Here is a 115,343-nt window from a genome sequence, read left to right as displayed (position 1 = left end):
AAAATCATGGTCCTCACCGGGCAACCGGCCAGTTTGTTCGCCCGTCGCTGCCTGGATGCCGGCAGCTCCGCCTTCGTGCACAAAGACGAGGACCTGGAAGCGCTGGTATTCGCCTTGAAAGCCATGGTCAAAGGCTACTCGACCTTCCCCGACATGTCGGCCAACCGTGGCCCGCTGGGTTCTGAAGAAGAACGCCTGGGCAGCCTGTCGCACCGCGAGATGGAAGTGCTGCGCATGCTCGCGGCCGGGCTGTCGAACAACGACATCGGCGAACGCATGCTGCTGAGCCCGAAAACCATCAGCACCTACAAAAGCCGGATCATGGAGAAACTTCAGGTAGGATCTTTCGTCGAGTTAATGGCTCTGGCCACTCGTAACCAGGTGATCTGAGCCCGTCATGAACATCCGCCCTGCTCTGCTGGCCCTGGTGCTGGGCTGCCTGCCGCTGTTGCTGCTCGACAGCAGCCTGGCCGATGAGCCCGGCGAGCTGCGCACCCTGCTGGCTCGCTCAGTGGTGGGTGGCGAAGGCGTCGCTCTGTCGGCGGTTGACAGGCGCTGGCTGAAGGAAAAAGCCGTGCTGCGCCTGGGAACCTCGAGCCCGGACTACCCGCCCTTCGATATCAATGTCAGCCAGAGCGAGTACGAGGGCCTGACCGCCGACTATGCCGGGCTGATCAGCGAACTGCTGGGCATCCCCGTTGAAGTGCGTCGCTACAACAGCCGTCAACAGGCAATCGCCGCCCTGCACGCCGGGGCCATCGACCTGCTCGGCAGCTCCAATGGCTTTGAGGCTGCCGATGCGCAACTGGTGCTCAGCCAACCCTATGCCGACGACTTGCCAGTCATCGTCACGCCCCAGGGCAAGACCCGCGCCGTCGATGACGAACTGGACGGGCTACGCCTGGCCATGGTCGATCACTACCTGCCGGATGAAGAAGTCCAGCACCTGTTTCCCAAGGCCCACCTGCAGTTGTACTCCTCGACCATGGCCGGCTTGTCGGCGGTATCGCTGGGACAGGCCGACGCCTTTGTTGGCGATGCCATCAGCAGTGACTACCTGATCGGCAAGAGCTTTCAGGAAAGTGTGCAGATCTCGCACTTCGTCAGGCACGAGCGCGAAACCTTCGCCTTTGCCCTGGCCCTGGGCAACGACCGATTGCTGCGCTTGCTCAACCAGTCGCTGGCCGTCACCAGTGAAACCGAGCGTCTGAACATCCTGCGCCGCTGGAGCAGTGGCAGCACCAGCATGCTGCTCAACCGCGGGGCCCTGCCGCTAAGTCGTCAGGAGCAAGCGTGGATCGAGCAGCACCCGGTGGCCAGGGTAGTATTCAACAAGTACTACGCGCCGTTGACCTTTTATGACGACCAACAGCAACTGCGCGGCATCAGCGCCGACGTGCTGGAACAAATCAGCTTGCGTACTGGCCTTAAGTTCGAGTTCATCGAAGCCGATCCTGGTGCCGCAACCATCGCCTTGCTTGAACAGGGAGATGCCGACATTGCCAGTACTTTGGTCCCCAGCAAACAGCGCGAGGCCCGCCTGCGCTTTACCCGGCCATACATGCTCAGCCCGCGGGTACTGGTCACTCGCGCCGAACCTGACGCCGTGCAAGGTATCGAACAACTGGACGGCAAGCGCCTGGCGATCATCCGCGACTATCCGTTGAAGCCGCTGTTACAGGCGAACTTCCCCGGAGTCCGCTTGATCGAGGTCGATAATCCCCTGTCACTGATGGAGCATGTCGCCCAGGGCCAGGCCGATGCCGCCATCAGTTCGCAGATCAACGCCGCCTACTTCATCAGCCGGCTATTCAAGGATCGCCTGCGCATCGCTTCGCTGTTCGGCGATCAACCGGTGATCGGTGCCTTCTCCACCTCACGCTCGGCGCCCGAGCTGCATGGAATTCTCGACAAGGCGCTGCTGAGTATCGAGCCGGACGAGCTGGCGCAACTGACCAACCGCTGGCGCACCAACGCCTTGATCAGCGACAGCCCCTGGTACAACTACCGCTCGCTGATGCTGCAGATCGTTATCGTCGCCAGCCTGCTGATCGCCTGCGTGGTGTTCTGGAACCGCTACCTGCGCAACCTGATCCGCCAGCGCAGCGAAGCCCAGCAGGCATTGCAACATGAGCTGGGTTTCAGCAAACGCCTGCTCGAAGAACTGCGCCTGGCCAAGGACCAGGCCGACGATGCCAGCCGCGCCAAAAGCACCTTTCTGGCGACCATGAGCCATGAAATCCGCACGCCGATGAACGCGGTGATCGGCTTGCTCGAGCTTGCGGTCAAGGACGCCGAACAGGGCCGCGCCGATCGTGCGTCGTTGCAGGTCGCCTTCGACTCGGCCAACGGCCTGCTGGCGCTGATCGGCGACATTCTCGACATCGCCCGCATCGAGTCCGGGCACATGCAACTGAACGCCGAAGCCACCGACCTGACTGCCCTGGTCGCCGCCACCGTGCGCGTGTTCGAGGGCAATGCGCGGCTCAAGGGCCTGGCCTTGGTCACCGACCTGCAGACCCTCGACGAAGGCCTCATGGTCGACCCGCTGCGGCTCAAGCAAGTGCTGTCGAACCTGCTGGGCAATGCCCTGAAGTTCACCGAGCAGGGCCAGGTGCAAGTCACCCTGCGCTACGGCCCGCCACAACCCGGGCAACTGCGCCGGGTGCTGCTGAGCGTGCAAGACAGCGGCATTGGCATCAGCGCTGCAGACCAGGCGCGCTTGTTCCACAACTTCGCCCAGGTGGGCGAGCAACCCGCGCGCCAGGGCACCGGCCTGGGCCTGGTGATCAGCCGCACCCTGTGCGAGCTGATGGGCGGCCGCCTGAGCCTGAGCAGCAGCCCGGGCCGCGGCACCCGCGTCGATATCGAATTGCAACTGGCGCTGGCGACGGTAATGCACACCCCGGTGGCGCCGATCGAGCAAGCGCCAGCCACGCAGGCCTTGAACATCCTGGTGGTGGACGACTACCCGGCCAACCTGATGCTGCTTGAGCGCCAGTTGAGCGTGCTCGGCCATCAGGTCAGCCAGGCCGGCGATGGCCAGGCGGCGCTGGGGTTGTGGCTGCAGGGGCAGTTCGAGGTAGTCATCACTGATTGCCATATGCCCGGCATGGACGGCCATCAACTGGCACGGCGCCTGCGCAATGAGGAGCAGCAACAGCAACGCCAGCCCTGCCTGATCCTCGGCCTGACCGCCAACGCCCAGGCCGAAGAGCGCGAGCGTTGCCTGGCCAGCGGCATGAACGATTGCCTGTTCAAGCCGATCGGCCTCAATGAACTGCGCCGTCACCTGACCGGCATCGACAGCCCGGCTGCGCCGGTAGTGGCAAGCGATAACCTTGAAGCACATGCCAGCGGCTTCGAGGTCGACAACCTCAGGTACCTGACCCTGGGCGACCCGCAACTGGTCGAACGCCTGCTACGGGAACTGGCCCAGAGCAACGGCGACGACCTCAAGGCCCTGCGCGCCCTCGGTCCGACGCCCACCCGCGATACCTTGCGCAGCCTGGCTCACCGGATCAAGGGCGGCGCCAAGATGCTCAAGGCCAGGGGCGTGGTGCAGCGCTGCGAAGCGCTTGAGCAAGCCTGTGTCGGCGACGCCGGTATCGAGCACCTGCAGGCCCTGGCCAGGGCCCTGGAACTGAGCCTGCAGACCCTCGAGACCGAGCTCAATCAGCGCGTCAGTGCAACTGCAAGGTCGAGTTGATCTGGCTGATCGCATCGACCACATGCTGTGAGCCCTGCTGGATTTCCAGAATCACCTCACCGGCTTCGTTGGCAAGCTCCACGCCAAGGCCCGTGCGGCTCAGGCTCGACTGCATGCTGGCCACGGCAGTCAACGACAGGTCGTGGTTCTGGCGCACCACTTCGACGATCTCCAGGGTCGCCTTGCTGGTGCGCGCCGCCAGGTTGCGAACCTCATCGGCGACCACCGCAAAACCGCGTCCGTGCTCGCCGGCGCGGGCCGCTTCGATGGCCGCGTTGAGGGCCAGCAGGTTGGTCTGGTCGGCGATGCTGCGGATGGTCTGGACGATCTGCCCGATCAGTTCCGACTGTTTGCTCACGGCATCGATACTGCGCGCGGCGGCGTTGAGGTCCTGGGAGATTTCCTCGATCACCTGCACGGTTTGCTGCACCACCTGCGAGCCTTTGCGCGCGCAGGCGTCGTTCTGCACCGAAGTGGCATGGGCCGACTCGGCGGCGGTCTGCTGGGTGCTGACCTGGCGGGTGATGTCGCTGGCGAACTTGACCACCTTGTACAGGCGCCCGCGGGTGTCGAAGATCGGGTTGTAGGAGGCTTCGAGGTAAACCATCTGCCCGAGCTTGTTGACCCGCTCGAATCGGTGGGAATGGTACTCGCCACGGTTGAGCGAGGCCCAGAAGGCCTTGTAGGCCGCCGACTCGCTTTCGCTTTTGTGGCAGAACAGGCTGTGGTGCTTGCCCACCACCTCGTCGAGGCGGTAGTGCATGGTATTGAGAAAGTTCTGGTTGGCGTCGATGACCTTGCCATCCGGGGTGAACGCGATCATTGCCATCGAGCGGCTGATGGCGTTGATCAGGCTCTCGGTCTCGTGCTCGTGCTGCACCCGCTGGGTGATATCGGAAGCGACCTTGATGACGCTGGTGACCTGCTGCTGGGCGCCAAGCACCGGCATGTAGCTGGCTTCGAGCCAGACTTCGCGGCCGCGCTTGTCGATCCGGGCGAAGGTGCCGCTGCGCGGCTCGCCACGGTTCAGGTCACGCCACAGCTGGCGGTATTCCTCGCTTTTGCCGAAGGCTTCGTCGCAGAACAGGCGGTGATGCTTGCCGCGGATCTCTTCGACGCCGTAGCCCATGGTCTTGCAGAAGTTTTCGTTGGCGTCGAGGATGACCCCGTCGGGGCTGAACTCGATCATCGCCATCGAGCGGCTGATTGCCGCCAACTTGGCAGTCATCTGGCCCAGGGCCTGGGTGCAACGCTCGATTTCAGCCAGATCGGACTTACGATGCAAATCAAACATTTTGTAACACTCCATGCTCGGGATTTGCTGAGCATAGATGGCGATTGGCACCGTGCAAGCACTCTGACATCACCTTGCAGCGCCCGCCGACTGGCGGTTTCAGCTGCTTTCGCGAACCATCAGTTCGAAGCCCAGATCCTGGCACTGCAATTGACTGCGCTTGCCATCAAGCAGGCCCAACAGCGCCTGCGCGGCGCAACGGCCAATGGCCGCGCGCGGGGTGCGGATCGAGGTCAGGCGCGGCACCATGTGCGCCGAAGCCGGCAGGTCGTTGAAACCGACCATGGCCACCTGCTGCGGCACCTTGATGCCCTGGCGCAAGGCTTCAAGAATCGCCCCCTGGGCCAGGTCGTCGTTACAGAAGAAAATGCCATCGACATCGGCATGGCGCTGCAGCAGCTGGGCAAACAGCTCGCCGCCCAGGCCGATCGATGAAGGTTGTGGTGCCAGCAGCTCGCGGCCGTGGGCATCCAGGCCGGCTTCGGCCAGGGCCAGGCGAAAGCCTTCGGCGCGCTGCATCACCCGTGGGTCAAGTTGCGCGGCAATAAAGCCCGGGCGCTTGCAACCGCGCTCGAGCAGATGGCGCGCCGCCGCCCTTCCCGCTTCCTGTTGGGAAAACCCTACCGACATGGCCTGGCCTTCGCCGCCCAGCTCCATCATGTGTACGCACGGCACGCCGCTGGCGGCGAGCATCTGCTTGGCGGCGTCGCTGCGGTCAAAACCGGTGAGCAGGATGCCGCGCGGCTGATAAGCCAGGTAGTTGCGGATCAGGTTCTCTTCTTCGGCGATATCGTAGTGATAGTTGCCGATCAGCACTTCAAGGCCACGGGGACGCATAACCTCGTGAATGGCTTCGAGGGTGTCGATGAACAGGTGGTTGGACAGCGACGGGATCAACACCACGATCGACTGGCTCTGCTTGGAGGCCAGTGCCCGCGCAGCCGGGTTGGCCACATAGCCGAGGCTGGCGGCGGCGACCTGGACCTTTTCCACAAGCGCGGGGGCAACCGTGCTGACCCCGCGCAGTGCCCGCGAAGCGGTGATCGGGGAAACCCCGGAAAGCCTGGCAACTTCCGCCAGGGTGGGACGACCGGTAGTACGAGAGCCAATGCGGGTCATGAGGGGTTTTATTTTCGACTTGCAAAGAATGGGGAACGGGCACTAAGGTAGCGCTGTCTCAGACCACAGGCAATGCAAAACTGCATGAGGCCAGGAATGAGCATCCAGACTGCTTTTACAAAATCAATAACATCTGGGTGGGAAGCGCCCGAGACGTTAGCCGTCTCGCTTCAAGATAGCGCTATCTTGCCCTGCAGGAGGTACCGATGAACCCACCCCTCTCCGCGATTGTGGTCATGGGCGTCGCTGGCTGTGGCAAGAGCTACGTCGGTGCTGCCATTGCAGGCCTGAGCGGCGGTCGCCTGATCGAAGGCGACGACTTCCACCCCGCTGCCAATATCCAGAAAATGAGTGCCGGCATCCCCCTGGACGACGACGACCGTGCCGGTTGGCTGATTCGCCTGGGCGAGGAACTGCAAGCGTGCCTGAAGGCCGGCGAGCGTCCGATCCTCACCTGCTCGGCGCTGAAGAAGCGCTACCGCGATGCCCTGCGCCATGCCGTGCCGGACCTTGGCTTTGTGTTTCTCGATCTCACCCCCGCTGAAGCCAGCCGCCGCGTGCTCGCCCGCCCCGGCCACTTCATGCCCGCCAGCCTGATCGAAAGCCAGTTCGCCGCCCTCGAACGGCCCAACAGCGAGCCGCTGACCCTGGCGCTGGACGCCACCCTGGCGGTGGAAAAGCTGGCCATCGAGGTAGACCAGTGGCTAAAGCCCTGCGGTGAACCGCTGCTGGCGCGAACGGCCTGACCCTGGCTGTTTTTTCGGCTCACCCAAGATAGCGCTGTCTCGACCCGTAAACGCTGTAATAGTTCCGCCCACAACAATGACAATACGAGGCACTGAACCATGTTTGGTTTGGCAACTGATACCTACCTGCTGCTCGATGCGGTGGTCACCATCATCGGCCTGGTGCTGCTGATCACTCACTTCAAGGTCCACCCCTTTGTCGCCCTGACCCTGGCGGCCGGTTTTCTCGGCCTGACCTCGGGCATGCCGGTGGCCAAGGTGATGAAATCATTCCAGGACGGCTTCGGTGGCGTGCTGGGTTTTGTCGGCATCGTCCTGGCCCTGGGCACCATGCTCGGCAAGCTGATGGCCGACTCCGGCGGCGCCGACCAGATCGCCCAGACCCTGATCCGCGCCTTCGGCAAGCAGAAGGTGCACTGGGCGATGATGTTCGCCGCTTTCCTGGTGGGCATTCCGCTGTTCTTCGAGATCGGCTTCGTGCTGTTGATCCCGCTGGTGTTCATCGTCGCCCGGCGCTCCGGGGTGTCGTTGATCAAGATCGGCATTCCGCTGCTGGCCGGCTTGTCGGTGGTCCACGGCCTGGTGCCGCCGCACCCGGGGCCGCTGCTGGCGATCGGCATCTTCAATGCCGACATCGGCAAGACCATTTTCTACGGGCTGATCGTCGCCCTGCCGACGGCGATCATTGCCGGTCCCCTGTACGGCAACTTCATCTCCAAATACATCCCGGGCAACCCCAACAAGGAGCTGATGGAGCAGATCGCCCGCGAGTCCGACCAGCAGAACCTGCCCAGCTTCAGCATCACCCTGATCACCGTGCTGCTGCCGGTGTTCCTGATGCTGCTGAAAACCTTCGCCGACGTGGTGCTGCCGGCCGAGCACATCGTGCGCCAATGGATGGACCTGATCGGCCACCCGATCAGCGCCCTGCTTGCCGCCTTGCTGCTGGCGTTCTACACCTTTGGCGCGGCGCGCGGGTTCTCCCGCCAGCAGATCATGAAGCTGCTTGACCAGAGCCTGGCGCCGACGGCGGCGATCATCCTGATCGTCGGTGCCGGCGGTGGCTTCAAGCAGATGCTGGTCGATACCGGGGTGGGTAATGTGATCGGGCAGATGGCCGTGCAGGCACAGATTTCGCCGATCATGCTGGCCTGGCTGGTGGCGGCGGTGATTCGTATTGCCACCGGTTCCGCGACGGTAGCGACCATTACCGGCGCGGGCATCGTTGCGCCAGTGATCGGCATGATGCCGGGGGTCAACCGTGAACTGCTGGTACTGGCGACCGGCGCCGGCTCGTTGATTTTGTCGCACGTCAACGATGCCGGCTTCTGGCTGGTGAAACAGTACTTCAACATGACCGTGGCCGAGACCTTCAAGACCTGGAGCATGATGGAGACCATCCTCTCGGTGGTCGGCATCATCTTTATCATGCTGTTGTCGCTGGTGGTTTGAGGGCCTCATCGCGGGCCAAGCCCGCTCCTACACTGTAGGAGCGGGCTTGCCCCGCGATACTGTTAAAAGGCTGCTTTAAAGATCGCCTCGATCTCTGCCTGGCTGGCCACCCGCGGGTTGGTCAGACCGCAGGCATCCTTCAGGGCATTGGCCGCCAGGGTCGGAATATCGGCCTCCTTGGCCCCCAGCACCGCCAGCCCCGGCGGGATATCAATGGCCCGCGACAGCTGCTCGATCGCCGCCAGGGCGGCATCGCTGCCCTGCCCGGCATTCATGGCGCTGACATCCACGCCCATGGCCTTGGCCACATCGCGCAGGCGCGCGGCGCTGACGCTGGCGTTGAAGCGCTGCACATGGGGCAGCAGCACCGCGTTGCACACGCCATGGGGCAAGTCATAAAAACCGCCGAGCTGGTGGGCCATGGCATGCACGTAACCCAGCGAGGCATTGTTGAAGGCCATGCCGGCGAGGAACTGGGCGTAGGCCATGTTTTCCCGGGCCTTGAGGTCGCTACCGTCGGCCACGGCCTGGCGCAGGTTGTCGCTGATCAGCTCGATGGCCTTGATCGCGCAGGCGTCGGTGATCGGCGTGGCGGCAGTGGAAACGTAGGCCTCGATGGCGTGGGTCAGGGCATCCATGCCGGTGGCCGCGGTCAAGCCCTTGGGCATGCCGACCATCAGCGCCGGGTCGTTGACCGACAGCAGCGGCGTGACGTTGCGGTCGACAATGGCCATTTTCACGTGGCGCGCTTCGTCGGTGATGATGCAGAAGCGGGTCATCTCACTGGCGGTGCCGGCGGTGGTGTTGATGGCAATCAGCGGCAGTTGCGGCTTGGCCGACTGGTCCACCCCTTCGTAATCACGGATATGCCCGCCGTTGGTGGCGCACAGGGCAATGCCCTTGGCGCAGTCATGGGGCGAGCCGCCGCCCAGGGAAATCACGCAGTCGCAACGCTCGCGCTGCAACAGCGCCAGGCCCTGCTCGACGTTGGCAATGCTCGGGTTGGGCTTAGCGCCATCGAAGATCGCCGAGTCGATGTCGCGCATCGCCAGCATTTCGGCAATGCGCTCGGCAATCCCGGCCTTGGCCAGGCCCGCGTCGGTGACGATCAGGGCCTTGCGCAGGCCGTATCCGGCAATGGCAGCCATCGCCTCTTCGAGGCAATCGATGCCCATGATGTTGACGGCGGGGATGAAAAACGTGCTGCTCATGGCGAAATCCTCATGCAATGTTCCTTTGCCATGAGGATCCGCCTGTCTGCCCCGCCCCGTGTTGATCTGAGTCAGCCGAGGAACAGCCGGTAGGCCGGGTTGTCGCTTTCGTCCCAGTAGCGGTAGCCCATGGCGTCCAGCGCTGCGGGCAGGCCGGCCTGTTCGTCCTGGGGCACTTCCAGGGCGGCAAACACCCGCGCTTCGGCGGCGCCGTGGTTGCGGTAGTGGAACAGGCTGATGTTCCAGCGCTTGCCCAGGCGCTCGAGAAAGCCCAGCAAGGCCCCCGGACGCTCGGGGAATTCAAAGCGCAGCACGCGCTCGTCCGCCCCAGGCCCGGCATGCCCGCCCACGGTGTGGCGCACATGGGCCTTGGCCAGTTCGTTGTCGGTCAGGTCGAGCACGCTGTAGCCCTGTTCGCGCAGGCTGGCCAGCAACTGGTCGCGCGGGTCGGTCTGCGGATGGGTCTGCACGCCAACGAACAGTCGCGCCTCCTTGCCGGGGTAGTAGCGGTAGTTGAACTCGGTGATCTGGCGCTTGCCCAGGGCCTGGCAAAAGGCGCGGAAACTGCCCGGCTGCTCGGGGATGGTCACGGCGATGATCGCTTCGCGCTGCTCGCCCAGTTCGGCGCGCTCGGCAACATGGCGCAGGCGGTCGAAATTGACGTTGGCACCGGAGTCGATCGCCACCAGGGTCTGACCCTGGGCGCCTTCGCGGGCCACGTACTTCTTGATCCCGGCCACAGCCAGGGCGCCGGAAGGTTCGGTGATCGAGCGGGTGTCGTCGTAGATGTCCTTGATCGCCGCGCACAGCTCGTCGCTGCTGACGGTGATGACCTCATCGACATAGTGGCGGCACAACTCGAAGCAATGGGCGCCGATCTGCGCCACCGCCACGCCTTCGGCAAAGCTGCCGACCTGGGCCAGCACCACCCGCTCGCCGGCGGCCATGGCCGCTTGCAGGCAGTTCGAGTCCTGCGGCTCGACGCCGATCACCTTGACCTCGGGGCGCAGGTACTTGACGTAGGCGGCGATGCCGGCGATCAGGCCGCCGCCACCGACCGGAACGAAGATCGCATCCAGCGCGCCGGGTTGCTGACGGAGGATCTCCATGGCCACCGTGCCTTGACCGGCGATCACGTCGGGGTCGTCGAACGGCGGCACGAAGGTCGCGCCTTCGCTGTCAGCCAATTTCAGCGCATGGGCCAGGGCGTGGGGGAAGCTTTCGCCGTGCAGCACCACCTGGCCGCCGCGCGAACGCACGCCTTCGACCTTGAGCTCCGGGGTGGTGGTCGGCATCACGATAGTGGCGCGCATGCCCAGTTCGCGGGCGGCCAACGCCACGCCCTGGGCGTGGTTGCCGGCGGACGCGGTGATCACCCCGCGCTGGCGCTGGGCCGGGCTCAGGCGGCTGAGACGGGTGTAGGCGCCGCGGATCTTGAAGGAAAAGGTCGGCTGCAGGTCTTCGCGCTTGAGCAACACCTGGTTGCCAAGGCTGCGCGACAGCGCCGGCGCCGCTTGCAGGGGCGTTTCGATCGCCAGGTCGTACACCGGTGCCGCAAGAATGCGCCGCACGTAGTCAGACAGCAGGTTCAGCGGCGCGGCAGGTGTGCGGGGGCTAACGGCAAGGCTGGTCATCGGTGACTCCTGGTTTTTTTAAAGTGCCCAGGAGAGAGAGAAATAACCCGCCTCCAGGGCGGGTTCGGTGCAAGTGCCAGCTAGCCCGCCAAAACGATAATGGCGGTAATAATGCTGTGCTGAGGCGACTGCAGGAATGTGTTCATGCCAGCGAAACTAGCGCAGCCGCCCAGGCAAAGTCAAGCAGGCTCGCGGGCAGAATCGGGCACATCGAACACCCGGTCGAAGGCCCACTGGAACACGAAGGCATAGACAAAGAAGAATGCGAACAGCGCAAGGTTGGTCAGCAGCGCCTGCCACAGGCTGATCTGCAGCCAGCCGGCGACCACCGGCAAGAGGATCAGCACCAGCCCGCCTTCAAAGCCCAGGGCGTGGAGAAACCGCCGCCACAGGGTGCGCTGGCGCCGGGCCTGGCGGGCTTCCCAGTGCTCGAACGCCCAGTTGTAGAACATGTTCCAGGCCAGGGCCACCGCCGACAGAATCAGCGACAGCACCGTGGAGTGGGCCATGCCGGCATCGAAGGCCCAGGACAGCGCCGGCGCCACGCACAGCACGGCGATGGTTTCGTAGAGAATGGCCTGGACGACCTTGCGCGACTTGCCTTGCATATCTGCCTCCCTGAACGTCAATGAAGCCCCACCCTAGCGGCGTTGAGGCGATGCTTCAATTGAGCTAAATTGAGCCTCCCTCAATTGGCTTGAGCACCGTGTTCGGCAAACTGCCCCTGACTGCCCTGCGCACCTTTGAATCGGCGGCCCGCCTGGGCGGCTTCAAGGCTGCCAGCGACGAACTGGCAGTCACGCCTGCGGCGGTTTCGCACCAGATCAAACGCCTGGAATCGCAGCTGGGCCTGCTGCTGTTCGAGCGCAGCCGCCAGGGTGTCAGGCTCAGCGACGCCGGCGAGCGCCTGTACCTGCAGGTGCACCAGGGCCTGGCCAACCTGCAGCAAAGTCTTGACGACCTGCAACCACCCTGTGATCGCCAGCAACTGACCCTGACCACCACCGCGGCCTTCGCCAGTGCATGGCTGATCCCGCGGCTGGGCGATTTCCATCGCCGCCATGCCGACATCCAGGTGCGGGTGCTGACCGGCAACGAGGTGGTCGACCTGCAGCGCGAGCACCGTTTCGACCTGGCCTTGCGTGCCGAATTCAATCCTGATCCGGCGTTGCAGCGGTTGCCATTGCTGGCCGAGCATTTCTCGGTATACACCCCGCCCGGTTGGCAGCCGCCGCCTGCCAATCTGCCGCTGTCGATGCTTGAAGTGCCGTGGACTTCGGTCAGTGGCGTAGTCATCGACTGGGCCCGCTGGTGCGCCCTGGCCGGGTGTGAAGACTGGCTGCAACGGGCGCGTTTTCATCACTATGACGATGAGCACCATGCCCTGCAGGCAGCCGCTGGCGGCTATGGGCTGGTGCTGGCCAGCAACGTGCTGGTGGCCGACAGTGTGCGCCAGGGTGTGCTGCAGCCGTGGCACCCTGAGGTGCGCTTGCCGGCCGCGCAGTACAGCGCCGTGTGGTTGCCGGGGCGCGAGCGCGAACCTGCGCTGCGGGCGTTTCTCGACTGGCTGGCAGTCTCGCTGGGGCCTTGAGCAATCGCTGACCCGCCCATTGGACAACCCCGCCTTCTACTGCTTGTATCTAAACCTTACAAGAGCGGCAGAACGTACAACTTCTCAGAAAAGGACGGACGAGGAGCGGGACAATGGCGTACACAGTCATGATGGTGTTTGGCACACGCCCGGAAGCGATCAAAATGGCCCCGCTGGCCCAGGTGTTGCGCCAGTGGCCGGATGTCGAGCTGAACATCTGCTCCACCGGCCAGCACCGGGAAATGCTCCAGCAGGTGCTGCACGATTTTGGCCTGAGCGTCGATGAAGACCTCAAGGTGATGACCCAGAACCAGACCCTCAACGGCCTGTCCCAGCAATTGCTCAAACAGCTCGACGACACCTACGCACGCATCCAGCCCGACATCGTCCTGGTGCACGGCGACACCACCACCAGTTTCATCGCCGCGCTGGCGGCGTTCAACCGGCAGATCCCCATCGGCCACGTCGAGGCAGGGCTGCGCACCGGCAACCTCAAGGCGCCGTGGCCCGAGGAAGCCAACCGGCGCCTGACCGGGGTGATCGCCGACCTGCATTTCCCGCCTACCACCAAGGCCCGCGACAACCTGCTGCGCGAAGGCGTGGTGCTTGAGCACATCGAAGTCACCGGCAACACCGTGATCGATGCGCTGCTGTGGATGCGCGAGCACCTGAACAAGAGCCAGTGGAAACCTGCGCCCGAGTCGCCGCTGGCGCAACTGCGCGACGACCAGCGCCTGGTACTGATTACCGGCCATCGCCGGGAAAACTTCGGCCAGGGTTTCGAACGCATCTGCCTGGCCCTGGCCGAACTTGCCTTGCGTTACCCGCACGTGCAGTTCGTCTACCCGGTGCACCTCAACCCGCAGGTGCAAAAAGCCGTGTACGCGCTGCTCTCGCATCAGCCGAACATCCTCCTGGTGGCGCCCCAGGACTATCAGCATTTCGTCTGGCTGATGGACCGCGCCTACCTGATCCTCACCGATTCGGGCGGCGTCCAGGAAGAAGCGCCGGCACTCGGCAAGCCTCTGCTGGTGCTGCGCAAGGTCACCGAGCGGCCGTCAGTGCTCGAAGGCGGCACGGTGATGCTGGTGGGCACCCAGACCGAACGCATCGTCAAGGAAACCAGCCGCCTGCTCGATGACAGCGAGGCCTACCAACGCATGAGCCGGGTGTTCAGCCCTTACGGCGACGGCCATGCCAGCGAACGCATCGCCGAACGTCTGAGCCGCTGGCTCGAGGAAAACGCCGCTGAGCGAGACGGGGCATGAGCCTGGCCTGGGTCGATTTCTTCACCTATGTATTGTTCGGCCTCAAGCTGCTGGCCATCGTCCTTGCCAGTTTGATGTTCCTGCTCGGCCTGGATGACCTGTTCATCGACATCGTCTATTGGGGCCGCAAGCTGATTCGCCGCTTTCGCATCTACGACAAGTACGAGAAGGCCGACGAAAAACGCCTGTTCGAAGTGCCGGAAAAACCCCTGGCAATCATGGTCCCGGCCTGGAACGAGGTCGGTGTGGTCGGCGAGATGGCGCGCCTGGCAGCCTCGACCATCGACTACGAAAACTACCAGATCTTCGTCGGCACCTACCCCAACGACCCGCAGACCCAGGCCGACGTCGACGCCGTGTGCCTGCACTACCCCAACGTGCACAAGGTGGTGTGCGCGCGGCCCGGGCCGACCAGCAAGGCCGACTGCCTGAACAACATCATCGATGCGATCCTGCGTTTTGAGCAGGACGCGCGCATCGAGTTCGCCGGCTTCATCCTGCACGACGCCGAAGACGTCATCTCGCCCATGGAGCTGCGGCTGTACAACTACCTGCTGCCGAACAAGGACATGATCCAGATCCCGGTCTACCCCTTCGCCCCCGAGTGGCGCGGTTTTACTGCCGGGCACTACGTCGACGAGTTCGCCGAAAACCACGGCAAGGACGTGATCGTGCGCGAAGCGTTGACCGGCCAGGTGCCCAGCGCCGGGGTCGGCACCTGCTTCAGCCGCAAGGCGATCAGCGCCCTGCTCGAAGACGGCGACGGCATTGCCTTCGACGTGCAGAGCCTGACCGAAGACTACGACATCGGTTTTCGCCTCAAGCAAAAGGGCATGAAGTGTATCTTCGCCCGCTACTCGATGAGCGACCCGCAACTGGCCCTCAAGCGCGACTGGCGCTGGGGCATGAGCCGAGAGTTCGCCCAGGTCATCTGCGTGCGCGAGCACTTCCCGCGCGACTGGCAGCATGCGATCCGGCAAAAGTCGCGGTGGATTGTCGGCATTGTCTTCCAGGGCACCAGCAACCTAGGCTGGAGCCGCACCGGCGCGCTCAACTATTTTCTCTGGCGCGACCGCCGCGGCTTGTTCGCCTACCTGCTGAGCTTTCTGGTCAACCTGCTGTTCCTGGTGCTGATCGCCATGTGGCTGGTGACGATGCTGGCGCCCAACGCCTGGCGCTTCCAGTCAATTCTCAGCGACAGCCCGCTGCTGATGACCCTGCTCTGGCTCAACGGCCTGTTGTTGATCAACCGCCTGTTCCAGCGCGGCTTTTTCGTCACCCGTTACTACGGCATCTTCGAGGGGCTGCTGTCGGCGCCGCGGATGATGTGGAGCAACTTCGTCAACTTCTTCGCCAACCTGCGGGCGCTGCGCCAGGTCATGGAAATGGGCGACTCGCGCCGTGTGGCGTGGGACAAGACCACCCACGAGTTCCCCGCCCTCGGCGCGCCGGCACGCACGCCTCTGGGGCAGCGCCTGGTGGCCAAGGGGCTGATCAGCGAGGCGCAATTGCAAGCGCTGATCACCAGCCCCGTGCGCCGGCGCCTGGGCCGCGAACTGCTGCTGCGCGGGCTGTTGACCAGCGAGCAACTGGTGCAAACCCTGGCCGAACAACTGGATTTACCCTGGGCGCCATTAAATCCATTCAAACTTGAGCGCAAATTGATTACCCTGCTGCCCCGCCGCCTGGCAGTGCACTACGGGGTGCTGCCGGTAGCGCAAGACGGCGATACATTGATCCTGGCCAGCGAAGGCCCGGTCAGCCAGGTGTCCCTCGGGGTCATCAGCCGTCAACTCAAGCGCCCGGTGCAATATCGCCTGGCGCCCCAGGGCCGGGTCACCCTCGGCCTGCGTTACCACTACCCCAGCCCCTGGCAGAAGGAGGAGACCCGGCACATGCTCGCGGTTCTCGAAAAGCATCAGGACGATGCCGCGTTGCTTGAGCGGGTCAGTCACCACCAAATCATGCTCGGCACCCTGTTGCAGGTGCGCGGCATGGTCCCCCCCACGTTGTTCAACCAGGCCTTGATCGATTTCAACCCGGAGCACATGTCCCTGGGCGAGCACCTGATTGCCCGCGGCATCATCAGCGAAGCGGTACTGCAAGACGCCCTCGCCGAGCAGCTCGAAGAACAGCAAGCCGCTTATGACCTGACCCGGGAGGTGGCATGAGTGTGCGCCCGCCGCTGACGCTGGCCAGTTTGTTGTTGTCGTTCTACACCGTGCACGGCCTGGCCGCGCCGCTTAGCGACTTCGAACGCTTTCGCAGCTACCCCTTCCTTGAACGCAGCTACCGCGAGGCCAAGGCCGACAACTGGAAAGAAGTCGAACGCCTGACCCGCCACCTGCTCGAGCGGGTACCCAACAACAGCGAAGCCCGCGCCTTGCTGATCCAGGCCCTGGCCCATCAGCGCCGCTACCGCGAAGCCGAGCAACTGGCCGAAGCCGCCAGCAGCAGCGACGCCGACGCCCTGCTGGAGCTGCGCCTGACCTGGATCGAGCAGGACCCACCCGCCGCAAGCCGGGTCGAGGGCTGGATCGCCACCAGCAGCCTCAACCAGCGTATCCGCCTGTGGCAGGCCTACAGCCTGAGCCTGGCCAAGTTCGGTGGCGCGGCCAAGGCCCTGGAGTGGCTCAACCACCTGCCGGCCCATGGCGACGACAACATCCTGCGCCTGGCCCGGGCCAACTGGGCCGAGCAACTGCGCAACTGGAGCCAGACCATCGCCGCCCTGGCGCCGCTGGCCGAGCGCGGCGAGCTGCCGGCGCAAGACTGGCAACGGCTGGCCAACGCCTACGTGCAGCGCCTGGACGAGGCGCCACTGCAACAACTGCTCAAGCAGGCGCCCACCCCCGAGATCGCCCGCCAGACCCGCCTGGCCATGGCCAACCGGGCAATTGCCATGGGCCACACCGAGCTGGCCCAGCGCTGGCTGCAGTCGCTGCCCGAGCAAGACCTGCACGACCCGGCCAATCGCCGGCAGCTGTGGGAACTGGCGCGCCAGGGCGATGATGCCGCGCTGGTACGGCGGCTCAGCAACGAGCTGAACCGGCCATGCCTGGAAACCACCGAATGGCTGTCGCGCCACGATCCGCAGGCCGCCCGCGAGCAGCTCAAAGGCTGCCGCGCCGATGACAACCCCAAAGCCTGGCTGGTACTCAACCAGCGCCTGCAGGGCCCGGGTGGCGAGGCGCGTTCCGCACAGATGTGGGAGCGCCTGTACCGCCAGAGCGGCGACCTGCAGGCCCTCGAACAAGCGAGCTTCCTGCAGCTCAAGGAGGGCCGCAAGGAGCATGTGCGCCAACTGCTCGAACAGGCCTACGACCGCCGCCAGGGCCGCTTGCCACAACCCTTGCTGCAGCGCCTGGCCGGGCTTTACAGTGCCGACGATGCGCCGCTCGACAGCCGGCGAATGGCCGCCTTGATCCCGCGGGTCGATGCCGCCAACCGCGCCCTGCTGCTCGCCCGCCTGGCCGAGCGCGGGCAGTGCGACACGGTCCACCAGGCGATCCCCGCCACACCCAGCGAAGTCGGCCAGTTGCGTGCCCTGGGCCGCTGCGCCATGCCCGAGCGCCCTGGCGAAGCGGTGGTCTATTACCAGGCCGCCGCAGACCTGGGCGATACCGGCAGCCGCCTGCCGCTGGCCTACGCCCTGGAAGCCGCCGGCGATTCCTACGCGGCGCAACCGCTGTGGAAAGCCCTGGCCGACAGCGAGTGGACCGCCAACGCCCGGCTTACCGCCGCGCGCAGTGCGCTGAACGCCGACAATCCTCACCTGGCATACACCTATTGGAAACAGGCAACGCCGGTAACGGCCGATGACTGGGCGCTGGGCGCGGCCATCGCCCAGCGCGACTACCAGGTCCACGACGCCATGGACTACCAGCGCCAGGCCCTCGCGCAGCAACCGCGCCCCGACCATTACTATGGCGCTGCGGTGACCGCCGCGCAGAACGGCGACCTGGCGCAGAGCACCGCCTGGCTTGCCGAGGCCGTGCGCCTGGCGCCAGAGCAGCCGCGCTACAGCGCCGACTACGGTATGCGCCTGGCGGGCTCGGAACAACAAGTAACCCGCGCCCGCTCGATCCCCTACCTTGAGCGCGCCGCCAAGGCCTTCCCCGAGGATTACCGGATCGGCGAAACCCTGGCCTGGCGCTACGACGAAGTCGAGAACAGCGCGGCGGCCCGCAAAGAGCTGCGCCGGGTGCTGGATGTCGAACACGACCTGGTCGATGGCGACGACCAGTTCGGCAGCCTGGACGCACGCAAGTACCGTCAGCGCCGCGCCCACGAGGCGCTGTCGCGGCGCGACAGCTTCACCCTGGCCAGCACCTGGTCACCGGCCGGCGTCTCGACCAACGACAACTTTCGCGATGACCGCCAGGACCGCCGCGCCCGCTCGCAGAACGTGCAACTGGCGATGTGGGACCACGCCCTCGGTGAAGAGCCGAGCCGCAATGGCAGCACCTTCTCGGTCTATGGCCGGGTGCTGTTCGGTGGCAGCGGGCGCAACGACTATGCGCAGAGCATGGGCACCGGCGTCGGCCTGCGCTACAAGCCGTTGGGCACCAGCAACCTGAACCTGTACACCGAGTTGTACCACCAGCGCCAGATCGACGATGCCCGTTACGGCGGCCTGAGCCTTGGCCAGTTGCTCAGCCCGAGCAAGGTCGGCGACAACTATGGCGACCTGCGCGGCCATGCCGAGTCGAGCAATGACCTGCTGCTGCGCGCCACCGCCTCGTACCTCGACCAGGGCAAATGGCGCAACGACTGGCGGGTCGACGAGGACGAGTGGGACGAGCGTTTCCTCTACCTCGATGCCGCCTGGTGGACCCGCGCCGGCGACCATCAATGGCTGTCGCGCTACCAGCGCGGGCACACCTGGAAGCTGCCCAGCGCCTCGCCGCAAACCCTGATGCCGTATGGTTTTCTCGAGTTCTCAAGCCAGGACCCGAGCAACGACTGGCGCCAGGACCTGCGCACCGGCCTGGGCCTGCGCTGGCAATGGTGGTTCGACGACGACCGCTACAACGCCTATCGCGGTTCGCTGAAAGTACGCGCCGAATACCAGCAGTCGCTGGGCGGCAATCTTTATGAACACGCCAACGGCGTGTTGCTGGGTGCGGAGTTGACCTTTTGATGCGCCGCTTGATCGCTGTGATGCTGTTCGTCCTGAGCCTGCAGGCAACTGCCGACGAGCGCCTGTTCTACCAACCGCTGAACCGCGACGCGCAGTTGAGCGAGGCGCAGTGGCGCGCGCTGTGGCAAGCCACTGCGGCCCAGGGCGGCAAGACCCTGATCGTGCAGTGGAGCGCCTATGGCGACAGCGACTTCGGCGGTGCCCGGGGCTGGCTGGCCAACAGCCTGCGCCTGGCCCACGAACAAGGTCTGCAGCTGGTGCTGGGGCTGTACATGGACGCCGCCTATTACCAGCGCATCGACGAACTCGATGGCGCCGGCCTAGCCGCTTATTGGCGCGCGCAACTGGGCAATTCCCTGACCCAGCAGCGCAAGATCCGCCAGGACTGGCAGTTGCCGGTGGCCGGCTGGTACCTGCCGATGGAGCTGGACGACCTGCACTTTCACAGTGCCGACCGCCGCCAGGCGCTGTACACCCAGCTACAGGCCTTCAATCGCCGCCTGGATGCGCCGCTGCACATCAGCGCTTTCAGCGCCGCGCGCCTGAGCCCGCAAGTCAATGCTCGCTGGCTCGAGCAGCTGGCCAGCCTCAAGCTGCAGGTCTGGTGGCAGGACGGCGCCGGCACCGGGCGCCTGGCGCCGCTGGTGCGCCAGCACTACGAGGATGCCCTGCCCTGCAGCATCGGCATCGTCAACGAAGCCTTTCGCCAGACCAGCGCCGCCGGCCAGCCCTTCACTGCCGTGGCAGCGCCACCGCAGCTGCGCAGCGACTGTCATCCGCGGGCAGTGTTCTCGTTGCGCTACCGACCCTGGACCCAGGGGGTACTGCCCTTGGCCGGGCACTGAAACCGTCTTCTTCGAGCATTCAGGGCTGCCATGTACAAGACCATCGAACAGCAAGTGCGCAGGAACGTCGCACCGCCGCAACTGCGCGAAGAATTCCGCCAGCACGACTTCGAAAGCCTGAAGTCGTTCAGCTTGCTGGTGTTCGTGCTGAGCCTGGGGATCTGGATACTGTTCGACCTGATCGTCAGCTACCAGGGCAATCAGGGCCTGACCTGGCTGTCGGCGCTGTTCATCGCGGTGATGGGCATGCTCACCATCATCCTCGGCTTCGTCCGCAAGGCGGCGCATTTCGATGTGCTCAACCTGGTGTTCATCGCCGTGATCACCCTGGCGGTGCGCCTGGTGATCGACGGCCTGCCGCAAGCGCTGCGCCCGGCCTGGATGGTGCTGGGCGCCTCGAGTGTGCTGTACAGCGTGTCGGTGCTGCCGGTGCGGCGCTGGTCGTTCCTGGCGACGATGCTGGTGACCTGGGTCAACCTCAACCCGTTCCAGGTCCCGGACATGCACCTGTTCGAGCTGCGTGGCAGCATGTTCGTCTGCTATGCGGTGTTTCTCAACGGCCTGACCCTGTACAGCTACCTGAAGATGCGCCGGGCCAAGCTGTACAACTTCTACATGGCCAAGCTGCTGCTCGAGCAAGCCTACGTCGATGCCCTGACCGAGATCCCCAACCGCCGTTCGTTCATGGCCAAGGCCGAAAAACACCTGCAGCAGGACGCGGCCGCCGCGCGCTACCTGGCGATGATCGACATCGACAACTTCAAGAAGGTCAACGACCAGTTCGGCCACGACATCGGCGACGTGGTGCTCAAGCGCATCGCCGCCGACATCAAGGCCTCGATGAGCGAATTCGAGTACGCACGGCTGGGCGGTGAAGAGTTCGTGATCTACGTCTGGGGGCTCAACCAGGCCGACGCCGAACGGCGCATCGACGCCCTGTGTCGGCGGGTCCGTGACGAAGTCGCCGAGCATCCGGTGACCATCAGTATCGGCCTGGCGCAAATCCTCGCCGAAGACACCCTGAGCAACGCCCTGGTCAAGGCCGACCAGGCGTTGTACGAGGCCAAGCGCAGTGGCAAGGACCGCTACGTGCTGTGGCGCGAGCCTCTCGGGTTGTAAGCCTTCAGCCCTTCGCGGCGGCCGCCAATGGCGCCGCGCCTTCGCCGAGATGCTCCCGCCACCCCTGCCGAGCCGCCTGGCAGCGAGTGCAAGCCTGCGGCCAACCGCGACCATCCTGCCGGTAAAGGCCGCAATCGTGCCGTCACAGCGGCTGTAGTAGTGCTCTGCCGGTCATCGCCAAGCCCCCTTGCGCTGCCTCTCAAAGCCCCCGCCCGCGTGCACTTGCAGATCATTTGCGCCGCTCTACGCTGCAATTTCGCGCAACCCCGGACAGAGGAACACTCGAATGGATTCGAAGATCACCAGCGAAACCGGCCACCCCTTGACCGCAGGCCAACTGTGCATGTGGTTCAACGCCCAGCTTGCCCCACCCCAGACCAACATGAACCTGGCGGAGTCCGTCGACATATTTGGCGCGGTGGACGTCGAGCGCTTCATGACCGCCCTGCGCCGAGTGGCTGATGAGGCCGAAGCGGTGCGGCTGAACTTCGTTGACAGCGCCGAAGGCCCGCGGCAACTGCTGGCCCCGCGATTCAGGGGGGAACTGCCGTTTCTCGACTTCAGCACGGCGGATGATCCACGGGCCAGTGCCGATGCCTGGATGCATGACGACATCCAGCGCCGCGTCGACCTGGGCTGCGACCCGCTGTGGATGTCGGCGCTGCTCAAGCTGGGCCCGGCGCATTTTGTCTGGTACCAGCGCCCGCACCACATCATCCTCGACGGCTTTGGCGCCGGGTTGCTGGTGCGGCGCCTGGCCGACACCTACCAGGCCCTCGGCGAAGGCCAGCCGGTGTCCGCCGCCAGCGCCTTGCTGCCGATCAGCGAACTGGCCGAACAAGACAGCGAGTATCGCCAGTCGGAGCGCTTTCAGCGTGACCGCGAGTACTGGATGCAGCGCTTCGCCGACCTGCCGGCGCCGATGAGCCTGGCGCGCCAGCGCACCCTCAACCACGACGGCCTGCTGCGCCGCACCGCCCACCTGCCCGCGGCCAGGGTCGACGCCCTGCGCCAGCGCGCCAGCGAACTGGGCAGCACCTTGCCGCAGATCCTCACCGCCGCCACCGCCGCCTACCTCTATCGGGCCACCGGCAACCAGGACATGGTCATCGGTGTGCCGCTCAGCGCCCGGCGCAACGCACGCATGCGCCAGGTGCCGGGCATGGTCGCCAACGCCATGCCGATGCGCCTGAGCATGCGCCCGGACATGAGCCTGGCCGAGCTGGTCCAGGAGGTATCGCGGCAAATGCGCCAGTTGCTGCGCCACCAGTCATACCGCTACGAGCACCTGCGCAACGACCTGGGCCTGCACGGGGCTCATCAGCAGCTGTTCACCACCCTGGTCAATATCGAGCCCTTCGACTACGCCATTGCCTTCGACGGCCACCCTACCCGCGCACGCAACCTGTCCAACGGCACCACCGACGATTTGGGCATCTTCTTCTATGAGCGCGGCCTGGGCCAGGACCTGCAGTTCGATTTCGACGCCAACCCCGGGCTTTACAGCGCCCAGGCACTGGCCGAACACCAGCAGCGCCTGCTCAAGGTGTTCGACGCGCTGATTGAACAGCCCCAACAGATGGTTGCCCGCATCGAACTGCTGAGCGACGAACAGCACCAGCAGTTGCACGCCTGGAACCGCACCGCGGTGGACTACTCGCCGTGGCAGCCGGTCAGCCAACTGATCGAACAGCAGGCCCGGCGCACACCCGATGCCTGCGCGCTGCTGTTCGCCAACCAGCAGCTCAGCTACGGGCGCCTGAACCAGCAGGCCAATCGCCTGGCCAATCGTCTGCAACAGCACGGCATCGGCGCCGACAGCCTGGTCGCCATCGCCATGCCGCGCTCGCTGGAACTGGTGATCGGCCTGCTGGCCATCCTCAAGGCCGGCGCCGCTTATGTGCCGCTGGACCTGGAGCTGCCGCGCGAGCGACTGCGCTTCATGATCGAGGACAGCGCAGTCCAGTTGTTGCTGACAGCGCAGGCGTACAGCGGCCTTGGCGCCAATCTTGCCCCTGAACTGATGCTCGATGACCTGCTGGACGATGAGCACGGCAACGACGATACCCCCCTCAGCCACGTGCAAGGCAGCAACCTCGCCTACCTGATCTACACCTCCGGCTCCACCGGCCAGCCCAAGGGTGCCGGCAACAGCCATGAGGCCTTGTACAACCGGTTGATGTGGATGCAGGCGGCCTACCCGTTGACGAGCGCCGACACTGTGCTGCAGAAGACCCCTGGTGGCTTTGACGTGTCGGTCTGGGAGTTCTTCTGGCCGTTGATGAGCGGTGCCCGCCTGGCCATCGCCGAGCCCGGGGCCCACCGCGACCCGCAACAGTTGCTGGCGCTGATCGAGCGCTACCAGGTCACCACCCTGCACTTCGTGCCGTCGATGCTGCAGGTGTTTGTGCCCGAGCTCCAACCCGGCCAGGGCCAAAGCCTGCGGCACATCATCTGCAGCGGCGAAGCGCTGCCCGCCGAGCTGCAGCACCAGGTGCTGCAGGCGCTGCCCAATACCGCCCTGCACAACCTCTATGGCCCCACCGAAGCGGCCATCGATGTCAGTCACTGGACTTGTCGCGACGATGGTAGCCACAGCGTGCCGATCGGCCAACCGATCGCCAACCTGCAGGCCTATGTGCTCGACAGCAGCCTGCACCAGCAGGCAATCGGCAGCCCTGGTGAGCTGTACCTGGGCGGCATCGGCCTGGCCCGGGGTTATCACCGCCGCCCGGGGCTGACCGCCGAGCGCTTTGTCGCCAACCCGTTCGGGCCGCCCGGCAGCCGCCTGTACCGTACCGGCGACCTGGCACTGTGGCGCGCCGACGGCCAGCTTGAATACCTCGGGCGGGTTGATCAGCAGGTCAAGCTGCGCGGCCTGCGCATCGAGCTCGGCGAGATCGAGCACCTGCTGGCCAGCCATCCGCAAATTGCCCGCTGTACGGTGCAGGTGCGCGAAGACTGCCCCGGCCAGCAACAACTGGTGGCCTACCTGGTGCTGGCCGGTGAGCAGGCGCTGGACCTGGGCCAGCTTGGCTATTACCTGGGCGAGCGCCTGCCCGAGTACATGGTGCCCAAGGTATTTGTGGTGCTGGCGCAACTGCCGTGCACCGCCAATGGCAAGCTCGACCGCCGGGCGCTGCCGGTGCCGGCGCAGCACCTGCAGGCACAACGCCCCGCCGAGCCTGCGCAAGGCCCGCTCGAACAGGCCTTGGTGCAGATCTGGAGTGAACTGCTACAGCGCCAGGGTATCGACCGCAACAGCCACTTCTTCGAACTGGGCGGCCATTCGATCCTGGCAGTGCAAGTCGCCGCACGCTTGCGCCAGCAACTGGGCATAGAAGTGATGCCCACCGATCTGTTCACCCGCCCGGTGCTGCACCAGTTTGCCGAGCAGCTCCAGCGCAGCGCGGACCTGGCCCGTCCTGGCGACCCGTTCACGGTGCTGCTGGAACTGCGCAGCGAGGGCAGCCAGGCGCCGCTGTTCTGCCTGCCGCCGGGCGGCGGCCTGGGCTGGCCTTACGCGGCGCTCAGTGGTTACCTGCCCGACCGCCCGCTGTATGCCCTGCAGGCTCGCGGCCTGCGCAACCCGGGGCTGCGCCCGCAGAGCGTCGAAGCCTGCGCCAGCGACTACCTGGCGCAGATCCGCAAGGTCCAGCCGGTTGGCCCGTACCATTTGCTCGGCTGGTCATTCGGCTGCCATGTCGCCCACGCCGTGGCCACCTTGCTGCAGCGCGAGGGCGAGTCAGTGGCACTGCTGGCGCTGCTCGACGGCTACCCGCTGCAACCTCACAGCCAGGTCCCGCAACTGAGCGACCAACAACTGCTGGCCCTGCTGATCGGCACCCTGACCAACAGCCCGGCAGACTTCAGCCAGCCCTTGCAACCGATCGCCGAGCAGCGCCGTTACCTGGCCGAAGTGCTCAACCTGGAAGGCGCGATCGTCCAGGCCTTCTGCGATGAAGTGCGCCAGACCGTGCCGTTGATGGAGCGTTTCAAACCGCAGGTGTTTGCCGGCGAGGTGTTGTTCCTGCGCGCTACCGAAGGGCTGCGTGACGCCCTGTGGCAAGACCCCGAGCACTGGCGCGCCCACGTCGATGGCCGGTTGCAGGTCCACGATATTGCCTGCATGCACGAAAACATGCTGCGTGCTGACGCCGTGGCGCAGATCGCACCGCTGCTGGCCAGGTCCCTGCAGGCCAGCGAAAGCGCCCGCCGTGCCCAGGAGGTGAACCCATGAACAGCCCATTCGACAACCCGCAAGGGCAATTCCAGGTGCTGCGCAATCACTTGCACCAGCACAGCCTGTGGCCAGCCTACCTGCCCTGCCCGCCCGGCTGGCAAGCGGTGTTCGGCCCGCAGCGCAAAGCGCTGTGCCTGGACTACGTCGAGCAGCACTGGCGCGACTTGCGCCCGCGCCGCTAGCCGCGCGGCAGCCTGATCTTGAACTGCGCACCGCCCAGCGCCGACTGCCCGACCGTCAGGGTGCCGCCCTGGCCTTCGATGGCCCGGCGGCTGATCGCCAGGCCCAGGCCGAAGCCGCCGGTGGTGCGGTCGCGGCTGCGGTCCAGGCGGTAGAACGGCTGGAAGATCAGCTCGCGCTGGTCGTGGGGGATGCCGATGCCGTTGTCCTCCACGGTCAGCAGGCAATGGCCCTGGGGGTCGAGGCTCAGGCGCAGGAGGATCTGCCCGTCGCAGTAGCGCATGGCGTTGCGTACCAGGTTCTGCAAGGCACGGGCGGTCAGTCGTGGGTCTAGGATGAAGCGCGGCAGGTTGTCGTCGGCGCGCACCTGCCATTCGATGCCACGGCCATCGAGCTCTTCGGCAAAGCTGCCGAGGATGCTGTCGACCAACTCCAGCAGCGACACCTCGACCCGCTCGCGGGCCTGGTCGGCGTTCTGCAGACGGCTGTAGGACAACAGCTCGAGCACCAGTTCATCCAGCTCGCGCACATGGCCGACCAGTTCCAGCAGGCGCTTGCGGCAGTTGGGCGGGACTTCGTCAAACAGCAGCACCAGGCCAAAATCCAGGCGCGTCAGCGGCGTGCGCAGCTCATGGGACACGGCATTGAGCAGTTCGCGCTGCTGGGTCAGCAGGCGTTCGACGTCCTGGGCCATGGTGTCGAACACCTGGGCCAGTTCGCCGATGTTCGAGCGCGGCGGAATATGCGTGCGCTGCGACAGCTCGCCCTGGCCCAGACGCCGGGCGGTTTCCTTGAGCCGTTCAAGGTCGCGCCAGTGCGGCCAGACCCAGAACAGCAGGCAGCCGAGCAAGGCGGCGCCGATCAGCACGGTCACCACCCACGACAGCAGGCTGATGTCCAGAGGATCGGGCGGATTGCTCAGTTCTACCAGCCAGGTGTCGTCCAGTGGTGCCAGGGCGGTCTCGTAGTAGCCCCAGTCGCCCAGGCGCACCACGTTCAGGCCGGCCTTGAGGCGGTCGCGCTCCGCATAGCTGAGGCCAATCTGGTCCTGGCGGCGCAGTTGGATTTCCAGCGGGGCGAAATCCGCCGCCAGTTCCTTGGCCTTGGCCGGCCATTCACGGCTCGGCACCTGCTCGAACTGCTTGACGATCAAGCGTTGCACGCCACGGGCCTGGTCAAGGTTGTAGGCAATGAAACGCTGGTGAAAGGCGCCGACGATGGCATCGGGAATCAAAAAGATCGCCCCGGCATAGGCGACGATGGTGATCAGGTAGAGGCGGATAAGGATTTTCAGCATGAGCCGCTAGAACTCCCACTCGACCCGGCTGAACAGATACCCCTTGCCCCACACGGTCTTGATCTTGCGCGCCTCGCCGGCGCTGTCGTCGAACTTGCGCCGCAGCTTGGAAATCGCCACGTCCACCGAGCGGTCGGTGCCGTTGAACTCGATGCCGCGCAGTTGCTGGAGGATGCGGTCGCGGCTGAGCACCACGCCAGCATTGCGCGCCAGCACCACCAGCAGATTGAATTCACCGCTGGACAGCTCCACCGGCTGCTCGCGCCAGAACACATTGCGCTCGGCCAGATCGATGCGCAGGCCGCCGACCACGATCAGGTCGCTCTCAAGGCGTGGCTCGTTGATGCTGCTGCGGCGCAGCAAGGTGCGTATCCGCGCCAGCAGCACCCGTGGTTCGCACGGTTTGGTCACGTAGTCGTCGGCGCCCATTTCCAGGCCCAGCACCTGGTCGTGGCTATCGTCGCGGGCGGTCAGCATGAGGATCGGCAGGGCCTGGGACTCGGCGCGCAACAGCCGGCACACCTGCAGGCCGTCGAGGCCCGGCAGCATCAGGTCGAGGATCACCAGGTCCGGTTTGTTGCGCCGCGCCTCGGCCAGCACGTGATCGCCACGGGCAATCACGCTGACGCTGAAGTCGTTGCGCTGCAAGTAGCTGGCGATCAGTTCGGACAGGGCGCAGTCGTCTTCGACCAGGAGAATATTGGGCATGGGCAGTTTGACAGGCTGGGAAAGTCAGGCAGGATATAAGAGCTCACGCGCTCGCAGGATAAAGCTTCACACTTTTTTACACATGGCCTACACAGCTTAACTGTTGCCCGTCGGTCGCCTGCCTTAGCATTGCCGGGTCATTTTCGGAAGATCCGCATGTCCAGTTCAAGTCCCGCCCGTCTGCGCGCCCTGGCGCCGCTGTTGTTGATCACTTTCGCCCTGAGCGCCTGCGACGACAAATCGCCTGCCGAAGAAAAGGCCCCGCCCAGCGCAGTGCGGGTCGAGACCGTGCAGGTGCAGCCGCTGGCGATCACCACCGAGCTCAATGGCCGCATCCTCGCCCCGCGCACTGCCGAAGTGCGCGCGCGGGTGGCCGGTGTGGTGCTCAAGCGCGTGTACCGCGAAGGCAGCGACGTCAAACAGGGCGATGTGCTGTTTCGCATCGACCCGGCGCCGTTCCAGGCCGACTTCGACAGTGCCCGCGCCGCCCTGGCCCGCGCCGAGGCCACGCGCTACCAGGCGCGCCTGCAGGATCAGCGTTACCGCGAACTGATCGCCATCAATGCCATCAGCCGCCAGCAGCACGACGATGCCCGCGCCGCCTTCCTGCAGGCCGATGCCGACGTCGCCGCGGCCAAGGCGGCGCTTGAGCGAGCCAGGCTCAACCTCGGTTACGCCACCGTCACCGCGCCGATTTCCGGACGCATCGGCCGCGCCCTGGTGACCGAAGGGGCATTGGTCGGGCAGAACGAAACCACACCGCTGGCGACCATCCAGCAGCTCGACCCGATCCATGCCGACGTCACCCAGTCGACCCGCGAACTCAATGCCCTGCGCCGCGCCCTGCGTGCCGGCGAACTGCAGCAGGTGGGCCAGGACCAGGCCAGCGCGACGCTGATCCAGGACGACGGCACGCCCTACCCGCTGCCGGGCAAACTGCTGTTCTCGGACATCAGCGTCGACCCGAGCACCGGCCAGATCACCCTGCGCAGCGAGTTCCCCAACCCCGACCTCGACCTGCTGCCGGGCAGCTTCATCCGCGTGCGCCTGGAGCAGGCGGTCAAGCAGCAAGGCATCAGCGTGCCGCAGCGGGCCATCCTGCGCGACAGCGCCGGCAAGCCGAAGGTCATGCTGGTCGATGGCGAACAGCGCGTCAGCGAACGCCCGGTGGTGCTGGGCAGTGTGCAGAACGACCGCTGGATCGTCAGCGAAGGCCTGGCCCCCGGTGACCGGGTGGTGGTCGAAGGCCTGCAGCACATCAGCCCCGGCGACCAGGTAGAGGTCGACAACGCGGGCAAGGACGCCCTCCCCATCGTTCAGTCCAACGGCCAGTGAGGGCCTGATTCATGCCGCAGTTTTTCATTGACCGCCCGGTGTTCGCCTGGGTGGTCGCCTTGTTCATCCTGCTTGCCGGCGCCCTGGCCATCCCGCAGTTGCCGGTGGCCCAGTACCCCGACGTGGCGCCGCCGCAGGTGGAAATCTACGCCGTGTACCCGGGTGCCTCGGCGCAGACCATTGACGACAGCGTGGTCAGCCTGATCGAGGAAGAGCTCAACGGTGCCGACAACCTGCTCTATTTCAGCTCGCAAAGCAGCCTGGGCAGCGCCACCATCACTGCCACCTTCGAACCGGGCACCAACCCGGACCTGGCCCAGGTCGATGTGCAGAACCGCCTTAAAGTGGTCGAGTCGCGCTTGCCGCGCCCGGTCACCCAGCAAGGCCTGCAAGTCGAGAAAGTCTCCACCGGCTTCCTGCTGATGGTGACCCTCACGGCCATGGACGGCAGCCTTGACGAAGTCACCCTGAGCGATTTTCTCGCCCGCAACGTGATGAACGAGATCCGCCGTCTCAAGGGTGTCGGCAAGGCCCAGCTGTATGGTTCGGAGCGGGCCATGCGCATCTGGATCGACCCGGCCAGGCTGATCGGCTTCAACCTCACCCCCGATGACGTCAACGAGGCCATTGCCGCGCAAAACGCCCAGGTAGCGCCGGGCAGCATCGGCGACCTGCCGGGCACCGGCACCCAGGAAATCACCGCCAACGTGGTGATCAAGGGCCAGCTCAGCACGGTCCAGGAGTTCCAGGACATCGTCCTGCGCGCCAACCCCGATGGCTCGACCGTGACCATTGGCGATGTCGCCCGGGTCGAGATCGGCAGCCAGGAGTACCAGTACGGCACCCGCCTCAACGGCAAGCCGACCAGTGCCTTCAGCGTGCAGCTGTCGCCCGGCGCCAACGCCATGGAAACCGCGACCCTGGTGCAAGCCAAGCTCAGCGAGCTGTCGCGCTACCTGCCGCCGGGGGCCAAGTTCGACATCCCCTACGACACCTCGCCGTTCGTCAAGGTCTCGATCCAGCAGGTGATCACCACCCTGCTCGAAGCCATGGCCCTGGTGTTCGCGGTGATGTTCCTGTTCCTGCAGAACATCCGCTACACGCTGATCCCGACCCTGGTGGTGCCGGTGGCGCTGATGGGCACCTTTGCGGTGATGCTGTCGCTGGGCTTCTCGGTCAACGTCCTGACCCTGTTCGGCATGGTATTGGCCATCGGTATCCTGGTCGACGACGCCATCGTCGTGGTCGAGAACGTCGAGCGGATCATGAGCGAGGAAGGCCTGGCGCCGCGCGAGGCGACCAAAAAGGCCATGAGCCAGATCAGCGGAGCCATCGTCGGCATCACCCTGGTACTGGTGGCGGTATTCCTGCCGATGGCCTTCATGAAAGGCTCAGTGGGGGTCATCTATCAGCAGTTCTCGGTGTCGATGGCAGTGTCGATCCTGTTCTCGGCGTTCCTCGCCCTGAGCCTGACCCCGGCCCTGTGCGCGACCTTGCTCAAGCCGATTGCCAAGGGTTCGCACCACGAAAAAACCGGCTTCTTCGGCTGGTTCAACCGCCGCTTCGAGAGCATGACCAACGGCTACCAGCGCTGGGTGATCCAGGCCCTCAAGCGCAGCGGTCGCTACCTGCTGGTCTACGTGGTGCTGGTGGCCGGGCTGGTGTACGGCTTCAGCCAGTTGCCCTCCTCGTTCCTGCCCACCGAAGACCAGGGCTACACCATCACCGACATCCAGCTGCCGCCGGGGGCCAGCCGCGCCCGCACCGAACAGGTGGCGGCGCAAATCGAGGCGCACAACGCCACCGAACCTGGCGTGGGCAACAGCACGCTGATTCTCGGTTTCAGCTTCTCTGGCAACGGCCAGAACGCGGCGCTGGCATTCACTACCCTCAAGGACTGGTCCGAACGCGGCAGCGACGACAGCGCGCAATCGATCGCCGACCGCGCCAACGCCGCCTTCAGCCAGCTCAAGGACGCCATCGCCTATTCGGTGCTGCCACCGCCGGTGGACGGCCTGGGCACTTCCAGCGGTTTCGAGTTCCGCCTGCAGGACCGCGGTGGCCTCGGCCATGCCGGGCTGATGGCGGCGCGTGACCAGTTGCTCGCCGCCGCCGAGAAGAGCCCGGTGCTGGTCAACGTGCGCGAAAGCGCCCTGGCCGAAAGCCCGCAGGTGCAGCTGGAAGTCGACCGCAAGCAGGCCAACGCCCTGGGCGTATCGTTTGCCGATATCGGCAACGTGCTCAACACTGCGGTGGGTTCCAACTACGTCAACGACTTCCCCAACCAGGGGCGCATGCAGCGCGTGGTGGTGCAGGCCGAAGGCGACCAGCGCAGCCAGGTCGATGACCTGCTGAAAATTCACGTGCGCAACAGCAGCGGCAAGATGGTGCCCCTGTCGGCGTTCGTCCAGGCCAAGTGGATCACCGGCCCCGTGCAGCTGACCCGCTACAACGGCTACCCGGCGATTGCCGTGTCGGGCGAGCCGGCACCGGGCTATAGCTCCGGCGAGGCGATGAACGAGATCCAGCGCCTGGTCGACCAACTGCCCTTGGGCATGGGCCTGGAATGGACCGGGCTGTCGCTGCAGGAGCGCTTGTCCGGCTCCCAGGCGCCGATCCTCATGGCCTTGTCGCTGCTGGTGGTGTTCCTGTGCCTGGCGGCCTTGTACGAGAGCTGGTCGATCCCGACCTCGGTGCTGCTGGTGGTACCGCTGGGGGTGCTCGGCGCGGTGGTTGCGGTGAGCTTGCGCGGCATGCCCAACGATGTGTTCTTCAAGGTCGGCCTGATCACCCTGATCGGCCTGTCGGCGAAGAACGCCATCCTCATCATCGAGTTCGCCAAGAGCCTGGTCGATGAAGGCCACGACCTGGTCGATGCCACCGTGCAGGCGGCTCGCCTGCGCCTGCGGCCGATCGTCATGACCTCGCTGGCATTCATCCTCGGCGTGGTGCCCCTGGCAATTGCCAGCGGCGCAAGCTCCGCCAGCCAGCAGGCGATCGGTACCGGGGTGATCGGCGGCATGCTCAGCGCCACCCTGGCGGTGGTGTTCGTGCCGGTGTTCTTTGTTGTGGTGATGCGCCTGACCGGCAAACGCCGGGCCACGGCTCAAGCCCCTGCGCCAGAAGCCAGCGACAGCTGATCTGGACAGACCGCGGCGTGCATGGGAAGGTGAGCGGCTGATACTGCCAGGAACCCTGACCATGCCCGCCGCCCCGCCTCCCTGCTCCATCCTCATTCTTGCCGGTGGCCGTGGCCAGCGCATGGGCGGCCAGGACAAAGGCCTGCTCGACTGGCAGGGCCAGCCGCTGATCGCCCACATCCACGCCGTGGTGCGGCCGCTGACCGACGACCTGATCATCTCCTGCAACCGCAACCAGGACCGCTACCGGGCCTATGCCGATCAACTGGTCGGCGACGCCGAGGCGGACTTCCCCGGGCCGCTGGCCGGAGTACTGGCCGGGCTTGCAGTGGCGCGCCACGACTGGATGCTGGTGCTGGCCTGCGATGCGCCACTGATTGACCAGGCACTGATCCTTGAGCTGATGAACCTGGCCAATGACCAGCAGCAACCGGCGATGATTCGCCAGGGTGGTTACTGGCAGCCGATGTTCAGCCTGATCCCCTGCGCCTTGCGCAGCGACTTGCAGCACGCCTGGGACGCCGGCGACCGGGGGGTGCAGCGAACCTTGCGCCAGCATCCACTGCGGGCGCTGGAGTGCGCCGAGGGAGACCCGCGCCTGAGCAATTTCAATACCCCGGATTTTTTGCGCGGCTGATCGCGGGGTAAACTCAGTAGTCCTGCCCCGCCACCACCGTCGCCTGTTTACCCGGCTGTACGACGCGCTGGAATGCCGCTTTTACTTGCGCAGGCGTCACCGCCTCAAGCTGCTCGCGCCAGGTCACCAGGGTGTCGTCCGGCAGCTGGTTCAAGGCGACCTGCGCCACGTGCTCAAGCAGGCGCTGGCGGCTGGTACCGTCAAAATGGGCAAGCAAACGCGCCTTGGCCTCGTCCAGCTCCTCCGGGCTCGGGCCTTCGCTGACAAAGCGTGCCAACGCTTGATGAACCGCCTGCTCGGCCTGCTGCTGGTACCCGGCGCTCACTTCCACAGAGATCACAAACGCCCCGGCTTGCTGGCCCATGGCGAAATAGCTGGCCGACTGCCAACTGACATCACCGCCAAGCGCCTGGCCGATGGCCCGATTGAGCCGCGTCGGCCAGTGCTCGCCACCGAGAATGTCGCTGCCCAGCAGCAACGGGAAAAAGTCCGGGTCGCTACGCGGCACCGCCGGCTGGCCGATCTGTATCCAGATCGTGCCTTGCTGTGGCTCGATCTGCTGGTGGCTGGCCTGGCTCAGGGCCTGCACCTTGGGCAGCGCCGGCAATGCCGTGCACTGACCGCTCGGCAAGCGCCCCAGTACCGCGCTGGCCACGGCATCGGCCTGGGCCCGGTCAAGCTTGCCGACCAGGCTGACCGTGGCCCGGCACGGCAGCATCATTGCCGTGTAATAGCTGCGCAGATCTTCCATGCGGGTACGTTCGAGCATGGCCGGGGTCAGGGCATAGCCGAACGGCAGCGCGTATTCGTACAGGTCGATCTGCTTGTTGCGCTGCAGCCCCGGGCGGATCAGCTCGCGGGCATAAGGGTGGTCGCCGTACAGCGCCTGGGCAAAGCGATGCCCTACCCCGGGAAAACGCTTGGTGGTTTCACCGTTGACCTGGCGAATGTAATAGGGCTTGGCGCGAAACCAGATACTGCCGGCAAAGGCCGGCTCGGCAATCTGCCGGCCGAGCAAGGCGCTGGCCTCGGCCTGGCGCTGGGGGTTGTTATCGGTAATGGTCAGGATGTAGCTGAAACGGTCGGCATCGACCTGGGTATTGAGTTGGCTGTCCAGGCGCATCCAGTCCATGCGCAGCGCGTTGCCGTTCAGTTCCGGGGCGTCGCCCTGGGCGTGCACACCTTCCACCGCGAGGACCGCGCCAAGCACCGCCAGGCCCGGTTGGTCCTGTGGGTCGCGGCGGCTGCCGGCATCGAAGTCGACCTGGATCTGCAGGTCGCTGGCCTGGCTTTGCGCCAACAGGTAGACCCGCGCGCCACTGGGCTGGGTCCAGTGTTCAATGGCCAGGCTGTCGGCCGCCACGGCCGGGGCGATTGCGCTCAATCCCAACGCGCAGGTGAAGAGTCGTTCCATCAGGGTCATAGCAATTTCTCAAAGGACCAGGGCGCGGACGCTACGCACTTGGCTCGCGCAGATCAAGCCCGGGCACCGGCTGACACTGGCGCCGGCAGGCTTTATGCTCAGCCCCCCGCTTTTGAGAATGAAACAGATGCCAGCCCTGAGTGCCCGCGAGGTTTGCCAGCAACTGCGTGACGCCGCCCTCGGCGTTCGCCCGTTGCGCCGTGTCGGCGTTGAGGTCGATATCGACGGCTGGCGCCTGCGCCTGGATTTCGACGGCAACCACTTGCACCATTGCCTGGCCTGCCGCAGCAGCGATGGCCGTGAAGGCACGCTGGACAGCTGGCAATGGGGCACAGATCCGGTGAGCTTGCTCAGCACCTGGGAGCTGGCGCAGGTCGAGCGGTTGCTGCGACTACAAACAGCAAATTCAACACAGTGTTGATATTTAAAATTCACGTTGATAGCCTGTCTTCACCGCCCAACGCCCACGAAGGCTGCGATGAAGGTTTGCCCAGCAAAAAACCACGAACAGCAACTCATCCTCGGCGTGCTGCACAGCACCCTGAAAATGCTCAGCCAGGTCGTCGGTAACCATACCGAGATTGTCCTGCACGACCTGCTCAACCCTGAGCGCTCGATCCTCGCCATCGCCAACGGCCATGTCACCGGGCGCCGGGTTGGTGATTCGCTGCTGGGCAGCCCGCGTCATGACCTGGGCTTTGCCGCGGTGCGCCGGGCCATGGACGATCGCAGCAGCTGCGAGCCGATCGTGGTCGACAACTACGCCACCCTCGCCCCTGACGGCCGTAACTTGCGCAGCGCTACCGTGGTCTATCGCGACAGCAGCGGGCTGCCGTTTGCCAGCCTGTGCGTGAATGCCGATCTGAGCGCCGTCGAAGCTGCGCACCAGTTGCTCGGCGGGCTGCTGGGCCTGGCCAGTGCGGCCGCGCCGGTGGCGGACGAGACCAGGGACCTGCAACAGCTGATGGCCGAGATCATTCACGACGCCTGCCCCGGCGGCGTGCTCGGCATGAAGACGGCGCAAAAGCGCGAAGCGGTGCGGCTGATGCAGGAACGCGGCCTGTTTCTGGTCAAGGGCGGCATCGAAAAGGCCGCGGCATCGCTCGGCGTGACCCGCTACACCATCTACAACTACCTGGAGCAGCTCCGGGCAACAGACAACGGACAGCAATGACCTATGCAAGTTGAAATATTCCAGGTAGACGCGTTCTCAGCCACGGCGTTTGGCGGCAATCCGGCAGCGGTGTGCCCGCTTGAAGCCTGGCTGGCAGACGCGACGCTGCAGCAGATTGCCGCCGAAAACAACCTCTCGGAAACCGCGTTCGTGGTCGCCAATGGCGAGCTGTTCGAGCTGCGCTGGTTTACCCCGACGGTAGAAGTCGACCTGTGCGGCCACGCCACCCTCGCGGCGGCCTGGGTGCTGTTCGAGCAATTGGGCGAACAACGCGACACCCTGCGCTTTGCCACCCGCAGCGGCGAGTTGCGCGTTCGGCGTGACGGCGCTCGCCTGGCCATGGACTTCCCGGCCCGCCAGCCACAGGCGCTGGCCGTGCCTGAGGGCTTGTTGCAGGCGTTGGGGCTTGAGCGGATCGAGGCGCTGTACCGCACCGATGACTACCTGGTGGTGGTCGACGACCCGGCGCTGGTCGCAGCGCTTGCCCCCGACTTCGCCGCCCTGGCCGCCTTTGACGTGCGCGGCATCGCCGTCACCGCCCCGGGCCGCGAGGTTGACTTCGTCTCGCGCTGGTTCGGCCCGCGGGTAGGCGTCAATGAAGACCCGGTCACCGGCTCTGCCCATACCTCGCTGGCGCCCTACTGGGCCGCGCGCCTGGGCAAGCACAGCCTCAGCGCCGAGCAAGGCGGCCTGCGCAAAGGCCAGTTGCATTGCCAAGTGCTCGACAACGGCCGGGTGATCATCAGCGGCCAGGCGGCGCTGTACCTGCGCGGCACGATTTTTATCTGAGCAGGCTCAAGCACTGCCCGCCCAGGCCACAGGCGATCACCACCAGCCAGGGCGGCAGCTTGAAGGCCATCAGTGCGACCAGCGCCAGCAACACCAGGACAACATCCAGCGGCTGGCCAATGGCGCTGGTCCACAGCGGCTGATACAACGCCGCCAGCAACAGCCCCACCACCGCCGCATTGACGCCCAGCATCGCCGCCTGCAGGCGCGGGTGGCGGCGCAGGCGTTCCCAGAACGGCAACGCCGCGAACACCAGCAAGAACGCCGGGGCGAAGATCGCCAGCAGGCACAGCACCGCCCCCAGCCAGCCGGACTGCGGCCCGTGCATCGAGGCGCCAAGAAAGGCGGCGAAGGTGAACAAGGGGCCGGGCACAGCCTGGGCAGCGCCGTAACCTGCCACAAACGTCTCGTTGCCGACCCAGCCGGTGGTCACCACTTCAGCCTGCAGCAGTGGCAGCATCACGTGTCCGCCACCGAACACCAGCGCGCCGGTGCGGTAGAAGGCATCGATCATGCTCAAGGTCGGATCGGGCCAGAGCCCGGCCAGCAGCGGCAAACCGAGCAACAGGGCGAAGAACAGCAGCCACCACCAGCCGCCAGCGCGCTGGCTGACACCGATCGGCAAAGGCTCGTGGACAACGCTGTCGCCCGGTTTCAGCAGCATCAACCCCGCGCCAGCCGCTGCAACCATCACCGCCACCTGCGCCCCGGCACCGGGCAGCAACAGCACCAGCCCGGCAGATGCCAGCATCAGCACAATCCGCGGCGCATCCGGGCACAGCGTGCGGGCCATGCCCCACACCGCCTGGGCGACAATCGCGACCGCCACCACCTTAAGGCCATGGAGGATGCCGGTCGGGACCGCCTCGGCATAACCGCCCAGCCCCAGGGCCAGCAGGGTCAGGGCCAGCGCCGAAGGCAGAGTGAATCCCAGCCAGGCCGCCAGCGCCCCGGCGTAACCTGCGCGCGACAGGCCCAGGGCGATGCCGACCTGGCTGCTGGCAGGGCCCGGCAGAAACTGGCAAAGCGTCACCAGGTCGGCATAGCTGCGCTCGCTCAGCCAGCACCGACGGCTGACGAACTCCTGGCGAAAAAAGCCAAGGTGGGCGACGGGGCCACCGAACGACGTCAGGCCCAGGCGCAGGAAGATCAGGAAAACCTGCCATGGCGTGTGATCGTTGGCGTGGGGCATACAACGCTCGTTCTACCGGACTGTGCCCATCTTGCCAGCGATGGGCTTTGTGTAGCCAGAAAATTACCAGCGCTGCGCGCTGGATCGCGGGGCAAGCCCGCTCCCACAGGTTCGGCGCTGCCTTCAGCATTGGATTGATGCCGGCTCAGAACGCCTTGCTGGCACTTACCACCACAGTCGCCGAGCACAGGTCGTCATAGCCATACCAATTGCTGCACTCGCTTTTGGACAGGTCGGTGTCGATGTAACTCAAGCCCCAGGTCACGCCGACAAACTCGCGACTGAGCTTTGCCTCCCACTCATAGTACGCATTGCGGTCATCGCCACTGGCCGACCAGAACGCCGGGTCCTTGACATCGTTGCGCCCTGCCCGCAGTTCCAGGCCGACCTCGGCCGGCAAGGCGAAGCTGTAGGCAACATAGCTGTACAGGGTGTCCTGGTCCTTGCCAAAGGCGTTGGGCGCATCGTTTGAGTAATAGGCGCCCAGCTTGAGCCCATAGAGGTCAAGGATGGCGTAGACCTCGCTCATGTTGAACTGGCCTTCCTTGGGGTAGCTGTACTTGAGGTAGCCAATATCCAGGCTGATGGCATCGCTGGCCTGCCAGTACCAGCCGGCGTAGTACTCGATTTCCTGGCGGGTCTTGTAGTCGAAGCCGTAATCCACCGTCGAAGTCCAGGCGCCCAGGTACAGGCCGCTGCTGTGCATCAGCGTGGCGCCGGCCTGCAGCGCCGGATCACCGAGGCTTTGCGAGATACCCCGGGAGCGGTAGTCGCTGGTCGCGGCCAGGCTCATGTCGAGGCTGAAGGAATCGTTGAGTGTCAATGCCTGGGCCGTCAGCGGCGCCAGGCAGGCGAAAGCAATGAGCAGGCGTGTGTTCATACCAGACCCTTGTTGTTATGCGTGTGCGGGTAACGGCGCTGTCAGGACTCGCTGGCGTACACCTGCTTGCCGGCGAAGTAGGTCTTGAGCACCCTGGTGTCGAACAGCTCCTGGGCGTTGACCTTGAACACATCACGATCGAGCACGATCAGGTCGGCCTGCTTGCCGGGCGCCAGCGAGCCGATCTGCCGTTCCAGGCGCAGGGCCTTGGCGGCGTTGAGGGTGTAGGCCTGGAACATGACCTGGCGGTCGACACGTTCCTTGGCATTGAGCACACCCAGCGGGCCCTTGCGGGTCATGGCCTGGGCAATGGCATTCCACGGGTTGGGGCTGGACACCGGCCAGTCGCTGGCGCCGGCGATCAGCGCACCGGCCTGTTGCAACGAGTGCGCCGGGTATTGATAGGCGTAGCCCTGGGCACTGACGTAGGGTTTGACCAGCTCGACGGTGTAGTTTTCAGCGGTCGCCCAGAGCATCTGCATGGAGGCGATCACCCCCAGTTGCTTGAAGCGCGCAAAGTCCTTGGGGTCGACCATCTGCAGATGGCTGATGCTGTGCGCCAGCGGCTTGCCTTGCAGCGTGCGTGCATAGGCCACGCCATTGAGCGATTCGCGCACCGCCCGGTCACCGACCGCATGCATGTGCACAATCCAGTCGCGCTGCTCGGCCGCGGCCACCAGCTCGCCGAAATGCTGCGGCTCGATCAACAACTGGCCGTTCTTGTGGCTGTTGCTGTACGGGATGATGACCGCCGCCGACTGCCCCGGATACTCGAGCACGCCATCGACAAACACCTTGATGCCCGGAAAGCTCAGGTTGGGCACCCCTTCGAACTGCTTCACGACCTGGGCCAGCACCTCAAGGTCGGCCGGCCGGCTCTTGGGGTTGGTGATCATCAGCGCCGCGACATGGGCATGGAGCTCACCGCGCTCGGCCAGCGCCCGATACAGCGGCAGCACGCCAACGGTTTGCGCCGTGGCCTTGAAATCGAACAGCGAATCGCCGCTGCCGGCATTGGCTGCGGCATCCATCCAGGCGGTGACGCCATACTGGTTGTTGACCCTGACCGCCTCGCGTGCGGCCTTGAGCATCACCTCCTGGCTGGCTGCGGGGATCTGGCTGCGGACCTGGTCCCAGCGCGCTTCGGCGAAGTAGCCGTTGGGGCTGAAGTCGGCCTCGTGGCCGACATAGCTGCGGTCTTGCTCGGACAGGCTTTTGACCCACGCCGCGTCGATCTGCATACGCTTGAGCATGGCCTGGTTGGCCCAGCCGGTATGGCCGTCGATGCCACTGAGCACCAGCGGCTGAGTGGCCCAGCGGCCCTGGTTGAACAACTGGCCAAGTTCGCGACTGTTGTCCCAGTAGGCCGAACTCGCCCCGGCGACACTGATCACATCGCCCGCCTTGCCACGGCCTTGTTCGACCTCGGCAAGGATCCACTGCTCAAGCGCGGGCAGCGGCTTGACCTCATCCTGCAGGTTGGCGCCGAGGCTGTCGTAGGCCGCCACCACCGGGTGGCTGTGGCTGTCGATCATGCCGGGCATCAGCACCTTGCCGGCCAGGTCGATGCGTTGCGTATGGGCGTCGGCCAGGGCCTGGATCTGCGCATCGCTACCCACTTGCAGGACCTTGCCATCCTTGACCGCGACCGCCTGCACCAGGCCCTGGCCGGGTTCGCCGGTGTAGACCTTGCCGTTGAACAGCACCAGGTCGGCGGCGGCCAGGGCAGGCAGCGAAGCACAGGCCAGGGCAGTGGCCAACAGCGTGGGGATCAATCGTTGCATTGCAGCGCTCTCTTGTTGTTATAGGGCTGGTGACACCCTATAGCGCGCAGCGCGGCAATGGACCTCTGCAAATGAGGAGGGTCAGGCGGTTTTTTCCGACACCGGCATCGACAGGCGCAACGCCGCGCCCAGCTCCACCTTGCTCTTGACCCCCAGTTGCACGTAGCAATTGCGCAGGTAGGTGCGCACCGTCGCCGGGCTCAAGGACAGCATCCGGGCGATTTCCTTGTAGGAATGCCCGGCGGCAAACAGCATCGCTGCGGTGCGCTCGCGGGGCGCCAGCAGCACCCCTGGCGCGGGTGCTTCCAGTGACACAATCACATGCTCGCCATTGGCGCTGAGGGTCAGGCTGCTGCGCCCAAGGCGCATCACGCACGGCGCCCTGGCCAGTTGCGCGCACACCTGGGGCGGCAGCAGCGAACCGCTCCAGCCCGGCAGCGCCTGCTCGATTGCCGCGCACACCCGCGCGCCCACATACAGCAAGCTGCCATCGAGACGGGCAATGGCGAAATCGGCAGCCGCGTTGCCGGTATCGAGACGGATCATGTCCTGCACCTGGAAGCGCCACAGTTGCAGCAGCTGCTCGCAGAAGGCGGCGAACAAGCCGTCTTCGCTTTCGCAAAAGGCAGCGTCGTGCTCGCCGCGGTACAGGCAAACGTAAAAGTTCAGGCCGCTTTGCGGCAGCTCGAAGGTAATGCACATCAGGTGATAGAGGTCGTAGCGGCGGGCGAAGACATTGACCGCCTCGTTGGGGTCGGTGAACTCGCTGTCGCGCACCACCTGCCCTGGCCGCGCCAGGGTGGTGTGGGCGAAACAGTCGATGCCGGCAACCTCGCTCCATTCGCGGGCAAAGGCCGGCGGCAGGTCGATGCGCCCGTGCATCCAGCTTTGCGGCGCAGCGGTTGCGCCAGCGCCAGACATCTCGCCCCACCAGGCCGAGGCAAACGGCACTATTGCGCGAAACGCCTGCAGGCCCTGGGCGATGAAGTGCGAGCCGCCACCCTCGCGGGCCAAGCTCGCCAGTTGCAGGACACAACGATTGAACGCCTTGAACTGGGTACTGCTGAGCATGGGCCAACCCTGTTTGCTGCCGAACGGTGGCGCCGACAGTGACACAGGGGTGCAAGAGCGTCCAGCCTGCGCCGCTAGGACTAAACGGTGGTCGGCAAAGCCGACTGCAGTTGCCGCTCCACCCACCACGACAGCGGCAGGGTCAGCAGCAGGATTGCCGCCAGGCTGATCACTGCCGTGGTGATGCCGACGCTATCGCCAACAGCGCCAAACACCACCGGTGCCAGGGCGCCGCCGCCGATGGTGCCGGTGTAGAACAGGGCAAAGGCCTGGTCGCGCCTGCCCGCCCCCGCCAGCTCCGGCACCACGCCGTAGAGCACCGACGAGGTGCCATTGAGCACCAGGCCCAACAGCGGCAACAGCACCAGCATCGGCGTCAGCGGCAGGTACAGCATCGACACGATCAGCAGCGCAGTGAGCGACTCGGTGCACCACACGGTTTTCATCATGCCGATACGTGCGCCCAGGTAGCCGCACAGCAGCTTGCCGAAGGCGCCGCCGACGAACAGCAGCATCAGCGCCAGGCCGATACCGGCGGAGCCTGCGCCCTTGGCTTGCAGCAGAAACGGCAGAAAGGTCAGAAAGCCCATGCGTACCGCACTGTCGAGGGTGCCGGTGAGCAGCAAGGCGGGCAGGCCGCTGGCGGAGTCGCTGCCACCAGCAGTCACTGCTTTGCGCACACTCGGCGCCGCCGACGGCTGCGGCGCAATCAGCCACCAGAGCAGCGCAGCGGCCGCAAGGCCAAGGATGCCCAGCACGGTGACGCTGGTTTGCCAGCTGGTCACCACCAGCAACAGGCCGACTCCGGCGGGCACCAGCATCTTGCCGATATCACCGGCAAAGTTGTAGTGCGCCAGCGCCTCCTTGACCTCGCCGCCGGCCTCATGGCTATCGCTGACCAACGACGATGCCAGCGGGTGCTGGGTACTGGCACCGAGGCCGCCCAGCAACAAGGCGAACAGCAGCATACCCAGGCCCCCGGCCTGGCCAGCCACCAGGTAGGCCAGCCCGGCCAGGGCGGTGCCGCCGACCAGCAGACGCTCACGGCCCCAGCGTTTTGCCGCGCGGCTGGCCAGCAATTGCAGGCCAGCCATCATCCCGGCGTAGGCGCCACGCAGCAGGCCGACCTGGGCGAAGCTCAGGGCAAACTGCGTCTGCCACAGCGGCAGCAAGACGTAGATGACATCGGTGAGGCCGTCGTGCACGGCGTGGGCCATGCTGGCGGCAATCAGTGAACGACGGCGGGTGTTCATGCATAAAGGCTCGGGCGGGAAGACCAGAGCCTTTATAGATCACGGTTTTTGCGTATGACCAATACCGTTTTCAGACCGATCGATACCGCTTCAGTACACCGCCCCCACCGGATAGACAAAGGCATTGACGTCATAGAACGGCGTACGTTGGTAGAACCAGTGCAAGCGTGCGCTGGGGCTGGCGGCGAAGGCCTTGTCACCCTTGAGCTTGCTGTCGAACTCGGCCTTGAGCTCGGGGCTTTCGGCGAGCATCTTGCGCGCCATCGGCTCCATCACGTATTCCTCAGGTTCTTCCGCCGCCACCAGGGTCGCATTGAAAAAGCCCCAGGCCCAGAACGAGTCGGGGCTTTCGGGGTACAGCAGGTTGACCGCCAGCACGCCCAGCGGCTGGTCGGTATCGATCACCACCGAGCCGGCCGGGAAGGTCTGCAAGCGCTCCAGCGGCTTGGCCACGCCACTGACCAGCAAGCGCCCTTCGTAGCCTGGGATCTGGTTGACCTGGGTGCGATCGGGCTCGAAGCCCCCCGCCACTTTTACCTGGTCCATGCGATACAGGGTGACGGCAATCGGCGTCGGCTTGTCGAGGGTGGTCATGTGGATGCCATGGGCCTTGAGCCGGGCAATCACTTCGCGCCACTGGCCCGGCACCACATACTGTTTAGGCCGTTTGACCACCAGGTCGGGCTCGGTGTTGCCCGTCACCGGCACGCTGAGTTTTTTCGGCGTGTTGCTCCAGACGAGGGTCCTGGCACCGGTGATCGGCGACTGCTCATAGCGGTAGTCACCGACAGTAAAGGCGGTGCTCTGGGCCTTGCCCGGTTTCCAGGTGAGGGTCACCTGCTCCTGGGCTTCGAGGCGTTCGCGGTCCTGGCGGATGGCTTCGCCAAGCGACGTGGCCTGATCGCCAATCACCTGGAACATACTCTTGAGCATCACGTAGTTGCCCAGCACCTGGGTTTGATACGGGTGCAAGGCGTGCTGCTCGATGAGGATCGACGGCACGTTGCGGATGTCGCCGTACTGGTTGGAAAAGCGCGCGTAGTCGGTGCGGTACGGGTAGTAACCCTGGGTCGGGTCCTGGTTGCTGTTGAGGCTGATGCATTCATGCACCACATGGCCGTCGGCCTCCAGCGCCTGGTACACCGGCGCGCGCATGACCTTGTCGATCCAGGCGCTGCTGGCCGGCGACCAGCCGTTGCCGTTGTGGCAATAGGAGCTGTCGTAGGGGTACATGGCGCCGTCGGTGGAATGGGTGTCGGCAAAAAAGCTCAGCTGGTAGGTGTTGAACACCCAGGCGACGTTGCGGATCTCGGCGCTGTCGAGCTTGGTGAAATCGCGGTTGAGGTTGTAGTTCAGGCCGTTGACCCGCCAGCCGGTTTCATCCGGGCCGTTCTGGTTGATGCGCCCGTAGGCGCTGCGGCGCAGGTCGCCGTCGACATTGACGGTAGGGATGAAAAGGATGTTGACCTTCTCCAGTAACGCAGCCAGCGGTTTATCGCCAGTGGTCATGTCGCGCAGGAGCATGAACATCGCGTCCTTGCCATTGGCTTCGCCGGGGTGAATCTGGGCTTCGACGAAAATCGTCGGCTTGCCCGACTCGTTGAGCCCGGCCGGCGACTTGTCGACCTCAAGGGAAGCGATGGCCATCAGCATCGGGTGGCCTTCGGCGCTTTTCTCCGGCAGGTCGTTGAGCACGATGCTGCCCCCGGAGGCGGCGGCCAGGCGGGTCATGTAGGCGCGGGTTTCGTCGTAGTTGCTGGTCTGGCGAAATTCGCTCGCCTCGGCCTGGGTGATCAGCGGGTTGTCCGGCCTGGCCAGGTAACGGGTGCTGGCCAGGGTCTGGGCGAACATCGGTGGCAGGATGCGCTGCTTGGCAGCCGGGGAATACAGGCTATCGTCGATATACGACGGCGCGCTGGGCAACGCCGCCGGGGCTTGCACGGCAGCGCCCAACAACAGCGCGACAACGAGGGGCTGCAAAAGCGGGTGTTTCATGATCGATCCCTGTCATGAGAGGCAGGTGCCCACCTTAAACCACAATGTGTAAGCAGACGAGAGCCAGGCCGGGTCACAGATACGGCTGTTCTTCCCCCGGGCTGCGCTGGAAATGGCGCTTGTACTCGCGGCTGAACTGCGAGGTGCTCTGGTAGCCCACCCGGTGCGCCGCCTGGGCCACGCCCATGCCCTCACCGATCAGCATCTGCTGGGCCTTGAGCAAGCGCAGGCGCTTGAGGTACTGCATCGGCGACAGCAAGGTGCTGCGCTTGAAGTGCTCGTGAAAGGTCGAGGCGCTCATGTTCGCGCACGCCGCCAGCGCTTCGACGCTCAGCGGTTCGGCATAGTGCTCGCGCAAGTAGCTGAGCGCCGCCGCGATGCGGGCAAAGTGGCCCTGCTGCTCGACCAGTGCCCGCAACACCCCGGCCTGCGGCCCGCGCAAGGCCACATACAGCACCTCCCGCACCCGCGCCTGGCCCATTACCTGGCAGTCCAGCGGGTCGAGCAGGCAGCGCAGCAAACGCTCGACGCTGTCGCGCATGGCCTCATCCAGCGCCGCCGAGGTCATCGACTCCGGGGTTTGCGCCGTGATCGCCCGGTCTGGTGCCAGGCCCATGCTCTGCACCAGCTCCCCGAGCACGCCGCGGTCGATGGCCACCGACACCCCCAGCAGCGGCTCCTGCTCGGTGGCAAAGGTCTCACACATGAACGGCACCGACAGCGCCTGCACCAGGTAATGCCCGGCGCCGTATTCCAGGGTACGCGGCCCAAGGCGCGCCAGCTTGCTGCCCTGGGCGAGGATCATCAGGCTCGGTTCGTAAATCTGCGGGCTGCTGGCCACGTAGTGACTGGCCGACAGCACCTGCACCTGGGCAAGTGGCGTGTCGACAAAACCCGGGCGCAGCGCCAGGGAGCGGATCAGGGTACAGAGGGTGGCGTTGGCATCGGAGTGGCGAGTGAGCTGCATGAAAAACCGCACGGAGGATTGGACACTGACATCATCGCAGCTTCGCGGCCAGGCGCCAGCACCCGGCGACCAAGTACGGAGTTTTAGGCATGACTGGCGGAGGAATGGCGATAGGCGAGCCGACGCTGGATGCGCAGAATGCGCAGCCTTCACCGATCACCGTTTATTGAGGCCCTATGTACACAGCCATCGGTTACGCCGCCCAGTCCGCCACCACGCCCCTGGCGCCCATGACCTTCCAGCGCCGCAGCCCGCGCGCCGACGATGTGGCGATCGAGATCCTCTACTGTGGCGTGTGCCACTCCGACATCCACCAGGCCCGCAACGAGTGGGGCATCGCCGTGTATCCGCTGATGCCCGGCCACGAGATCGTCGGCAAGGTCACCGCCGTCGGCGCCAAGGTCAGCCGCTATCAGGTCGGTGACCTGGTGGGCGTGGGCTGCATGGTCGACTCCTGCCGCCACTGCGAAGCCTGCCAGGCGGACCTGGAGCAATACTGCCTGCAAGGCCCGACCATGACCTACGCCACCCCCGACCGGGTCGACGGCAGCAACACCATGGGCGGTTACTCCAGCAGCATCGTGGTCAGCGAGCACTTTGTCGTGCGCATTCCACAAGGCCTGGACTTGCCCAGCGCGGCGCCGATCCTCTGCGCCGGCATCACCACCTACTCACCGCTCAAGCATTACGGGGTCAAGCCCGGTGACCGCGTGGGCATTCTCGGCATGGGCGGCCTGGGCCATATGGGCATCAAGTTCGCCAAGGCCATGGGCGCCGAAGTCACCCTCTTCACCCGCTCGCCGGCCAAGGCCGAAGAAGCCCGGCGCCAGGGGGCTGACCACGTGATCGTGTCCACCGATGAGGCGCAGATGCGCGCCGCGGCCGAGCGTTTCGATTTTCTTCTCGACACCATTCCGGTCCAGCACGACCTCAACCCCTACCTGCAGACCTTGAAGTTCGACGGCGTACACATTCTCGTCGGCCTGATCGAGCCGGTCGACCCGGCGCTGCACGCCGCCAACCTGGTAATGAAGCGCCGGGTACTGGCCGGCTCGCTGATCGGCGGCATCGCCGAAACCCAGGAAGTGCTGGAGTTCTGCGCCGAGCACGGCATCAGCTGCGACATCGAGATGCTCGATATCGGTAACATCAACGAAGCCTTCAGCCGCATGATCGCCGGCGATGTGAAGTACCGCTTCGTCATCGACATGGCCACGCTCAAGGCCTGAGTCTGTCAGGCAAACACCTGGCTGTACTCGTGGGCGCGGTGCAGGGAAATGCCCTTGGCCTGCTCCACCGCCAATGGGTGGCTGCTGGCGGCCAGGGTCACGCTGGGGCGCGAGGTCGGGCCGCTCAACTGCAACCGGCCTTCAAGCCCCAGGGTTTCTGCCAGGGTCGGAATACTGTTGGCCAGGCGCACGGCAAAAGGCGGCTCGGCGGCCTGGTGCTCATCGCGCCAGAGCTCACAGACGCGCTCGAAATCCGCCGGCTGCAGTTCGACCCAGATACCGATGCAGTAACTATCGTTGATTTGCGCCACGGCCAGCGGCAACAGTGCCCGCAAAAAAAACCGCTCGCCGGCGATCACGCACCAGTCGTTGCTTTCCCTGACCTTGCTCTGGCGTTCCTCGGCGGCTAGCGCGAACAGCGCATCCGGGCGCCGAAACGCAAGTTCCCCCAGTTCATCGCCGTGGTCGTTACCGCACTGACTGCACATCATCAAAGCTGCCTCCTGCACCGGATTGATTGGTTAAGGGGCGCGACTCTAGCAGGCTCGCCGGGCAAAGTTGAGCTGCGGCTGATTGCCCCACCGGGTCTGGCAGCCGTTGTACTGGTCTAGGGTTAAGGGTTCAGCCGTTGCACCCCATCTGAGCAGGACGTTCAGGTGCTGACTCAAAGGAGCCCCTCATGGACGAGATCCCCCTGCTGCGCAAATGCCTCGGCTTGCTCTATAGCCTGGTCTGTTACCTGTTTTCCATGCTGGTGCTGGCGTACTTCGTGGGCTTTATTGGCCCCCCGGAAGTTCCCAAGGACATCAACTCCGGCCCGCCGACCGCCTGGTACTTCGCGGTGCCGATCAATGTGCTGCTGATCAGCCTGTTCGCCCTGCAGCACAGCGGCATGGCGCGCAAGGGCTTCAAGCAGTTCTGGCTGCAATGGGTACCGGCGCCGGTCGAGCGGGCCACCTATGTGCTGTTCAGCAGCCTGGCGCTGAGCCTGCTGTTCCTGCTCTGGCAACCGATTCCCCTGACCCTGTGGGATGTCCAGGCGCAACCGGCCCGCGGGCTGATCGAAGCGCTCTACTGGCTGGGCCTGATCATCCTGGTGCTGGCCACCTTCCTGCTCAGCCACTTCGAACTGTTCGGCCTCAATCAGGCGTTCGACGCCTTTCGCCCACACCCCGGCAAAGCCAGCGCCTTCAAGACCCCCTGGCTGTACCAGCTGGTGCGCCACCCGTTGTACCTGGGCTTTGTCATGAGCTTCTGGGCGACGCCGCACATGACGGTTGGCCACTTGCTGTTTGCCGGGGTGAGTACCTTGTACATCCTGATGGGCACGCTGCTGGAGGAGAAGGACCTGGTGCAGTTGTTTGGCGAGCAGTACCGGCAGTATCAGCGCAAGGTCGGGATGTTGTTGCCTTTTGTGGGGCGCAGATAGATTGATCGCGGGGCAAGTCGGGTCGCCGCACCGCCGCTCCCACAGGATTGCGCGGCCCCGCGATGCTTTTGGCTACACCGACACTTTCAACATCCCCCGCTCGACAATGAAATCAATCACCCGCTGCAACCCCTGCCCGGTCTTGAGGTTGGTGAAGGCCCAGGGTCGTTCCGGACGCATGCGCCAGGTGTCCTTTTCCATCACCTCCAGCGAAGCGCCGACATAAGGCGCCAGGTCGATCTTGTTGATCACCAGGAAATCCGACTTGGTGATCCCCGGCCCGCCCTTGCGCGGGATCTTCTCGCCTTCGGCGACGTCGATCACGTACACGGTGAGGTCGGCCAGTTCCGGGCTGAAGGTGGCGCTGAGGTTGTCGCCGCCGCTCTCGACGAAGATCACTTCGAGGTTGCCGAATTTGCGCGCCAGCTCTTCCACCGCCGCCAGGTTCATCGAGGCATCTTCGCGGATCGCGGTGTGCGGGCAGCCGCCGGTTTCCACTCCGACGATGCGCTCGGGGGCCAGGGCGCCGGCCTCGGTGAGGATGCGCTGGTCTTCCTTGGTGTAGATGTCGTTGGTCACCACGGCGATTTCATAGTGGTCGCGCATGGCCTTGCACAGCGCTTCAAGCAGCGCGGTCTTGCCGGAGCCGACCGGGCCGCCGACACCAACGCGCAGGGGTTGCTGATAACTTTGCATGGGGCTTTCCTCAGGAGCGGAACAATCGGGTGTATTGGGTTTCGTGGCGCGCCGAGGCAATCGCCAGCAACGGCAGGCCGCCGCCAAGCTGGTCATCGTCAAGGGCCAGAGCAGTTACCAGCACAGCGGGCAAGGTTTCGCTCAGGTCACGCAACAGGGTCTGCGCTGCTTGCTGGCCGAACGGCACCAGCTTGACCCCGGCCATCACCGCGCCTTCGAGCCAGGCATAGCCGTGCGCGAGGGCCAGGTCAGCCAAGGGGATATCCCAGTGCACGCCCAGCCAGGCCATGCCGCCGAGTTGGCTGAGCTCAAGCGAACTGCGCCATTGGGGTGCCTGGCCCAGTTGCCAGCCGTCGAGCAAGCGGGTCAGGGCCATGCCGCGCTGGCGTTCTTCCAGGCGCAGTTCGGCGGTTTCGCGGTTGGCCAGCAAAAACCGGCTCCAGCGCGCGAAGGCTTCGGCGTCATCCGCCAGGCAAGCCTGGTACAAGCGCGCCAGCAGCGGCCAGTCGAGGTGGCACAGGGTGTCCTCGATCTGCTGGCGTTGCCAGGCGCGAAAGCCTTCGGCGCCCTGCACCCAGCCGGCCTCCACCGCCCACTCCAGGCCTTGCGAGTAGGTAAAGCCGCCTACCGGCAGGCTCGGGCTTGCCAGCTGCAACAGGCGCAGCAGCTTCAGGTTGCTGCTCATCAGCCGGCCAGCACCAGCGCGGCACCGGCCAGCAGGCCGCCGCCGAAGGCTTTCTGCAGGCCGGTGTGCCGACGCAGCAGGCAACCCCCGGCAAAGCCTGCCAGCAACAGCAGGCCACTGACCGTGACGAAGCCTGCGCTGAACACCCAGAACGCACCCGGGCTGGCTTCAACGCCGTGGGCCCAGCCGTGGAACAGGGCAAACAGCGGCATGGCCAGGGCCAGCAGCACCTGGCGGCTGGGCAGCAGCAGCGCGGCAGCGGCCACCAGCAGCGAGCCGATGATCATCTGCTCCATGCCGATCACACCGCCGAACACATGGCCCATCAGCGCCCCGCCGAACATCGCCCCGAGGGTCAGCAACGGCAGCGCCAGGGTACGCCCGGTCAGCGCCGCGAGCACCCCGGTGCCAAGCAGCATGAGCAAGTGATCGAGGCCGGTCAGCGGGTGCAGCAAACCATCCTGCAGCGGATTGGCATCATGGCCGGGGTGGGCAAAGGCCGGAAGCGCAACCAGCAGCAACGCGAGGGTGACGAGTTTTTTCATGGGACAATCTCCTTATCGACAATCAGTGGTGAGCGACGCGAACGAACAGGTGGTCACTGTGGGCATGGCTGTGCGGGGCACTCTGGTAGGCCCCGGCTTCAGGCTCGAACGGTGCTTGCTCGACCGTTACGTCAAGGCCCAGGCCACGGACCATTTCATCCAGCACATGGTCGTGCTGATAGCGCAGCAGGCCGGCCTCGATCTGCAGCGGCACATGGCGGTTGCCCAGGTGATAGGCGGCGCGGGTCAGCAACAGTGGATCGGCGCAGCGCACGCTGGACACCTGCTCGGCCGCCGCCAGCACGCGAATCACCTCGCCGCCCTGCGCTTGGCCAAGCAGCTCGCCACCGCGCAGCAACTGCCCGCGTTCGAGCATCAGGCCGGCCTCGCGGCCATCGTCGAGGGTGACGCGCACGCGGCTCTTGATCCGCGTATCGACAGTGAGGGTGACGGTACCGCTTACCGTGGCGGCGTCGCTCAGGCGACGGGTCAACAGGATCATCTTCGCTCCTTAAAACAGAAAATAGCGCTGGGCCATCGGCAACACCGTAGCCGGTTCGCACACCAGCAGTTCACCGTCGGCGCGCACCTCGTAGGTTTGCGAGTCGACCTCGATCATCGGCAACAGGCCGTTATGGACCATGTCGCCCTTGCGCACTGTGCGACAGCACCGGGCCTCGCCGATCAGGCTGTGCAGCCCCAGTTGCCGGTGCACGCCACGCGCAATCGCCGCCTGCGACAGGAAGGTCATGCGCGTGGCGTGGCGCGCGGCACCGAGGGCGCCGAACATCGGCCGGTAGTGCACCGGTTGCGGGGTCGGGATCGAGCCGTTGATATCGCCCATCGGCGCCATGGCGATCATCCCGCCCTTGATCACCAGCGCAGGCTTGACGCCGAAGAACGCCGGCGCCCAGAGCACCAGGTCGGCGAGTTTGCCGGCCTCCACCGAGCCCACTTCGTGGGCGATGCCATGGGTCAGCGCCGGGTTGATGGTGTACTTGGCGATGTAGCGCTTGACCCGGAAGTTGTCGCTGCGCGCGGTATCCGGCGCCAAGGGGCCACGGCGTAGTTTCATCTGGTGCGCCACCTGCCAGGTGCGCAGCACCACTTCGCCGACCCGGCCCATGGCCTGGGAGTCGGACGAAGTCATCGAGAACGCGCCCAGGTCATGGAGGATGTCTTCGGCGGCAATCGTCTCGCGGCGGATACGCGACTCGGCAAACGCCACGTCCTCGGCAATGCTCGGGTCCAGGTGATGGCAGACCATGAGCATGTCCAGGTGCTCGTCGACAGTGTTATGGGTGTAGGGCAAGGTCGGGTTGGTCGAGGACGGCAGCACATTGGCAAAGGCCGCCGCGCGGATGATGTCCGGCGCATGGCCACCGCCGGCGCCTTCGGTGTGGAAGGTATGGATGGTGCGATCGCCAATCGCCGCCAGAGTGTCCTCGATACAGCCCGACTCGTTGAGGGTGTCGGTATGGATCGCCACCTGCACGTCGTGCTCTTCAGCCACGCCCAGGCAGCAGTCGATGGCTGCCGGGGTCGAACCCCAGTCTTCGTGCAGCTTGAGGCCCACGGCGCCGGCTTCGATCTGCTCGCGCAAGGCTTCGGGCCGCGAGGCGTTGCCTTTGCCCAGCAGGCCGATATTGATCGGCAACTGGTCGGCGGCCTGGAGCATGCGCGCCAGGTACCAGGGCCCGGAGGTGCAGGTGGTGGCATTGGTGCCGGTGGCCGGCCCGGTGCCGCCGCCAATGAAGGTGGTAATGCCCGAGGTCAGCGCCTCTTCGACCTGCTGCGGGCAGATGAAGTGGATGTGCGAGTCGATGCCGCCAGCGGTGACGATTTTGCCTTCAGCGGCGATCACTTCGGTACCCGGCCCGACTGGCAAGGTCACTCCCGGTTGCACATCGGGGTTGCCAGCCTTGCCGACACCGACGATGCGCCCGTCCTTGATGCCGATGTCGGCCTTGACGATGCCCCAGTGGTCGATGATCAGCGCGTTGGTCAGCACCAGGTCCAGCGCCTGCGCGGCAAGCATCTGGCCCTGGCCCATGCCGTCGCGGATGACCTTGCCGCCGCCGAACTTGACCTCCTCGCCATAGATCGTGAAGTCCTTCTCGACCTCGACCCACAGCTCGGTGTCGGCCAGGCGTACGCGATCGCCCACCGTCGGGCCGAACATGTCGGCATAGGCCCTGCGCGATATGCGGCTCATGCCTGATTCTCCAGCTTGCCCATGACCTTGCCCTGAAAGCCGTAGACCTCGCGCTTGCCGCGGTACGGCACCAGCGGGACGGTCCGCGCCTGGCCCGGTTCGAAACGCACGGCGGTGCCAGCGGCGATGTCCAGGCGGTAACCGCGGGTCGGCTCGCGCTCGAACACCAGGGCGTTGTTGACCTCAAAAAAGTGATAGTGCGAGCCGACCTGCACCGGCCGGTCGCCGTGGTTGGCGACGGTGACGCTGATTGCCTCAAGGCCGGCATTGAGTTCGATGTCGCCGTCGGCAACCTGTATTTCTCCGGGAATCATCCTGCGCTCCTAGACGATCGGGTCATGGACGGTGACCAGTTTGGTGCCGTCGGGAAAGGTCGCTTCCACCTGCACATCGGCGATCATCTCGCTGACCCCGGCCATCACCTGGTCACGGCGCAGCACCTCGCGGCCGAGGTTCATCAGCTCGGCAACGGTGCGCCCGTCGCGGGCGCCTTCCATCACCGTGGCGCTGATCAAGGCCACCGCCTCCGGGTAGTTGAGTTGCAGGCCACGGGCCAGGCGCCGTTCGGCCAGCAGTGCGGCGGTGAACAGCAGCAGTTTGTCTTTCTCTCGCGGGGTCAGCTCCATGGCGTTCTCTCAGGTGGCCCAGATCCGCGGCGGGCATGGCGCCAGGCCGACCACGACGGGTCGCAAGGCGTGCCAGAGCCGCTGCAGGATAAGTTGCAGGCGTTGGTTGTCGTGATCGAGCAGGCGTACCACCAGCAACGGGCCAAGCAGGGTCGCGCCGGCCGGGGCGCCCAGGTCTTCGAGCAAGGCGCGGCTCTGTTCAAGCAGTTCGCTGCTGGCCGGGTAGGCGCAAAAGGTTGCTTGCAGCGGCAAGCCGGCGACTTTGTCGAGCTGCCCGCCGTCGATGCGCAGGCGCTCGTGCAGGCCCGGGTCGTCGGCCAGCTCGATGTGCAGGCGACTGTCGACGGCGCCGTGACTGAAGGTCTCGGCCATCACCGGGCGGCCCAGGCACAGGGTTTCCCAGGCCAGCAGGCGCGCGCCGGGCGCCAGGGTAAAGCGGTTTTCCAGACGCACGCGGGCGCCGGCAAAACAGATGTTGCCCTGGGGCAGCCATTCGAGCGTGCTGTTTTCGGCCAGGTAAAAATGCTGCTGGAGGATCGAGGTCGGGCCGCCGCTGCGGTAGAACTTGGTCGCCCCGGGCATGGTCAGCAGCGCATGGCTGCCGGGCTCCAGGTGCACATCGAGCAGCAGTTTGTCGCCGCCGACCACGCCACCCGGTGGGTGCAGCACGTAGACGTGGCACGGTGCGCCTTCGGGATAAAACGGCCGCTGCACCAAAAGAGGACCGAAATGGCGCCGCGCACCAATACAGGTCCTGGTCTCGCCCCGAACGAAACGCAGCCGCAGCTCGGCGCGCCAGCCGGCATCTACGGTGTCCAGGTCGGGGGTTGCGGGGAGCGACATGCCTCAGGTTCCAGTAAACGCTGCCCCAACTCGGCGACAGACGCATTTGCAAGAAACAACCTACGCGCTCAAGCGAATCCAGCGACTTGCAGGTTTGACCAATCGATCAGTAATCGATAGCTGAGGCAAAGCACATAGCGGGCCAAGATGGCGCGCTGGAGGGGTTTGTTTAAACAGCCGGCATGCACCGGTTTAGCGCTGTGTGCTTGCCGCGTGTTTAAACCCGGGCATCAGACCATGCCTACAACGGTGTGGTGCGATAGGGTGAAAACCCATGCCTGAGGTGCAGGAATGATCTGCAATCAACCCGATTGCTGCGCCATGACCCGATCAATACCCTCGACCACACTCACACTGTGCTCGAGGAGCCCGCCCCATGGTCATGCAAATCCGCCTTACGCAAACCGGCGCCCCCGCCGTCCTGCAGCTCGTACAAAGCACCGCGCAAGCCCCCGGCCCCGGCGAGGTCTGGCTTGAACAGGCGGCGATCGGCGTCAACCCGCTGGACCTCAGCCAGCGCAAGGGCGATGTGCCCATCGCCCTGCCCTGCGGGCTGGGCCTTGAGGGCGCCGGAACGGTAGCGGCAATCGGCGCCGGCGTCAGCGGCTTGGCTGTCGGCGAGCGCGTCGGCTACGCCACCGGCCCCTTGGGCGCCTATGCCAGCGCCCGGCTGTACCCCGCCGAGCGGCTGGTGAAACTGCCCGATGATCTTGGCCTGGAACAGGCCGCCGCCGTGCTGTTCAAGGGCATCACCGCCCATTACCTGCTGCACAGCACGTACCCGGTCGGGCCCGGCACGCGGCTGATGATCTACGGCGCCGCCGGGGCCCTGGGGCAATTGCTGGTGCCCTGGGCCAAGCACCTGGGCGCATTTGTGATTGGCGTGGTCTCCAAGCCGGAAAGTGTCGCCCGCGCCCGTGCCGCCGGCTGTGATCAGGTGCTGGTGTTCGACGCCGCGACCCTCGCTGCGCAGGTGCTGGATATCACTCAAGGGCGCAAACTCGACGTGGTCTACGACCCGATTGGCCGGCTGTCGTTCGAGGCCTCACTGGACAGCCTGCGCCCGCGCGGCTTGCTGGTGTCCTGCGGCATGGCCTCGGGAGCGCCGCCAGCCATCGAGCTGAGCACCCTCAATGCCAAGGGCTCGTTGTTCATCACCCGGCCGTCGCTGGCGGCGCACACGGCAAGCGCTGGCGAGTACCAGCAGCGCGCCGGGGAGGTGCTGGCAGCGCTGGCGGCAGGTATCATTCGCGCGCAGATCTGGCAGCGTTATGCCCTGGCCGACGCCGCACTGGCCCATGACGACCTGCAACAAGGACGCTCACAGGGCGCAATCATCCTCACGCCCTGACCTACCGAGGTAACCGCGATGGACCCGTTCGACAGTCGCCAGGCCGATGAGCTTGCCACCCTCCTGGCGCTGTTCGAGCACGGCTCGTTTGCCGCTGCCGGGCGCACGCTGCAGCGCCACCCGTCGGTGCTGTCCAAGCGCCTGGGGGCCCTGGAACAGCGCTTAGGCATTCGCCTGGTCGAGCGCACCACCCGCCAGTTGCGCTTCACCGACGAAGGCGCACGCCTGGTCGAGCGCCTGCGCCAGGCCGCCAGCCTGATCAGCGAGGCCGAGCGCGAAGCCGCCGAAGGTGCGACCCAGGTGCGCGGGCGCCTGCGCATCGCCCTGCCCTCGTCCATGGGTCGGCTGTGGCTGAGCCCGATGCTTGCCGAGTTTGCCCTGGCGTTTCCCCAGGTGCAGCTTGAGACCGAACACGCCGAACGTTTTGTCGATATCGTCGCCGAAGGCTTCGATGCGGCGATCCGCATTGGCGAGCTGGCCGACAGCCGCCTGGTGGCGCGCAAGCTCTGTGAGCACCGGCGTATCCTCTGCGCAGCGCCAGCCTACCTGCAACAGCACGGCCAGCCGCAAACCCCGGCCGACCTCGCCGGGCATAACTGCCTGGGTTTTACCGGCCTGCGTTCGTACCCGGAGTGGCGCCTGGCCGGTCTGGGCCAGCAACACACGGTTAAAGTGCGCGGCTCGCTGGTCAGCAACGACAACGAAGCGCTGCTGACCGCCGCCCGGGCCGGGGTTGGCATCCTTGCCGGCGGCGACTGGCTGATGCAGCACGACCTCGACAGCGGCCGCCTGCTGCGGGTGCTGCCCGACTGGCAGCTGGATGCCGACGCCGGCATTTACCTGGTGCGCCCCGGCGCCCGCTACAACAGCGCCGCGACCCTCGCCTTCAAGCAGTGGATCGAGGCGCGCTTTGCCCACGGCGCGCCCTGGCGCAGCCGCTAGACCGCCGCCAGGCGTGGCGTATGGGCCAGCAGGCTCTGGGTGTAGCGGTCTACCGGCCTGTCCAGCACCTGATCCACCGGGCCCTGCTCAACGATGCGCCCCTGCTGGATCACCACCACCCGATCGGCTATCGCCCGCACCACCCCCAGGTCGTGGGTGACGAACAACAGGGTCATGCCTTCGCCTTGCAGTTGCTTGAGCAACGCCAGGATCGCCGCCTGCACCGAAACGTCCAGCGCCGAGGTCACTTCATCGCAGATCAGCACGCTGGGTTCGCACACTAGCGCGCGGGCAATCGCCACCCGCTGGCGCTCGCCACCGGAGAGGTGATGGGGGTACTTGTCAGCCACCGAGGCGGGTAAGGCCACCCGCTGCAGCGCCGCCTCGATACGCGCCCGGCAGGCCTGGCCCTTGAGTTTGAAGAAGTGCTCCAGCGGCGCCTGCAGGCACTGGGCCACGGTCTGCCGGGGGTTCAGGGCGCGGTACGGGTTCTGAAAAACATACTGGATGCGATGTCGGCTGGCGCTGGGCCGCTGCCGGGCCAGCAGGCTCAACGGCTGGCCGTCGAAACGCAGCTCACCGCTGGCGTTGTCGCCCAGGCCTGCCAGGGTGCGGGCCAGGCTGGTCTTGCCCGAGCCGGACTCGCCGACCACCGCCAGGCATTCGCCTGCCTGCACGTCGAGGGCCAGGTCGAACAGCACCTGGCGGTCGTAGCTGAGGTTCAGATTGCTGATCGCCAGCAGCGGCGCCTGATCGGCGCGAATCGCCCGAACCTGCAGCGCCGCGATCGGTGCTGGTGCCTCAAGCTGCGGATGCAGGCAAGCGACCTGTTGCTGCGCCTCGAGGGTTTGCAAGCCCGGCTCGGCCTGTTCACAGGCAGCCGTTCGCCGTGGGCAGCGCGGCGCAAACGCGCAGCCATGGGCACGCTGGCCCGGCGCCGGGGCATGGCCGGGAATTGCTTGCAGCGGGTGCTGGCGGGCAACGTCTGGAATCGCCGCCAGCAAGCCCAGGGTGTAAGGGTGGCTGGGGCGGGCGAACAGCCGTTCGCGGCTGGCGACTTCGACGATGCGCCCGGCGTACATGACCATCACCCGGTCGACCAGGTCCTTGATCACCGCCAGGTCGTGGGACACGTACACCGCCGCCACACCCTGCTCCTTGCACAGCCGGCGCAGGGTTTGCAGGATGTGCGCCTGGGTGCTGACGTCCAGCGCCGTGGTCGGCTCGTCGAGGACGATCAGCCGTGGACGCAACACGAAGGCCAGGGCGAGCATCACCCGCTGTTGCTGGCCGCCAGACAACTGATGAGGGAAGCGCCGCAGGAACTCGGCGTCGCCCGGCAGGCCGACGTCTATCAGGGTCTGCTGCAGGCGCTGTTGCTGCGCCGGCTTTGCCAGCTGCGGTTCATGGGCGTGCAGGGTTTCCAGCAACAAGCGGCCGATGCGCAGCGCCGGGTTGAGCGCTTGCGCCGGGTCCTGGGCGACGTAGCCGATCAGCCCGCCACGGGCCTGGCGCAGGGCTTCGCCGCGCAGCTCAAGGAGGCTGACGTCGGCGACCGCGATCTGCCCGGTGGCAATCCGTGCACCGCGCCGGGCGTGGGCCAGCAAGGCGGTGGCCAGGGTGGTCTTGCCCGAGCCGGACTCACCGACCAGGCCGAGGATTTCACCGGGGGCCAGGCTGAAGGTGATGTGGTCGATGATATCGGCATCGGGGGTGAGTTCTACCCTCAGGTTTTGTACCCGCAGGGCCGGCTTTTCGCGGGTCAAGCCCGCTCGTGCCACTGTGGGAGCGGGCTTGACCCGCGATGGCGCATAGGAATTCATCGGCGCTCTCCCGCGCTGTGCCGGGCAATGCCTTCGGCGAAGATGTTGGTGCCGTAGGCGAACACCCCAATCAGCAGCGCCGGGGCCAATACCGCCCAGGGCTGAACCAGCAGGCCAGCCTGGTTTTCATTGATCATCAGGCCCCAGTCGGCAGCCGGTGGCGCCACGCCGTACCCCAGGTAGCTGAGGCCCGAGAGCATGCCGATGCCCCAGGTGAGCATATTGCCAAAGTGCACCAGCAACGGTGTGAGCACGTTGGGCAGGATCTCGCGCACAAGGATGCGCGTGCGCGAAAAGCCCATCATCTGCGCCGCCTCGACGAACTCCTGGCTGGCCACCGCTACCGCGCTACCCCGGGCCAGTCGGATCACCCCGGGGGTGAAGGCAATGGCCACGGTAAGCACGATCAGCCACGGCGCGCGGCCGAGCATCGAGACGATCAACAGCACCAGGATCAGGTCGGGGAACGCCAGCCAGACATCCGCAAGCCAGGTGATCGCCTGGTCCAGGCGCTGGCGCGACAGACCGGCCAGCAGACCCAGTACGGTGCCGACGACCAAAGCAATCGCCGCTGCCGCCAGCGACATCCACAAAATCGACAGGCCGCCATTGAGCAACCGCGACAGCACGTCATGGCCAAGAAAATCATGGCCCAGCGGCGCATCCGTTGCCGGCGTGCCGTACACCCCGCCGACCATGTCGGTGGGCGCATGGGGCGCCAGCCACGGCCCGAACAGCGCCAGGAGGACAATGGCCAGGGTCACCAGGGCGCCGCGGCGAATCTGCGGCTCACGCCACCAGCGTGAATTGAACATGGGCGATTCCTCTCAAGGGGCTTTGGCTGCCGGGCGCCGCCACCAACTCTGGATACCACGGCGGTTGCGCTGGATCAGGGTGGCACGGCGGGCGGTGCGCAGTTTTGGGGTGAGCAGCACGGTGAGCAGGTCGGCCACCAGGTTGATCAGCACCACCCCGAGGGTGATGACCAGCACCACGCCCTGCACCAGCGGCAGGTCGCGCATCTGGATCGCGCTGTTGAGCTGGGTGCCGATGCCCGGGTAGCTGAAGATCACCTCGGCAAGCAAGGCGCCGCCGATCAAGGTGCGCAGGGTCAGGGCCACGCCCTGGATCGCCGGCACCAGGGCATTGGGCAAGGTGTGGCGCCAGACGATGCGCCATTCGGCGATGCCGCGCAGGCGCGCCGCACTGACGTAGTCCGACGCCAGCGCTTCGATCATCGAGGCGCGGACCATGCGCGCCAGGTACGGCAGCGACGACAGGCTCAACGCGAAGATCGGCAGCAGCAGGTACTCAAGCTGCTGCCACAGGGCCTTGTCCGGATCAAGGATCGACACCGCCGGCAGCAGGTTGACCTGGGGCATGGAGAACAGCAGCACCAGGCCGATGGCCAGCAAGAACCCCGGCGTGGCTTTAAGGAAGATCAGCGCCGACAGGCCAAAACGGTCCAGGCGGCTGTCGCGGCGCAAAGCCAGGCTGACGCCGATGCCCAGGGCCAGCGGCACCACCAGCACCAGCACGCCGGCCAGCAGCGCCAGGGTATTGCCGAAGCGGCTGAAAATGATCGAGGCCACCGGCTGGCTGGAGTCCAGCGAGATGCCCAGGTCACCGCGCAGCACCTGGCCAAGCCAGCTGCAATACTGCACCAGGATCGGCCGGTTCAGGCCCAGTTGCTCGCGCAGGGTCAGCACGCTTTGCAGCGGCGCCTCGGGGCCGAGGATGACCCGCGCCGGGTCCGACGGCAATGCCTGGGTGGCGATGAACACCACCAGGCTGATAACCCAGGCGGTAAGCAGGCCGTAGCCCAGGCGGCCGATGAACCAGGGCAGCCAGGCAGGCAGTCGGGAAGTTCGTGCGCAGGGTTCAGGCATGGTTCAACCACAGGCTGTCAAAGCGCCAGGAGGCGAAGGTGGTCTGTTCGCCGTGCAAGCCGCCGACCTTGCTGGAGGCGGCATCGAGCACGTCGGTAAAGCCCCAGATCAGCAAGCCGCCGCGTTGGTGCTGGATGCTCTGGGCCTCGTGCACCAGTTGCTTGCGCCGCTCAAGGTCGGGCTGGCCAAGGGCCTGGGTGAACAGCTCGGAGAAACGCCCATCGCGAAAATTGCTGCGGTTGTAGATCGCCAGCGGCGCGTCGTTGTGCAGGCCGGTGGCCAGGAAGCCACGGGCAGGCGTGGAGCCTGGCGACATCAGCCACTGCTCTTTCTGCGGGCCGTTGAACACCGAGCTGTCCACGGGTGTGACCTTGACCTGGACCCCGGCCTTCTTCGCCTGTTGAGCGAACACCAGCGCGGCGTTGACTTCGTTGGCGGTGGTGGTCAGCTCGACGCGCAGGTCGGTGGCACCGGCCTGGCGCAGCAGCGAGCGGGCCTGGTCGAGGTCGTAGCCGCGCTGGGCGATAGCGTGGTTGTAGGTCGGGTCTTGCGGCGAATACAGGTCGTTGGCGATGCGCCCGAAACCATTGAGGCCACGGCCGATCAGCTCTTGCCGATCGGCCAGCAGGCGAAAGGCCTGACGCACCCGCTCGTCCTGGAACGGCGCCTTGGCGGTGTTGAGGTTGAAGCCGCTGAACGAGGTGGTTGGCGAGACCACCAGTTGCAAGCGTGGGTCGGCCTTGATCAGGGCGCTGTGCTCGGCCTGCACACCGCTGGCGACGTCGATCTGCCCGGCGCGCAGGGCGGCGACCCGCGACACCTGGTCCTTGAATTCGATGATCTCCAGCTCGTCAGCGTAGGGCTGGTTGGGTTTGTAGTAATTCTCGAAGCGGGTGAACAGCGCGCGCTGGCCTGGCACGAAGCTTTTCAGCCGGTACGGCCCCGCCCCCACCGGGTTGCTTAGCGGATCGTAATCGGTCGGCACGATAGCGCCGAAGGCAATCAGGGTTTCGTCCAGCGGGAAGAAGCTGCGGCCCTGCTTGAAGCGGATCTCGATGGTACGCTCATCGAGCTTGCGCAAGGCCTGGCGGTCGATGGCACCGACCAGCCCGGCAAACGGCGAGGCCAGTTTCGGGTCGGTCAGGCGCAGGATCGAAAACAGCATGTCGTCGGCAGTGATGCTCTTGCCATGGTGGAACTCCAGGCCCGGCTTGATGCGGATGGTCCAGGCGCTGGCATCGGCGTTGGGCTCGGCGAACTCGGCCAGGCCCAGGCGCGTGCTGACGTCGTCGTTCCACTCCCAGAACTTGCTGTACAACGCCCAGCCGCGAATGATCCCGCCGCCAGACGGCTTGTGGGCATCAAGATTGCCGGCCTGGTCGCCGTCGATGATGCCAACCCGCAAGCGCCCGCCACGCACCGGCTGGGTGGGCCGGCTGATGGCGCCGACCACCGCCGGCTCGCCGGCGCCGCAACCTGTGAGCAAACTGGAGCCGAGCAACAGGCCGCCACCGACGGCCAGGCTGTTGCCGAGAAACACCCGGCGGGAAAATTCGTTTGGCATGGGCAACTCCTTAAGCCGGTTCGGCAACCGTGCGCGCACTCAGGTGCGCAATGTCGAAACCGTGGTCCAGGTCGAGCAAGGGGAACAGCAGGTCGGCGACCCGGTGGGCTTCATCAATCAGCGGGAAGCCCGAGAGGATGAACGCCGAGGTGCCCTGGGCCTCGTACTCGCGAATCCGTTCGGCCACCTGCTCGGCGCTGCCGACCAGGTAGGTACCGGCCGCCGGGCCGAGAATGTTGAAACCGAACAGGCTCGGGCCGGTCCAGACGTTGGGATAGATCTCAAGCTCCCGCGCGGTGGGCAGGCGACCGTCGCGAATGCTCTGCACATTGCGCTGGATCTGCGGGTTGTCACTGCTGAAGGTCTCCAGGCTCTGCCCTGGCGGCAACTGGCGTTCGATGGCGGCGCGGGCGGTGGCCAGCGAGGTCTGCTGCAGTAGTTTTTCGGCGTGGGCCCAGGCCTCTTCCTCGGTTTCGCGCACGATGATCTGCAGGCGCGTGCCAAAGCTCAGTTCGCGGCCGATCTTCGCCGCCTCTGCCGCCACCCGGCGGAACTTGTCGCCAAGCTTTGGCGGGGTGTCGGCAAAGCTCAGGTAGACGTCCAGCAGTTGCACCGAATGAGCCACGCCCGGGCCCGAGGTGCCGGCGCCCCACAGCGGTACGCTGGCGCGTTTTGGCGGGTGCCAGCCGCCCAGCGGGTGACGTGCCGCCGCAGCCGGGCGCGGCGCCAGCTTGACGTACTGACCGTCAAAGCCTGCGGTTTCGCCGGTATAAATACTCTGGAACGCGCGCCAGTATTCCAGGCTGAACTGGTAGCGCTCGTCGTGCGGGTAATGCACGCCGAGGGTGGCCAGGCCGGCGTCGCTGCCGTTGACCACGTTGAACAACAGGCGGCCGTTGGAGAACTCGTCAAAAGTCAGCGCCCACTTGGCCAGCACCGCCGGCGACAGCTCGCCCGGATGCTGGGCCACCAGAAAACGCAGGCGCTCGGTGGCGTCGATCAGCGCGGCGGCCACTGCCAGGCTTTCGTTGGGGCTTGAACCCAGCAGCGAGCCGTAGTAACCCAGGCGATCGCTGGCCACCGCCAGTTGCTTGAGGTGGGCGAAATCGGTTTTCCAGCGCCCCTGGGCTTCCCACGGATAGGGGCCATCCGGGCTGGTCAGGTACCAGAGAATTTTCACTGCCATGGTCTTTCCTCAGGCGCGAATGCGGTCGGTGGCGGGAATCAGGCCCAGCTCGCTGGCCTTGTCGATCAGCCTGCTCATCTTCCATTGCTGGGTGAGCACGCCCGGGCCGAAGGGCCGCGAGCCGCCGATGGCTTCGGCCAGCAGTTGCAGTTGCGCGCCCTCCTCCAGCAGCACGATGAACTCGGCAGTGGCGCGCAGGCCCTGCTGGCCCCACACCGTGGCGCCACCGTTGGCTTCAAGGATGGCCGGGGTGAAGGGGTTCTCGGCCAGGCGTTCGAGGATGAAATCGACCTCGTCCTGGCGCCGGTCGATGTAGGTCGGCAGCTCGCGGGCCAGCTGGAAGCGCTGCACCGGCACGTAGTTGAACGGCAAGGTGCGCTGGGTCTGGGCCCAGGCGCCGAGGTACGGCGAGTGCACATGCGACACCGTGGTGATCTGCGCCTGCTCGCGGAACAGTTTGGCGTAACGGCCCAGGCCGCCCTTGCCCTGGCCATGCACCAGGTTGCCGGCCAGGTCGCTGACCGTGGCCTGCAGCGGTTTGCGGTACTCCCACGGCCCCGGGTAGTTGACCGACACCAGCAGCTCGCGCCCCGGTACCCGTTCGATAAAGCCGACGGTGCCGTTGGCGGTGATGGTGTTGGTTTCGCGGAACACGGTGAAGGCCTGCCCGGCCTCGTCGAGCACCTGCTCGATGAAGGTTTGCAGCTCGGCGTCGATCAGGTGCTCGGTGGTCAGTACGGTCATGGCAATGCTCCTTTAAGCGCGGGCGCGGCGTTCAGCCAGCAGTTGCTGGGCGGCTTGCAGTGGACGCGGGTCGACCCAGTCGGCCAGGGCAAAATCGGCTTCGAGAAAGCCGTGCAGGTTGAGGAAGGTTTTCTGGATGTCGAGGTACGCCAGGCGTTCGGCCGAAAGGTCCGGGGCCAGGGTGGTATGAAAGTCGCCGCGGTAGGCTTGATCGACGCCTTCGGCACCGGCGCGGGTTTCGTCCTGGAGGATGCGCAGCAGGCCGTCGCGGTTGTCGCGGGCCCAATCGGCGGCGCGCAGGGTCTGGGCAAGAAAGCGCACCACCAGCTCGAAGTGGTCGTCGAGCAGGCTCTGGTGCACGGTGATCGGCCGTGGCGTGCCGTTGTTGATGCGATAGCGTGGGTCTGTGATCTGGTCCAGGTCAATGCCCACCACCAGGCCCAGGCGCCGGGCGGCATCGGCGGCGGCAGCGCCCTTGACGTAGACCGCATCGACCTCGCCGCGCACCAGGTAATCCAGGCCCGACCACAGGCGTTGCAGGCCCTGCTGCGGGGTCGGTGCATCGTCCTGGGACTGCAGCGCCACCTCCACCAGCTGGACATCATCGAAGCTCAGCCCGGCCAGGCTCAGCGCGCCCTTGTAGCCGTGCAGGCTCATGGCCCGGGCGATGCTGCCGGGGCGGTTGACGCCCCAGGCCGGCAGCGCCAGGCGTTTGCCCTTGAGGTCGGCGGCGCTGCGAATGCCCGAATCCGGGCGCACCAGGATGGTCTGCCATTCCTCGATCCAGGTCAGGCCGATCAGCCGGCTCGGTGCGCCAGCGGCGCGGGCGGCCAGGGCCGGCACATTGCCGCCCTCGCGAAACAGCCCGGGCAGTTGGTGATCGTAGTGGTGATGCCCCAGTTGCCGGGCTTCCTGCAGGGTTTCTACCGGCAGGCCGTCGGCGGCGAATTCTTCGGTGAGCCAGCCCAGGGTGTAGGCGATGCCGGAAGCGGTCGGCACCGGGCAGCGGGTGAACCAGAGTTGCTCAAGCGTGGTTGCGCTGGGCAGTGGCAAGGTGGCGGCGATTGTCATGGGCATGCTCCATCAAGCGGATCGAATCGGCCAGGTGGCCTGTGCCTGAGCTATTGCAGCGCCCGTGCCAACTCGGCAAAGCCCTGATTTCATTGGGCTTTGCCCCTTGCCGCAAGGCGCGACTGCTGATCTGCCAGCAGTCGGGCCGCAAGCCTGCTGCTGCCAGAGCAACAATCACCGGCTTACTGCTGCCCCAGCAACACCCGGCACCGGCAAAAACGCCGCAAGCCCTGCCCCACGGGGCTTTGCCGCCACTGGCACAGAACCTGCTCAAGGCCCTGGGTACCTGTTCATTCAAGGAAGCCCTATCGTGAGTACCCTGCCCCGTCGCCTGCACAGCCCCGCCCAGGCCATCGCCGCGGCCCATGAAATTGCCGAGCAAATCGCCGCCCTCGCCGCCGACCCGTTGCTCAACCGCGAACTGCCCCGGCGCCAGGCGCAGTTGCTGTCCGACAGCGGCATCACCGCCATCGGCGTACCGACAGCGCTCGGCGGCCTGGGCGCGTCGGTCGAGACCATCGTCGAGACCGTGCGGATCATCTCCCGCGCCGACGGCGGCGTCGGCCAGTTGCTGCAGATTCACAACGTGATGCTGCGCGGCGTGCTCAGCGGCTACCCGGATGCCGTGCGCGACCGGCTGATCGCCGATGTACTGGCCGGCAAGCGCCTGGGCAATGCCCTGGCCGAGGTCGGCGGCAAGAACAAGTTCGCCCTCAAGACCCGGGTCGAGCGCCGCGCCGATGGCAAGCTGATCCTCAACGGCAGCAAGTTCTACTCCACCGGCGCCTACCTGGCCGAGTGGATCTCGCTGACCGCCGCCAGCGATGACGGCGGCGCCGGCGTGCTGCTGCAGCGCGACACACCCGGCCTGACCCTGGTCGATGACTGGGACGCCTTCGGCCAGAACAACTCGGTCAGCGGCACGGTAATCTTCGACAACATCGAGCTGGACGAGCGCTACGTGCTGCGCCGCCAGGGCCCGATGAAGCGCACCGGCCTGACCTTCCCGCAGATCCTTCACGCCGCCATCGACACCGGTATCGCCGCCGGCGCCCTGCAGGCCGGCATTGACTACCTCAACCAGCACGCCCGGCCGTGGGTCGAGAGCGAGGTGGAACGGGCCAGCGACGAGCCGCACATCATTCGCCAGATCGGCGAGTACGCGGTGGCCCTGCGCGCCGCCGAATCACTGCTGCGCGACGCCGCGCGAACTTTCGACGCCCACGAGCAGGACCCGGACAACAAGGCCCTGCAAGACGAGCTGATCCTTTCGGTGGCCAGCGCCCGCGCCCATTCCGATGGCGCTGCGCTGAAGATCTCCAGCGACATCTTCTCGCTGCTCGGCGCCAGCTCATCCTTGAGCAAGTGGAACCTCGACCGTTTCTGGCGCAACGCCCGGGTGCACACCACCCACGACCCGATCCGCTGGCGCCTACACCACGTCGGCAACTACTACCTCAACGGCATCGACCCCGGCGAATACACCGCCATCCTCACTGCCAAGCAAAAGGCCGGCGCCAGCCGCTGAGCACACACTTTCCTCCTGCCGCGAGTCCTTCATGAGCCCTCGACACCCGCTGCTGCGCAGCCTGGCGATCTACGGTGAAATGCCCTGGCGTTTCGCCCTGGTCGCCGGGCTGTTCGTTTCCATCAACCTTGGCCTGGTCTGGCAGCAATGGCTGATCGGCCACGCCCTCAACGAGGTCAGCGCCGGCACGGCGGTGCAGCGTCTGGCCGATGGCAGCCTCGACGGTCAGCGCGCCTGGGGCTGGTTCTGGCTGATCCTCGGCGTGGCCCTGGGCCGCGCGCTGCTGCAGTACGCCGCCGCCATCGGCTCGCTGATCCTTGGCCAGGCGCTGCTCACGCGCCTGCGCGAGCGCCTGCTGGAGCAGGTGCTGCGCCTGCACCTGGGTTATCACTGGCAGCACGGCATGGGCGAGATGGTCACCCGCACCACCCGCGATGCCGACAAGGTCCGCGATGCACTGGTGAGCTTCTGGCGCCAGCTGGTCGAAACGCCACTGGTGATACTCGCCACCGTCGGCCTGCTGGCCTGGTACCACCCGTGGCTGGCGCTCGGGCCGCTGCTGCTGACGGTGATCGGCGTGTGGATATTCGTAGTGCAGACCGAGCGCCTGGTCAGCCTCGACCGCGCGGTCGGCGCCGCCTACGACCGGGTCAATCAGGACCTCGCCGAGGGCATTGGCGCGGTGCGGGTGATCAAGTCGTTCGGCCTGCAAGCCCAGCGCATCGACGGCTTCGAGCGTCAGGTCCAGCAGTTCAGCAGCCTGGCACGCCAGGCCCTGGCCTACGCCAGTTCGCGGATTCCACTGCCGCAGGCGGTGGTGGCGCTGGGGCATGTGTGGATACTGGTGGTGGGCGCGCAATTGGTCGCCGCCGGCCGGATCGGCATTGGCGAACTGGTGACATCACTGCTGATCGCCACCACCCTGGTGTTTCGCATCGAAGGCATCGGCCGGGTGATGCAGACCTTCGCCGACGCCCGCGCCTCGGCCGGGCGTATCTGGCAGTTGCTGGATGCGCCGGCGGCGATTGTCGGCGGCAGTCAGCGCCTGCCCGAGGGGCCGCTGGGGCTGAGGCTTGAAGACGTCAGTGTCGCCGCCCCTGGCGGTGGCCAGGCGATCCTGCGTCACTGCTCGTTCGAGCTGGCCCCCGGTGAAACCGTCGCCCTGGTCGGCGCCACCGGCACCGGCAAGAGCCTGCTGGCCAGCCTGTTGCCACGCCTGAGCGATGTTGCCCAGGGCCGTGTGCTGCTCGGCAACGCACAATCCGGCTGGCAGGACATTCGTGACCTGGAGCTGCGCGACCTGCGCCGACGCGTGCATGTACTGCCTCAGGAGAGTTTTCTGTTTGCCGACAGCCTGGCCGCCAACCTGCGCCTGAGTGCGCCCGACGCCAGCGACCCGCAACTGCTCCAGGCCCTGCACCAGGCTGCTGCCGACGACATCCTCGAACGCCTGCCCGCAGGCCTCGACAGCCCGCTCGGCGATCGCGGCGTGACCCTCTCGGGCGGCCAGCGCCAGCGCTTGTGCCTGGCCCGGGCCTTGCTCGCGGCGCCGGCCATTCTTTGCCTGGACGATGCCACCAGCGCCCTGGATGCGCTGAGCGAAGGCCGGGTGCTGGACAACCTGCGCCAGCAGGCAAGCGCCACCACCCTGCTGCTGATCGCCAGCAAGGTTTCCACCGTGCAACGCACCGACCGCGTGCTGCTGCTCGACCACGGCGCCATCGCCGACAGCGGCACCCATGCGCAACTGCTGCAGCGCAACCCGACCTACCGTGACCTGCTGGGGATCGACCATGGCTAAGCCACTGCCGGGCAACGCCCTGAGCGATATCGAAATCGAAGAGCTGCTGGCAAAAAAAGCCCTCGACCGCAGCATGTTCCAGCGCCTGCTGCCGTTGTTGCGGCCGGTGCGCAAACAGATCGCCTGGGTCATCGGCCTGGAGCTGCTGCTGGTGTTTACCGTGTTCCTGCGGCCCTGGTTCGTTCGTGAACTGCTCGACCGCGGGCTGATCCACGACGGCAATCGCTGGCTGCTCGACCAGCCGCTGGTGCTGTGGCTGGGGCTGGGCCTGGCGGCCAGTTGGCTGGGGCGCTTTGTGCTGGCCGGGGTATCGCAGTATATCGCCGGCAGCGCGGCGATCCAGGTGCTCAACCAATTGCGGGTGCGGGTGTTTGCCCACGTCCAGGCCTTGAGCGTCGGTTACTTCGACCGCACCCGCGCCGGGCGTATCATTTCCCGCGCCGACCGCGATGTCGATGCCCTGGAGCCGCTGCTGATCCAGGGCCCGCCGGAACTGCTCGGCGCCCTGCTGCGCTGCAGCCTGGCGGCGGTGATGCTGTGGCTGATCGAGCCGCTGTTCTTCTTCAGCCTGATCGGCAGCGTGCCGCTGCTGCTGGCGGCGACCTGGGCGTTCAAGCGCATCGCCCAGCGCAACTGGGCCAAGGTTGCTGAACAGCGCAGCCGCTTCACCGCGCACCTGGTCGAGAGTGTCAGCGGCGTGCGCCTGCTGCAGCAGACCGGCCAGCAGGCGCCGAACCTTAAGCGTTACACACAACTGCTGCACGACTTCAACGAAGCGCTGATCATCGGCAGCCTGCGCTCGGGCTGGTTCGCGCCCTTTACCGCGCTGCTCAGCGCCGCCGGCATGGCGGTGCTGGTGCTGGTCGGCGGCTACAGCCTGGCCAAGGGCACGGTCACGGTCGGCCAGGTCGGCGAAAGCCTGTTCTACGTGATGCTGTTCCTGGGCCCCTTGCAAGAACTGACCGACCTGTTCGAACGCTATGCCACCGGTTCCGCCTCGGCTCAGCGGATCTTCCTGTTGCTCGACACCGCGCCGCAGATTGTCGACCCGGTTGCCCCGCTGGACTTGCCCGCGGCACGCGGTGAGGTGCATTTTCAGCAGGTGCGCTTTGCCTATTTGCCGCAACCCACCCGGCCGGTGATCGACGGCCTCGACCTGCGCATCAATGCCGGTGAAGTGCTGGCGATTGTCGGCCCGTCCGGGCATGGCAAGAGCACCCTGGTGCAGTTGCTCACACGCTTCTACGAAGTTGATCACGGCGCGGTGACCCTCGATGGCGTCGATATTCGCCAGCTCAGCCAGCAACAGCTGCGCCGCCACGTTGGCGTGGTACTGCAGGACAACGTGCTGTTCAACGGCAGCATCCTCGACAACCTGCGCCTGGCCGCGCCGCATGCCGATGACGACACGCTGATTGACGCGGTGCGCGAGCTGGGGGCAGACGAGGTGCTGGAGCGCCTGGCGCATCGCTATGACACCCAGGTCGGGCCGCTGGGCAGCCACCTCAGCCAGGGCCAGCGCCAGCTGGTGTGCCTGGTGCGCGCCTACCTGGCGGACCCGGCGGTGCTGGTGCTCGACGAGGCCACCTCGGCGGTCGACGTGCACACCGAGCGGCGCATCCAGCGGGCGCTTCGGCGCCTGTGCGAGGGGCGCACGGCGATCATCATCGCCCACCGCCTGGCGACCATTCGCGATGCCGACCGCATCGTGCTGATTCGCGAGGGCAAGCTGGTCGAGCAAGGGCCGCATCAGCAGTTGCTGGCCAAGGGTGGCGATTATGCGGCGTTGTATCGGCGCTATCAGCATGGTGCTGAACTGCAAGCTAGTTGAGGGCCTTTTCGCGGGTCAAGCCCGCTCCCACAGCCTGTGGGAGCGGGCTTGACCCGCGATGCTTTGTGCTGCAACCGCCGCAGCCACTGCTGACCGGTTGCTGCCCTGGCAACACCCCTGCCGCCAACCCCCAATGATTACGGGCCCGCGCGGCGTGGCATGGGCGTTGCACCGCTGTCTCTACCTTCATCGAGGAACAGCCATGAGCACCGAATTCTTCTGGCGTCTGCCCCTGGGCACCGACGGCCCGCAACTGAGCACCGACAAGCACAACCGCGGCAGTTTCAGCCGCAGCCCCGGGCATATCGCTCCCGGCCTGTTGCAGGACGGCAGCGCCGATGGTTTCACCTACATCGACTACATCGCCCAGGTGGCCAAGGCCGCAGAACTTGCAGGCTTTGAAGGCGCGCTGCTGCCCACCGGCCCCGAGCCGTGGATCGCCGCCGCGGCCCTGGCCCGGGAAACCCGCCGCCTGCGCTTTCTGATCGCTTTCCAGGCCACCTGGATCCTGCCCGCCTACGCCGCGCAGCAGGCGGCAATCCTCCAGCACCTGAGCCACGGGCGCCTGGACTGGAACATCATCACCGGCGGCAACCCGGCCAGCCAGCGCGCCCAGGGCGACTTTCTCGACCACGACCAGCGCTACAAGCGTACCGGCGAGTTCCTCGACATCATCCAGGGTTTGTGGAGCAACGAGCGCTTCTCTTACGACGGCGACATCTACCGCCTGGAAAACGGCGCACTGCCGCCGCACCTGGGTAACGAACGCAAGCCGGGGGTGTACTTCTCTGGCTTCTCCGAGCCGGCGCTGGAAGTCGCCGCCCGCCACGCCGACGTGTACCTGAACTGGGCCGAGCCGGTTGAGCAGCTCAAGCCGCACATCGAGCGGGTACGCGAGCTTGCCGACAAGCAAGGGCGCACGGTGCGCTTCGGCCTGCGCGTCGACCTGTTCGCGCGTGAAACCGAAGACGCCGCCTGGCGCGACTTGCGCCGCCAGTTCGACAAGCTAGAAGGCAAGCCCAGCGCCGTCTCCAAGGCCTTCACCAGCGCCAGCGACTCGGTGGGTGGCGCGCGGCAAACCGCCTATCACCAGAACATCCAGCGCTTCGACGACCTGATCATCGGCGCCAACCTCTGGGCCGGTTTTGCCAAGGCCAAGCCTGGGCCGACCGTGGGCCTGGTGGGCAGCCACGAGAACATCGCCGAACGCCTGGCCGAATACCGCGACGCCGGTTTCTCGACCTTCATCCTGGCCGGCAATCCGCACCTGGAAGAAGCCTTGCGCATCGGCCAGGAGGTGCTGCCGCTGGTACGCCAGGCGCCGCTGGCCAGCCTGCCACTGACCGCCAGCGCCTGACCGGAGCCCGACATGAGCACACCCCTCGATACCCTCTGGTACACCCGCTGCCCGGTGCCCACGGGCCTGGGCATTGCCGTTCAGCAAGGCTGGCTGCAGGACAGCCTGCACACGCTTGGCACCCAGGTGCAGTCGATTCGCGAGGCCGACGATGCTGCGGTGCGCGAGTCGCACTTCGATCACAGCCTGCGCCATTCGGTGCGTCATGGCGGCAGCATTCCCGCAATCTGGGCCCGCGCCCAGGGCCGCGAGACGCGCCTGATCGGGCTGTCCTGGGCCGATGAGGCGCAGTTGATCCTGACCCGCGCCGACAGCGCCATTCACAGCATCAGGCAACTGGCCGGCAAGCGCTTCGGCCTGCCCGACCGCGCCCGCGCGCAGATTGACTTCACCCGTGCGCAAGCCCTGCGCGGGCTGGAGAACGCGCTGAAACTCGAGGGCTTGCAGGTCGGCGACTTGCAGCTGGTCAACTACCGCTACGACAGCGGTTTCAGTGACAGCCCGCTGCGCGTTGTTGCCGGCAGCAGCGTGGCCAGCAGTGACGAGGCGCGCAACCTGGAGCTGATCGGCCTGCTGCGCGGTGAAGTCGATGCGATCTTTCTCAAGGGCGCCAGCGCCGTGCAGCAGGCCCATGATTTCGGTCTGCGCACATTACTGGACATCGGCGCCCACCCCGACCCGCTGATGCGCAGCAACAACGGCACGCCGCGCACCCTGACGGTCGACCAGGCGCTGCTCGACCAGCACCTGCCGGTGGCCACCCAGGTGCTCGACAGCGTCCTGCGCGCCGAAGCCTGGGCCCATCAGCACCCAGAGCAGACCCGCCGCTACCTGGCGCTGGAAACCAACAGCAGCGAGTACTGGGTCAGCCGCGCCTACGGCGAAGACGCGCACCTGCGCTTGCGCACCGCCCTCGACGAACAGGCCATCGCCGCCCTGCAGGACTTCGTGACCTTTCTGCAGCGCTGGCGCTTTATCCGCACGGCGTTCGATGTACGCCAATGGATCGACCGCCGCCCCATGGACGGGCTGCATACCGCACTGGCCGGCTAACCGGCCACCTGACAAGGACTAGAACCGACAATGAGCACACCCCTCGATACCCTCTGGTACACCCACAGCCCGGTGCCCACCGGCCTTGGCATCGCCGTGCAAAGCGGGCGCCTGGCCGAAGCCTTCCAGCCGCTGGGCACCTCGATCCAGTCGCTGCGCGAATCGAGCGAGCGCGAAGTGCGCGAAGCCCATTACGACCATCACCTGCGCAACTCGGTGCGCCATGGCGGCAACATCCCGGCGATCTGGGCCTACGCCAGCGGCGTGCAGACCCGCGTGCTGGGCCTGAGCTGGGCCGATGAAGTGCAGTTGATCCTGACCACCGAAGACAGCGGCGTACGCACCGTGCGCGACCTCAAGAACCGCCGCTTCGGCCTGCCGAAATGGGCCAACGTGCAGATCGACTTCACCCGCGCCCAGGCCCTGCGCGGGCTGGAGAACGCGCTGAAGCTCGAAGGCCTGAACGTCGCCGATGTCGAGCTGGTCGACTACCCCTACGGCGGCACCCACAGCGATGAACAGGTCACTCATGTGCATGGCGCGGCGGTGACCCTCGGCGTCAACCGCGTCAGCCGCCGCAACAACGAGCTGATCGGCCTGCTGCGCGGCGATATCGACGCGATCTTTTTAAAGGGCGCCACGGCCCTGCAACTGGCCCACGAATTCGGCCTGCGGGTAGTGATCGACACCGGCTCCCACCCCGACCCGCTGATTCGCGCCAACAACGGCACGCCGCGCACGCTGACCGTGGACATCAACCTGCTGGAGCAGCACTTCGGTGCCTGCAAGCGCATCGTTGATGTGCTGCTGCGGACCGAGCAGTGGGCCTGGGCCAATGCCGATGAAACCCGGCGCTATCTTGCCCGCGAGCTGAACACCAGCGAGTACTGGGTGGCAGCGGCCTATGGCGAGGACGCCCACCGGCGCTTGCGCACCACCCTCGATGGCCGCTCGATCGAGGCGTTGCAGGACTTCACCGATTTTCTCCATCGCTGGGACTTTATACCGCGGCGTTTCGATGTGCGTGAGTGGATTGATTTCAGTGTGCTGGAGGCGGTGATCGGCTCTACTTCGCGGGTGGCTACCTGATCGCGGGGCAAGTCGGGTCGCCGCGATTGCTGCCCCAGCAACAGGCATTCCACACCCCCCTGCTGAATAACTAGCAGCCACCGCTAAAAAACCCAATAAAATCCTTTATATACAACAAGATACAAACATGGCACAAACCCTGCTCTATCCCCTTCAACTGCACATTCGGGGAGACCAGCAGCATGCACACACTTAACCCAATCGCCAAAGGCATCGGCCTGAGCATCCTGCTGGCCAGCCAGTCGGAGCTGCTCAGGGCCGAAGACAACACCAGCACTACACCGGCGCTGAAAACCGTTACGGTCACCGCCCAGCACCGCGAAGAAACCCTGCAGGAAGTGCCAGTGGCGGTCACTGCGGTGCAAGGCAGCAGCATCACCGCCGACGGCGTGCGCGCCATGGGCGATATCACCACCTTCATCCCCAACGCCTCGGCGAAAAACCCCGATGGCGATGGCCGCCCGCGCTGGTACATTCGCGGCCTGGGCACTGGCGACACCGGCGCCGCCACCGTTTACCCGGTGGGTATCTACGCCGACGACGTCTACCTCAATGCGCCGGTGGCCGGCGGCGGCCCGTTGTTCGACCTTGAGCGCATCGAGATCCTGCGCGGCCCGCAAGGCACCCTGTATGGCAAGAACACCACCGCAGGCGCGGTGAACATCATCTCCAAGAAGCCGGGCTTCGACACCGACGGCTTCGGCACCCTCGGCTTTGGCAGCAAGAACGAGCGAATCCTCAGTGGCGCCATCGGCGGCGCCCTGGTCGATGAGCGCCTGGCAGCAAGGGTATCGCTGTACTCCGAAGAGCGCGATGGCTTCACCCACAACCTGAGCAACGACCAGACCTACGGCGACGTCAACAAGAAGGCCGTGCGTGTGCAGTTCCTGGCCAGGCTCAACCCTGACCTTCAAGCGCTGTGGAAGGTCCACGGCCGCCAGTTCAAGGGCGATGGCAGCAGCGGTTCGCTGACGCTGGGGCGCTACTACAACGTCGGCTACCAGCGCCCGGAAGGCCGGCGCATCGAGCTGAACGTCGATGAAAATGCCAAGCTCGACCACAACGGCACCTCGCTGACCCTGAACTGGGACATCGGCGACTACAAGCTGACCTCGATCACCGCCTACGACTACATCCGCAACCAGCAACTCAGCGACGCCGACTACACCCCCTATGAAGTCAACGGCGCCGCCGACAGCGACAACCGTTACGACCAGTACTCCCAGGAGTTTCGCCTGGCCTCGCCGCAACAGGAAACCCTGCGCTGGATGCTCGGCGCCCACTACTTCCACGAAACCCTCGATAGCAGCGCCTTGCGCACCGTCACCCCGGGGCCTACGCCCAATGGCACCGGCTCCAACCAGACCGGCGGCACGGTGGATTTTCGTGACCTGAGCTACACCCACAAAACCGACAGCTACGCGCTGTTCGGCAACCTCGCCTACGACCTGAGCGACAACCTGACCGTTACCGGTGGCCTGCGCTGGACCACCGAGAAAAAGGACATCGACCTGGACCTGGTGCAACTGACCCGCGCCACTGCCAACGGCCCGCTGATCCCGCTGACCGCCAGCGGCAGCAACGGCTCCCAGGAAGAGGCCAAGCGCTGGGACGCCTGGACTTACGACCTGACCCCCGAGTACCGCATCAACGACAACCTGCGGGTGTTCTTCCGTTATGCCCATGGTTTTCGGTCCGGCGGTTTCAACACCGGTCTATCCACCAGCCTTGCGCAGTTGACCACGGTCGATCCGGAAGAGCTGGACGCCTACGAGCTGGGCCTGAAGTCTGAATGGCTCGACCACCGCCTGACAGTCAACGCCAACCTGTTCTACTACGACTACCAGGACATCCAGGTCAACCTGCTGACGGTCAACAACGGCATCCTCACCACCGCGCTGACCAACGGCGCCAAGGGCAAGGTCAAGGGCGCCGAGCTTGAGCTCGAAGGCCAGCCGACCGACTACCTGCACCTGCGCGCGGCGCTGTCGTTCCTTGACACCGAGTACACCGACTTCAAGAACACCAACCCCACCACCGGCGCGGTGACCGCCGACTACAGCAGCAACAGCTTCGTGCGCTCGCCGCGTTACGTGGTGTCGCTGGGCGGCGACTACACCATCCCGCTGGAAGTCGGCGGCAAGCTGGTGGCCGGTGCCGATGTCAGCTTCCGTGACCGCGAGTACTTTCTGGCCGACCGCCAGAGCAGCGCCGACCAGCCGCTCAACCAGGCGCACTACACCCTGGCCAACAGCCGCCTGACCTGGTTCAGCCCGGATGAAAAGCTCAGCGTCACCGGTTTCGTCAATAACCTCACCGACCGCCGCTACCAGGTCCACGGCCGCCCCAACGGCACCGCCGGCCAGTACGTGATCACCTATGGCGACCCGCGCACCGTGGGCCTGAGTGTCACCAGCCGGTTCTGATCGCTGCATCCTTTCTGCCTTACAGGAGTCTGTTCCCATGTTCCGACCTACCCCCTTGGCTGGCGCCATCGCGCTGGTCATCGGCGGCTTCGGCGCGCCCGGCGTTTACGCCCAGGCGCCGGGCGCCAGCGACAGCAAGCTCGACACCGTGGTGGTGGTCGGCACCCGCCGCAGTGATGTCACCGCCCTGCAGAGCGCCGCCCCGGTGGATGTGCTCAGCGCCGAGCAGTTGCAGGAAACCGGCGCCCAGGATTTGTCCGGGGCGCTCACCGCGCTGTCGCCGTCGTTCAGCTTCCCGCAGTCGCCGCAAGGCGCCTTTGCCGGCTCCATCGCCCAGGGCGCCTCGTTGCGCGGCCTGGCCTCCGACCAGGTCTTGGTGCTGGTCAACGGCAAGCGCCGCCACAGCAGCGCCAACGTCACCCGCCAGGGCCTGGCCAACGGCCGCGGCGCGGCGGCGGTGGACTTGAGCCTGATCCCGTTGAGCGCCATCTCACGGGTGGAGATCCTGCGTGACGGCGCCGCCGCCCAGTACGGCTCGGATGCCATCGCCGGGGTGATCAACATCGTGCTCAAAGAGAACGACGCCGGTGGCAACCTCGGCTATCGCTTCGGCGGCTACGCCAAGGGCGACGGCCTGCAGCGCAAGCTCAGTGGCTGGAAAGGCCTGGCGCTGCCCAACGATGGCTTTCTCAACCTGAGTTTCGATGCCGGCAGCCAGGACCCGGCCAGCGACACCCGCGCGGACAACCGGATCTTTTACCCAGGCTCGACCAACATCAACAGCGAGCGCGAACAGAACAACCGCTACCGCACCTGGAACTGGGGCTCGGGCAATGTCTCGGACCAGTACAACCTGGTGGCCAACAGCGAGCTGGGCATCGGCGACGGCCTGAGCGCCTACGGCTTTGCCACCTACGCGCACAAGAATACCGACGCCGAAGGCTTCTTCGACCCGCCCACCACCCTGCGCAACAACTACGCCAGCGTAGCCCTGCAGCGCTATCCGGACGGGCGCCTGCCGATCACCCGCTACAACCTCGAAGACTACGCCGTGACGGGTGGCCTGCGTTACGAAGATGAACACCTGGGCAAGTTCGACCTGGCCGCCAACTACGGCAACGACACGCTCAAGTCCACCGACCGCAATGCCATCAACCCCAGCTGGGGCAACGCCAGCCCGGATAAAATCTACACCGGCGAGCGCGAGAACGAGCAGACCAACCTGACCCTGGACTGGGTCCGCGACTTCCCCACCGACCTGCTGGCCAAGCCGCTGACCCTGTCGGCGGGCCTGGCCTGGCGCAAGGAGCACTACAGCCTGAGTGCCGGCGAAGCGGCCGGCTGGCAGAACGGGCCGCTGTTCAACACCCTCGACCCGCTCACTGGCCGGCGCATTCCCGGTTACTACGCTGGCATCACCCAGGTCGATGCCGCCTCGCTTGAGCGCAAGGTGCTCGGTGCCTATGTCGATGTTGAAGGGCAGATCACCGACAAGTTCCAGGCCGGGGTGGCGGTGCGTTCCGAGCACTATTCGGACTTTGGCGACACCACCAACGGCAAGCTGTCGCTGCGCTACGACTTCACCCCGCAGATTGCCGCGCGCGGCAGCATCAGCTCCGGCTACCGCGCGCCGTCGCTGGTGCAGAGCGGCCTTTCGTCGTTTAGTGTGCAGGTAGTCGAGCAGCCTTCGGGCAGCGGCAACTGGGTCGAGGTGCAGCAGCGCACCCTGCGCGCCGACAGCCCGGAAGCGGCCTTGCTGGGTGGCCGGGCGTTAAAGCCGGAAGAGTCCACCAACCTGTCGCTGGGGCTGGTCTGGCGGCCACTGAGCAATGCCTCAGTGACCCTCGACGCTTACCGCATCGATATCGACAACCGCATCACCCTCTCCGACCAGCTGCCGGGCAACGTGGTCGGGCCGATCTTTGCCGGCACGCCCTACGCCAACATCCAGAGCGCGGCGTTCTACACCAACATCGCCGACACCCGCACCGACGGCGTCGAGCTGGCCGGGCAGTACCAGTGGGACTTGCAGCCGTTTGGCCGGCTCAACCTCAACGCAGGCTTTGCCAAGACCCGCACGCGGATCACCGAGCTGCGCGATGTCGGCGGTATCAGCGGCGAGCAGATCGTCGGCCGCGCCACCCAAGGCCTGATCGAACACGGCACGCCGGAAGACAAACTGACCTTGAGCGCCAACTGGCTGTACGAGAACTGGGGCGTGACCCTGACCCAGCGCCGCTATGGCGAGTGGCAGAGCCTGAACAGCAGCAACCCGGACCTGGACCAGACCTTCAGCGCGCAGTGGATCACCGACCTGGACCTGAGCTACAGCTTCGACCAGGGGCTGAAATTATCGGTGGGCGCGATCAACCTGTTCGACAGCCATCCGGACAAGCTCGATGGGCCACAGTTGTATGGGGTGCCGAAGTATTCGATTACCTCGCCGGAGGGGGCGCAGGGGGCGTTTTACTATGCGAGTGTCAGTTATGACTTTTGAGGCTTGCAAACCATCGCGGGTCAAGCCCGCTCCCACAAGAAGCGTACTTGACCCGTGATCAGACTTTAGTAGTAAGCGTTTTCTTTCTGACTGTGGTCAGTCACATCACGCACACCCTTGAGCTCGGGAATGCGCTCGAGCAAGGTCCGCTCGATGCCTTCCTTCAAGGTCACGTCGGCCTGGCCGCAGCCCTGGCAACCACCACCGAACTGCAGCACGGCGATGCCGTCCTCGACCACTTCGATCAGGCTGACCTGGCCGCCGTGGCTGGCCAGCCCCGGGTTGATCTCGGTTTGCAGGTAGTAGTTGATGCGCTCGTTGACCGGGCTGTCTTCGTTGACCATCGGCACCTTGGCGTTCGGTGCCTTGATGGTCAGCTGGCCGCCCATGCGGTCGGTAGCGTAGTCGACCACGGCATCCTCAAGAAACGGAATGCTGACCGCGTCAAGGTAGGCAGTGAAGGTCTTCAGACCTACCGCCTCGTCTTCCGGCTTCTCCTCGCCCGGCTTGCAGTAGGCAATGCAGGTTTCAGCGTAGGTGGTGCCCGGTTGGGTAATGAAAATGCGAATGCCAATACCCGGGGTGTTCTGCTTTTCCAGCAGATCGGCCAGGTAATCATGCGCGGCGTCGGTAATAGTTATGGCGCTCATGGAAGTTCCTCACAGACTTGCCGGCAGTTTACGCCAACCTGGCCGCCGAACAAAGTCCTAGTAATTCTGTCAGGAAAGGGTTACCGCCACCGGTGTGCCGCGCCGGGCCTCGAACCAGGCGCTCATGCGCCGGTACAAACGCTTTTCCAGCAGCAGATAACTGGCCCACGACAGCCCGGCGATCAACGGTACGCACAGGGCAAATACCGCATACGGGCTGAGGTTCAGGCGCTCGCTTGCAAACCAGCCGGCATACAGCACCAGCACGTGGATCAAGTACACCGAGTACGAGCAATCGCCCAGCGCCTTGAGCAGGCGGTTGCCCTTGAAGTACGGCTCCAGGGCAATGCAGGCGAAAACAATCAACGCGCTCGGCACGCCCCAGTGCAGCAAGCGCATCGAGGCATCCAGGTGATAGATCGCCAGCCCCGCCGCCGCCAGGATCGCCAGCGGCAGCCACAGGCCCTGGGCGATCCAGCCGCGCCGGTAGAGCACGCCGATGCCGATACCGAGCAAAAATTCATAGACGATATTGTTACGGTAGAAGTGATTGAGCAGCCCGGCGCGGGTTAGCACCTCGCTGACCAGCAGCAATGCTAACGCCACCAGCAATAGCCGGTGTTGCTGGCGGACCACGAACACCAGCGAGAACAGCAGGTAGAAGAACATCTCGTAGTTCAGGGTCCAGCCGACATTGAGGGTCGGGTACTGGCCGTAACCGCCGGGGTTCTCAGCCGGAATGAACAGCAACGACAAGAGAAAATGCTCAAGGTCGATGGCCTGGTGCGGCATCCACTGGCTGGCGGCGACCAGCAGCAAGGCCATCAGTGCGGTGTAGAACCAGTAGGCCGGCACGATGCGCAGCGCCCGGTTGAGCAGAAAGCGACGGGCCGGCATGGCCTTGTCGCGGGTCGAGAGGTAGATCACCAGACCGCTGATGACGAAGAACACATCCACGCCCACGGCGCCGCGGTCAGTCAAGAACTGTCCAATCGGGCCACTGGCATGGAAGTCGAAGAAAATCTGCATGAAGTGATGGCAAACCACCACCCAGGCGGCAAGCGCCCTTAAAGCCTGAAGCGAATACAGCATCCGGTTACCTGCGTCTTAAGTCCCACTCAAGCCCCGGCCGGAACCGGGGCCGCATGAGAGCTCGGACCACAGGTTGCCGGGAAAGGTCAGGCGACCTTCCCGGCGGTCATGTTTACAGGTTCTCGTAGCGGTTCATGTCGAGCACCCCCGACTCCACCGCGTCGGTCTCCTTGATGTAGCTGTCGAGGTCATGGAAGTACTGCCAGAACTGCGGATGGCTGCGGCGCACACCCCAGCGCATGACGATGCGCTCGAACCTGGCGGTGTCGTCGCGAGCCGCTTCCAGGTCTTCGACGAACTCCGGCACATCGCTGGCCGGAACGTTGAACATGAAGTTGGGGTAGCTGCTGAGCACGCCCGGCACCAGGGTCAGGGTGTCCAGGCCCGGCTGGTAGCGGTAGGCCTCGCCGAGCATGAAGGCGACGTTGCTGTGCGCGCGGTTGCGCAACAGGCTGTAGACCTGGCGCTGGCCGCCCTGCCCTTCGATGCGCAGCATGGTCGCTTCAGGCAACTGATTGATCACCTTGAGGCCCGCCGCCGGGCGCGAGACCAGGCGGCTCAGCGACTGCTCGACATCACGGAACTCCTCGCTCATTTGCGGCCGCGAGCAATAGGCGCCCTGGCAGCGGTTGATCGGGTCGGGCGCGGCGTTGAGGCTGCCGGTGCGCTGGATCAGCTTGAGACCGAAGTCACGCTTGGGGTCGCGCTTGTCGAGTTTCAGTGCGCTCGGGGTGTCGGTGTCGATGTCCTCATAGTCCATCCACATCTTCACCTTGCCGCCGTTCTGGTACCAGTCGCTGAGGATCGCGCCACGGGCATCGGCCGGCATCAGGCGCAGGAAGTTGACCTCAGCGCCATTGCGGATCAGGTCGAAGTACAGCCGCGTCTGCGCCTGGTGCGAGACGTTGCCATAGACATCGAAGTTGACCGCCAGCTGGTAGTAGGTGCGTTCGAACAGCGGGTAGTCGAACAGCCAGATGGTTTTTGGCACGTCACCGATCAGGCCCTTGCTCACCGAGGCGCTGTCAAAGTGACGGAAGATGGTCAGCAGCGCGTTGTCGTTGCCGGCCCAGAGGGTCGACCAGCTCGGCGGCGGCACTTCGGCATAAGCCTCGCGGCGCAGCTTTTCGTACTCGTTGCGCTTGTCGCGGTAGGCATGCCAGAGGGTCAGGATGCTGCCGACGTCGTCGATCTGCCCGGGCATCGCCAGCAGCGGCGTGGCCTGGCCGCGGTACTCGGCATCGGTCAGGTAACGGTCGTGGGCCGGCTCCTGGAACAGCGTCCAGAAGTTGTCGCGGATCACGTCGGTGGCAATCTGGCCTCGGCACACCGGGCCGCGGATGAAGGTGCGCACGAAGTACTCGGCGTTATCCAGCATGAACTGGTAACGGGCCACCGCCGGGATCGCTTCGAAGGTCTCGAACGGGTTGGCGCGGTGACGCGGGCCGTAGCCAGGCAGCGCATTGGCGTGCCAGTCGCCGCTGTAGAACAGCTGCTTGACGCGCTTGAGCTTCTGCGGGCCCATCGGGTAGGTGATGTGGGTTTTATGCACGATCACGCCCTGCACCGGCATCAGCCGGTAATAGAAGTCGGTGCCCGGCGGGTCGTTGGGCCGGCGCGTGGCGATCAGGTCGATCGGCTGGCCGCTTGGGGTGCGCGAACGTACCCACTGGAAGAAATGCCCCTGCTCGCCGCCAACAAAGTGGATGTGGGCAAGGAACAGGTGCTCGTACAGCCAGCGCCCGACCAGCGCTTCGGTCGAACCGGGGCGGTTGAGCAACGCTTCCCAGTCGGCAATTTGCGCGGCCTCCCTGGCGCTCGGCTGGATCGGCTCGTGCTCCACCGGCGCACCGGCCGCCAACCAGCGCTGCAGGGTCTGGTACTGGGCATCGGTGAGGCCGGTAACCGCCAGCGGCATGCCCTCTTTCGGGTGCGCGCCGGCATAGGCGTCGAACTCGCCGGGCAATGGGCACATGTTGTTGCGGTTCAGGCCCAGGACAATCTCATCGGGCAACTTGGCGTTGGGCGTCAGCGGAGTCTTGTGCCCAAGCTCGAGCATGCGCGCCATCAGCGCGGCCTGGCTGCCCTGGTTGTCGAGCACCGAGTAAAAGCCCTTGCGCTGCCAGCCTTCGGTGCTGGTGGCATCGTAGAATAAGCGCGTCGGCGCGACCGCCTTGCTGCGCTCGCCCTGGTACACCGGCACCTTGGAGGCACCGCGCGAGGCGCCCTCGGCACTGCCCAGGTTGAGCTGGCAGGCCGCGTCGTTGCAGGCGTGGCAGGCCACGCATTTCTCGGTGAAGATCGGTTGGATGTCCCGGGTATACGAAATAGCCGAGCTTGATTGAGGGGCTTGCCCCAACGCCACGCCGCTGATGAACAGAGCGAAAGCGCCGGCAAGAAAGCGATGCACCATGTGCCGAATGTCCTGGGTATTGATAGCTTCACGATTCTACCGGTGCTGGCGGCGTGCCAACATGAATGAAATTCATGTAAATCTTCAACACGTCTAAAAACCGCGCAGCTTTGTTATTATTCCGCAACTTTTGTTTTTGCCCGACCAGGTAGTCCTATGTCTGACCGCAGCGCTCGTTTCCAAGCACTTCAGCAAGCACTCAAAGAGCGCATCCTGATTCTCGATGGCGGCATGGGTACTATGATCCAAAGCTACCGCCTCGAGGAACACGACTATCGTGGCACGCGCTTCGCCGATTGGCCAAGCGATGTCAAAGGCAACAACGACCTGTTGCTGCTGTCGCGCCCCGACGTCATCGCCGCCATCGAGAAGGCCTACCTGGACGCCGGCGCCGACATTCTCGAAACCAACACCTTCAACGCCACGCAGATTTCCCAGGCCGACTACGGCATGGAGTCGCTGGCCTATGAGCTTAACCTCGAAGGCGCACGCATCGCCCGTCAGGTCGCCGACGCCAAGACCCTCGAAACCCCGGACAAACCGCGCTTCGTTGCCGGCGTGCTCGGCCCCACCAGCCGCACCTGCTCGATTTCCCCCGACGTCAACGACCCGGGCTATCGCAACGTCACCTTCGACCTGCTGGTAGAAAACTACCTTGAGGCGACCCGCGGCCTGATCGCTGGCGGCGCCGACCTGATCCTGATCGAGACCATCTTCGACACCCTCAACGCCAAGGCGGCGATCTTCGCCGTGCAGCAGGTGTTCGAGGAAGACCGCGTCGAATTGCCGATCATGATCTCCGGGACCATCACCGATGCTTCCGGCCGCACCCTGTCGGGGCAGACCACCGAAGCGTTCTGGAACTCGGTGCGCCATGCCAACCCGATCTCGGTGGGCCTGAACTGCGCCCTCGGTGCCAAGGACCTGCGCCCCTACCTCGAAGAGCTGTCGAGCAAAGCCGGCACCCATGTCTCGGCGCACCCCAACGCCGGCCTGCCGAACGCCTTCGGTGAGTACGACGAAACCCCGGCCGAAATGGCCGTGGTGGTCGAAGAGTTCGCCGCCAGCGGCTTCTTGAACATCATCGGCGGCTGCTGCGGTACCACCCCGGGGCATATCCAGGCGATTGCCGAGGCGGTCGCCAAGTACCCGCCACGGGCGATTCCGGACATCCCCAAGGCCTGCCGGCTGTCGGGCCTTGAGCCGTTCACCATCGACCGCAACTCGTTGTTCGTCAACGTCGGTGAGCGCACCAACATCACCGGTTCCGCCAAGTTCGCCCGCTTGATCCGCGAAGAGAACTACACCGAAGCGCTGGAAGTCGCCCTGCAGCAGGTCGAGGCCGGCGCCCAGGTGATCGACATCAACATGGACGAAGGGATGCTCGATTCCCAGGCGGCCATGGTCAAGTTCCTCAACCTGATCGCCGGTGAACCGGACATCTCCCGCGTACCGATCATGATCGACTCCTCCAAGTGGGAAGTGATCGAAGCCGGGCTCAAGTGCATCCAGGGCAAGGGCATCGTCAACTCGATCTCGATGAAGGAAGGCGTCGAGGCCTTCAAGCATCACGCCAAGCTGTGCAAGCGCTACGGCGCTGCCGTGGTGGTGATGGCCTTCGACGAGGTCGGCCAGGCCGACACCGCCGCGCGCAAGCGCGAGATCTGCCAGCGCAGCTACGACATCCTGGTCAACGAAGTGGGCTTTCCGGCCGAAGACATCATCTTCGACCCGAACATCTTCGCCGTTGCCACCGGCATCGAGGAGCACAACAACTACGCCGTCGACTTCATCGAAGCCTGCGCCTATATCCGCGACCACCTGCCCTACGCCCTGAGCTCGGGCGGTGTTTCCAACGTGTCGTTCTCGTTCCGTGGCAACAACCCGGTGCGCGAGGCGATCCACTCGGTGTTCCTCTACCACGCGATCCAGAACGGCCTGACCATGGGTATCGTCAACGCCGGCCAGCTGGAGATCTACGACGAGATCCCGCCGGCGCTGCGCGAGCGGGTCGAGGACGTGGTGCTCAACCGCACCCCGGAAGGCACCGACGCCCTGCTGGCGATCGCCGACGACTACAAGGGCGGCGGCGCGGTCAAGGAAGTCGAGAACGAGGAATGGCGCTCGCTGCCGGTTGGCAAGCGCCTGGAACATGCGCTGGTCAAGGGCATCACCGCCTTTATCGTGGAAGACACCGAAGAGTGCCGCCAGCAGTGCGCGCGCCCGATCGAGGTGATCGAAGGCCCGCTGATGAGCGGCATGAACGTGGTCGGCGACCTGTTCGGCGCCGGCAAGATGTTCCTGCCCCAGGTGGTCAAATCGGCGCGGGTAATGAAGCAGGCGGTAGCGCACCTGATTCCCTTCATTGAACTGGAAAAAGGCGACAAGCCCGAAGCCAAGGGCAAGATCCTCATGGCCACGGTCAAGGGCGACGTGCACGACATCGGCAAGAACATCGTCGGCGTGGTGCTCGGTTGCAACGGCTATGACATCGTCGACCTCGGCGTCATGGTCCCGGCCGAGAAGATCCTGCAAACCGCCCGCGAGCAAAAATGCGACATCATCGGCCTGTCCGGCTTGATCACCCCGTCGCTGGACGAGATGGTCCATGTTGCCCGCGAAATGCAGCGCCAGGACTTCCACCTGCCGCTGATGATCGGCGGCGCGACCACCTCGAAGGCCCACACGGCGGTGAAGATCGAGCCCAAGTACAGCAACGACGCGGTGATCTACGTCACCGACGCCTCACGCGCGGTGGGCGTCGCCACCCAGTTGCTGTCCAAGGAACTCAAGCCCGGCTTTGTCGAGAAGACCCGCCTGGACTACATCGAAGTGCGCGAGCGTACCGCCAACCGCAGCGCCCGCACCGAGCGCCTGAGCTACGAGCAGTCGATCGCCGCCAAGCCCAAGTATGACTGGGCCGGTTACCAGCCGGTGGTGCCGAGCTTCACCGGCGTCAAGGTGCTGGAGAACATCGACCTCAAGGTACTGGCCGAGTACATCGACTGGACGCCGTTCTTCATCTCCTGGGACCTGGCCGGCAAGTACCCGCGCATCCTCACTGACGAAGTGGTCGGCGAAGCCGCGACCGCGCTGTTCAAGGATGCCCAGGAAATGCTCGCCAAGCTGATCGACGAAAAGCTGATCAGCGCCCGCGCGGTGTTCGGCTTCTGGCCGGCCAACCAGGTCAACCATGACGACATCGAAGTCTATGGCGCCGATGGTCAGCCACTGGCGCAGCTGCACCACCTGCGCCAGCAGACCATCAAGCCGGACAACAAGCCGAATTTCTCCCTGGCCGACTTCGTCGCACCTAAAGACACCGGCATCACCGATTACGTCGGCGGCTTCATCACCACCGCCGGCATCGGCGCCGAGGAAGTGGCCAAGGCGTACCAGGACAAGGGCGACGACTACAACTCGATCATGGTCAAGGCCCTCGCCGACCGCCTGGCCGAGGCCTGCGCCGAATGGCTGCATGAACAGGTGCGCAAAGACTACTGGGGTTACGCCAAGGACGAGCACCTGGACAACGAGGCGCTGATCAAGGAGCAGTACTCGGGTATCCGCCCTGCCCCGGGCTACCCGGCCTGCCCGGACCACACCGAGAAGGAAACCCTGTTCCGCCTGCTCGACGGCACCGCCATCGGCGAAACCGGGCCCAGCGGCGTGTTCCTCACCGAGCACTTCGCCATGTTCCCGGCGGCGGCGGTCAGCGGCTGGTATTTCGCCCACCCGCAGGCGCAGTACTTTGCCGTCGGCAAGGTCGACAAGGACCAGGTGCAGAGCTACACCGCGCGCAAAGGCCAGGAGCTGAGCGTGAGCGAGCGCTGGCTGGCGCCTAACCTTGGTTATGACAACTGAAGCTGCAAGCTTCAAGCTACAAGCTGCAAGAAGGCGCACCAGCTTCTTGTAGCTTGTAGCTCATAGCTTGCAGCTACCGTCTACACTGAGGGGGATGCCTTTTATAAGGAGCCCCTCATGGACGAACCCGCCCAAGGCAAACCCCCGACCTTCTGGCAGATGCTGCAAAGCATCCTGGCAGCGGCCTTCGGGGTGCAGAGCGGCAAGAACCGCGCCCGCGACTTCAACCACGGCAAGGCCAGCCACTTCATTGCGCTGGGCACCCTGTTCACCTTGCTGTTCATTCTGGTATTGATCGGGCTGGTGCAACTGGCCATGCACCTGACCGCCCGCTGAAAAGCAGTCCGCCCGCAGATGTCCATTCTGCGGGCGGTTCACTGTTACCCATCGGGTGATGTCACTGGTGGCTGACCCAGTACACGGCGGTCACTACCACGAGGATGATCAGACAGAGTATCGCCCAGGCATCGACACTGCTGTCAGGCTTACCCGCTTTGGTCGAATTTCCCATTGCATCGCCTCTTGTAGTGTTTATGGGAATGCATGTCACCCGTAGCAGTTAAGTTCAGCAATGGCCATTGCTCAAGCAGGGGTATTTCAATATTCGACCGGGGCGTTGAGAAACGGGTAGCGGTAATCCGGCGCATGGCCCTGGGCACTGAAACGGTTGAAATCCAGGCCGTAGTCGGCTTGATCCTGCAGGTTCAGCCAGCGCCGGGCCCGTTGCGGGTCGATCATCTGCAGCACCGGCACCTGGTATTCGCGCCGGCCATCACGGTCGATTGGCAGTTTCAGCGCATCATCGTGCAGTAACACCATGGCCCAGCCGCCGAGGGAAAAGTGTCCGCCCATGAGCACGCTCAGGCGCCCGTCGATGCGCGCCTGCAACGCCGCCGGCGAGCTGTTGACGGCGCTCAGCAGCACATCCTTGCCCGGCACGCGCCCAGCTTCCTCCAGCGCCTGCATGGCGCCAAAGGCCATTTCGTCGTTGGCCGACCACACCAGCTCGACCTTCGGGTAGCGCTGTAACAGCTGGCGGGCCTGTTCGTAGGCACGCTCGCGGCCCCAGCCGCCATACACCACCTGGCGCAGGCGCACCTCGGGGTGCTCGGCCAGGGCGCGGCGCATGCCCTGCTCGCGCAACTGCGAGGCCGGGGTGGTCTTGAGCCCGGAAAACGCCAGCAGCTCCAACGGCCGGGTCACCCCCGGGCGGGCACGCAGGGCAATCAGGGTTTTGAGCATCTGGTAGCCGGCCTGCTCGTCATTGCCCACCAGGGTGGCGAGCAAGGGCGGGTATTTGTCCGGGTGGCTGGCAATCAGCTCGGCCTGGTTCGGCGTCAGGCCGTTGTTGACCAGGAACAGCTTGACCCCGCTGTCGCGGGACAGGCGGATGATCTCCGGGGCAATGTACTGTTCGTTGACCAGCACCAGATAGTCCGGGCGCTGGCGGCCTTCGAGCACTTCACGGGCCTGGGTCAGCGCCAGCTCAGGCCGGCGCTCGCTGTACTGGATACGCAACTGCAGGCCCAGATCGTCGGCGGCAGCCTGCATGAAACGCGAATAACTGACCCAGAATGTCTCGTTGGAATAGCCCGGATTGAGAAACACCACTGAAGCCGCCTGCGCGCCGGCCACCAGTGGCAGGCTCAGGCAAAGGCTTTGGCACAAGGCCTTGAGCATGCGTTGACGCTCCCGCTATTCAAACCGCCAATTATAACCGCCCGTAGTGGCACATTGGACAAATGCCAGTCAGTCTCACTTAGTCCAAATGGTTCTTTTCATATGCAAAAACTTCACTTTTGCGCATAAACGCAAACTGCTATCTTTCCTCGGCTCCGCATCGGAGTGCGCGGCCGTGCGCGCGATTAGCTGCAAGCAGCTTGAGAACAGGACCCCTATGTACGTATACGACGAGTACGATCAGCGGATCATCGAGGACCGCGTCAAGCAGTTCCGGGATCAGACCAGCCGCTACCTGGCCGGTGAACTGAGCGAAGAAGAGTTCCGCCCCCTGCGCCTGCAAAATGGCCTCTATATCCAACGTTTTGCCCCGATGTTGCGGGTCGCCGTGCCTTATGGCCAGCTGACCTCGCGCCAGACACGGATGCTGGCGAAGATCGCGCGCGACTACGACAAGGGCTACGCCCACATCAGCACCCGGCAGAACGTGCAGTACAACTGGCCAGCCCTGGAAGACATCCCCGAGATCCTGGCCGAGCTTGCCACCGTGCAGATGCACGCGATCCAGACCAGCGGCAACTGCCTGCGCAACGTCACCACCGACCAGTTCGCCGGTGTCGCTGCCGATGAAGTGATCGACCCGCGCCCCTGGTGCGAGATCGTCCGCCAGTGGACCACCTTCCACCCAGAATTCGCCTACCTGCCGCGCAAGTTCAAGATCGCCATCAACGGCTCGAGCAGCGACCGTGCGGCCATCGAAGTGCACGATATCGGCCTGGAGCCTGTGTACAACGCAGCCGGCGAGCTGGGCTTTCGCGTACTGGTCGGTGGCGGCCTGGGCCGTACCCCGGTGGTCGGCGCCTTCATCAACGAGTTCCTGCCCTGGCAGGACCTGCTCAGCTACCTGGACGCGATCCTGCGGGTGTACAACCGCTACGGCCGTCGCGACAACAAGTACAAGGCGCGGATCAAGATCCTGGTCAAGGCGCTCACCCCTGAAGTGTTCGCCGAGAAGGTCGAGGCCGAAATGGCCCACCTGCGCGGCGGCAGCACCACCCTGACCGAATCCGAAGTGCACCGCGTGGCCAAGCACTTTGTCGACCCGGACTACAAGGCGCTGGACAACCTCGACTTCAGTGAGCTCGAACAGCAGCACCCGGGCTTTGCCCGCTGGCGCACGCGCAACGTGCTGGCACACAAGCGCCCTGGCTACGTCGCCGTGACCCTGTCGCTCAAGCCTACCGGCGTCGCCCCCGGCGACCTCACCGACAAGCAACTGGATAGCGTGGCCGACCTGGCCGAGCGCTACAGCTTCGGCCAGCTGCGCACCTCCCACGAGCAGAACATCATTCTTGCCGACGTCGAGCAGAGCCAGTTGCACGCCCTGTGGCTGGAGCTGCGCGAAAACGGCTTGGCCACGCCGAACATCGGCCTGCTGACCGACATCATCTGCTGCCCGGGCGGTGACTTCTGCTCGCTGGCCAACGCCAAGTCGATCCCGATCGCCGAGTCCATCCAGCGCCGTTTCGACGACCTCGACTACCTGTTCGACATCGGTGAGCTGGACCTGAACATCTCCGGTTGCATGAACGCCTGCGGTCACCACCACGTCGGCCATATCGGCATCCTCGGGGTCGACAAGAAAGGCGAAGAGTTCTACCAGGTCTCCCTGGGGGGCAGCGCCAGCCGCGACGCCAGCCTGGGCAAGATCCTCGGCCCTTCCTTTGCCCAGGACGACATGCCGGATGTGATCGAGAAGCTGATCGACGTCTACGTTGAAAAACGTACCGAAGACGAGCGCTTCATCGACACCTACCAACGTATTGGCATCGACCCATTCAAGGAACGCGTCTATGCAGCGAATCATTAAGAACAACCAGATCGTCGACGAAACCTGGCACCTGCTGCCCAAGGATTTCAACATCGACGAAGTGACCAACTGCGACGACTACATCGTGCCGCTGCAGCTGTGGCGTGAACACGGCCATATGCTCAAGGCCCGCGACGGCGGCCTGGGCGTCTGGCTGGACGCCGACGAAGAAGCCGAAGAAATCGGCGAAGTGGCCAACCAGTTCCAGGTCATTGCCCTGAACTTCCCGGCCTTCACCGACGGGCGCAACTACTCCAACGCGCGCCTGCTGCGTGACCGCTACAAGTTCACCGGCGAGCTGCGCGCCATTGGCGACGTGCTGCGCGACCAGTTGTTCTACATGAAGCGTTGCGGCTTCGATGCTTTTGCCCTGCGTGCCGACAAGGACCCGGTCGAAGCGCTGAAGAGCCTGCAGGACTTCTCGGTGACCTACCAGGCCGCCACTGACGAACCGCAACCGCTGTTCCGTCGTCGCTGAATGTAAAAAGGCGCCCGTGCCTGGCTTGGCACGGGCGCCAGGGTTACAGATGGGTAACCTGGTCCGGCACGCTGTTCCAGATATCCGTGGTCAGCGTCTCGATCAAGCGCTGCTCATCCTCCTTGCGCCTCTTGCCAATGGTTTCCGAGCGTGAGCGGTAAGCCTGATCGCTCATCGACTGCTTGTCGGCGTCCAGCGCTTCCAGCCGAGCAAAGTAAGGCTTGTTGACCTCTTCGAAACGCGTTGCGTAACGCGCCCTGAGAAACTCGATCCAGAAGTCCCGCCCCGCAATACCCGCCTTCAAGGATTCCGGCGTCTCTCCCGCCAGCACCTCGGTAGCAGCGCTGTCCAGTTGCGCGGCGGTGACATTGGCCAGGCGTTCGAACAGCATGCTTTGCGGCTGCCCCGGCAGGTCCAGGCGTTCAGCCAGCCCTATGCGATACGCCAAACGCACTTCCACATCGTCAACCTGAAGCCCTGCCGTGCGCCGCTCGGCGATATCACCCAAGGCAATCCGCTCCACTGCATCCAGGCGGCTCAAGCCACGGGCCAGGTCGATCAGCGCGTACTCGGCGCCGACCACTGTCCCGGCGCGCTTGGCTTGCTCCACCAGCACCAGCACCTCCAACTGGCTGAACACCAGAATGATGCCATCGCCGCAAGTATCCACGTGATTGGCAAACTCGAACAACGCGGTACGCACATCCTCATAGTCGTTGGCGGCAGTGAGCATGTTCCATACCCGTGCGCGCAGCGCGGGGTAGTCGCGGCGAAAATCGGCGGTATTGCGCAAATCGTTGAGCAGGCGAAAGAACTCGCCACTTTGCGGATTTTCAGCCAGCGCACTCCAATACCCATTGATCTGCGCCACCCTGGCCACACTGGCACCGGTCAGCCAGTGCGCCGCAGGTGATGCTGGTGCTTCTAGGTGTGGACCACGCAGGTCCGGCGCTACCTGGAAATTCACCCCGGTGCGCTGGCGGTAGCTCTCGAGCCGGTCAAGGCTAAAGGTATCCAGGGGATTGCCATGCAGGCTGGTGATGCCATTGATCCTCACTACCTGTGGCGTGGTCTGCAGTACCGCGTCGGGTATATGGCGAATCCGGTTGAGGCGCAAATCCAGCTCTACCAGCCGCTCAAGCTCGAACACCCCCTCAGGCCAGGTGCTGATCTGGGTGCCTCGCAAAGACAGGTTGAGCAACTGCGACATTGCTCCGACTGCAGGTGGCTGGTTCAGCGGATTGTCATCCAGATACAACAGTTCCAGTTGCGTGAGCCGCCCCAGCACCGCCTGGGTCGCCTCGGTCATCTCCAGGTTGTTATGGCGTACTTGTAGCCGGGTCAGGCCCTGCAGTTCGCCGATTGCCTCGTCAAGCCCGGTCAGGCGGTTGCCGTTGAGATCGAGCCAGCGCAGCCTGCTGAAAACCTGCAGAAAGCTTGCCGGCACTGATCGCAAGCCCATTGCCGAGAGACCCAGGTCGCTAATGTGACTGAAGTCTGCGGTCAACGGCGGCAACGCGCCCAGACGCCAGTTGCTCAAGTCCAGACGGTAGCCGATAAAGCGTCCGTCACCGGCGTGGACACGGGCAGTTTCCCGGCGCCAGGCCTTTTTGATTTGTTCAACTACCCGAATCAGCGCCGGCGAGTTTGCCGGGGCTACCATCGCACCAACCCCTAAATCCTGCTCCTGGCCGGCCCATTGCTTCAACGTTTCACTCAACTGCCGGTACTCTTGCCGACGCTGCTCCAGCGCCTGGGCCTGCTCAACCTCGGTCGCGCCCAGTTCCTGAAGCAAACGCTGCGCCTCTTGCGGCTCCAGAATCGGATACAGGCTGCGGACCTGGCTCAACAGGCTGTTGTCGAATCGATTGCCAACCGCGCCACGGCCACTGAGCGGGTAGCCCAGGCGTCCATCGGCCAGGCTCAGCGGCGAGCGCAACCAGGGGCGTACCGGCTGCTGGCCGAGCAAGCGTGAAGCGCGAAGCCGGTCTGCCGAGGCCAACGCCGCCAGCGTCGCCTGCAAGCGATCCCGCTCGCCAATCTGCAGCCCCAGTGACTGGCGTTCACTGTCCGGCAGTGCCCGCAACAGCGCCCCGGCCATGTCGTCGTTGACGGTCAGTTGGTTGCCGTGCGCATCGAAGGCGCTGTATCGCTGGTCTTTGCACAGCAGGGTCTTGAGTTCGCCGCTCGGCTCGCCAACCGACGCCAGTAGCTCGCCATCGAACGTTTCGGCACGCACTTGCAGGTGAACCCGGGCAGTCCAGCCCGGCAATTGATCGAGCAGCCGCAGCATCAGCAGGTCACTGTCCAGGCTGGCCAAACGCGGTTGGTAGATCCCTTCGAACGCACGGTTCAAGCGCACCTGCCGCTGGTACAACCGGGCCTCCTCGGCCAGGCGCAGGGGCACCCGGGCAGCGGCTTGCTGCAGCGTGCCCAGTTCGGCCGGGGTGGCATGGTTGAGCAGTTCTTCAGCGGCCTGCAGGGGCAGCAAGGGGAAGCCCCGTTGCAGCAGACGCACCTCTGCTTGCGCCTGCAGGGCAGGCGTCGCATAGATGCTCTCGAATATCGCCGCACGCCTGAGCTGCGCCCGCGCTGCCAATGCGTTACGCAGTGCCTGAAGGCGATCAGCAGGTTGCACATGGGCACCCAGCAGACGCTTGATAGCCTGTTCATCGAAGCGCTGCAGTATGGCTTCGGGCAACTGGTTGGCGTAGAGCTCACTCATCAGCACCTTGAACGTCGCCGAATCAGGCCAACGGGCCAGGCCGTATACCGTCGAGTCACCCCATAACTCGGGGCCGCGAAACACTTCGATCGGCAGGTCCAGCCAGTTGGGCAGTTCGGTGGCCAGTACCACGGCAAAATCCCGGCCCACGCCGCCCGGCGAGCCGCTGCGCAGGTTGCCGATCCAGTTTTCGAGCTGGCGGTCCAGGCGTAAACGCTGCAAGGTATCGGCCAGCACCGGTGGCAGTGGTTGCTGCGTGGCGTAAATGGCGCGCAAGACATCATCGCTGACCCCGCTGATATCAGCCGCCTGCAGCCGCTCGACGTCGCTGAGCCCCTCGGCGGCATGCCCCAGTCGCTGCAACAGCTGCAGGCGACTCCAACCCAAGGGTTGCTCGCCGATCACCCGCCAGTTGCCCTGGCCATTGTGTTCAAGCACAGGCCGGTAAGCCGATGGGTCTGCCGGATGGAGGATGCTCCACTGCCCGGTTTCGGTTGTCGCTACGGCGAAAGTATCGTTACCCAGGCGGATGTAGCGCTTGCCCTCGACCAGGTAGTGACCGTTGCTGTCGGGCTCGATTCCTTGCAGGTCGATGTCCTGGGTGTAGTCGCCCAGCGCAGGCTGCCACAAGCGCAATTGACCATCGGGCAGCCTGACCTTGACCAGGCCATTGATCGCTTCGCTGGCCGCAATTGGCTCGAGGGCCCTGCCGGCAAGGCCCAGCCCGGCGATGAAGGCAACATTGAGGCCGACCGATTCAAGGTGCGTCCAGGCCTCGGCCAGCTCGCCAGCCTCCCAGGCGTGGGCACCTTCGACCACCTCGCCGATCAGTTGCGCCGCCGCCACGGCGGCCATCACCGCCCCGAGCGAGGGGACAAAAAACGCTGCGGCATTGAGCAGGTTGAAACCGATCGACTCCCAATAAGCCAGGCGCTCGCGCCAGGCCTGGTCATCGGCGTCGGCGCTGGGCACGGCCAAGGCCCGCGCCTCATCCTTGATCTTCTGCAGGTGACGGTCCTGCAGGTAGCCAAACAGTTCCTGGTCGATGAAGGTCTCGCGCACATGCAGGTTGGCGTCCGGGTTCGGCCGCCGCCAGTGCAGGCCGTCGCCATCATTGACCAGGTGATACAGCGCCTCCTCCAGCCGCTTCAATACATGCTGCTGCGATTGGTGAGCAACATAGCCGCGCAACAGCGACTGGTACGCGGGTTTGCGCAGCAGGACCTTCAGGTCGTCGCTAGCGGCCTTGACCGACGGGTACTCCTTGAGCGCCGCGCCCGGCGCCCCCGGCAGGTAGAGGATCACCGGCTCGACGCGATTGTCGTTGCGTTCAGGCCCGATCACCAGCACATCGGACAGCGGCGCTTCGAACATGCTCAGTTGGCTGCAACGCACGGGCTTGCCATTCCAGCGCGGCGCCCGCACGCCACTCAACAGATCGAGCAAGGCCTGACGTCCCCGCTCGCTGATCAGTTTTTTCATGAAGGCGACCTGCAGGTTCACCCTTAACTGATCCTTGTACAGCTCGATTGCCAGGCTACGACGCAGGGCGCTGCTGGCCGGTGTCTCGAACACTTCGCTCAGGTGCCGCTGGTATTGCCCGCCCAGGTCCAGGTCATGGCATACGCGGGCAAACGCCTGGGGTTCGATATCGAGCTTTTGCGTGTAGCGATAGCGAAAACGCGGGTAGCCCTGCTCGGTCCCCGGTATCAGTTCAAGAAAGAAAGCGTCCTTGGGCGCCAGCGCAGTGCCGGCTTCAAACTCGCTGCCGGCGGCAAAGTTTTGCAATGCCGCCTGCATCAGGCTCTGGCGGCGCGGGACAGTCCTGAGCATTGACCCCAGCAGCACCGATTCACGCTCGATGTGCACGAACTCATCGAAGTCGACATCAGGCTCCGCCCCGAGCTCGGCTTTGAGCCGGGCCTTGAGCAAGGGCTCGCAAAACGCGCCGATGCCTTTGAGGTCTTTCAGCTCACGGGCCAGGCGCTGGCCGGAGCGGCGGCTGCGCTGCTGGTAATCGACCAGTAGCGTTTGTTCCGCTGCGCTGGCAGTCGCAAACCAGTCTTGCTGCTCGCGGCCATGCTGCTGCGCCAGCAACTGCGCGCCCATGCGCTCGAAGTCTTCGGGCCTGGCATGGCGAAGCCAGGCCGGCAGGCGTTGCGAAATGAACGGGCCATGCAGGCCGGGAACGGATAGTGAAGCGGGGGTGGTCATGGCAAGTCTCCTGTTGGCTTGAATGCCTAGGAGACCTGCCGCAAGCACCGCCAGGGTGCTAATTAATGCTTGGGCGTTGCAGGGCTAGCCGGTTACCACAGCCGGCCACTGAGACGGCTCCAGAGCTTGACCGCCAGGTGCTCGAGCGAACCGCTGGCCGCCAGGCCCACACGCTCCTGCAGGCTTTTGCGCTCGGCAAAGTGCAGCTGATAGAGGTTGGCCTCGCGGGCGCGCTGGCTCAGGTACTCGTCGCTGGTCATCAACTGGTCGACCAGTTGCTTGTTCAGCGCGGCAACGCCGAGCCAGACCTCACCGGTGGCAACATCATCGATGTGCAACTGCGGGCGGTAGCGCGAGACGAAGTCCTTGAACAACTGGTGGGTGATGTCCAGGTCTTCCTGGAACTTCTCCCGGCCTTTTTCGGTATTCTCGCCGAACACGGTCACGGTGCGTTTGTATTCACCGGCGGTGAACACTTCGAAGTCGACGTCGTGTTTTTTCAGCAGGCGGTTGACGTTGGGCAGCTGCGCCACCACGCCGATCGAACCAAGGATGGCAAAGGGTGCGCTGACGATCTTGTCGCCGATGCAGGCCATCATGTAGCCACCGCTGGCGGCGACCTTGTCGATGCACACGGTCAATGGCACGCCAGCCTGGCGAATACGCGCCAGTTGCGAGGCCGCCAGGCCATAGCTATGGACCATCCCACCGCCGCTTTCAAGGCGCAGCACCACCTCGTCCTGGGCCGTGGCCAGGCTCAGCACCGCGCTGATTTCATGGCGCAGGCTCTCGGTGGCCGAGGCCTTGATGTCGCCGTCGAAGTCGAGGACGAACACTCGGCTTTTTTCTTCGGGCTTTTTCTTCAGTTGTTTTTCGGCCTTGGCCTGCTGCTTGCGCAAGGCTTTTAACTGGGCCTTGTCCAGCAAGCTGCTTTCCAGGCGCTCACGCAAGTCCTTGTAGAACTCATTGAGCTTATTGACCTGCAACTGGCCGCCGCCCTTGCGCCGGCCCTTGCCGCGCAAACCGGCAATTGCCGAGAGGACAATCAGAATCGCGATCACCAGGGTCGCGGTCTTGGCGAGAAAGCTTGCGTACTCTGCAAGAAACTCCACAGTAACTCCTTAACATGCCTGCGCCCGTGCGGCGCGAACCGATAGTCAAGCATACCGAGGCCGCCCTGCCCCTGCCAGCGCAGGAAATCTTCGGCAATGCAGTTCAAACGCTCTTTTCAAACGCTTGTATGTTTTTTCGTTGACAGCCTGACAGCGGCAACCTAACCTCGGCTCATCCTTAGCGCAGGCGGACGACGTGGGCAGTATCTACCTGATTCGACATGGCCAGGCTTCATTTGGTGCAGACGACTACGACGTCCTCTCGCCCGTGGGCATGCGCCAGAGCGAGGCCCTGGGCGAGCACCTGGCGCAACTGGGCTTGCGCCTGGACCGCTGCCTGGCTGGCGACTTGCGCCGCCAGCAGGACACCGCGCGCCTGGCCATGGCTGTGATGCACAACGCCGGTTGCGAAGTGCCCACGCTGGAGACCGACAATGCCTTCAACGAATTCGATGCCGACGGCGTGATCCGCGGCCTGCTGCCCGGCCTGTTGCCGGACGAGCCCGAAGCCTTGCACGTCCTGCGCAACGGCACTCAGAACCGCAGCGAGTTCCAGCGCCTGTTCGCCTTGCTGGTGCAGCGCTGGCATGGCGGCGAACACGCCTGCGAAGGCGCCGAGAGCTGGCAGGGCTTTGTCCAGCGGGTCGATGGCGGCCTGCAGCGGGTGCTGCAACAGGCCGGCAACGGCGACAACATTGCCATTTTCACCTCGGGCGGCACCATTGCCGCCCTGCTCCACCTGGTAACCCGTATCACTGCCGGCCAGGCTTTCGAGCTGAACTGGCAGATCATCAACACCTCGCTCAGCCAACTGAAGTTTCGCGGCCGCGAGGTGGCCCTGGCTTCCTTCAACAGCCAGGCCCATGTGCAGCTGTTGAAGGCGCCGGAGCTCATCACCTACCGATGAACCCCGGCTCGTTGTGACCTCACCCGTCACGCAAATCACTTAATAAGGAACACACCATGAGCGATGTAGCAAAAGCCGTCGAAGCGATGAAAGCCAAGTTCAACCCAGCCGCCGCCGCTGGCCTGGACCTGGTATTCGGTTTCAACATCACTGACGAAGACAAGCACTACGCCCTCATCGTCAAGGATGGCACCTGCGAAATCCAGGAAGGCGAAAACGCCGACGCCAACTGCACCCTGGTGCTGGACAGCGACACCCTCAAGGGTATCGTCAGCGGCGAAACCGACGGCATGCAGGCCTTCATGGGCGGCAAACTGCGCGTTGAAGGCGACATGATGCTGTCGATGAAACTGAGCGAGCTGTTCCCGGCCTGATCGGCTGGCAGCGATAAAAAAACCGAAGCCTGGGCTTCGGTTTTTTTTGCTGGCTCAACCAGCGTCACGTCCAGTTTCTTCTTTCGTCAGCACCCCTGGAAGCTCGTTTTCCCTCGCTTCCCGGGCATCCTGCAGTTTCCTGTAGGCCTGAATCCATGTGGCTTCATCGTAGGCTAGCTGCGCCAGCTCGCTTGGTGCCACCGCAAATGCCGAGGCCAGTTGTTCAGCCGTCTCCCCCGCTACCACAGGAAGCGGCGTCGTCAGGTCTGCTTGCGTTCCTCGTAGCCGTTGCAGGTCTTCCATAAAATCGATCGCAGGATCGAAGATGCCGGCCAATTGAGTCTGTAGCGCCTCGTAGCGCGCGCGATATTTGCGCTTGAGGTAATCCTGCCAATAGATTTCCTGAGTCATCCATTCAGGCAGCAAAGCCGCCTGCTCTTGGCGGATGATACGCGCAGCCTCAGCCAGCATATCGCTGGTGACCCAGAACACCGTATGGCCATGGATCATTTCTGTCGGTTGATGACGCAAGCCCAGGCGTTCAGCCAGATGAATCCGGTAATACAGTTCCACTTCGATCGCATCGATAAAGTGCACGAACTGCGGATCGGCTTGCCAGCCGCGGATCTGCTCCGCCACATAGGTGCGCAGGCGTTGCAGGCGCCAGCGGCTGATGCCCAGGGCCAGCAACTGTCGACTTGCCTGGCCACCTTGGCCAAGTGCCTGATCGGCCTCTCGCAGCCCCTGCAGGTCACTGAATACCACGATGTCGCGGTCTTCACAGGTATCGGCGTCAACTGCCTGGGCGAACAGTTGCCTGCCCAGTTGCTCAGGGTCCGCTGCAGCCGCCTCGATCAGTTGCACAGCCTGAGGCTCGGTTACTTGTCCGTTGGTCAGCAACCTGGCCAGCAAACGCCTGAACGAGCGCAACTCGGGCAGGCGAAACAGCTCCAGCGCGGTATGCTCCTGCTCTTCAGTCAGCTGCTGGTAGGCGCTCAGGTCAGTGTCCCCTCCGTCATCTAGAACCTCTTCGATACCCACATCCGCCCCCGGATCGGCCTGAACCTGCATGCGCTCACGAATCAAGCGGGTCGTCAGCGCCTCGTTCATGCCCTCGTAGCCAAACGACAGCCCCGGCATTCGTCCGGCGCCAGCAGGCACTTCGATAATGGCATTGCCTTCGAGGCGAACTTCAAAGTTCGCGGTGGTCTCAAGCCCGGGCGGCCAGGTGGTGATCTGTGCGTCCGGCAACGCCAAGAGGCGCAGCCGCGGCATCTGGCGGATGTCCGGAGTGCGCATCAGCGGGTTATGGCCCATGGACAACTCACGCAAGTTGGTTATGCCCGCCAGCTCACTGACATCGGCTTCGCTCAGGGTGATGTTGTTGCGCGTCAGGTACAGCCGGCGCAGGTTCGGCATCCCGGCCAGTTCGGCAAACGCGCCTGGGCCGAAGCTGGCTTGGTTCTCCATTAGCGACAAGAAACGCAAGCTGGATAACTGCCGTAAAGGCGCAAGTTGCCCGGCCGTCACAGTAACCGACGATGGCGACACGCCCCGAAGATCGAGCGACCACAAGCGCCGAAGCCCGCTCAAGCGCGCCAGGTGGGCCAACCCTGTTCGGCTATAGGTGAGATCCAGCACTCGCAACTCACTCAGTTGGCCAATGTTCTGCGGGATTTGCGTGATCGGCGTGTGACGTACGCTCAAGCGGCGCAGGTTGGGGAAGGCGCGCAAGAATTCTGCTGGCAACTCACTGATGGCCGCCATGCTGCTCAACTCCAGCTCGAGAATCTGGTCGATGGCGCTCGCAAGAGGCGGCAGCGCATCCACCACAGGAGAGTCGAGTGTCAGTAGGTAGCCCGGCGTCCCATCCAGTTGATACTCGCTGACCTCAAGTGGCGCCCTGCTGCGAAGCTGCCAGACATCCAGCAACTGCATCGCCAGTTGCTTGCGCCGTTCGCGGACAGTGGCTGTAGCCCCCTGCTCCACCCAGGCTGACAAGCCTTGGCGTTCGCTTTCAAGCTCCTGCTCCAGGTCCCCGATCACACTCTCCAGCGCTTCGCCCTGCATGCCTACATTGCGAAAAAAGTCGCGCAACTGCGCATCGGTATAGTCGGGAAACAGGTTGCGCAAACGCTGCTCGTAAGTACGTGGCAACAAGCGCCCGATCGTACCACCCAAGGGATAGCCACGGCGCCCCGCCCCGACCGACAGTGGCGGCCTGAAGCGCCCCTGCTCCACCGCCATGCCCAACGCCAGCCGCGCCTTGGCAGGCTGGCGTGCTGCCTGCTCCAGCAGGGCGCGACGCAGTGCGGTGCTGTCACCGATACTCAAGCCAAGCGCCACGCGCTCGCTGTCGGGCAAAGCCTGCAGCAGGCTGGTGAAGAAGCCGTGGTCCGCTGTCTCGAGCCCGCTCAACTCGGCGTCATTTTCGTCGAAAGCGCGCCAGCCCCGGGCGCTTTTAACCAGGGTTTTTCGCGACGTCGCGCCCGCGCTGCCAATGCTGTCGAGCTCGGTGCCGGACACACTGTCGCGGCGCACACTCAAATGAACCGAGTCGCTCCATCCGGATAGTTCCGGCAACAAATGCAGGGCCAGCCGGTAGCTGTCGTCATTGGCCAGGTAGCTGATTTCGAGGCCTTCGCGAGCGCGTGACAGGCGTACCTGGCGCGACGCCTCGCGGGCACGCTTGGCAAGCGGCAGCGGCACCCGCCCGGAAGCCTGCCAGCGGCTGCGCTCAACTTCGCTGGCAGCCTTGGCCAGCGCTTCGGCGAGCGGCCGCGACAGTCCCTGAAAATCCCTTTGCAGCGCCGCTTGCAGAGCGTCTAGGGGTTCGCTCGATCGCTGGTACAGGCTGTCGAAAATCCGTGACCTTGATGCCTGCATCTGCTCAGCCAGTTGCTGGCCGATCTCGGTTTCAAGGTCTCGGGCCAGGTGATCATTGCCAAACCAGCGGCTGCGTTCGGCCACGCTCAAACCCTCTACCACCCTGCGAATCAAGCGTCCTGCGGCCAGGTCACTGCGCGAGAGCCTGATGGCGGCCACCTCAGGCTGCGCACGGCCATACACCATCGGTTGCCCCCACAGTTCGGCACTGTCATATAGTTCAATGGCTTTGCCTTGCGGCCAGCGCGGTAACTCCGGCAGCAGCGATACCGGGTAGTTGAAGCCTGATTGCAACCCCTGTCCGGTCCTGACATTGTCGATCTGTGCCGCGATCAGGCGATCGATTTCAAACCGCCGCCTGACGTCGAGCAGCCCTGCCGGGGCGGGTTGGTCGTCACTGTAGACCGCACGCAGCTCAGCATCGCTGACGCCGCTGATGTCGGCCATGCGCTCAAGCGCCGCGTCTGCCCAACCCTCGAAGGCGTGCCCGAGCCTGCGCACCAGGGTCGGGCGTGGCCAACTGTCGACGCGCTCCAGCGCATGATGCCAGGCACCCTGCCCGTTGTGCTCGAGTACTGGCCGGTAGGCCTGAGGGTCGTCGGGGTGCTCTATACGCCATTTGCCCAGGTGCGAATCCTGGGTGATTTCCAATGGCTTGCCCTCGATGCGGATGTAGCGTTTGCCAGCGACCCGGTAAATGCCTTGTGCATCGGCAAAGTGGCCCTCCAGCAGTGCTGCGCTTTGCTGGTAAGGGGCAAGGTCCGGTCGCCACAGGCGGACCTCACCCCCTGGAAGCTCGACCACTTCCAGCGCATCGATCGCCAGCGGCTGCCTCAACGCGGCGCCCGCAGCTCCTGCGGCCACACCCAGCCCGGCAGTGATAGCCAGGTTGATACCGAAGGACTGCAAGTAGCTGATGGCCTGTTGCTGGTCATTGGCCTCCCAGGCTTTCAAGCCATTGAACAGGTCGCCGAGCATCTGCGCGCCCAGGGCCACCATCATCACCTCGCCCAGGCCCGGCACGAAGAATGCGGCTACGTTGAGCATGCTAAAGCCCAAGCCCAGGTAATGGTTCAACTCCTGTAACCAGGCTTCGCGATCGACATCCGCGGTCGGCACCGCCAGGGTCTTGGCGTCGTCCCAGGCCCTGGTCAACATCGCGCTGTGCAGGTAGTCAAAGCACTCGCCGCGTATTTCCTGAAGCCTGGGTGGTTGCGCGTGCCAGTTAGCGCTTTGCTTCAACTGAGCGAACACGCGCGATTGCCCGCGGCGCCCGATGAAGCGACTGAAAAACCCCTGGAACTGCGGGTCTTGCAGGCGCGCCTTGAGGCTGAGGTAGAAATCAGTGTAGGAGTCGTATTCCTGCACAGGCTTGGCATCACCCGGCATTATCACCACGACCGGTACCGGCAGCACCTGGCCGGCAGGATCGGGGCCAAGCAATAGAAAACCGCCGCCCAGGGTGCTACCGAAGAGGTTGAGCAGGTAGCAACGCGAACCGTCGAACGCGCTGTTGCCTCGTTCATACACCTTGTCGACCCTCAAGGTCTGTGTCGCCGGGGCGCTTGCCGACTGCCTGAGCATCTGCTTGAGCATGCGGTAAGCCGGCTCACTGATGTGGCCGGCGATACGCGCCGCGTGCACGTTGCTTTCGCAGCGGTCCCTGGCCGCCGATACCAGCGTGCGGCGCACGGCGTCGCGACTGTGGGCGGCATCGAGAATCGACTTGAGATGGTCCTGGTACTGTTGGCCAATATCCAGCTCCCGGCACAGCTTTGCAAACTGCTGCGGACTGATGGGCAACTTGCTGGCGTAACGGATGGATTGATGGGCACGCCGCTCAGGGTCCACTGTCGAGGGAAAAGGTTGCAAGGCACCGACCGCCGTCACCGCACTGTAGGCATCGGTGCGAAAGATCTCTGCGTCGCTTGCAGTAAAATTCTGCAAGGCCGCCTGCAATAACGGCTGGCGTGATATCAACACCGAGGCCAGGCGATCTTCGCGCAACGAAGCATCATCGCGCATGTGCACCAGCTCATTGGCCGTTACGCTGATATCCAGCACCAAGCGCTTGTTTATTTCAGCGCGCAACAGCGGCTCGGCAAACTCGCTGATACCCTTGATTTGCCTCAAAAGCCGGGCGGCCGCAGCGCTGGAAGCCTGGGTACGCCGCAGGCTGTCGTGCAATGCCTGGCGCAGTTGCGCGTCGGTATCTGCGGCAATCTGCGCGGCAGGCAGTTGACGTTGATACAGCTCTTTGATGGCATGGGTGCTGGCATGGCTCAGCCAGGTGGGGATCTGCTGGTTGAAATAGCGCTCATGGCTCTTGAAAGGCGTCAGGGTGTCGGTGGTCATTGTCGCTGCCTTATGGATGGCGGAAGGCAGCAGTCAATCAAAGGCACGCAGGGAGCGGGGTGTAGTTATATATGCTCAGCCGATCAAACCTGCTGATTGTGCTGCAACACGCTCACCTATAACGCCCGGGTGTGCTTGTGAGCGTGCGCGGCAGGAATTAGATTGGCCAATAATCTCTGGCTTTGAACATAAGGGAAACGCATGACGCTCACCGACCAGTCCACCCAGGTCCGCCCCGGCGAAGAACTTGATGCCGCAGTGATCGACCCTTATCTGAAAGCGCATATCCAGGGCCTGGCCGGTGCACCGACCATCAGCCAGTTCCCTGGCGGCGCCTCGAACCTGACCTACCTGGTGCAATACCCCGGGCGCGAGTTTGTGTTGCGCCGCCCGCCTTTTGGCCACAAGGCCAAATCCGCCCATGACATGGGCCGCGAGTTCCGCATCCTCAACCAGCTCAACAGCGGCTTCCCCTACTGCCCCAAGGCCTACGTGCATTGCACCGACGAGTCGCTGATCGGTGGCGAGTTTTATGTCATGGACCGGGTCAAGGGCATCATCTTGCGCTCGGACCTGCCGCCGGAGCTGGGCCTGGATACCCAACGCACCGAGGCCCTGTGCAAGAGCTTCATCGAACGCATGGTCGAGCTGCACCAGGTCGACTACAACGCCTGCGGCCTGGGCGACCTGGGCAAGCCCGAAGGCTACGTGCAACGCCAGATCGAGGGCTGGGCCAGCCGCTACGAAAAAGCCCTGACCGCCGATGCGCCACGCTGGGAAAAGGTCATCGCCTGGCTGCGCGAGAAAATGCCGGCCGATCACCCCAAGCCTGCCATCGTGCACAACGACTACCGCTTCGACAACGTCATCCTCGATGCCGACAACCCCATGCGCATCATCGGCGTGCTCGACTGGGAAATGACCACCCTCGGCGATCCGCTGATGGACCTGGGCAACACCCTGGCCTACTGGATTCAAGCCGACGACCCGGCACCGGTGCAACTGATGCGCCGCCAGCCAAGCAACGCCCCGGGCATGCTGAGCCGCCAGCAGTTTGTCGACTACTACGGCGAACGCGCCGGGATCAAAATCGACAACTACGACTTCTACTACACCTACGGCCTGTTCCGCCTGGCCGGCATCGTTCAGCAGATCTACTACCGGTTCTTCCACGGCCAGACCCAGGACAAGCGCTTCGCCCAGTTCATTCACATGAACACGCTGCTGGAGCACATGAGCCTGCAGGTCATCGGCAAGTCCCCTCTCTGACGACTCAAACAAGGAAAAGACCATGTCCAAGACCCAACTGTTCGACCTCGACGGCAAAGTCGCCTTCGTCTCCGGCGCCAGCCGCGGTATCGGCGAGGCCATCGCCCATCTGCTGGCCCAGCAAGGCGCCCATGTGATCGTTTCGAGCCGCAAGCTCGACGGCTGCCAGCAAGTCGCCGAGGCGATCATCGCCGCCGGCGGCAAGGCCACCGCGGTTGCCTGCCACATCGGCGAGATGGAGCAGATCAGCCAGGTCTTCGCCGGCATTCGCGAGCAGTTCGGGCGCCTGGACATCCTGGTCAACAACGCCGCCACCAACCCGCAGTTCTGCAACGTGCTGGACACTGACCTTGGCGCCTTCCAGAAGACCGTCGACGTCAACATCCGCGGCTACTTCTTCATGTCGGTGGAAGCCGGCAAGCTGATGCGCGACAACGGTGGCGGTAGCATCATCAACGTTGCCTCGATCAACGGCGTGTCGCCGGGGATCTTCCAGGGCATCTACTCGGTGACCAAGGCGGCGGTGATCAACATGACCAAGGTCTTCGCCAAGGAATGCGCGCCGTTCGGTATCCGCTGCAACGCCCTGCTGCCAGGCCTGACCGATACCAAATTCGCCTCGGCGCTGGTCAAGAACGATGCGATCCTCAACACCGCGCTGCAGCAGATCCCGCTCAAGCGCGTGGCCGACCCGAAAGAGATGGCCGGCGCGGTGCTGTACCTGGCCAGCGACGCGTCGAGCTACACCACTGGCGTGGCGTTGAATGTCGACGGCGGATTTCTGAGCTGAGGGCTGGCCGTAAAAGAAAGGGGCTCAGGCCCCTTTCTTCATGCCTTGATGCTTTTGCCGATCAGGGCTTGCGCTGTACACCCGAAGGCCCCGGCTGCGGGCTTTGTGTCGGGACGCCCTGGGCAAAGTACTCGTTGACTACCTGCCGGGTGTATTCGACCCTGGACAACTGGATCATTGCCGGCATCAGGTTGAACGCTTGCAGCCGATGGTCTTCGTTGTCCAGCACCAGCGGCCCGGAACTCACCGGCACCTCATCACGCTCGGCAATGACTTTGCGGGCCTGAGTCAAGAGTTGCTCCAGCCGGGTACGTGCCGATTCGCCCAATGTGCGTGGCAGCCCTTCAGCAACGGCCAATTCCTGCAACGCCGATTCAACCTCATAACTCCAGGGAGCGCACTCTTGCGCAACCAGGTGCTCCTGCCAGAACGGCTGGTCACTCAAGGCAACCGGGAAATCCTGAGCCTGCGTGGTCAGCACATCTGTCTCGACCTCATCCACCATCGAACTGCTCATCCATGTCACCATGCTGGCATTGACCTGGCGTCTGGGCTGGTGACGCAAGCGCAGCCGGGCAGTCAACGCGATACGAATATACAACTCGATCTCGGCATAGTCCGGCTGGCCAGCGCGTTGCCCCCACCAATCAAGGTACCGCCTGGCAACAGAGGCTCGCAGGCTGCGCAGCCGCCACAAAGAAAGACCCAGTTCGATCAGTTCCGGGCGGGCATTGCCAGAGGTATTGGCCGCCACCCGATCCGCCTCTGCCAGCCCCAACAGGTCGGAAAAACGCTGCACTGCAGAATCTATGCAGCCCAGGTCCAGTGCCACGCGGTAGAACTCCTCGCGCCGGGTTTCATCGAACATCCGCAGGATGATCGAGTGGGCTTGCCTGGTTACCTCGTCACGCTCATCCGCTGGTGTTCGCGACAGTATTGTATTCATCAACGCAAAGAACGCACGACTGCCATTACTGTTCGAATCGACCAGTTGCTGCGCCAGGCTGCGGTCTTGTTCCGAAAGGCCGTCGAACAGATTACCTACGATTATCCCTTCAGCATCCACGTCCGCCTCAGACTCCGTATCCTCCTCTTCGGATTCATTTGAAGTCTCGCCCAATTCGACCCGCGACAGTCGGACTTCGCTATGATCCGCGCCCGGCAGGTTATTCACTTCAGCCATTTCCCTCAAAACCCGCTCGCGATCCGTGGCATTGAGGTTGACGACCGACAGACGCAGCCCGCGCACACGGCCAGCACCAGCCGGCACCGTATTCAGGTCGACCTCTGCAAGGTCAGCCTGTTCAATATGCGCGAGGTTTTCCAGGCCAACCGGCCAATCAGCCCGGGAGTAATGCAGGTCGAGACAGCGAAGATCACTCATGGCACTGACATCGAGCCCTGCGTTCAGCGGATTGCGACTCAGGTCCAGGTGGCGCAGATGAACGAGCCCGCGGACATTCTCCCCATACAGCGTGAACGAGTTGCCCGAGAGGTCAAGATGCGTCAGCTGTTGCAGTGGCGCCAGCGCGCCAATCACATCGCCCTCGAACAGCGCCCGGCAGTCCTGGATCTGCAAGCGCCGCAGGTGTTGGCAACGGGCGATAGCCGCCATGTCTTCGGTGTCCCAGGTGCGTGCGGCGTAAACCGATTCGCCCTCGCTTTGCGGCGGCGTCAGGTGAATGATGCTCAGCTCTCTCAACTGCGCAATCTGGCCGATCGGCCTCAAGTCCTCTGGACGCAGGTGCGCGTTGGTCAAGGACAGGCTGCGTAGCTGCAGCAATTCAACCAAGCCATTTGGCAGCCTGCCGACCCGGGTGTTCAAACGCAGTTCACGCAGGTTCGCAAAGCGCGCGAGGAAGCTGCCAGGCAGGCTTTCCATGGCCGGCAGGTTAATGGTCAGGAGCGTTATGGCGTCGAAGTCCAGCGGCAATTCGGGCAAGCTGCTGACAAACGCATCGTTGATCTCCAGCACAGTGACTGTCGGGTCCAGGGCGTTGAGCAATTGCTCGGCAATATGCCCTCGCCGGCGCGCACCAAAACCCGCCCCGTACACAGTGGTGGCCCTTACCCAGGTCCGCAGCGCACCGTCCAGCCGCAGTCGCGAGTCTTCCAGGCGATCGAGCGCGTCAACTACCGTTGGCCCCTGCCGTGTCACCTGGTCAAGAATACGTTGGATATGGCTCTCTGATGCCCGAGGGAACATCAATTGCAACCGTTCGATGCTGCTCTCGCGCTCGAAGCGCCCACCCGTGCCAGCCATCGCCCGGGCGCGGCGCTCGGAGCCATGCGGATGCAAGGTAACCCGTGGACGTTCGATGCCCAGCAAGGCCAGGGTGCGCATCGGCTGGCTAACGGCCAGTTCATACAGCAAGTCACGCAGTCGTTCACTCTCGTTCGCCCCCAACCCCAGGCGTTGGCGCTGCGAAGCCCCCAACAGATCCAGCAATGCGGCATAGAAATCACGGTGAAAACGGCTTTCAAGGTAACGTTCGTCCTGCAGTTGAACCACTTCGTAGCTGAACGGGCCGCCGACCCCTATCCCCCAGGACGCTGCACCTGGCACTTGGGCAAGGCGCGTCGGCGTGGTTCTGCGCACATCCCCGGGGTACAACGCCAGGTTCAGGTCCGAGTGCCAGCCGGGCAAGGCCGGTAACAATGCAAACGCCAGCGTACGGGTATCGATATCGGCTTGAGCTGGCGCGCGAAAGCCCATCAGCGCCCGCGTCAGCCGATAGGCGTTCCAGGCTCGGCGTGAACGCTCAAACAGGTTCAGGTCAAGGACACCGCGGGAAAGACGCTCCAGAACAGGCGGTGAGGACTGGGCAATCAGCTCGTCAAGCAACTGTACGGGCAGATTCGGGTAGCGCTGGCGAAGCTCGCCGAGCTGTTGATCGGAAGCCACTTGCGCGGGCTCAGGCAACTGCAGCATGTGTTCGCTGCGCGCCATGAACACGCGAAACAGCCTGTCGTACCATTCCAGAAACAGCACCGCCGGCGGTGCGCCGCAGTCAGGGCCGCAATAAGCGTTATTGTCGTCCTGTTGTGGGCTGCGTCGTGGCCGGGGTACCTGAGCCTGGGTGACAGTAAACAGCGCACGGAATTCTGCCAGTTCTGGCACCTCGTACTCAGCAGGCACCATACGCCCGTCCTTGACCAGCGCCAGCAGCGATTCGGTCTTGCGCACCCGCCGCAGTCGGCCGATTGTCCACACCAGCAATGCAGGCGGCGCATCGTCATGGCTATACACCCTGCGCAAGGTGGCATTGGTGACACCACTGAGGCGCCCAGCCAGCATCAGGTCGTCATCGCCAAGGTCGTCCAGCCAGCTCCCCAAGCGACGCAGTAACGATAGCCGCCCCCACCGATCAGGCCGCTCCAAGCTGTGATGCCAACTGCCCGCGCCGTTATGTTCGAGGATCGGGTTGTAGGTACGTTTATCGGAAGACAGGTATAAGCGCTCCTTGCCGATACTGGCATCGAATTCGATCAAATAGCTGTGGCCGTTGATGCGGATGGCCCGCCCCAGAGACGAGTGGATGATGCCTTGGTTGTTTGGCGGATCGAATTGCAACTTGGGCGGCAAGGTATAGGTGCTCAGGTTGCTGGCCCAACGCCCGTAACGGCCGTTGGGCAGGATCACCCAGCGCAACGGCGTGACGTAGTCGGAAGGGGCCTGGCCTTCGTCCTCCTCGCGGGCCTGAAACCCGACGCCGGCACCGTACATCAGGTGCTGCTGGGTAGCTTCAAGGAAATCGGGAACTCTGGCGAACGCGGTGCGACCTTCCACCTTCGCCGTGGGCACGGCCAGGTACTTGGCATCGTCGGCCAGCCTGCGGCACATCTGCTCATACCAGTGGGCCTTCAACCCCTTGTTCAGCGATTGGGTACGTAGATTCAAGCGCCTGTTGCGAGTGTATTCGTCGGTTTCCTGCAAGGCTTCCAGCACGCCGGGCCATTTGGCCAATGGCACGAACCGACAGAAAAAGGCCCGGAAGGCTCCGTCGCTCAACTGTACCTGCAGATCGTTGAGAAACGCTGAGCGGGAGGGATACTCCTTCAGCGGCTGCTGTGGATGCCCCGGTACAAAGGCAACGCAGGGCGCTTGCGGCTTGGCCGCGCCAAACACGAGAACTTCACTCAGCACCAGATCATCCAGCAGATGAAGTGACCACTCCTCGGCATAATCGTAGGGTGAAACACCGTCGTTGAGCGTATGGCGGATCTGACTGCCATGGGGGTCATCACGCGCCGCGCCCTTTATGAATTCGTTAAGGATGACCTTCGCAGCGCTGCTCAACAGCCCCTTGATATCGGCAATTGCCAACTCCTCGGACAGGACATTCATGGCAGCTTCACATTTGACCTGCTGCAGGGAGCCGGCAGCCAGCTGGCGGGTCAGGTACTCCTGGTACTGTTTGCCCAGATCCAGTTTGCGAACGCGCAACGCATAGCCGACACCCTCATCGGCATAACAAACAATCGAGCTGACGGCATCAGAAGCATCGCGTTCCTTGCCATTGAATCCGGCAAACAGGTCGAACTCCGTCGGTATCGCCAGCTTGACGAAGGGATTGCCGCCCAGTTGCAGCAACTGCGTCTGGCTGAAATTCTGCAAGGCCGCTTCATACAACGAGCGCTGACTCTCCAGCACCTCATCCAGGCGGTTGGGAAGCATGGCTGAGTTGGGCTTGAACACCAAAAACGTGCCATTCTCGGTATCGACCACATCACCGTGGCTTTCCCGGGCCATTTGCTCAAGCTTGGGTCGACAGAATTCATGCAGGGTCTGCACCTTGCTCATTGCCTCTGTCAGTTCACGGCGCAGCGTGCGGCCCTCTTCACGTATGCGCATCAGCCGCAGGCGCTTGGCTGGATCGGCAGTCTGCAGCCATTGGGGCAAACCTTCCTGCTCAAGGGGTGAAGCCAACGACGGGATGTAACCGATCCCGGCATACGGCGACGATGGCACAGGGGAATTGTTCATTGGTGATGACATCACAGATGCCTCTGATTGAAGGGGAACCTTCAGTTCATCAGAGGCCGACAACGTCGATCACATAGATAATTATTCAGTGCCTGGGTTGTACTGGGCAGCGCAAACGCTTGCGTTTAACATGACGGCCTTGCGCCTGCCAACGCGCGTCCTGTTAAGCCCACGCCATGCCTTTCGAACTCAGCGTAGACCCCACCACCCTGGCGATTCTTGCCGCCGTCGCTTTCGTTGCCGGTTTCATCGATGCCATTGCCGGCGGTGGCGGCCTGCTCACCACCCCGGCGCTGCTCACCGCCGGCATGCCGCCGCACCTGGTGCTGGGCACCAACAAACTCAGCTCGACCTTCGGCTCGGCCACCGCCGGCTTCACCTACTACCGGCGCAAACTGTTCCACCCGGCGCAGTGGCGTCATGCCCTGGTCGGTACTTTTATCGGTGCCCTGATCGGTGCGGTGGTGGCCCACTACCTGCCGGCCGAATGGCTGAACAAGATGCTGCCGGTGATCGTCTTTCTCTGTGGCGTCTACCTGCTGTTCGGCGGCACGCCCAAGGCGCCGCTGGATGCCGATGCGCCGGTGAAAAAGAAGTGGCAGATCCCCCAGGGCTTCACCCTGGGCTTCTACGACGGCGTGGCCGGCCCAGGCACCGGCGCGTTCTGGACCGTCAGCACGCTGCTGCTCTACCCCATCGACCTGGTCAAGGCCAGCGGCGTGGCGCGCAGCATGAACTTCGTCAGCAACGCCGCGGCCTTGTCGGTGTTTATCTTCTCCGGCCAGGTCGACTGGCTGGTGGGCCTGTCGATGGGCTCGGCGCTGATGGTCGGCGCGTTCTTCGGCGCGCGCACTGCCATCAGCGGCGGCAGCAAGTTCATCCGCCCGGTGTTCATCACCGTGGTGCTGGCGCTGACCGTGCGCCTAGCGTGGCAGCACTGGTTCGGCCAGGCCTAGGCGGCGGGCCACGTACAGGTCGATCAGATAGCGCGCAATCGAACGCCCCGCCGGCAACGGCGGTAGCGCATCGACGCGAAACCACTGGGCGTCCTCGATCTCGTCCGGTTGCATGACGATCTCGCCGCCGGCGTACTCGGCATGAAAACCGAGCATCATCGAATGGGGGAACGGCCAGCACTGGCTGCCGACGTACTGGATGTTCTGCACCTCGATCGCGACCTCTTCGCGCACTTCGCGTACCAGGCAGTCTTCGGCCGATTCGCCAGGCTCGGCGAAGCCTGCCAGGGTGCTGTACACGCCGCTGACAAAGCGCGGTGAACGAGCCAGGAGAATTTCGTCGCCACGGCTGATCAGCACGATCATGCTCGGCGAGATGCGCGGGTAGCTGCGTAAATCACACGGCGCGCAGTACATCGCCCGCTCCCAGTGGATTTGCTCCATGGCCTGGCCGCAGCTGCCACAGAAGCGGTGCTCGCGGGCCCAGGTGCCGATCTGCGCGGCATAGCCAAGAATCTTGTAGGTCTCGAAGTCGCCTTCGAGCATGAACTGACGCAAGCCGCGCCAGCTGCAGCCGGCTACCGCCTGCGGGCTGCGCAACTCCAGAAGGAACACCGGCTGGCCATCGAAATGGCCAATGCCGTGCTCGCAAAGCACGTCCAGCGCCTGGCGCTTGAGCCAGTCGCGCGGGAACAGCGCGCCGTTGTCATCGACCAGAAAACCCTCGCGGCTGCGGGCAACCGCCCAGCCGCCGGTGAGGTTCGTGTCCAGTACTGCGGTGGTCCAACGCGCTGACATGTGCCGGTTCCTTGCGGGGTTCGCCGCCGGGGGTCAGTCGGCGAACTCGGGTTTCTGTTTGCTCATGTGGGCGGCAACCGCCACCCGCAGATCGGTGGATTGCAGCATGGCGGCGTTCCAGGTGGCGATGTACTCCAGGCCATCGTCGATGCGGTGATCGCGCATGTAGCTGATCATGTGCTTGGTGCCGGCCACGGCAATGGGCGATTTTCCCGCAATTTCGGCGGCAATGGCAAAGACTCCGTCAAGCAGTGCCTCATGGCTGTCAAACACACGGTTGACCAGGCCGATGTGCTGGGCTTCGTCGGCGGCGACATTGCGCCCGGTGTAGGCCAGTTCGCGCATGATGCCGTCGCCGATGATCCGTGGCAGGCGCTGCAGGGTGCCAACGTCGGCGGCCATGCCCATGTCGACTTCCTTGATCGAGAACTGCGCGTCGCTGCTGCAGTAACGCATGTCGCAGGCCGAGACCAGGTCGATGGCGCCGCCGATACAGTAACCCTGGATCGCCGCCAGCACCGGCTTGCGGCAGTTGTCCACGGCATTGAACGAGGCCTGCATGCGCAGGATGGTGCGGCGCAGCAGGCGCGCGTTGCGGCCGACGTCCTTGCCCAGTTCGTTGGCCACCGAGGCCAGCAGCATCAGGTCGATGCCGGAAGAAAAATGCTTGCCGGCACCACTGATGACCACCGCGCGCACTTCGTCGGTTTCATCGATCCAGCGGAAGATCTCGACGATTTCGCTCCAGAACGCCGCGTTCATGGCGTTGTACTTTTCCGGGCGGTTGATCTGCACGTGGGCGATGCGGTTGTTCAGTTCGACCTTGAACGCTTGGTAGTCAGTCACGGTGCTCTCCTTGAAGGCGGCGAGGTTGATCGCAGGACTATAACAAGGTGCCCGTCGGCGCCAAGGCCGCGCTTGTGCCAAAACCGGGACTTTTACCTTGATCTCCGTTCACACATGCGGCACTTTGCCCAGCTGTTGAATCATAAGGATACATTTTCATGTCCCGCTCCCTGGCCGGCGCCCTGGCCCACAATTTTCTTGGCCAGTCGCCGCGCTGGTACAAGGCTACCTTGTGCCTGTTCCTGCTGCTCAATCCCCTGCTGCTGTTCACCCTCGGCCCGGTGGTGGCCGGCTGGGTGCTGGTGATCGAGTTCATCTTCACCCTCGGCATGGCGCTCAAGTGCTACCCGCTGATGCCCGGCGGCCTGCTGATGGTCGAGGCCCTGCTGCTGGGCATGACCACGCCGCAAGCGCTGTATGAAGAGCTGCAGCACAACTTTCCGGTGATCCTGCTGCTGATGTTCATGGTCGCCGGTATCTACTTCATGAAGGACCTGCTGCTGTTCGTGTTCTCGCGGATTCTTCTCGGCGTGCGCTCCAAGGCCCTGCTGGCCTTGCTGTTCTGTTTTCTCTCGGCCTTTCTTTCGGCGTTTCTCGATGCGCTGACGGTGACGGCGGTGATCATCAGCGCGGCGGTCGGCTTTTACTCGGTGTATCACCGCGTCGCTTCCGGCGCCAACCCACGGGAAGACTCGGACCTGGACAGCGACCAGCACGTCGCCCACCTGCACCGCGAAGACCTGCAGCAATTTCGCGCATTCTTGCGCAGCCTGCTGATGCACGGCGCCGTCGGTACCGCCCTGGGCGGCGTGTGCACCCTGGTCGGCGAGCCGCAGAACCTGCTGATCGGCCACGAAATGGGCTGGCACTTCGCCGAGTTCTTCCTCAAGGTGGCGCCGGTGTCGCTGCCAGTACTGGCCGCCGGGCTGGTCACCTGCGTGCTGCTGGAGAAACTGCGCTGGTTCGGCTACGGCACCCTGCTGCCGGACAACGTGCGCCAGGTGCTGGCCGCCTATGCCGCCGAAGACGACGCCCAGCGCACCACCCAGCAACGTGCCGCACTGCTGGTGCAAGGCCTGGCAGCGCTGATCCTGATCATCGGCCTGGGCCTGCATGTGGCCGAAGTCGGCCTGATCGGCCTGTTGGTGATCGTCTTGATTACCGCCTTTACTGGCATCACCGACGAACACCGCCTGGGCCGCGCGTTCCAGGATGCCATGCCGTTCACCTCGTTGTTGGTGGTGTTCTTTGCCGTGGTTGCGGTGATCCACCAGCAGCAGCTGTTTACCCCGCTGATCCAGTGGGTACTGGCGCTGCCGGCCGATCAGCAGCCGGGCATGCTGTTTATCGCCAACGGCCTGTTGTCGGCGATCAGCGACAACGTGTTCGTCGCCACTATCTATATCACCGAGGTCAAGCAGGCGTTTGTCAACGGCGGCATGAGCCGCGAGCACTTCGAGACCCTGGCGGTGGCGATCAACACCGGCACCAACCTGCCGAGCGTGGCCACGCCCAACGGCCAGGCGGCATTCCTGTTCCTGCTGACCTCGGCGATTGCGCCGCTGATTCGCCTGTCGTATGGGCGCATGGTGTGGATGGCGCTGCCCTATACCGTGGTCATGGGTGGGCTGGGGTGGTGGGCGGTGACCTACTGGTTGTAACGCTGACTGCACGGGCCTGTGGGAGCAACTGTCTTAAGCAGCTTGCAAGTATTGGGGCAGCCAGGCTGTGTTTGAGCTGATCCATTTGATGATGAGGCGCTGCCGGCGCCTTGCGCCCTTACGGCGGGTCACTTTTGCTTGGCGGCAAAAGTAACCAAAAACGCCCTGTCCCTTCATCGGCCCTGCGCTGCGCTCCGGGTTCCCTCCTTCCACCCTTGCTCCCGTGGGGGCGCGCCGAAGGGCCGTCCCTGGCCCTGCGGCGCTCGCCGGCCATCCATGGCCGTCGCCCCACTACGCAAGGGTTCCACTCGGCCTTCTGCAAGGGACGATCGGTGGCGTCTGCAATTACGTACATCTAGAAGCAGAGTGCTTTTTTGCTTTCGCTTCTCGTGCATCGCCGGTCCATTCGCCGACAAGGCGCAAAGGTGAAGTGTGAGCAGCATCGCCAATGGATCAGCTCGCGCCTCTAAAGGCCTACGCTACCTGTGGGAGCGGCGGTGCGGCGACCCGACTTGACCCGCAATGCCTTTAACCACATTGCGCCCGGTCGCGCACCGGGCACTGGGCGCGGTGCAGGTTCAGCGCGGTGTTGATGATGCCGATATGGCTGAAAGCCTGGGGGAAATTGCCGAGCATGCGCCGGCCCAGCGGGTCGTACTGCTCGGCCAGCAGGCCGACGTCGTTGCACAGGGCCGCAAGACGTTCGAACAAGACCCTGGCCTCCTCCTCCCGCCCCAGCAGCACATAGACATCCGCCAGCCAGAACGAACAGACCAGGAAGGTCCCCTCACCCGGCGTCAGCCCATCGCAACCGCTGTCGCTGTCATAGCGCAGCAACAGGCCATTGCGTAGCAGACGCTGCTCGATGCGCGCAAGGGTGGCGAGAAAGCGCGGATCATCCGCCGGCAGGAAGCCGGTCAGGGCAATCTGCAGCAGGCTGGCATCCATTTCGGTCGAACCATAAGCCTGGACGAAACAGCCCAGCTGCCCATCGAAGCCCTGTTCACACACCTGCCGGTGAATTCTGGCCGCCACCTGACGGTAATGCCCGGCGCGCGCCTGACCTTCTTCGGTGGTATCGCTCAAGCCGGCAGCGCGGTCGAAGGCCACCCAGGCCATGACTTTGGAATGGGTGAAGTGCTGCTGCCCGCCACGCACCTCCCAGATGCCCTCGTCCGGTTGCTGCCAGGTTTTTTCCAGGTACGGCATGATCAACCGGGCAATCGCCGCGCTGCGCGGGTGGCGCGGCAGGCCACCACGAATTGCCTGGCTCATGGCATCGGCGACCTCGCCATAAATATCCAGTTGGTGCTGCAACGCTGCGGCATTACCGATACGCACCGGTTGTGCACCTTCATAACCGGCCAGCCACGGCACTTCATACTCCGCCAGCCGCCGCTCGCCGGCCAGGCCGTACATGATCTGCATCTGCTCGGGGTTGCCGGCCACCGAGCGCAGCAGCCATTCGCGCCAGGCCTGGGCCTCTTCGAAGTAACCAAGGTTCATGAACGCCAGCAAGGTCATGGTCGCATCGCGCAGCCAGCAATAGCGGTAGTCCCAGTTGCGCTCACCGCCCAGGCGCTCGGGCAACGAGGTGGTCACCGCCGCGACAATGCCGCCGGTGGGCGCGTAGGTCATGGCCTTGAGGGTAAGCAGTGAGCGCTTGACCAGCGCCGTCCAGGGGCCGACGTCCGGGCAGCGCGACGAAAACTGCTGCCACTGTTCCCGGGTCCGTTGCAAAGCTTGCTCGGCATCGAACGCTGCAGGCAATGGCAGGTGTGACGCCTGGTGGGTCAG

The 115,343-nt window shown here is 64.6% G+C and carries 82 protein-coding genes and 2 pseudogenes (2 of these 84 cut by a window edge); 41 read left to right on the top strand and 43 right to left on the bottom strand.

What is annotated here, in order from left to right; all coding sequences use genetic code 11:
• Both LOY54_RS12270 and LOY54_RS12265 read left to right on the top strand, forming a co-directional pair.
• Positions 1–390, top strand: the 3' portion of a protein-coding gene (locus LOY54_RS12270) for a response regulator transcription factor (RefSeq protein WP_258610538.1). 225 nt of this gene lie to the left of the window's left edge; 390 of the gene's 615 nt are visible here — the last part of the coding sequence; its start codon lies beyond the left edge, outside the window; its stop codon occupies positions 388–390.
• A gap of 7 nt (positions 391–397) precedes the next feature.
• Positions 398–3,709 (top strand): transporter substrate-binding domain-containing protein, encoded by a 3,312-nt coding sequence (locus LOY54_RS12265; RefSeq protein WP_258610537.1) that lies wholly within the window; start codon positions 398–400, stop codon positions 3,707–3,709.
• Here LOY54_RS12265 and LOY54_RS27620 read toward each other — a convergent pair.
• The 3 genes and pseudogenes from LOY54_RS27620 to LOY54_RS12255 form a co-directional block, all read right to left on the bottom strand.
• Positions 3,684–4,115, bottom strand: a pseudogene (locus LOY54_RS27620) (methyl-accepting chemotaxis protein); the annotation flags it as partial. The gene LOY54_RS12265 and the pseudogene LOY54_RS27620 overlap by 26 nt on opposite strands.
• A 105-nt stretch (positions 4,116–4,220) precedes the next feature.
• Positions 4,221–4,904: pseudogene (locus LOY54_RS27615) on the bottom strand (PAS domain-containing protein); the annotation flags it as partial.
• 198 nt (positions 4,905–5,102) lie between these two features.
• Positions 5,103–6,122 carry a LacI family DNA-binding transcriptional regulator gene (locus LOY54_RS12255; protein WP_195883901.1) on the bottom strand — a complete coding sequence of 340 codons (1,020 nt, stop codon included), beginning with the start codon at positions 6,120–6,122 and terminating at the stop codon, positions 5,103–5,105.
• A gap of 206 nt (positions 6,123–6,328) precedes the next feature.
• Here LOY54_RS12255 and LOY54_RS12250 point away from each other — a divergent pair, with 206 nt between their 5' ends.
• Together LOY54_RS12250 and LOY54_RS12245 are read left to right on the top strand one after the other, a co-directional pair.
• Positions 6,329–6,868, top strand: a complete 540-nt coding sequence (locus tag LOY54_RS12250; RefSeq protein WP_258610535.1) for a gluconokinase — start codon at positions 6,329–6,331, stop codon at positions 6,866–6,868.
• Positions 6,869–6,967: 99 nt separating this feature from the next.
• Positions 6,968–8,320, top strand: coding sequence for a GntP family permease (locus tag LOY54_RS12245; RefSeq protein ID WP_045198708.1), 1,353 nt, complete (start codon positions 6,968–6,970; stop codon positions 8,318–8,320).
• A gap of 62 nt (positions 8,321–8,382) precedes the next feature.
• Here the strand turns inward: LOY54_RS12245 and yiaY are convergent, their stop codons facing one another.
• The 3 genes from yiaY to LOY54_RS12230 all read right to left on the bottom strand — a co-directional run bounded on the left by yiaY (position 8,383) and on the right by LOY54_RS12230 (position 11,773).
• A complete protein-coding gene (gene yiaY / locus LOY54_RS12240) occupies positions 8,383–9,531 on the bottom strand; it encodes an L-threonine dehydrogenase (RefSeq protein WP_258610534.1) in 1,149 nt (382 codons plus the stop codon).
• A gap of 71 nt (positions 9,532–9,602) precedes the next feature.
• Positions 9,603–11,165, bottom strand: a complete 1,563-nt coding sequence (gene ilvA, locus LOY54_RS12235; protein WP_258610533.1) for a threonine ammonia-lyase, biosynthetic — start codon at positions 11,163–11,165, stop codon at positions 9,603–9,605.
• 179 nt (positions 11,166–11,344) lie between these two features.
• Positions 11,345–11,773 carry a PACE efflux transporter gene (locus tag LOY54_RS12230; protein WP_258610532.1) on the bottom strand — a complete coding sequence of 143 codons (429 nt, stop codon included), beginning with the start codon at positions 11,771–11,773 and terminating at the stop codon, positions 11,345–11,347.
• A 98-nt stretch (positions 11,774–11,871) separates the two neighbouring features.
• On the opposite strand from LOY54_RS12230, the gene LOY54_RS12225 reads away from it, so the two are divergent.
• From LOY54_RS12225 to LOY54_RS12190, 8 genes are all read left to right on the top strand, one after another.
• Positions 11,872–12,756, top strand: a complete 885-nt coding sequence (locus LOY54_RS12225) for a LysR substrate-binding domain-containing protein (protein ID WP_258610531.1) — start codon at positions 11,872–11,874, stop codon at positions 12,754–12,756.
• Positions 12,757–12,869: 113 nt separating this feature from the next.
• On the top strand, positions 12,870–14,024 hold the full coding sequence (wecB, locus tag LOY54_RS12220) for a non-hydrolyzing UDP-N-acetylglucosamine 2-epimerase (protein ID WP_258610530.1): 1,155 nt from the start codon (positions 12,870–12,872) through the stop codon (positions 14,022–14,024).
• Positions 14,021–16,195, top strand: a complete 2,175-nt coding sequence (gene nrfB, locus LOY54_RS12215; RefSeq protein ID WP_258610529.1) for a cyclic di-3',5'-guanylate-activated glycosyltransferase NrfB — start codon at positions 14,021–14,023, stop codon at positions 16,193–16,195. The genes wecB and nrfB overlap by 4 nt, the downstream gene beginning before the upstream one ends.
• Entirely contained in the window at positions 16,192–19,167 is a 2,976-nt protein-coding gene (locus LOY54_RS12210; RefSeq protein ID WP_258610528.1) for an NfrA family protein, read from the top strand. Before nrfB ends, LOY54_RS12210 begins: the two co-directional genes overlap by 4 nt.
• The gene (locus LOY54_RS12205) at positions 19,167–20,012 is read left to right on the top strand and encodes a DUF4434 family protein (RefSeq protein WP_258610527.1); all 846 of its coding nucleotides are present in this window, start codon (positions 19,167–19,169) and stop codon (positions 20,010–20,012) included. Before LOY54_RS12210 ends, LOY54_RS12205 begins: the two co-directional genes overlap by 1 nt.
• Before the next feature lie 30 nt (positions 20,013–20,042).
• The gene (locus LOY54_RS12200; RefSeq protein WP_258610526.1) at positions 20,043–21,131 is read left to right on the top strand and encodes a diguanylate cyclase; all 1,089 of its coding nucleotides are present in this window, start codon (positions 20,043–20,045) and stop codon (positions 21,129–21,131) included.
• A 286-nt stretch (positions 21,132–21,417) separates the two neighbouring features.
• Positions 21,418–25,371, top strand: a complete 3,954-nt coding sequence (locus tag LOY54_RS12195) for an amino acid adenylation domain-containing protein (protein WP_258610525.1) — start codon at positions 21,418–21,420, stop codon at positions 25,369–25,371.
• Positions 25,368–25,556, top strand: coding sequence for an MbtH family protein (locus LOY54_RS12190; protein WP_258610524.1), 189 nt, complete (start codon positions 25,368–25,370; stop codon positions 25,554–25,556). Before LOY54_RS12195 ends, LOY54_RS12190 begins: the two co-directional genes overlap by 4 nt.
• On the opposite strand, the gene LOY54_RS12185 is transcribed toward LOY54_RS12190, so the two are convergent.
• Complete coding sequence (locus LOY54_RS12185) at positions 25,553–26,851, bottom strand: ATP-binding protein (protein ID WP_258610523.1); 1,299 nt, start codon at positions 26,849–26,851, stop codon at positions 25,553–25,555. The two genes, LOY54_RS12190 and LOY54_RS12185, sit on opposite strands and share 4 nt — an antisense overlap.
• Before the next feature lie 6 nt (positions 26,852–26,857).
• Entirely contained in the window at positions 26,858–27,559 is a 702-nt protein-coding gene (locus tag LOY54_RS12180; RefSeq protein WP_045198685.1) for a response regulator transcription factor, read from the bottom strand.
• A gap of 156 nt (positions 27,560–27,715) precedes the next feature.
• Here LOY54_RS12180 and LOY54_RS12175 point away from each other — a divergent pair, with 156 nt between their 5' ends.
• The 3 genes from LOY54_RS12175 to mobA all read left to right on the top strand — a co-directional run bounded on the left by LOY54_RS12175 (position 27,716) and on the right by mobA (position 32,671).
• The gene (locus LOY54_RS12175) at positions 27,716–28,894 is read left to right on the top strand and encodes an efflux RND transporter periplasmic adaptor subunit (protein WP_093383439.1); all 1,179 of its coding nucleotides are present in this window, start codon (positions 27,716–27,718) and stop codon (positions 28,892–28,894) included.
• An 11-nt stretch (positions 28,895–28,905) separates the two neighbouring features.
• A complete protein-coding gene (locus LOY54_RS12170; protein WP_258610522.1) occupies positions 28,906–32,034 on the top strand; it encodes an efflux RND transporter permease subunit in 3,129 nt (1,042 codons plus the stop codon).
• Between the two features lie 61 nt (positions 32,035–32,095).
• Positions 32,096–32,671, top strand: coding sequence for a molybdenum cofactor guanylyltransferase MobA (mobA, locus tag LOY54_RS12165; RefSeq protein ID WP_258610521.1), 576 nt, complete (start codon positions 32,096–32,098; stop codon positions 32,669–32,671).
• A gap of 13 nt (positions 32,672–32,684) precedes the next feature.
• Here the strand turns inward: mobA and LOY54_RS12160 are convergent, their stop codons facing one another.
• Positions 32,685–34,085, bottom strand: coding sequence for a pitrilysin family protein (locus LOY54_RS12160; RefSeq protein WP_258610520.1), 1,401 nt, complete (start codon positions 34,083–34,085; stop codon positions 32,685–32,687).
• Positions 34,086–34,221: 136 nt separating this feature from the next.
• Between LOY54_RS12160 and LOY54_RS12155 the strand changes: the two genes are divergently transcribed.
• From LOY54_RS12155 to LOY54_RS12145, 3 genes are read left to right on the top strand one after another with little or no spacing between them, the layout of a single operon-like run.
• On the top strand, positions 34,222–34,515 hold the full coding sequence (locus tag LOY54_RS12155) for a hypothetical protein (protein ID WP_258610519.1): 294 nt from the start codon (positions 34,222–34,224) through the stop codon (positions 34,513–34,515).
• Between the two features lie 57 nt (positions 34,516–34,572).
• The gene (locus LOY54_RS12150; protein ID WP_258610518.1) at positions 34,573–35,268 is read left to right on the top strand and encodes a transcriptional regulator; all 696 of its coding nucleotides are present in this window, start codon (positions 34,573–34,575) and stop codon (positions 35,266–35,268) included.
• A gap of 3 nt (positions 35,269–35,271) precedes the next feature.
• Positions 35,272–36,057: a PhzF family phenazine biosynthesis protein gene (locus tag LOY54_RS12145; protein WP_093383466.1), complete on the top strand. Its 786-nt coding sequence runs from the start codon at positions 35,272–35,274 to the stop codon at positions 36,055–36,057.
• Here LOY54_RS12145 and chrA read toward each other — a convergent pair.
• The 7 genes from chrA to LOY54_RS12110 form a co-directional block, all read right to left on the bottom strand.
• Positions 36,050–37,249 (bottom strand): chromate efflux transporter, encoded by a 1,200-nt coding sequence (gene chrA, locus LOY54_RS12140; protein WP_258610517.1) that lies wholly within the window; start codon positions 37,247–37,249, stop codon positions 36,050–36,052. The two genes, LOY54_RS12145 and chrA, sit on opposite strands and share 8 nt — an antisense overlap.
• Before the next feature lie 145 nt (positions 37,250–37,394).
• On the bottom strand, positions 37,395–38,129 hold the full coding sequence (locus LOY54_RS12135; protein WP_258610516.1) for a TorF family putative porin: 735 nt from the start codon (positions 38,127–38,129) through the stop codon (positions 37,395–37,397).
• 41 nt (positions 38,130–38,170) lie between these two features.
• Complete coding sequence (locus tag LOY54_RS12130) at positions 38,171–39,913, bottom strand: amidohydrolase (RefSeq protein ID WP_258610515.1); 1,743 nt, start codon at positions 39,911–39,913, stop codon at positions 38,171–38,173.
• Between the two features lie 81 nt (positions 39,914–39,994).
• The gene (locus LOY54_RS12125) at positions 39,995–40,984 is read right to left on the bottom strand and encodes a LuxR C-terminal-related transcriptional regulator (RefSeq protein ID WP_258610514.1); all 990 of its coding nucleotides are present in this window, start codon (positions 40,982–40,984) and stop codon (positions 39,995–39,997) included.
• An 80-nt stretch (positions 40,985–41,064) separates the two neighbouring features.
• Positions 41,065–42,237, bottom strand: coding sequence for an MFS transporter (locus LOY54_RS12120; protein WP_258610513.1), 1,173 nt, complete (start codon positions 42,235–42,237; stop codon positions 41,065–41,067).
• Between the two features lie 90 nt (positions 42,238–42,327).
• Positions 42,328–44,232, bottom strand: a complete 1,905-nt coding sequence (locus tag LOY54_RS12115) for a M14 family metallopeptidase (protein ID WP_045198655.1) — start codon at positions 44,230–44,232, stop codon at positions 42,328–42,330.
• Positions 44,233–44,305: 73 nt separating this feature from the next.
• Entirely contained in the window at positions 44,306–45,199 is an 894-nt protein-coding gene (locus LOY54_RS12110; protein ID WP_045198654.1) for an AraC family transcriptional regulator, read from the bottom strand.
• A 176-nt stretch (positions 45,200–45,375) separates the two neighbouring features.
• On the opposite strand from LOY54_RS12110, the gene LOY54_RS12105 reads away from it, so the two are divergent.
• Positions 45,376–46,428: an NAD(P)-dependent alcohol dehydrogenase gene (locus tag LOY54_RS12105; RefSeq protein ID WP_045198652.1), complete on the top strand. Its 1,053-nt coding sequence runs from the start codon at positions 45,376–45,378 to the stop codon at positions 46,426–46,428.
• Positions 46,429–46,433: 5 nt separating this feature from the next.
• Here LOY54_RS12105 and LOY54_RS12100 read toward each other — a convergent pair whose 3' ends face one another.
• The gene (locus tag LOY54_RS12100; RefSeq protein WP_093383494.1) at positions 46,434–46,919 is read right to left on the bottom strand and encodes a DUF2199 domain-containing protein; all 486 of its coding nucleotides are present in this window, start codon (positions 46,917–46,919) and stop codon (positions 46,434–46,436) included.
• Between the two features lie 188 nt (positions 46,920–47,107).
• Here LOY54_RS12100 and mddA point away from each other — a divergent pair, with 188 nt between their 5' ends.
• Positions 47,108–47,857 carry a methanethiol S-methyltransferase gene (mddA, locus tag LOY54_RS12095; RefSeq protein ID WP_258610512.1) on the top strand — a complete coding sequence of 250 codons (750 nt, stop codon included), beginning with the start codon at positions 47,108–47,110 and terminating at the stop codon, positions 47,855–47,857.
• A gap of 72 nt (positions 47,858–47,929) precedes the next feature.
• On the opposite strand, the gene ureG is transcribed toward mddA, so the two are convergent.
• From ureG to LOY54_RS12055, 8 genes are read right to left on the bottom strand one after another with little or no spacing between them, the layout of a single operon-like run.
• Complete coding sequence (gene ureG, locus LOY54_RS12090) at positions 47,930–48,553, bottom strand: urease accessory protein UreG (protein ID WP_045198646.1); 624 nt, start codon at positions 48,551–48,553, stop codon at positions 47,930–47,932.
• 10 nt (positions 48,554–48,563) lie between these two features.
• Complete coding sequence (locus LOY54_RS12085) at positions 48,564–49,238, bottom strand: urease accessory protein UreF (protein WP_213601485.1); 675 nt, start codon at positions 49,236–49,238, stop codon at positions 48,564–48,566.
• Positions 49,238–49,783 carry a HupE/UreJ family protein gene (locus tag LOY54_RS12080; RefSeq protein WP_045198641.1) on the bottom strand — a complete coding sequence of 182 codons (546 nt, stop codon included), beginning with the start codon at positions 49,781–49,783 and terminating at the stop codon, positions 49,238–49,240. Before LOY54_RS12080 ends, LOY54_RS12085 begins: the two co-directional genes overlap by 1 nt.
• A gap of 22 nt (positions 49,784–49,805) precedes the next feature.
• Positions 49,806–50,285 (bottom strand): urease accessory protein UreE, encoded by a 480-nt coding sequence (gene ureE / locus LOY54_RS12075; RefSeq protein ID WP_195883876.1) that lies wholly within the window; start codon positions 50,283–50,285, stop codon positions 49,806–49,808.
• A 9-nt stretch (positions 50,286–50,294) separates the two neighbouring features.
• A complete protein-coding gene (gene ureC / locus LOY54_RS12070) occupies positions 50,295–51,998 on the bottom strand; it encodes an urease subunit alpha (protein ID WP_258610511.1) in 1,704 nt (567 codons plus the stop codon).
• A complete protein-coding gene (locus tag LOY54_RS12065; protein WP_258610510.1) occupies positions 51,995–52,312 on the bottom strand; it encodes an urease subunit beta in 318 nt (105 codons plus the stop codon). Before LOY54_RS12065 ends, ureC begins: the two co-directional genes overlap by 4 nt.
• A 9-nt stretch (positions 52,313–52,321) precedes the next feature.
• Complete coding sequence (locus tag LOY54_RS12060; protein WP_093383521.1) at positions 52,322–52,624, bottom strand: urease subunit gamma; 303 nt, start codon at positions 52,622–52,624, stop codon at positions 52,322–52,324.
• A gap of 9 nt (positions 52,625–52,633) precedes the next feature.
• On the bottom strand, positions 52,634–53,467 hold the full coding sequence (locus LOY54_RS12055; protein WP_258610509.1) for an urease accessory protein UreD: 834 nt from the start codon (positions 53,465–53,467) through the stop codon (positions 52,634–52,636).
• A 376-nt stretch (positions 53,468–53,843) separates the two neighbouring features.
• Here LOY54_RS12055 and LOY54_RS12050 point away from each other — a divergent pair, with 376 nt between their 5' ends.
• Positions 53,844–54,818, top strand: a complete 975-nt coding sequence (locus LOY54_RS12050) for a quinone oxidoreductase (RefSeq protein WP_258610508.1) — start codon at positions 53,844–53,846, stop codon at positions 54,816–54,818.
• Positions 54,819–54,836: 18 nt separating this feature from the next.
• On the top strand, positions 54,837–55,760 hold the full coding sequence (locus LOY54_RS12045) for a LysR family transcriptional regulator (RefSeq protein WP_258610507.1): 924 nt from the start codon (positions 54,837–54,839) through the stop codon (positions 55,758–55,760).
• Here LOY54_RS12045 and LOY54_RS12040 read toward each other — a convergent pair.
• From LOY54_RS12040 to LOY54_RS12010, 7 genes are read right to left on the bottom strand one after another with little or no spacing between them, the layout of a single operon-like run.
• Entirely contained in the window at positions 55,757–57,583 is a 1,827-nt protein-coding gene (locus LOY54_RS12040) for an ABC transporter ATP-binding protein (RefSeq protein WP_258610506.1), read from the bottom strand. The two genes, LOY54_RS12045 and LOY54_RS12040, sit on opposite strands and share 4 nt — an antisense overlap.
• The gene (locus LOY54_RS12035; protein ID WP_093383553.1) at positions 57,580–58,398 is read right to left on the bottom strand and encodes an ABC transporter permease; all 819 of its coding nucleotides are present in this window, start codon (positions 58,396–58,398) and stop codon (positions 57,580–57,582) included. The genes LOY54_RS12040 and LOY54_RS12035 overlap by 4 nt, the downstream gene beginning before the upstream one ends.
• Positions 58,399–58,410: 12 nt before the next feature.
• The gene (locus LOY54_RS12030) at positions 58,411–59,472 is read right to left on the bottom strand and encodes an ABC transporter permease (RefSeq protein ID WP_258610505.1); all 1,062 of its coding nucleotides are present in this window, start codon (positions 59,470–59,472) and stop codon (positions 58,411–58,413) included.
• The gene (locus LOY54_RS12025; protein ID WP_045198612.1) at positions 59,465–61,036 is read right to left on the bottom strand and encodes an ABC transporter substrate-binding protein; all 1,572 of its coding nucleotides are present in this window, start codon (positions 61,034–61,036) and stop codon (positions 59,465–59,467) included. Before LOY54_RS12025 ends, LOY54_RS12030 begins: the two co-directional genes overlap by 8 nt.
• A gap of 10 nt (positions 61,037–61,046) precedes the next feature.
• Positions 61,047–62,222, bottom strand: a complete 1,176-nt coding sequence (locus tag LOY54_RS12020) for an LLM class flavin-dependent oxidoreductase (protein WP_195883868.1) — start codon at positions 62,220–62,222, stop codon at positions 61,047–61,049.
• Between the two features lie 9 nt (positions 62,223–62,231).
• Positions 62,232–62,966 (bottom strand): class II aldolase/adducin family protein, encoded by a 735-nt coding sequence (locus LOY54_RS12015; RefSeq protein ID WP_045198608.1) that lies wholly within the window; start codon positions 62,964–62,966, stop codon positions 62,232–62,234.
• 12 nt (positions 62,967–62,978) lie between these two features.
• Positions 62,979–64,037 carry an ABC transporter substrate-binding protein gene (locus LOY54_RS12010; protein WP_258610504.1) on the bottom strand — a complete coding sequence of 353 codons (1,059 nt, stop codon included), beginning with the start codon at positions 64,035–64,037 and terminating at the stop codon, positions 62,979–62,981.
• A gap of 41 nt (positions 64,038–64,078) precedes the next feature.
• Between LOY54_RS12010 and LOY54_RS12005 the strand changes: the two genes are divergently transcribed.
• From LOY54_RS12005 to LOY54_RS11965, 9 genes are all read left to right on the top strand, one after another.
• Complete coding sequence (locus tag LOY54_RS12005) at positions 64,079–64,351, top strand: hypothetical protein (protein ID WP_143013291.1); 273 nt, start codon at positions 64,079–64,081, stop codon at positions 64,349–64,351.
• Positions 64,348–65,565, top strand: a complete 1,218-nt coding sequence (locus tag LOY54_RS12000; protein ID WP_258610503.1) for an acyl-CoA dehydrogenase family protein — start codon at positions 64,348–64,350, stop codon at positions 65,563–65,565. The genes LOY54_RS12005 and LOY54_RS12000 overlap by 4 nt, the downstream gene beginning before the upstream one ends.
• Before the next feature lie 31 nt (positions 65,566–65,596).
• Positions 65,597–67,366, top strand: a complete 1,770-nt coding sequence (locus LOY54_RS11995; RefSeq protein ID WP_258610502.1) for an ABC transporter ATP-binding protein — start codon at positions 65,597–65,599, stop codon at positions 67,364–67,366.
• A complete protein-coding gene (locus LOY54_RS11990; protein ID WP_258610501.1) occupies positions 67,359–69,197 on the top strand; it encodes an ABC transporter ATP-binding protein in 1,839 nt (612 codons plus the stop codon). The genes LOY54_RS11995 and LOY54_RS11990 overlap by 8 nt, the downstream gene beginning before the upstream one ends.
• A 202-nt stretch (positions 69,198–69,399) precedes the next feature.
• Complete coding sequence (locus tag LOY54_RS11985; RefSeq protein WP_258610500.1) at positions 69,400–70,554, top strand: LLM class flavin-dependent oxidoreductase; 1,155 nt, start codon at positions 69,400–69,402, stop codon at positions 70,552–70,554.
• Between the two features lie 12 nt (positions 70,555–70,566).
• Positions 70,567–71,607: an ABC transporter substrate-binding protein gene (locus LOY54_RS11980; RefSeq protein WP_258610499.1), complete on the top strand. Its 1,041-nt coding sequence runs from the start codon at positions 70,567–70,569 to the stop codon at positions 71,605–71,607.
• A gap of 30 nt (positions 71,608–71,637) precedes the next feature.
• Positions 71,638–72,696 carry an ABC transporter substrate-binding protein gene (locus tag LOY54_RS11975; protein WP_045198597.1) on the top strand — a complete coding sequence of 353 codons (1,059 nt, stop codon included), beginning with the start codon at positions 71,638–71,640 and terminating at the stop codon, positions 72,694–72,696.
• Positions 72,697–72,878: 182 nt separating this feature from the next.
• A complete protein-coding gene (locus tag LOY54_RS11970) occupies positions 72,879–75,122 on the top strand; it encodes a TonB-dependent receptor (protein WP_258610498.1) in 2,244 nt (747 codons plus the stop codon).
• A 37-nt stretch (positions 75,123–75,159) separates the two neighbouring features.
• On the top strand, positions 75,160–77,619 hold the full coding sequence (locus LOY54_RS11965; RefSeq protein ID WP_258610497.1) for a TonB-dependent siderophore receptor: 2,460 nt from the start codon (positions 75,160–75,162) through the stop codon (positions 77,617–77,619).
• A 65-nt stretch (positions 77,620–77,684) separates the two neighbouring features.
• Here the strand turns inward: LOY54_RS11965 and nfuA are convergent, their stop codons facing one another.
• The 3 genes from nfuA to LOY54_RS11950 all read right to left on the bottom strand — a co-directional run bounded on the left by nfuA (position 77,685) and on the right by LOY54_RS11950 (position 81,774).
• Positions 77,685–78,269 (bottom strand): Fe-S biogenesis protein NfuA, encoded by a 585-nt coding sequence (gene nfuA, locus LOY54_RS11960; protein WP_045198594.1) that lies wholly within the window; start codon positions 78,267–78,269, stop codon positions 77,685–77,687.
• A 69-nt stretch (positions 78,270–78,338) separates the two neighbouring features.
• On the bottom strand, positions 78,339–79,361 hold the full coding sequence (locus tag LOY54_RS11955; RefSeq protein ID WP_093383619.1) for an acyltransferase: 1,023 nt from the start codon (positions 79,359–79,361) through the stop codon (positions 78,339–78,341).
• 112 nt (positions 79,362–79,473) lie between these two features.
• Positions 79,474–81,774 (bottom strand): fatty acid cis/trans isomerase, encoded by a 2,301-nt coding sequence (locus LOY54_RS11950; protein WP_258610496.1) that lies wholly within the window; start codon positions 81,772–81,774, stop codon positions 79,474–79,476.
• Between the two features lie 156 nt (positions 81,775–81,930).
• Here LOY54_RS11950 and metH point away from each other — a divergent pair, with 156 nt between their 5' ends.
• Both metH and LOY54_RS11940 read left to right on the top strand, forming a co-directional pair.
• Positions 81,931–85,638 (top strand): methionine synthase, encoded by a 3,708-nt coding sequence (metH, locus tag LOY54_RS11945; RefSeq protein WP_258610495.1) that lies wholly within the window; start codon positions 81,931–81,933, stop codon positions 85,636–85,638.
• Positions 85,639–85,755: 117 nt separating this feature from the next.
• Positions 85,756–85,974, top strand: a complete 219-nt coding sequence (locus tag LOY54_RS11940) for a DUF2970 domain-containing protein (RefSeq protein ID WP_258610494.1) — start codon at positions 85,756–85,758, stop codon at positions 85,972–85,974.
• 261 nt (positions 85,975–86,235) lie between these two features.
• On the opposite strand, the gene LOY54_RS11935 is transcribed toward LOY54_RS11940, so the two are convergent.
• Positions 86,236–87,318, bottom strand: a complete 1,083-nt coding sequence (locus tag LOY54_RS11935; protein WP_258610493.1) for an ABC transporter substrate-binding protein — start codon at positions 87,316–87,318, stop codon at positions 86,236–86,238.
• A 217-nt stretch (positions 87,319–87,535) separates the two neighbouring features.
• On the opposite strand from LOY54_RS11935, the gene LOY54_RS11930 reads away from it, so the two are divergent.
• Positions 87,536–89,188 (top strand): nitrite/sulfite reductase, encoded by a 1,653-nt coding sequence (locus LOY54_RS11930; RefSeq protein WP_258610492.1) that lies wholly within the window; start codon positions 87,536–87,538, stop codon positions 89,186–89,188.
• Positions 89,172–89,666 carry a DUF934 domain-containing protein gene (locus LOY54_RS11925; protein WP_045198582.1) on the top strand — a complete coding sequence of 165 codons (495 nt, stop codon included), beginning with the start codon at positions 89,172–89,174 and terminating at the stop codon, positions 89,664–89,666. Before LOY54_RS11930 ends, LOY54_RS11925 begins: the two co-directional genes overlap by 17 nt.
• A 43-nt stretch (positions 89,667–89,709) precedes the next feature.
• Here the strand turns inward: LOY54_RS11925 and LOY54_RS11920 are convergent, their stop codons facing one another.
• Together LOY54_RS11920 and sohB are read right to left on the bottom strand one after the other, a co-directional pair.
• A complete protein-coding gene (locus LOY54_RS11920) occupies positions 89,710–94,605 on the bottom strand; it encodes an NEL-type E3 ubiquitin ligase domain-containing protein (RefSeq protein WP_258610491.1) in 4,896 nt (1,631 codons plus the stop codon).
• A 92-nt stretch (positions 94,606–94,697) separates the two neighbouring features.
• On the bottom strand, positions 94,698–95,717 hold the full coding sequence (gene sohB, locus LOY54_RS11915) for a protease SohB (RefSeq protein ID WP_045198575.1): 1,020 nt from the start codon (positions 95,715–95,717) through the stop codon (positions 94,698–94,700).
• 196 nt (positions 95,718–95,913) lie between these two features.
• Here sohB and LOY54_RS11910 point away from each other — a divergent pair, with 196 nt between their 5' ends.
• Positions 95,914–96,624, top strand: a complete 711-nt coding sequence (locus tag LOY54_RS11910) for a histidine phosphatase family protein (protein ID WP_045198574.1) — start codon at positions 95,914–95,916, stop codon at positions 96,622–96,624.
• Positions 96,625–96,680: 56 nt separating this feature from the next.
• Positions 96,681–96,998 (top strand): SCP2 sterol-binding domain-containing protein, encoded by a 318-nt coding sequence (locus tag LOY54_RS11905; protein ID WP_045198572.1) that lies wholly within the window; start codon positions 96,681–96,683, stop codon positions 96,996–96,998.
• A gap of 54 nt (positions 96,999–97,052) precedes the next feature.
• On the opposite strand, the gene LOY54_RS11900 is transcribed toward LOY54_RS11905, so the two are convergent.
• Positions 97,053–102,239 (bottom strand): dermonecrotic toxin domain-containing protein, encoded by a 5,187-nt coding sequence (locus LOY54_RS11900; RefSeq protein WP_258610490.1) that lies wholly within the window; start codon positions 102,237–102,239, stop codon positions 97,053–97,055.
• A gap of 201 nt (positions 102,240–102,440) precedes the next feature.
• Here LOY54_RS11900 and LOY54_RS11895 point away from each other — a divergent pair, with 201 nt between their 5' ends.
• Positions 102,441–103,508: a phosphotransferase family protein gene (locus LOY54_RS11895; protein ID WP_258610489.1), complete on the top strand. Its 1,068-nt coding sequence runs from the start codon at positions 102,441–102,443 to the stop codon at positions 103,506–103,508.
• A gap of 22 nt (positions 103,509–103,530) precedes the next feature.
• Complete coding sequence (locus tag LOY54_RS11890; protein WP_258610488.1) at positions 103,531–104,298, top strand: SDR family oxidoreductase; 768 nt, start codon at positions 103,531–103,533, stop codon at positions 104,296–104,298.
• Positions 104,299–104,359: 61 nt separating this feature from the next.
• Here the strand turns inward: LOY54_RS11890 and LOY54_RS11885 are convergent, their stop codons facing one another.
• On the bottom strand, positions 104,360–109,285 hold the full coding sequence (locus LOY54_RS11885; protein WP_258610487.1) for a protein phosphatase 1 regulatory subunit 42: 4,926 nt from the start codon (positions 109,283–109,285) through the stop codon (positions 104,360–104,362).
• Positions 109,286–109,461: 176 nt separating this feature from the next.
• Between LOY54_RS11885 and LOY54_RS11880 the strand changes: the two genes are divergently transcribed.
• Positions 109,462–110,241 (top strand): TSUP family transporter, encoded by a 780-nt coding sequence (locus tag LOY54_RS11880; RefSeq protein ID WP_045198562.1) that lies wholly within the window; start codon positions 109,462–109,464, stop codon positions 110,239–110,241.
• Here LOY54_RS11880 and nudC read toward each other — a convergent pair.
• Both nudC and LOY54_RS11870 read right to left on the bottom strand, forming a co-directional pair.
• The gene (gene nudC / locus LOY54_RS11875; RefSeq protein ID WP_045198560.1) at positions 110,209–111,039 is read right to left on the bottom strand and encodes an NAD(+) diphosphatase; all 831 of its coding nucleotides are present in this window, start codon (positions 111,037–111,039) and stop codon (positions 110,209–110,211) included. The genes LOY54_RS11880 and nudC overlap by 33 nt on opposite strands.
• Positions 111,040–111,072: 33 nt before the next feature.
• A complete protein-coding gene (locus LOY54_RS11870) occupies positions 111,073–111,885 on the bottom strand; it encodes a crotonase/enoyl-CoA hydratase family protein (RefSeq protein WP_258610486.1) in 813 nt (270 codons plus the stop codon).
• 158 nt (positions 111,886–112,043) lie between these two features.
• Between LOY54_RS11870 and nhaB the strand changes: the two genes are divergently transcribed.
• Positions 112,044–113,546 (top strand): sodium/proton antiporter NhaB, encoded by a 1,503-nt coding sequence (gene nhaB / locus LOY54_RS11865; RefSeq protein WP_258610485.1) that lies wholly within the window; start codon positions 112,044–112,046, stop codon positions 113,544–113,546.
• 528 nt (positions 113,547–114,074) lie between these two features.
• Here nhaB and LOY54_RS11860 read toward each other — a convergent pair.
• A protein-coding gene (locus LOY54_RS11860; RefSeq protein ID WP_258610484.1) for a glycoside hydrolase family 15 protein crosses the window boundary here: on the bottom strand, positions 114,075–115,343 show its 3' portion. The gene runs 528 nt beyond the window's last position; only the last 1,269 of its 1,797 coding nucleotides appear in the window; the start codon falls outside the window, past its right edge — the gene reads right to left on this strand; it ends in the stop codon at positions 114,075–114,077.

Origin of the sequence: Pseudomonas sp. B21-032, from assembly GCF_024748965.1 — a bacterium.
GTDB lineage: Bacteria > Pseudomonadota > Gammaproteobacteria > Pseudomonadales > Pseudomonadaceae > Aquipseudomonas.
Note: the sequence above shows the minus strand (reverse complement) of the source record. Positions and strands in the feature narration are given on the sequence as shown.

What these genes read in the sequence shown, in the direction of transcription:
- LOY54_RS12035 (WP_093383553.1), bottom strand. Translation starts at nt 58,398, where the DNA reads ATGTTCAATTCACGCTGGTGGCGTGAGCCGCAGATTCGCCGCGGCGCC.
- LOY54_RS11930 (WP_258610492.1), top strand. Translation starts at nt 87,536, where the DNA reads ATGTACGTATACGACGAGTACGATCAGCGGATCATCGAGGACCGCGTC.
- LOY54_RS11920 (WP_258610491.1), bottom strand. Translation starts at nt 94,605, where the DNA reads ATGACCACCCCCGCTTCACTATCCGTTCCCGGCCTGCATGGCCCGTTC.
- LOY54_RS12060 (WP_093383521.1), bottom strand. Translation starts at nt 52,624, where the DNA reads ATGGAGCTGACCCCGCGAGAGAAAGACAAACTGCTGCTGTTCACCGCC.
- LOY54_RS12015 (WP_045198608.1), bottom strand. Translation starts at nt 62,966, where the DNA reads ATGACCGTACTGACCACCGAGCACCTGATCGACGCCGAGCTGCAAACC.
- ilvA (WP_258610533.1), bottom strand. Translation starts at nt 11,165, where the DNA reads ATGACCAGCCTTGCCGTTAGCCCCCGCACACCTGCCGCGCCGCTGAAC.
- LOY54_RS12250 (WP_258610535.1), top strand. Translation starts at nt 6,329, where the DNA reads ATGAACCCACCCCTCTCCGCGATTGTGGTCATGGGCGTCGCTGGCTGT.
- LOY54_RS11980 (WP_258610499.1), top strand. Translation starts at nt 70,567, where the DNA reads ATGAGCACACCCCTCGATACCCTCTGGTACACCCGCTGCCCGGTGCCC.
- LOY54_RS11970 (WP_258610498.1), top strand. Translation starts at nt 72,879, where the DNA reads ATGCACACACTTAACCCAATCGCCAAAGGCATCGGCCTGAGCATCCTG.
- LOY54_RS12200 (WP_258610526.1), top strand. Translation starts at nt 20,043, where the DNA reads ATGTACAAGACCATCGAACAGCAAGTGCGCAGGAACGTCGCACCGCCG.
- metH (WP_258610495.1), top strand. Translation starts at nt 81,931, where the DNA reads ATGTCTGACCGCAGCGCTCGTTTCCAAGCACTTCAGCAAGCACTCAAA.
- LOY54_RS12045 (WP_258610507.1), top strand. Translation starts at nt 54,837, where the DNA reads ATGGACCCGTTCGACAGTCGCCAGGCCGATGAGCTTGCCACCCTCCTG.
- LOY54_RS11950 (WP_258610496.1), bottom strand. Translation starts at nt 81,774, where the DNA reads ATGGTGCATCGCTTTCTTGCCGGCGCTTTCGCTCTGTTCATCAGCGGC.
- LOY54_RS12100 (WP_093383494.1), bottom strand. Translation starts at nt 46,919, where the DNA reads ATGATGTGCAGTCAGTGCGGTAACGACCACGGCGATGAACTGGGGGAA.
- ureE (WP_195883876.1), bottom strand. Translation starts at nt 50,285, where the DNA reads ATGATCCTGTTGACCCGTCGCCTGAGCGACGCCGCCACGGTAAGCGGT.
- LOY54_RS12185 (WP_258610523.1), bottom strand. Translation starts at nt 26,851, where the DNA reads ATGCTGAAAATCCTTATCCGCCTCTACCTGATCACCATCGTCGCCTAT.
- LOY54_RS12160 (WP_258610520.1), bottom strand. Translation starts at nt 34,085, where the DNA reads ATGGAACGACTCTTCACCTGCGCGTTGGGATTGAGCGCAATCGCCCCG.
- LOY54_RS12145 (WP_093383466.1), top strand. Translation starts at nt 35,272, where the DNA reads ATGCAAGTTGAAATATTCCAGGTAGACGCGTTCTCAGCCACGGCGTTT.
- LOY54_RS11895 (WP_258610489.1), top strand. Translation starts at nt 102,441, where the DNA reads ATGACGCTCACCGACCAGTCCACCCAGGTCCGCCCCGGCGAAGAACTT.
- LOY54_RS12010 (WP_258610504.1), bottom strand. Translation starts at nt 64,037, where the DNA reads ATGACAATCGCCGCCACCTTGCCACTGCCCAGCGCAACCACGCTTGAG.
- LOY54_RS11880 (WP_045198562.1), top strand. Translation starts at nt 109,462, where the DNA reads ATGCCTTTCGAACTCAGCGTAGACCCCACCACCCTGGCGATTCTTGCC.
- LOY54_RS12155 (WP_258610519.1), top strand. Translation starts at nt 34,222, where the DNA reads ATGCCAGCCCTGAGTGCCCGCGAGGTTTGCCAGCAACTGCGTGACGCC.
- LOY54_RS12115 (WP_045198655.1), bottom strand. Translation starts at nt 44,232, where the DNA reads ATGAAACACCCGCTTTTGCAGCCCCTCGTTGTCGCGCTGTTGTTGGGC.
- LOY54_RS12020 (WP_195883868.1), bottom strand. Translation starts at nt 62,222, where the DNA reads ATGGCAGTGAAAATTCTCTGGTACCTGACCAGCCCGGATGGCCCCTAT.
- mobA (WP_258610521.1), top strand. Translation starts at nt 32,096, where the DNA reads ATGCCCGCCGCCCCGCCTCCCTGCTCCATCCTCATTCTTGCCGGTGGC.
- ureC (WP_258610511.1), bottom strand. Translation starts at nt 51,998, where the DNA reads ATGAGCCGCATATCGCGCAGGGCCTATGCCGACATGTTCGGCCCGACG.
- LOY54_RS12105 (WP_045198652.1), top strand. Translation starts at nt 45,376, where the DNA reads ATGTACACAGCCATCGGTTACGCCGCCCAGTCCGCCACCACGCCCCTG.
- LOY54_RS12205 (WP_258610527.1), top strand. Translation starts at nt 19,167, where the DNA reads ATGCGCCGCTTGATCGCTGTGATGCTGTTCGTCCTGAGCCTGCAGGCA.
- LOY54_RS12210 (WP_258610528.1), top strand. Translation starts at nt 16,192, where the DNA reads ATGAGTGTGCGCCCGCCGCTGACGCTGGCCAGTTTGTTGTTGTCGTTC.
- LOY54_RS12150 (WP_258610518.1), top strand. Translation starts at nt 34,573, where the DNA reads ATGAAGGTTTGCCCAGCAAAAAACCACGAACAGCAACTCATCCTCGGC.
- LOY54_RS11900 (WP_258610490.1), bottom strand. Translation starts at nt 102,239, where the DNA reads ATGACCACCGACACCCTGACGCCTTTCAAGAGCCATGAGCGCTATTTC.
- LOY54_RS11940 (WP_258610494.1), top strand. Translation starts at nt 85,756, where the DNA reads ATGGACGAACCCGCCCAAGGCAAACCCCCGACCTTCTGGCAGATGCTG.
- wecB (WP_258610530.1), top strand. Translation starts at nt 12,870, where the DNA reads ATGGCGTACACAGTCATGATGGTGTTTGGCACACGCCCGGAAGCGATC.
- LOY54_RS12135 (WP_258610516.1), bottom strand. Translation starts at nt 38,129, where the DNA reads ATGAACACACGCCTGCTCATTGCTTTCGCCTGCCTGGCGCCGCTGACG.
- LOY54_RS12030 (WP_258610505.1), bottom strand. Translation starts at nt 59,472, where the DNA reads ATGCCTGAACCCTGCGCACGAACTTCCCGACTGCCTGCCTGGCTGCCC.
- LOY54_RS11885 (WP_258610487.1), bottom strand. Translation starts at nt 109,285, where the DNA reads ATGAACAATTCCCCTGTGCCATCGTCGCCGTATGCCGGGATCGGTTAC.
- LOY54_RS12245 (WP_045198708.1), top strand. Translation starts at nt 6,968, where the DNA reads ATGTTTGGTTTGGCAACTGATACCTACCTGCTGCTCGATGCGGTGGTC.
- LOY54_RS12050 (WP_258610508.1), top strand. Translation starts at nt 53,844, where the DNA reads ATGGTCATGCAAATCCGCCTTACGCAAACCGGCGCCCCCGCCGTCCTG.
- nhaB (WP_258610485.1), top strand. Translation starts at nt 112,044, where the DNA reads ATGTCCCGCTCCCTGGCCGGCGCCCTGGCCCACAATTTTCTTGGCCAG.
- LOY54_RS11905 (WP_045198572.1), top strand. Translation starts at nt 96,681, where the DNA reads ATGAGCGATGTAGCAAAAGCCGTCGAAGCGATGAAAGCCAAGTTCAAC.
- LOY54_RS12190 (WP_258610524.1), top strand. Translation starts at nt 25,368, where the DNA reads ATGAACAGCCCATTCGACAACCCGCAAGGGCAATTCCAGGTGCTGCGC.
- LOY54_RS12130 (WP_258610515.1), bottom strand. Translation starts at nt 39,913, where the DNA reads ATGCAACGATTGATCCCCACGCTGTTGGCCACTGCCCTGGCCTGTGCT.
- LOY54_RS11995 (WP_258610502.1), top strand. Translation starts at nt 65,597, where the DNA reads ATGAGCCCTCGACACCCGCTGCTGCGCAGCCTGGCGATCTACGGTGAA.
- LOY54_RS12085 (WP_213601485.1), bottom strand. Translation starts at nt 49,238, where the DNA reads ATGAGCAGCAACCTGAAGCTGCTGCGCCTGTTGCAGCTGGCAAGCCCG.
- LOY54_RS12265 (WP_258610537.1), top strand. Translation starts at nt 398, where the DNA reads ATGAACATCCGCCCTGCTCTGCTGGCCCTGGTGCTGGGCTGCCTGCCG.
- LOY54_RS11925 (WP_045198582.1), top strand. Translation starts at nt 89,172, where the DNA reads ATGCAGCGAATCATTAAGAACAACCAGATCGTCGACGAAACCTGGCAC.
- LOY54_RS11935 (WP_258610493.1), bottom strand. Translation starts at nt 87,318, where the DNA reads ATGCTCAAGGCCTTGTGCCAAAGCCTTTGCCTGAGCCTGCCACTGGTG.
- LOY54_RS12230 (WP_258610532.1), bottom strand. Translation starts at nt 11,773, where the DNA reads ATGCAAGGCAAGTCGCGCAAGGTCGTCCAGGCCATTCTCTACGAAACC.
- LOY54_RS12180 (WP_045198685.1), bottom strand. Translation starts at nt 27,559, where the DNA reads ATGCCCAATATTCTCCTGGTCGAAGACGACTGCGCCCTGTCCGAACTG.
- LOY54_RS11955 (WP_093383619.1), bottom strand. Translation starts at nt 79,361, where the DNA reads ATGCTGTATTCGCTTCAGGCTTTAAGGGCGCTTGCCGCCTGGGTGGTG.
- mddA (WP_258610512.1), top strand. Translation starts at nt 47,108, where the DNA reads ATGGACGAGATCCCCCTGCTGCGCAAATGCCTCGGCTTGCTCTATAGC.
- ureG (WP_045198646.1), bottom strand. Translation starts at nt 48,553, where the DNA reads ATGCAAAGTTATCAGCAACCCCTGCGCGTTGGTGTCGGCGGCCCGGTC.
- nrfB (WP_258610529.1), top strand. Translation starts at nt 14,021, where the DNA reads ATGAGCCTGGCCTGGGTCGATTTCTTCACCTATGTATTGTTCGGCCTC.
- chrA (WP_258610517.1), bottom strand. Translation starts at nt 37,249, where the DNA reads ATGCCCCACGCCAACGATCACACGCCATGGCAGGTTTTCCTGATCTTC.
- nudC (WP_045198560.1), bottom strand. Translation starts at nt 111,039, where the DNA reads ATGTCAGCGCGTTGGACCACCGCAGTACTGGACACGAACCTCACCGGC.
- LOY54_RS12055 (WP_258610509.1), bottom strand. Translation starts at nt 53,467, where the DNA reads ATGTCGCTCCCCGCAACCCCCGACCTGGACACCGTAGATGCCGGCTGG.
- LOY54_RS12175 (WP_093383439.1), top strand. Translation starts at nt 27,716, where the DNA reads ATGTCCAGTTCAAGTCCCGCCCGTCTGCGCGCCCTGGCGCCGCTGTTG.
- yiaY (WP_258610534.1), bottom strand. Translation starts at nt 9,531, where the DNA reads ATGAGCAGCACGTTTTTCATCCCCGCCGTCAACATCATGGGCATCGAT.
- LOY54_RS12025 (WP_045198612.1), bottom strand. Translation starts at nt 61,036, where the DNA reads ATGCCAAACGAATTTTCCCGCCGGGTGTTTCTCGGCAACAGCCTGGCC.
- LOY54_RS12125 (WP_258610514.1), bottom strand. Translation starts at nt 40,984, where the DNA reads ATGCTCAGCAGTACCCAGTTCAAGGCGTTCAATCGTTGTGTCCTGCAA.
- LOY54_RS12120 (WP_258610513.1), bottom strand. Translation starts at nt 42,237, where the DNA reads ATGAACACCCGCCGTCGTTCACTGATTGCCGCCAGCATGGCCCACGCC.
- LOY54_RS11990 (WP_258610501.1), top strand. Translation starts at nt 67,359, where the DNA reads ATGGCTAAGCCACTGCCGGGCAACGCCCTGAGCGATATCGAAATCGAA.
- LOY54_RS12255 (WP_195883901.1), bottom strand. Translation starts at nt 6,122, where the DNA reads ATGACCCGCATTGGCTCTCGTACTACCGGTCGTCCCACCCTGGCGGAA.
- LOY54_RS12080 (WP_045198641.1), bottom strand. Translation starts at nt 49,783, where the DNA reads ATGAAAAAACTCGTCACCCTCGCGTTGCTGCTGGTTGCGCTTCCGGCC.
- LOY54_RS11985 (WP_258610500.1), top strand. Translation starts at nt 69,400, where the DNA reads ATGAGCACCGAATTCTTCTGGCGTCTGCCCCTGGGCACCGACGGCCCG.
- LOY54_RS12065 (WP_258610510.1), bottom strand. Translation starts at nt 52,312, where the DNA reads ATGATTCCCGGAGAAATACAGGTTGCCGACGGCGACATCGAACTCAAT.
- LOY54_RS12040 (WP_258610506.1), bottom strand. Translation starts at nt 57,583, where the DNA reads ATGAATTCCTATGCGCCATCGCGGGTCAAGCCCGCTCCCACAGTGGCA.
- LOY54_RS12195 (WP_258610525.1), top strand. Translation starts at nt 21,418, where the DNA reads ATGGATTCGAAGATCACCAGCGAAACCGGCCACCCCTTGACCGCAGGC.
- LOY54_RS11975 (WP_045198597.1), top strand. Translation starts at nt 71,638, where the DNA reads ATGAGCACACCCCTCGATACCCTCTGGTACACCCACAGCCCGGTGCCC.
- LOY54_RS11965 (WP_258610497.1), top strand. Translation starts at nt 75,160, where the DNA reads ATGTTCCGACCTACCCCCTTGGCTGGCGCCATCGCGCTGGTCATCGGC.
- LOY54_RS12170 (WP_258610522.1), top strand. Translation starts at nt 28,906, where the DNA reads ATGCCGCAGTTTTTCATTGACCGCCCGGTGTTCGCCTGGGTGGTCGCC.
- nfuA (WP_045198594.1), bottom strand. Translation starts at nt 78,269, where the DNA reads ATGAGCGCCATAACTATTACCGACGCCGCGCATGATTACCTGGCCGAT.
- LOY54_RS11890 (WP_258610488.1), top strand. Translation starts at nt 103,531, where the DNA reads ATGTCCAAGACCCAACTGTTCGACCTCGACGGCAAAGTCGCCTTCGTC.
- LOY54_RS12110 (WP_045198654.1), bottom strand. Translation starts at nt 45,199, where the DNA reads ATGCAGCTCACTCGCCACTCCGATGCCAACGCCACCCTCTGTACCCTG.